This window comes from Exiguobacterium sp. s149, from assembly GCF_018618395.1.
Taxonomy (GTDB): domain Bacteria; phylum Bacillota; class Bacilli; order Exiguobacteriales; family Exiguobacteriaceae; genus Exiguobacterium; species Exiguobacterium chiriqhucha.
This window is the reverse complement of the sequence record NZ_JACSLZ010000004.1, coordinates 57,672-173,014: the sequence shown is the minus strand read 5'-3', so window position 1 is coordinate 173,014 and position 115,343 is coordinate 57,672. Positions and strand designations below refer to the sequence as shown.

Annotated in this window: 123 protein-coding genes, 2 pseudogenes and 1 riboswitch (2 of these 126 cut by a window edge); of the genes and pseudogenes, 118 read left to right on the top strand and 7 right to left on the bottom strand. The window is 53.9% G+C overall.

All coding sequences use genetic code 11. The annotated features are described in order from the left end of the window. On the top strand, positions 1-389 hold the 3' end of the coding sequence (locus KNP81_RS07515) for a pyruvate carboxylase (RefSeq protein WP_214719496.1). Its footprint begins 3,049 nt before the window's first position; the window shows 389 of its 3,438 coding nt (coding positions 3,050-3,438); its start codon lies off the left edge, out of view; the stop codon is at positions 387-389. Between the two features lie 52 nt (positions 390-441). Beyond that, positions 442-1,797 carry a cryptochrome/photolyase family protein gene (locus KNP81_RS07510; RefSeq protein ID WP_214719495.1) on the top strand — a complete coding sequence of 452 codons (1,356 nt, stop codon included), beginning with the start codon at positions 442-444 and terminating at the stop codon, positions 1,795-1,797. 50 nt (positions 1,798-1,847) lie between these two features. Here the strand turns inward: KNP81_RS07510 and KNP81_RS07505 are convergent, their stop codons facing one another. Continuing rightward, positions 1,848-2,750, bottom strand: coding sequence for a COX15/CtaA family protein (locus tag KNP81_RS07505; protein WP_058763310.1), 903 nt, complete (start codon positions 2,748-2,750; stop codon positions 1,848-1,850). A 331-nt stretch (positions 2,751-3,081) separates the two neighbouring features. Between KNP81_RS07505 and cyoE the strand changes: the two genes are divergently transcribed. The 10 genes from cyoE (at position 3,082) to KNP81_RS07455 (ending at position 11,028) form a co-directional block, all read left to right on the top strand. Continuing rightward, positions 3,082-4,008, top strand: a complete 927-nt coding sequence (gene cyoE / locus KNP81_RS07500; RefSeq protein ID WP_021067016.1) for a heme o synthase — start codon at positions 3,082-3,084, stop codon at positions 4,006-4,008. Between the two features lie 57 nt (positions 4,009-4,065). Beyond that, a complete protein-coding gene (coxB, locus tag KNP81_RS07495) occupies positions 4,066-5,082 on the top strand; it encodes a cytochrome c oxidase subunit II (RefSeq protein WP_021067017.1) in 1,017 nt (338 codons plus the stop codon). 68 nt (positions 5,083-5,150) lie between these two features. Beyond that, on the top strand, positions 5,151-6,989 hold the full coding sequence (ctaD, locus tag KNP81_RS07490; protein WP_051627797.1) for a cytochrome c oxidase subunit I: 1,839 nt from the start codon (positions 5,151-5,153) through the stop codon (positions 6,987-6,989). Continuing rightward, positions 6,990-7,616, top strand: a complete 627-nt coding sequence (locus tag KNP81_RS07485; protein WP_021067019.1) for a cytochrome (ubi)quinol oxidase subunit III — start codon at positions 6,990-6,992, stop codon at positions 7,614-7,616. Between the two features lies 1 nt (position 7,617). Then, complete coding sequence (locus KNP81_RS07480; protein ID WP_021067020.1) at positions 7,618-7,947, top strand: cytochrome C oxidase subunit IV family protein; 330 nt, start codon at positions 7,618-7,620, stop codon at positions 7,945-7,947. A gap of 134 nt (positions 7,948-8,081) precedes the next feature. Then, positions 8,082-9,005, top strand: a complete 924-nt coding sequence (locus KNP81_RS07475; RefSeq protein ID WP_214719494.1) for a cytochrome c oxidase assembly protein — start codon at positions 8,082-8,084, stop codon at positions 9,003-9,005. Positions 9,006-9,028: 23 nt separating this feature from the next. After that, positions 9,029-9,490 carry a DUF420 domain-containing protein gene (locus KNP81_RS07470; protein ID WP_034777049.1) on the top strand — a complete coding sequence of 154 codons (462 nt, stop codon included), beginning with the start codon at positions 9,029-9,031 and terminating at the stop codon, positions 9,488-9,490. Positions 9,491-9,510: 20 nt separating this feature from the next. After that, a complete protein-coding gene (locus tag KNP81_RS07465) occupies positions 9,511-10,125 on the top strand; it encodes an SCO family protein (RefSeq protein WP_214719493.1) in 615 nt (204 codons plus the stop codon). A 5-nt stretch (positions 10,126-10,130) separates the two neighbouring features. After that, positions 10,131-10,403 carry a hypothetical protein gene (locus KNP81_RS07460; RefSeq protein ID WP_021067024.1) on the top strand — a complete coding sequence of 91 codons (273 nt, stop codon included), beginning with the start codon at positions 10,131-10,133 and terminating at the stop codon, positions 10,401-10,403. Positions 10,404-10,536: 133 nt separating this feature from the next. Next, a complete protein-coding gene (locus KNP81_RS07455) occupies positions 10,537-11,028 on the top strand; it encodes a cysteine hydrolase family protein (protein ID WP_214719492.1) in 492 nt (163 codons plus the stop codon). 60 nt (positions 11,029-11,088) lie between these two features. Here the strand turns inward: KNP81_RS07455 and KNP81_RS07450 are convergent, their stop codons facing one another. Together KNP81_RS07450 and KNP81_RS07445 are read right to left on the bottom strand one after the other, a co-directional pair. After that, positions 11,089-11,451 (bottom strand): YugN family protein, encoded by a 363-nt coding sequence (locus KNP81_RS07450; protein ID WP_021067026.1) that lies wholly within the window; start codon positions 11,449-11,451, stop codon positions 11,089-11,091. Between the two features lie 103 nt (positions 11,452-11,554). After that, positions 11,555-12,310, bottom strand: coding sequence for an ATP-grasp domain-containing protein (locus tag KNP81_RS07445; protein ID WP_214719491.1), 756 nt, complete (start codon positions 12,308-12,310; stop codon positions 11,555-11,557). Between the two features lie 130 nt (positions 12,311-12,440). Between KNP81_RS07445 and KNP81_RS07440 the strand changes: the two genes are divergently transcribed. The 5 genes from KNP81_RS07440 to KNP81_RS07420 are packed head-to-tail and all read left to right on the top strand — an operon-like array spanning position 12,441 to position 15,245. After that, positions 12,441-12,887: a YlbF/YmcA family competence regulator gene (locus tag KNP81_RS07440; RefSeq protein WP_034777059.1), complete on the top strand. Its 447-nt coding sequence runs from the start codon at positions 12,441-12,443 to the stop codon at positions 12,885-12,887. Further along, positions 12,871-13,134, top strand: coding sequence for a DUF2129 domain-containing protein (locus KNP81_RS07435; RefSeq protein WP_286038161.1), 264 nt, complete (start codon positions 12,871-12,873; stop codon positions 13,132-13,134). The genes KNP81_RS07440 and KNP81_RS07435 overlap by 17 nt, the downstream gene beginning before the upstream one ends. A gap of 53 nt (positions 13,135-13,187) precedes the next feature. Further along, on the top strand, positions 13,188-13,754 hold the full coding sequence (gene rsmD, locus KNP81_RS07430; RefSeq protein ID WP_214719490.1) for a 16S rRNA (guanine(966)-N(2))-methyltransferase RsmD: 567 nt from the start codon (positions 13,188-13,190) through the stop codon (positions 13,752-13,754). A gap of 4 nt (positions 13,755-13,758) precedes the next feature. After that, positions 13,759-14,256, top strand: coding sequence for a pantetheine-phosphate adenylyltransferase (coaD, locus tag KNP81_RS07425; protein WP_214719489.1), 498 nt, complete (start codon positions 13,759-13,761; stop codon positions 14,254-14,256). Beyond that, complete coding sequence (locus tag KNP81_RS07420) at positions 14,253-15,245, top strand: SepM family pheromone-processing serine protease (protein ID WP_021067032.1); 993 nt, start codon at positions 14,253-14,255, stop codon at positions 15,243-15,245. The genes coaD and KNP81_RS07420 overlap by 4 nt, the downstream gene beginning before the upstream one ends. Here the strand turns inward: KNP81_RS07420 and KNP81_RS07415 are convergent. Next, positions 15,224-16,354, bottom strand: coding sequence for a tRNA(Met) cytidine acetate ligase (locus KNP81_RS07415; protein WP_214719488.1), 1,131 nt, complete (start codon positions 16,352-16,354; stop codon positions 15,224-15,226). The genes KNP81_RS07420 and KNP81_RS07415 overlap by 22 nt on opposite strands. Before the next feature lie 157 nt (positions 16,355-16,511). On the opposite strand from KNP81_RS07415, the gene KNP81_RS07410 reads away from it, so the two are divergent. The 36 genes from KNP81_RS07410 (at position 16,512) to KNP81_RS07235 (ending at position 53,493) form a co-directional block, all read left to right on the top strand. After that, positions 16,512-17,039 carry a YceD family protein gene (locus KNP81_RS07410; protein WP_029595742.1) on the top strand — a complete coding sequence of 176 codons (528 nt, stop codon included), beginning with the start codon at positions 16,512-16,514 and terminating at the stop codon, positions 17,037-17,039. Between the two features lie 22 nt (positions 17,040-17,061). After that, entirely contained in the window at positions 17,062-17,235 is a 174-nt protein-coding gene (gene rpmF / locus KNP81_RS07405) for a 50S ribosomal protein L32 (protein ID WP_015881300.1), read from the top strand. Between the two features lie 108 nt (positions 17,236-17,343). Next, a complete protein-coding gene (locus KNP81_RS07400; RefSeq protein WP_214719487.1) occupies positions 17,344-18,183 on the top strand; it encodes a ketopantoate reductase C-terminal domain-containing protein in 840 nt (279 codons plus the stop codon). Further along, positions 18,177-18,536: a DUF3397 domain-containing protein gene (locus KNP81_RS07395; RefSeq protein ID WP_021067036.1), complete on the top strand. Its 360-nt coding sequence runs from the start codon at positions 18,177-18,179 to the stop codon at positions 18,534-18,536. The genes KNP81_RS07400 and KNP81_RS07395 overlap by 7 nt, the downstream gene beginning before the upstream one ends. Positions 18,537-18,560: 24 nt before the next feature. Next, positions 18,561-20,117, top strand: coding sequence for a bacillithiol biosynthesis cysteine-adding enzyme BshC (gene bshC / locus KNP81_RS07390; RefSeq protein WP_286038162.1), 1,557 nt, complete (start codon positions 18,561-18,563; stop codon positions 20,115-20,117). A gap of 168 nt (positions 20,118-20,285) precedes the next feature. Beyond that, a complete protein-coding gene (gene rsmH, locus KNP81_RS07385) occupies positions 20,286-21,218 on the top strand; it encodes a 16S rRNA (cytosine(1402)-N(4))-methyltransferase RsmH (RefSeq protein ID WP_021067038.1) in 933 nt (310 codons plus the stop codon). Positions 21,219-21,241: 23 nt separating this feature from the next. After that, complete coding sequence (ftsL, locus tag KNP81_RS07380) at positions 21,242-21,604, top strand: cell division protein FtsL (RefSeq protein ID WP_021067039.1); 363 nt, start codon at positions 21,242-21,244, stop codon at positions 21,602-21,604. Positions 21,605-21,642: 38 nt separating this feature from the next. Then, entirely contained in the window at positions 21,643-23,751 is a 2,109-nt protein-coding gene (locus tag KNP81_RS07375) for a penicillin-binding protein (protein ID WP_286038163.1), read from the top strand. A 58-nt stretch (positions 23,752-23,809) separates the two neighbouring features. Further along, positions 23,810-25,117: a UDP-N-acetylmuramoyl-tripeptide--D-alanyl-D-alanine ligase gene (locus KNP81_RS07370; RefSeq protein ID WP_251130304.1), complete on the top strand. Its 1,308-nt coding sequence runs from the start codon at positions 23,810-23,812 to the stop codon at positions 25,115-25,117. A gap of 21 nt (positions 25,118-25,138) precedes the next feature. Continuing rightward, a complete protein-coding gene (gene mraY, locus KNP81_RS07365) occupies positions 25,139-26,098 on the top strand; it encodes a phospho-N-acetylmuramoyl-pentapeptide-transferase (RefSeq protein ID WP_214719485.1) in 960 nt (319 codons plus the stop codon). Between the two features lie 15 nt (positions 26,099-26,113). Next, on the top strand, positions 26,114-27,451 hold the full coding sequence (murD, locus tag KNP81_RS07360; protein ID WP_251130303.1) for a UDP-N-acetylmuramoyl-L-alanine--D-glutamate ligase: 1,338 nt from the start codon (positions 26,114-26,116) through the stop codon (positions 27,449-27,451). Continuing rightward, on the top strand, positions 27,448-28,524 hold the full coding sequence (murG, locus tag KNP81_RS07355) for an undecaprenyldiphospho-muramoylpentapeptide beta-N-acetylglucosaminyltransferase (RefSeq protein WP_214719483.1): 1,077 nt from the start codon (positions 27,448-27,450) through the stop codon (positions 28,522-28,524). Before murD ends, murG begins: the two co-directional genes overlap by 4 nt. A gap of 13 nt (positions 28,525-28,537) precedes the next feature. Beyond that, a complete protein-coding gene (locus KNP81_RS07350) occupies positions 28,538-29,308 on the top strand; it encodes a cell division protein FtsQ/DivIB (protein ID WP_214719482.1) in 771 nt (256 codons plus the stop codon). A 227-nt stretch (positions 29,309-29,535) separates the two neighbouring features. Next, complete coding sequence (gene ftsA / locus KNP81_RS07345; protein ID WP_214719481.1) at positions 29,536-30,831, top strand: cell division protein FtsA; 1,296 nt, start codon at positions 29,536-29,538, stop codon at positions 30,829-30,831. 48 nt (positions 30,832-30,879) lie between these two features. Then, entirely contained in the window at positions 30,880-32,025 is a 1,146-nt protein-coding gene (gene ftsZ / locus KNP81_RS07340; RefSeq protein ID WP_021067047.1) for a cell division protein FtsZ, read from the top strand. Between the two features lie 54 nt (positions 32,026-32,079). Then, a complete protein-coding gene (gene pgeF / locus KNP81_RS07335; protein ID WP_214719480.1) occupies positions 32,080-32,841 on the top strand; it encodes a peptidoglycan editing factor PgeF in 762 nt (253 codons plus the stop codon). Then, positions 32,838-33,491, top strand: coding sequence for a YggS family pyridoxal phosphate-dependent enzyme (locus tag KNP81_RS07330; RefSeq protein ID WP_214719479.1), 654 nt, complete (start codon positions 32,838-32,840; stop codon positions 33,489-33,491). The genes pgeF and KNP81_RS07330 overlap by 4 nt, the downstream gene beginning before the upstream one ends. 23 nt (positions 33,492-33,514) lie before the next feature. After that, positions 33,515-33,982 carry a cell division protein SepF gene (locus tag KNP81_RS07325; RefSeq protein ID WP_029595732.1) on the top strand — a complete coding sequence of 156 codons (468 nt, stop codon included), beginning with the start codon at positions 33,515-33,517 and terminating at the stop codon, positions 33,980-33,982. Positions 33,983-33,986: 4 nt separating this feature from the next. Further along, complete coding sequence (locus KNP81_RS07320) at positions 33,987-34,259, top strand: YggT family protein (protein ID WP_021067051.1); 273 nt, start codon at positions 33,987-33,989, stop codon at positions 34,257-34,259. Continuing rightward, on the top strand, positions 34,260-35,030 hold the full coding sequence (locus KNP81_RS07315; protein ID WP_214719478.1) for a YlmH family RNA-binding protein: 771 nt from the start codon (positions 34,260-34,262) through the stop codon (positions 35,028-35,030). Positions 35,031-35,048: 18 nt separating this feature from the next. Continuing rightward, positions 35,049-35,594, top strand: coding sequence for a DivIVA domain-containing protein (locus tag KNP81_RS07310; protein WP_021067053.1), 546 nt, complete (start codon positions 35,049-35,051; stop codon positions 35,592-35,594). A 270-nt stretch (positions 35,595-35,864) separates the two neighbouring features. Continuing rightward, entirely contained in the window at positions 35,865-38,591 is a 2,727-nt protein-coding gene (gene ileS / locus KNP81_RS07305) for an isoleucine--tRNA ligase (RefSeq protein WP_058763332.1), read from the top strand. Between the two features lie 58 nt (positions 38,592-38,649). Continuing rightward, on the top strand, positions 38,650-39,123 hold the full coding sequence (gene lspA, locus KNP81_RS07300) for a signal peptidase II (protein WP_021067055.1): 474 nt from the start codon (positions 38,650-38,652) through the stop codon (positions 39,121-39,123). Next, positions 39,123-40,034, top strand: coding sequence for an RluA family pseudouridine synthase (locus KNP81_RS07295; RefSeq protein ID WP_214719477.1), 912 nt, complete (start codon positions 39,123-39,125; stop codon positions 40,032-40,034). Before lspA ends, KNP81_RS07295 begins: the two co-directional genes overlap by 1 nt. 201 nt (positions 40,035-40,235) lie before the next feature. Further along, on the top strand, positions 40,236-40,769 hold the full coding sequence (gene pyrR, locus KNP81_RS07290) for a bifunctional pyr operon transcriptional regulator/uracil phosphoribosyltransferase PyrR (protein ID WP_021067057.1): 534 nt from the start codon (positions 40,236-40,238) through the stop codon (positions 40,767-40,769). 49 nt (positions 40,770-40,818) lie between these two features. Beyond that, positions 40,819-42,120, top strand: a complete 1,302-nt coding sequence (locus KNP81_RS07285; protein WP_214719476.1) for a uracil-xanthine permease family protein — start codon at positions 40,819-40,821, stop codon at positions 42,118-42,120. 130 nt (positions 42,121-42,250) lie between these two features. After that, positions 42,251-43,156, top strand: a complete 906-nt coding sequence (locus KNP81_RS07280) for an aspartate carbamoyltransferase catalytic subunit (RefSeq protein WP_214719475.1) — start codon at positions 42,251-42,253, stop codon at positions 43,154-43,156. Next, positions 43,153-44,433, top strand: coding sequence for a dihydroorotase (locus KNP81_RS07275; RefSeq protein ID WP_214719474.1), 1,281 nt, complete (start codon positions 43,153-43,155; stop codon positions 44,431-44,433). Before KNP81_RS07280 ends, KNP81_RS07275 begins: the two co-directional genes overlap by 4 nt. After that, positions 44,411-45,493: a carbamoyl phosphate synthase small subunit gene (locus KNP81_RS07270; RefSeq protein WP_214719473.1), complete on the top strand. Its 1,083-nt coding sequence runs from the start codon at positions 44,411-44,413 to the stop codon at positions 45,491-45,493. Before KNP81_RS07275 ends, KNP81_RS07270 begins: the two co-directional genes overlap by 23 nt. Before the next feature lies 1 nt (position 45,494). Continuing rightward, the gene (gene carB, locus KNP81_RS07265; RefSeq protein ID WP_214719472.1) at positions 45,495-48,698 is read left to right on the top strand and encodes a carbamoyl-phosphate synthase large subunit; all 3,204 of its coding nucleotides are present in this window, start codon (positions 45,495-45,497) and stop codon (positions 48,696-48,698) included. Continuing rightward, entirely contained in the window at positions 48,695-49,414 is a 720-nt protein-coding gene (locus KNP81_RS07260; RefSeq protein ID WP_214719471.1) for a dihydroorotate dehydrogenase electron transfer subunit, read from the top strand. Before carB ends, KNP81_RS07260 begins: the two co-directional genes overlap by 4 nt. Beyond that, complete coding sequence (locus KNP81_RS07255; protein ID WP_214719470.1) at positions 49,411-50,337, top strand: dihydroorotate dehydrogenase; 927 nt, start codon at positions 49,411-49,413, stop codon at positions 50,335-50,337. The genes KNP81_RS07260 and KNP81_RS07255 overlap by 4 nt, the downstream gene beginning before the upstream one ends. Further along, the gene (gene pyrF / locus KNP81_RS07250; protein WP_214719469.1) at positions 50,312-51,016 is read left to right on the top strand and encodes an orotidine-5'-phosphate decarboxylase; all 705 of its coding nucleotides are present in this window, start codon (positions 50,312-50,314) and stop codon (positions 51,014-51,016) included. Before KNP81_RS07255 ends, pyrF begins: the two co-directional genes overlap by 26 nt. After that, a complete protein-coding gene (gene pyrE / locus KNP81_RS07245) occupies positions 51,000-51,629 on the top strand; it encodes an orotate phosphoribosyltransferase (protein WP_214719468.1) in 630 nt (209 codons plus the stop codon). The genes pyrF and pyrE overlap by 17 nt, the downstream gene beginning before the upstream one ends. A gap of 116 nt (positions 51,630-51,745) precedes the next feature. Next, positions 51,746-52,561, top strand: coding sequence for a hypothetical protein (locus KNP81_RS07240; protein WP_251130302.1), 816 nt, complete (start codon positions 51,746-51,748; stop codon positions 52,559-52,561). Next, the gene (locus KNP81_RS07235; RefSeq protein ID WP_214719466.1) at positions 52,558-53,493 is read left to right on the top strand and encodes an FUSC family protein; all 936 of its coding nucleotides are present in this window, start codon (positions 52,558-52,560) and stop codon (positions 53,491-53,493) included. Before KNP81_RS07240 ends, KNP81_RS07235 begins: the two co-directional genes overlap by 4 nt. Positions 53,494-53,894: 401 nt before the next feature. Here KNP81_RS07235 and KNP81_RS07230 read toward each other — a convergent pair whose 3' ends face one another. Beyond that, positions 53,895-55,583 (bottom strand): Rqc2 family fibronectin-binding protein, encoded by a 1,689-nt coding sequence (locus KNP81_RS07230; RefSeq protein WP_214719465.1) that lies wholly within the window; start codon positions 55,581-55,583, stop codon positions 53,895-53,897. A gap of 131 nt (positions 55,584-55,714) precedes the next feature. On the opposite strand from KNP81_RS07230, the gene gmk reads away from it, so the two are divergent. From gmk to KNP81_RS07165, 14 genes and pseudogenes are all read left to right on the top strand, one after another. Further along, on the top strand, positions 55,715-56,362 hold the full coding sequence (gene gmk / locus KNP81_RS07225; RefSeq protein ID WP_029595720.1) for a guanylate kinase: 648 nt from the start codon (positions 55,715-55,717) through the stop codon (positions 56,360-56,362). Further along, the gene (gene rpoZ, locus KNP81_RS07220) at positions 56,362-56,571 is read left to right on the top strand and encodes a DNA-directed RNA polymerase subunit omega (protein WP_214719464.1); all 210 of its coding nucleotides are present in this window, start codon (positions 56,362-56,364) and stop codon (positions 56,569-56,571) included. Before gmk ends, rpoZ begins: the two co-directional genes overlap by 1 nt. A gap of 59 nt (positions 56,572-56,630) precedes the next feature. Beyond that, positions 56,631-57,821: a bifunctional phosphopantothenoylcysteine decarboxylase/phosphopantothenate--cysteine ligase CoaBC gene (gene coaBC, locus KNP81_RS07215; protein ID WP_214719463.1), complete on the top strand. Its 1,191-nt coding sequence runs from the start codon at positions 56,631-56,633 to the stop codon at positions 57,819-57,821. Further along, entirely contained in the window at positions 57,818-60,142 is a 2,325-nt protein-coding gene (priA, locus tag KNP81_RS07210; protein WP_214719462.1) for a primosomal protein N', read from the top strand. The genes coaBC and priA overlap by 4 nt, the downstream gene beginning before the upstream one ends. An 11-nt stretch (positions 60,143-60,153) precedes the next feature. After that, positions 60,154-60,579: pseudogene (gene def / locus KNP81_RS15455) on the top strand (peptide deformylase); the annotation flags it as partial. A 45-nt stretch (positions 60,580-60,624) separates the two neighbouring features. After that, positions 60,625-61,539: a methionyl-tRNA formyltransferase gene (gene fmt, locus KNP81_RS07205; protein WP_353047970.1), complete on the top strand. Its 915-nt coding sequence runs from the start codon at positions 60,625-60,627 to the stop codon at positions 61,537-61,539. Position 61,540: 1 nt separating this feature from the next. Then, positions 61,541-62,869, top strand: a complete 1,329-nt coding sequence (rsmB, locus tag KNP81_RS07200; protein ID WP_214719460.1) for a 16S rRNA (cytosine(967)-C(5))-methyltransferase RsmB — start codon at positions 61,541-61,543, stop codon at positions 62,867-62,869. Positions 62,870-62,871: 2 nt separating this feature from the next. After that, positions 62,872-63,957, top strand: coding sequence for a dual-specificity RNA methyltransferase RlmN (gene rlmN, locus KNP81_RS07195; RefSeq protein ID WP_021067076.1), 1,086 nt, complete (start codon positions 62,872-62,874; stop codon positions 63,955-63,957). Positions 63,958-63,965: 8 nt separating this feature from the next. Beyond that, positions 63,966-64,700 carry a Stp1/IreP family PP2C-type Ser/Thr phosphatase gene (locus tag KNP81_RS07190; protein ID WP_214719459.1) on the top strand — a complete coding sequence of 245 codons (735 nt, stop codon included), beginning with the start codon at positions 63,966-63,968 and terminating at the stop codon, positions 64,698-64,700. 5 nt (positions 64,701-64,705) lie between these two features. Further along, entirely contained in the window at positions 64,706-66,649 is a 1,944-nt protein-coding gene (pknB, locus tag KNP81_RS07185) for a Stk1 family PASTA domain-containing Ser/Thr kinase (RefSeq protein WP_214719458.1), read from the top strand. A 44-nt stretch (positions 66,650-66,693) separates the two neighbouring features. Then, positions 66,694-67,578, top strand: a complete 885-nt coding sequence (rsgA, locus tag KNP81_RS07180) for a ribosome small subunit-dependent GTPase A (protein ID WP_214719457.1) — start codon at positions 66,694-66,696, stop codon at positions 67,576-67,578. Position 67,579: 1 nt separating this feature from the next. Then, positions 67,580-68,236, top strand: a complete 657-nt coding sequence (gene rpe, locus KNP81_RS07175; RefSeq protein ID WP_029595716.1) for a ribulose-phosphate 3-epimerase — start codon at positions 67,580-67,582, stop codon at positions 68,234-68,236. A 19-nt stretch (positions 68,237-68,255) separates the two neighbouring features. After that, a riboswitch (TPP riboswitch) is annotated at positions 68,256-68,356 on the top strand. Positions 68,357-68,432: 76 nt separating this feature from the next. Then, the gene (gene thiT / locus KNP81_RS07170) at positions 68,433-69,005 is read left to right on the top strand and encodes an energy-coupled thiamine transporter ThiT (protein ID WP_021067081.1); all 573 of its coding nucleotides are present in this window, start codon (positions 68,433-68,435) and stop codon (positions 69,003-69,005) included. Next, entirely contained in the window at positions 69,005-69,592 is a 588-nt protein-coding gene (locus KNP81_RS07165; protein WP_214719456.1) for a thiamine diphosphokinase, read from the top strand. The genes thiT and KNP81_RS07165 overlap by 1 nt, the downstream gene beginning before the upstream one ends. A 58-nt stretch (positions 69,593-69,650) precedes the next feature. Here the strand turns inward: KNP81_RS07165 and rpmB are convergent, their stop codons facing one another. Beyond that, entirely contained in the window at positions 69,651-69,839 is a 189-nt protein-coding gene (gene rpmB, locus KNP81_RS07160) for a 50S ribosomal protein L28 (protein ID WP_015881349.1), read from the bottom strand. Between the two features lie 253 nt (positions 69,840-70,092). Here rpmB and KNP81_RS07155 point away from each other — a divergent pair, with 253 nt between their 5' ends. The 11 genes from KNP81_RS07155 to rnc all read left to right on the top strand — a co-directional run bounded on the left by KNP81_RS07155 (position 70,093) and on the right by rnc (position 80,269). Continuing rightward, on the top strand, positions 70,093-70,455 hold the full coding sequence (locus KNP81_RS07155) for an Asp23/Gls24 family envelope stress response protein (protein ID WP_016509701.1): 363 nt from the start codon (positions 70,093-70,095) through the stop codon (positions 70,453-70,455). Positions 70,456-70,477: 22 nt separating this feature from the next. Further along, entirely contained in the window at positions 70,478-72,169 is a 1,692-nt protein-coding gene (locus KNP81_RS07150; protein WP_214719455.1) for a DAK2 domain-containing protein, read from the top strand. A 63-nt stretch (positions 72,170-72,232) separates the two neighbouring features. Then, the gene (gene sdaAB / locus KNP81_RS07145; RefSeq protein WP_021067084.1) at positions 72,233-72,895 is read left to right on the top strand and encodes an L-serine ammonia-lyase, iron-sulfur-dependent subunit beta; all 663 of its coding nucleotides are present in this window, start codon (positions 72,233-72,235) and stop codon (positions 72,893-72,895) included. A gap of 12 nt (positions 72,896-72,907) precedes the next feature. After that, positions 72,908-73,795 carry an L-serine ammonia-lyase, iron-sulfur-dependent, subunit alpha gene (gene sdaAA / locus KNP81_RS07140; protein WP_021067085.1) on the top strand — a complete coding sequence of 296 codons (888 nt, stop codon included), beginning with the start codon at positions 72,908-72,910 and terminating at the stop codon, positions 73,793-73,795. Continuing rightward, positions 73,782-75,812, top strand: a complete 2,031-nt coding sequence (gene recG / locus KNP81_RS07135; RefSeq protein WP_214719454.1) for an ATP-dependent DNA helicase RecG — start codon at positions 73,782-73,784, stop codon at positions 75,810-75,812. The genes sdaAA and recG overlap by 14 nt, the downstream gene beginning before the upstream one ends. 92 nt (positions 75,813-75,904) lie before the next feature. After that, complete coding sequence (fapR, locus tag KNP81_RS07130) at positions 75,905-76,474, top strand: transcription factor FapR (RefSeq protein ID WP_021067087.1); 570 nt, start codon at positions 75,905-75,907, stop codon at positions 76,472-76,474. Next, positions 76,471-77,460, top strand: coding sequence for a phosphate acyltransferase PlsX (plsX, locus tag KNP81_RS07125; protein ID WP_214719453.1), 990 nt, complete (start codon positions 76,471-76,473; stop codon positions 77,458-77,460). The genes fapR and plsX overlap by 4 nt, the downstream gene beginning before the upstream one ends. An 18-nt stretch (positions 77,461-77,478) precedes the next feature. Beyond that, a complete protein-coding gene (fabD, locus tag KNP81_RS07120) occupies positions 77,479-78,399 on the top strand; it encodes an ACP S-malonyltransferase (protein ID WP_214719452.1) in 921 nt (306 codons plus the stop codon). After that, on the top strand, positions 78,392-79,132 hold the full coding sequence (gene fabG, locus KNP81_RS07115) for a 3-oxoacyl-[acyl-carrier-protein] reductase (protein WP_021067090.1): 741 nt from the start codon (positions 78,392-78,394) through the stop codon (positions 79,130-79,132). Before fabD ends, fabG begins: the two co-directional genes overlap by 8 nt. Positions 79,133-79,191: 59 nt before the next feature. Next, complete coding sequence (acpP, locus tag KNP81_RS07110; RefSeq protein WP_021067091.1) at positions 79,192-79,431, top strand: acyl carrier protein; 240 nt, start codon at positions 79,192-79,194, stop codon at positions 79,429-79,431. A gap of 58 nt (positions 79,432-79,489) precedes the next feature. After that, complete coding sequence (gene rnc, locus KNP81_RS07105; RefSeq protein WP_021067092.1) at positions 79,490-80,269, top strand: ribonuclease III; 780 nt, start codon at positions 79,490-79,492, stop codon at positions 80,267-80,269. 50 nt (positions 80,270-80,319) lie between these two features. Here the strand turns inward: rnc and KNP81_RS07100 are convergent, their stop codons facing one another. Then, entirely contained in the window at positions 80,320-80,514 is a 195-nt protein-coding gene (locus KNP81_RS07100; protein ID WP_021067093.1) for a DUF1128 family protein, read from the bottom strand. 115 nt (positions 80,515-80,629) lie between these two features. On the opposite strand from KNP81_RS07100, the gene smc reads away from it, so the two are divergent. From smc to KNP81_RS06900, 40 genes and pseudogenes are all read left to right on the top strand, one after another. Then, on the top strand, positions 80,630-84,187 hold the full coding sequence (gene smc, locus KNP81_RS07095) for a chromosome segregation protein SMC (protein WP_214719451.1): 3,558 nt from the start codon (positions 80,630-80,632) through the stop codon (positions 84,185-84,187). Next, on the top strand, positions 84,184-85,185 hold the full coding sequence (ftsY, locus tag KNP81_RS07090) for a signal recognition particle-docking protein FtsY (RefSeq protein ID WP_021067095.1): 1,002 nt from the start codon (positions 84,184-84,186) through the stop codon (positions 85,183-85,185). The genes smc and ftsY overlap by 4 nt, the downstream gene beginning before the upstream one ends. Before the next feature lie 96 nt (positions 85,186-85,281). Further along, positions 85,282-85,605, top strand: coding sequence for a putative DNA-binding protein (locus KNP81_RS07085; protein WP_214719450.1), 324 nt, complete (start codon positions 85,282-85,284; stop codon positions 85,603-85,605). Between the two features lie 11 nt (positions 85,606-85,616). Further along, on the top strand, positions 85,617-86,957 hold the full coding sequence (gene ffh, locus KNP81_RS07080; RefSeq protein ID WP_021067097.1) for a signal recognition particle protein: 1,341 nt from the start codon (positions 85,617-85,619) through the stop codon (positions 86,955-86,957). A gap of 81 nt (positions 86,958-87,038) precedes the next feature. Continuing rightward, a complete protein-coding gene (gene rpsP, locus KNP81_RS07075; RefSeq protein ID WP_021067098.1) occupies positions 87,039-87,314 on the top strand; it encodes a 30S ribosomal protein S16 in 276 nt (91 codons plus the stop codon). A 53-nt stretch (positions 87,315-87,367) separates the two neighbouring features. After that, positions 87,368-87,883, top strand: coding sequence for a ribosome maturation factor RimM (rimM, locus tag KNP81_RS07070; RefSeq protein WP_214719449.1), 516 nt, complete (start codon positions 87,368-87,370; stop codon positions 87,881-87,883). Then, the gene (trmD, locus tag KNP81_RS07065) at positions 87,873-88,589 is read left to right on the top strand and encodes a tRNA (guanosine(37)-N1)-methyltransferase TrmD (RefSeq protein ID WP_214719448.1); all 717 of its coding nucleotides are present in this window, start codon (positions 87,873-87,875) and stop codon (positions 88,587-88,589) included. The genes rimM and trmD overlap by 11 nt, the downstream gene beginning before the upstream one ends. Before the next feature lie 113 nt (positions 88,590-88,702). Beyond that, a complete protein-coding gene (gene rplS, locus KNP81_RS07060) occupies positions 88,703-89,056 on the top strand; it encodes a 50S ribosomal protein L19 (RefSeq protein ID WP_021067101.1) in 354 nt (117 codons plus the stop codon). An 82-nt stretch (positions 89,057-89,138) separates the two neighbouring features. Next, complete coding sequence (gene lepB, locus KNP81_RS07055; protein ID WP_214719447.1) at positions 89,139-89,681, top strand: signal peptidase I; 543 nt, start codon at positions 89,139-89,141, stop codon at positions 89,679-89,681. Positions 89,682-89,693: 12 nt separating this feature from the next. Beyond that, positions 89,694-90,554 carry a ribosome biogenesis GTPase YlqF gene (ylqF, locus tag KNP81_RS07050; RefSeq protein WP_131433895.1) on the top strand — a complete coding sequence of 287 codons (861 nt, stop codon included), beginning with the start codon at positions 89,694-89,696 and terminating at the stop codon, positions 90,552-90,554. A gap of 41 nt (positions 90,555-90,595) precedes the next feature. After that, a complete protein-coding gene (locus KNP81_RS07045; RefSeq protein WP_214719446.1) occupies positions 90,596-91,348 on the top strand; it encodes a ribonuclease HII in 753 nt (250 codons plus the stop codon). An 11-nt stretch (positions 91,349-91,359) separates the two neighbouring features. Then, positions 91,360-92,211, top strand: coding sequence for a hypothetical protein (locus tag KNP81_RS07040; protein WP_214719445.1), 852 nt, complete (start codon positions 91,360-91,362; stop codon positions 92,209-92,211). Then, the gene (locus tag KNP81_RS07035; RefSeq protein WP_214719444.1) at positions 92,208-92,477 is read left to right on the top strand and encodes an EscU/YscU/HrcU family type III secretion system export apparatus switch protein; all 270 of its coding nucleotides are present in this window, start codon (positions 92,208-92,210) and stop codon (positions 92,475-92,477) included. Before KNP81_RS07040 ends, KNP81_RS07035 begins: the two co-directional genes overlap by 4 nt. A gap of 111 nt (positions 92,478-92,588) precedes the next feature. Further along, a complete protein-coding gene (gene sucC, locus KNP81_RS07030) occupies positions 92,589-93,749 on the top strand; it encodes an ADP-forming succinate--CoA ligase subunit beta (protein ID WP_021067107.1) in 1,161 nt (386 codons plus the stop codon). Positions 93,750-93,761: 12 nt separating this feature from the next. Then, the gene (gene sucD / locus KNP81_RS07025; RefSeq protein WP_021067108.1) at positions 93,762-94,679 is read left to right on the top strand and encodes a succinate--CoA ligase subunit alpha; all 918 of its coding nucleotides are present in this window, start codon (positions 93,762-93,764) and stop codon (positions 94,677-94,679) included. Positions 94,680-94,696: 17 nt separating this feature from the next. Then, a pseudogene (gene dprA, locus KNP81_RS15450) lies at positions 94,697-95,523 on the top strand (DNA-processing protein DprA). 66 nt (positions 95,524-95,589) lie between these two features. Continuing rightward, positions 95,590-97,686, top strand: coding sequence for a type I DNA topoisomerase (gene topA / locus KNP81_RS07015; RefSeq protein ID WP_214719443.1), 2,097 nt, complete (start codon positions 95,590-95,592; stop codon positions 97,684-97,686). 2 nt (positions 97,687-97,688) lie between these two features. Then, entirely contained in the window at positions 97,689-98,996 is a 1,308-nt protein-coding gene (trmFO, locus tag KNP81_RS07010; RefSeq protein ID WP_251128877.1) for an FADH(2)-oxidizing methylenetetrahydrofolate--tRNA-(uracil(54)-C(5))-methyltransferase TrmFO, read from the top strand. Positions 98,997-99,182: 186 nt separating this feature from the next. Further along, on the top strand, positions 99,183-100,064 hold the full coding sequence (gene xerA / locus KNP81_RS07005) for a site-specific tyrosine recombinase/integron integrase (RefSeq protein ID WP_214719441.1): 882 nt from the start codon (positions 99,183-99,185) through the stop codon (positions 100,062-100,064). Between the two features lie 11 nt (positions 100,065-100,075). After that, positions 100,076-100,624: an ATP-dependent protease subunit HslV gene (hslV, locus tag KNP81_RS07000; RefSeq protein ID WP_021067113.1), complete on the top strand. Its 549-nt coding sequence runs from the start codon at positions 100,076-100,078 to the stop codon at positions 100,622-100,624. After that, on the top strand, positions 100,621-101,994 hold the full coding sequence (gene hslU / locus KNP81_RS06995; protein ID WP_214719440.1) for an ATP-dependent protease ATPase subunit HslU: 1,374 nt from the start codon (positions 100,621-100,623) through the stop codon (positions 101,992-101,994). Before hslV ends, hslU begins: the two co-directional genes overlap by 4 nt. A 37-nt stretch (positions 101,995-102,031) precedes the next feature. Next, the gene (gene codY / locus KNP81_RS06990; protein ID WP_016508279.1) at positions 102,032-102,811 is read left to right on the top strand and encodes a GTP-sensing pleiotropic transcriptional regulator CodY; all 780 of its coding nucleotides are present in this window, start codon (positions 102,032-102,034) and stop codon (positions 102,809-102,811) included. Between the two features lie 273 nt (positions 102,812-103,084). Further along, the gene (flgB, locus tag KNP81_RS06985) at positions 103,085-103,453 is read left to right on the top strand and encodes a flagellar basal body rod protein FlgB (RefSeq protein WP_131433917.1); all 369 of its coding nucleotides are present in this window, start codon (positions 103,085-103,087) and stop codon (positions 103,451-103,453) included. Between the two features lie 2 nt (positions 103,454-103,455). Beyond that, positions 103,456-103,884: a flagellar basal body rod protein FlgC gene (flgC, locus tag KNP81_RS06980; protein WP_021067116.1), complete on the top strand. Its 429-nt coding sequence runs from the start codon at positions 103,456-103,458 to the stop codon at positions 103,882-103,884. Between the two features lie 13 nt (positions 103,885-103,897). After that, entirely contained in the window at positions 103,898-104,182 is a 285-nt protein-coding gene (gene fliE, locus KNP81_RS06975) for a flagellar hook-basal body complex protein FliE (protein ID WP_214719439.1), read from the top strand. A 21-nt stretch (positions 104,183-104,203) separates the two neighbouring features. After that, the gene (fliF, locus tag KNP81_RS06970; RefSeq protein WP_214719438.1) at positions 104,204-105,772 is read left to right on the top strand and encodes a flagellar basal-body MS-ring/collar protein FliF; all 1,569 of its coding nucleotides are present in this window, start codon (positions 104,204-104,206) and stop codon (positions 105,770-105,772) included. A gap of 5 nt (positions 105,773-105,777) precedes the next feature. Next, positions 105,778-106,785: a flagellar motor switch protein FliG gene (fliG, locus tag KNP81_RS06965; protein WP_021067119.1), complete on the top strand. Its 1,008-nt coding sequence runs from the start codon at positions 105,778-105,780 to the stop codon at positions 106,783-106,785. Beyond that, positions 106,769-107,491, top strand: coding sequence for a FliH/SctL family protein (locus KNP81_RS06960; RefSeq protein ID WP_214719437.1), 723 nt, complete (start codon positions 106,769-106,771; stop codon positions 107,489-107,491). The genes fliG and KNP81_RS06960 overlap by 17 nt, the downstream gene beginning before the upstream one ends. Further along, positions 107,478-108,797: a flagellar protein export ATPase FliI gene (gene fliI / locus KNP81_RS06955; RefSeq protein ID WP_214719436.1), complete on the top strand. Its 1,320-nt coding sequence runs from the start codon at positions 107,478-107,480 to the stop codon at positions 108,795-108,797. Before KNP81_RS06960 ends, fliI begins: the two co-directional genes overlap by 14 nt. Beyond that, positions 108,794-109,228: a flagellar FliJ family protein gene (locus KNP81_RS06950; protein WP_214719435.1), complete on the top strand. Its 435-nt coding sequence runs from the start codon at positions 108,794-108,796 to the stop codon at positions 109,226-109,228. The genes fliI and KNP81_RS06950 overlap by 4 nt, the downstream gene beginning before the upstream one ends. A gap of 4 nt (positions 109,229-109,232) precedes the next feature. After that, complete coding sequence (locus KNP81_RS06945; RefSeq protein WP_021067123.1) at positions 109,233-109,793, top strand: MotE family protein; 561 nt, start codon at positions 109,233-109,235, stop codon at positions 109,791-109,793. Positions 109,794-109,813: 20 nt separating this feature from the next. Continuing rightward, positions 109,814-110,860: a flagellar hook-length control protein FliK gene (locus KNP81_RS06940; RefSeq protein ID WP_251130301.1), complete on the top strand. Its 1,047-nt coding sequence runs from the start codon at positions 109,814-109,816 to the stop codon at positions 110,858-110,860. Continuing rightward, positions 110,832-111,263, top strand: a complete 432-nt coding sequence (locus KNP81_RS06935) for a flagellar hook capping FlgD N-terminal domain-containing protein (protein ID WP_021067125.1) — start codon at positions 110,832-110,834, stop codon at positions 111,261-111,263. Before KNP81_RS06940 ends, KNP81_RS06935 begins: the two co-directional genes overlap by 29 nt. Before the next feature lie 11 nt (positions 111,264-111,274). Beyond that, positions 111,275-112,066: a flagellar basal body rod protein FlgG gene (flgG, locus tag KNP81_RS06930; protein ID WP_021067126.1), complete on the top strand. Its 792-nt coding sequence runs from the start codon at positions 111,275-111,277 to the stop codon at positions 112,064-112,066. After that, positions 112,066-112,284, top strand: a complete 219-nt coding sequence (locus KNP81_RS06925; RefSeq protein ID WP_021067127.1) for a flagellar FlbD family protein — start codon at positions 112,066-112,068, stop codon at positions 112,282-112,284. Before flgG ends, KNP81_RS06925 begins: the two co-directional genes overlap by 1 nt. Next, the gene (locus KNP81_RS06920) at positions 112,277-112,726 is read left to right on the top strand and encodes a flagellar basal body-associated FliL family protein (RefSeq protein WP_214719433.1); all 450 of its coding nucleotides are present in this window, start codon (positions 112,277-112,279) and stop codon (positions 112,724-112,726) included. The genes KNP81_RS06925 and KNP81_RS06920 overlap by 8 nt, the downstream gene beginning before the upstream one ends. Positions 112,727-112,735: 9 nt before the next feature. Next, complete coding sequence (fliM, locus tag KNP81_RS06915; RefSeq protein ID WP_214719432.1) at positions 112,736-113,725, top strand: flagellar motor switch protein FliM; 990 nt, start codon at positions 112,736-112,738, stop codon at positions 113,723-113,725. After that, positions 113,722-114,837: a flagellar motor switch phosphatase FliY gene (fliY, locus tag KNP81_RS06910; protein ID WP_214719431.1), complete on the top strand. Its 1,116-nt coding sequence runs from the start codon at positions 113,722-113,724 to the stop codon at positions 114,835-114,837. The genes fliM and fliY overlap by 4 nt, the downstream gene beginning before the upstream one ends. Positions 114,838-114,849: 12 nt before the next feature. After that, positions 114,850-115,215: a response regulator gene (locus KNP81_RS06905; protein WP_021067131.1), complete on the top strand. Its 366-nt coding sequence runs from the start codon at positions 114,850-114,852 to the stop codon at positions 115,213-115,215. Then, positions 115,212-115,343, top strand: partial view of a flagellar biosynthetic protein FliO gene (locus tag KNP81_RS06900; RefSeq protein WP_021067132.1) — the beginning only. Its footprint extends 363 nt past the window's final position; 132 of the gene's 495 nt are visible here — the first part of the coding sequence; the start codon lies at positions 115,212-115,214; its stop codon lies off the right edge, out of view. Before KNP81_RS06905 ends, KNP81_RS06900 begins: the two co-directional genes overlap by 4 nt.

Sequence of the window (115,343 nt, the reverse complement as noted above, 5' to 3'; positions counted from 1 at the left end):
TTGAAATCGAGACCGGGAAGACACTCATCATCAAACTCGTTCAAATCAGTGCGGCGAACGAGGACGGCATCCGTCTCGTCTCATACGAGATGAACGGCGTCCCTCGTGAAATCGAGATTAAAGACGTGAACGTGAAGTCGGCGACGACGAGCCGTCCGAAAGTAGACCGGGCGAACCCGAAACAAGTCGGCGCTTCGATGCCAGGTTCAGTGTTGAAAGTGCTCGTCGAACCGGGTAGCCGTGTCCACCGCGGGGAACAGCTCCTCGTCACGGAAGCGATGAAGATGGAGACGACGGTCCAAGCCGCGCAAGACGGAGAAGTCAAAGCGGTCCATATTAAAGAAGGCGACACAATCCAAAGTGACGACTTATTGATTGAGTTTGTATAATGAAAAGAAGCATAGCCGCGCTATGCTTCTTTTTTAGATAGGAGTGGGAGAGATGAGACGAGTATGCTGGTTTCGATCGGATTTTCGATTGACAGATAATCATATGTTACACCGGGCCTTGAAAGACGCTGATTCCGACGATGAGATGGAGTTCGTTTTTTGGCTCAACCCTAACTATTGCGAGCCGTTCGAGACGCGCCACGATTACTTTTTCGCGACGATGCGTCAATTCATGGACGAGTTGGAAGAACGCGGGCTCGGACTTCGGGTCATCGTGGCCGATACGGCAGAACAGTTCGTCGAAGTGCTCGGTGAACTTGATGTGCTCTACTTCAACGCCGAGTATGTCGAACCGTTCAAACAGCGGGACGACGCCGTCATTCAGGCGCTCGGGGAAGCGGTCAAAGTCATCCGCCTGCTCGACCGCCATTTGTTCGTCCCGAATGCGTTCACGAAAAAAGACGGCGATCCGTATAAGGTATACACGCCATTTAAAAAAGCAGCCTATGCCGAGGCGCCGCCCGCGCCGTATAAGGTCGACGTGAATGCGTTGAAGCGTCACGTGACGACAGGGCATGAAGTCCCGGTCGAATTGAAGCGTCAGTTCGATCGCTGTGAGCGTTCGTGGAAAGCGCTTGGCGAAGCAGCAGCCAAACGTCGTTTGAGCGACTTCGTCGCGAATCGGATCGATGCGTACGATGAAGACCGCGACATCCCGGCCATCGCCGGCACGAGCCGTCTGTCTCCGTATCTCCGGACCGGGGTGCTCTCCATCCGGACCGTGACGGAAGCGGTGTTGAAGGCGCCGAAATCGAGCGGACGCGACACATATTACGATGAGTTGTTATGGCGCGAATTTTACTATATGATCATGGTCCAATTCCCGGGACTGAAAGACCGTCCGTTCAACGACAAGTATAAGCATCTCGATTGGGAGAACGATGACGAGAACTTCCAGGCGTGGTGTGACGGAAAGACGGGCTACCCGATCGTCGACGCGGCGATGCGGCAATTGAATGAGACGGGCTGGATGCATAACCGGCTTCGCATGATTGTCGCCTCGTTCTTGTCGAAGCATCTGATGATAGACTGGCGGAAAGGGGAACGCTATTTCGAACAGAAGCTGATCGACTATGAAGCAGCCTCGAATATCGGGGGTTGGCAATGGGCGGCTTCGGTCGGGACGGATGCAGTGCCGTACTTCCGTATCTTCAATCCGACGACGCAATCCGAGAAGTTCGATGGGGACGGGACGTTCATCCGGAAGTACGTGCCCGAACTCGCGAATCTCGACAAAAAAGCGATTCATTTCCCTGACTTGACCGAGCGGGATGGATACGTCGACCCAATCGTCGACCATAAGGAAGCGCGTGCCCGGGCACTCGAGCGGTTCAAGGACGCGCAGTAAATAGGCATCAAAAAAAGGAGCGATGCCGTCGCTCCTTTTTTTGTACGTGATTAAATGGATTGTTGTCGTGCGGCCTCGGTCGTCTGTTTCTGACTCCGATACGCATGATATGCCAAGTACGAGATAATCCCGAAATAGCAGGTAATCAAGAAGGCGTGGAGAAGCGGGACGTACGTGGCGTGTCCCCCAAGGACGATCCACGCACCCGTGCCGACTTGAAGCAGGATGAAGAACAGCGAGGCCCACATGCCGGTCTCGACGAGGCGGTTCGTCTCCCGACGTGCCAAGTAGAGGACGTATAATGTATAGAAGACGAGCAATCCGGCCATGATGCGGTGCCCCATTTGGACGTACGACTCGAACGTCCACACGTTCTGGTCACAAATCGGCCAGCCGACACAGGCGTATGTCGCGCCGAGGTGACGGACGTAAGCGCCCGTATAGACGACGACCATCGTATAAATCGTCAAGCCGTAAAGATGAACCTTCAACCGTTCGGAGACGGCCCGATGCACGCGTTCCCCTTCGAATAAGAGAATCGTCAAGATGAGCAGCGATGCGAACGAGACGAGCGAGATGCCGAAGTGGAGCGCGAGAATCGCGTCCGATTGTTGCCAAATGACGGCCCCGGCACCGATAATCGATTGGATGAGCATGAAAATGAACGCGAGGAACGCGAACACTTTGACATCATACCGGTTCTTGACGACCGCAAACGTCCAAATCGTCAAGGCGATGATGAGCAGTCCCTCGATGCCAGAGACGACACGATGACTGTACTCGATCATCGTTTCGACGCTCGGATTGGTCGGGATCAGTTTCCCGTGGCAGAGCGGCCAATCCGTTCCGCACCCGTCGCCGGAGTCCGTCTTTGTCACGGTTCCACCCATGATCAGGACGAGCATCATCCCGAGCGTGACGAGCGCTGAAAATAGTGCGAGTTTTTTATGCATTCGTTTCCACCTGCTTTTGAGAAAAATCACTAGAATTGTGCCTTGTAAGTTTATATTTTTTTCGCCATACTTATTATACGGCTTTACGTCGTAAAAACGAAACGGAAAAGCTTGCAATCGCTATCAAAATCGTTATTCTAGTATTAACATGGCGTTTTTACTGTGACAATTATCACACGTTTGTCACAAAAAACTAGCTATTTTACAAGCATAAACGACGTATTCTTTTTGAAAATATGGTATCTTTGTTATGAGTTAGGTGAACTTTGTTCATATTGTGTTTTTTCTGTGAAAAGAATACGTGGATTTCGTGATTAGTAGGGGGGTCAGTATGACAAAAGTCAACCCAGGAACAATGGCAGAAGTAGAATATACAGAATCCGCCTCGTTCCGCGACTATGTTGCTCTGGCAAAAATGGGAATCGTTCGCGCCAACTTGTTGTTGGTATTCGCCGGTTTCTTTGTAGCAGCAACATATCAGAGTGATACGCCAGTCTTTTATTTATTTGAGGTTTGGCCGCAGCTCTTATTAACGATGTTAGGAAGCGCACTCGTCATCTCCGGGAGTTGTTACCTAAACAACTTCGTGGACCGTGATATCGATTACTTGATGGGACGTACAGACAATCGGCCGAGTGTCACCGGTAAAATTTCAGGAGAACGGATTTTGCTCCTTGGATTAACGCAGCTTGCGATCGGGACATTGCTCTTATTGATCGTCTCGTATGTGGCAGCAGTCTTCGGTTTAATCGGGGCATTTTTTTATGTCGTCATTTATACGATGTGGCTTAAACGGACGCATACGTTGAACACGGTCGTCGGCAGCATCTCCGGAGCGGTACCGCCGCTCATCGGTTGGGCAGCCATCGATCCTGCGCTTCATATCGACGCGTGGCTCATGTTCCTCGTCATGTTCTTGTGGCAACCGCCACACTTCCTCGCGCTCGCCATGCGGCGTGTCGAGGAGTATCGAGCGGCCGGCATTCCGATGCTACCGGTCGTCAACGGCTTTGCGATTACAAAGCGTCAAATCATCTGGTGGATTGCGACGCTGATTCCAGCATCGCTCTTGTTCATGCATTACGGGTTAGTCTACGTAATCATTGCAGCCGGTCTTGGGGGCTACTGGTTATATCTCGGGTTGAAAGGTTTTAAAGCCGAGGATGAAATCAAGTGGGCAAACAAAATGTTCTTTTATTCATTAATTTATTTAGTCGTGTGGATTGTCGCGCTGATTTTGACGGCAGCACTAGCGTAATCACACTCACTATATAGAAACCATTACACATCATTTTGGGAGAAAGTGGGGATTGTTGTGAAATCATTTAAAAAGCTTCTGTTTGGCATCGTCCCGATGATGATGTTCGCACTGCTATTATCAGGGTGCGGCGTTGAGGGATTGTCTGCATTGAAGCCGATGGGAGAAGGCGCTGAAATTCAGCTCCGGATCATTATCATCAGTTTGGTACTTATGCTCTTCGTACTCGTCATCGTATCGATCATTTACGTTTACGTGCTCATGAAGTTCCGTCGTAAAGACGATTCGATTCCGAAGCAAGTCGAAGGAAGCAGCACGCTCGAGATGATTTGGACAGTCGTGCCAATCATCTTGCTCATCATTCTCGCTGTACCGACAATCACGACGACTGTCGAACTCGCGAAAGCGAAAGAAGCGAAAAAAGAAGAAGAAATCAATGTTACGGCTAACTTGTACTGGTGGGAGTTTGAATATCCGAACGCAGGCGTCGTCACGGGACAAGAACTTGTCATCCCGGTCGGCAAACGTGTCGGCATCAACTTGACATCGAAAGACGTCATCCACTCGTTCTGGGTACCGGCTTTATCTGGTAAAACGGACACGAACCCAGGCCTTGATAACGAAATGTGGTTGCATGCAAATGAACCAGGTACGTTCTTCGGGAAATGTGCCGAGCTTTGCGGACCGTCACACGCGCTCATGGACTTCAAAGTCATCGCACTCGAACAAGAAGATTACGACAAATGGCTCGAAGACATGAAAGCTCAGCAAGACGCGAACACAGAAAAACTTGTTGCCGATAACCAAAACTTGACGACAGGTGAGGCCGTTTACGTCGAGAGCTGCTTGAGCTGTCACGGCGGCGGGAAAGTCGCGCCTAGTCTGACAAACTTCGGCGATCGCGAAAAGTTAGCTGGTTATCTTGAAAACAACGAAGAGAAATTGAAAGAATGGATTCGTGATCCTCAAGAATTGAAACAAGGCGCGCTCATGCCTGGCTTCGGTGAAGGCCAAATCAGTGATGAAGAGTTAGATGCACTCGTTGACTTCTTGTACGATCAGAAGATTGACTAACGGGAAAAGGGGGATTTCACGTGGCACAGACCACTGCATTGCAGCAACCGCGTAAATACAATGGCATCATGGATTGGGTTACGACGGTTGACCACAAAAAAATCGGTATTTTGTATTTGTTCTCAGGAATCTTCTTCCTCCTTCTCGGTGGAATTGAAGCATTACTTATTCGGTGGCAACTCGTTCGTCCGATGAACGACTTCGTCAGCGGCGAAACGTTTAACCAATTGATTACGATGCACGGGACGACGATGATCTTCCTAGCGGCCATGCCGATGTTATTCGGATTCATGAACGCCGTCGTACCACTTCAAATCGGGGCACGCGATGTCGCGTTCCCGTTCATTAACTCACTCGGATTCTGGTTGTTCTTCTTCGGTGGTGTCATGTTGAACCTTAGCTGGTTCTTCGGCGCAGCTCCGAACGCAGGCTGGACGGCGTACGCGCCGCTCTCGACACAACCGGAAGCATCAGGGGTCGACTTCTATGCCCTTGGTCTTCAAATTTCAGGTTTCGGTTCACTCATGGCCGGGATTAACTTCCTCGTCACGATTTTGAACATGCGTGCTCCAGGTATGAAACTCATGCGGATGCCGCTCTTCACGTGGACGACGTTCGTCGCTTCGGCGTTGATCGTCTTCGCGTTCCCACCGCTCACAGTCGGATTGTTCATGTTGATGTTCGAACGCTTGTTCGGAGCCGTTTACTTCGACCCGGCAGCCGGCGGTAACGTAGTCATCTGGGAACACCTCTTCTGGATCTTCGGACACCCGGAAGTATACATCTTGATTTTACCGGCGTTCGGTATTTTCTCGGAAATTATTCCGACATTCGCTCGTAAACGCCTATTCGGTTATACAACGATGGTCTTCGCAACGATGCTCATCGGTTTCCTCGGATTCATGGTTTGGGTCCACCACATGTTCACGGTCGGTCTTGGACCGGTCGCCAACTCGATTTTCGCTGTCGCAACAATGGCCATCGCCGTTCCGACAGGGGTCAAAATCTTCAACTGGTTGTTCACACTATGGGGCGGACAAATCAAGTTCAACGTCGCGATGCTCTACTCGGTCGCATTCATTCCATCATTCCTCGTCGGGGGAATGACAGGGGTCATGCTTTCGGTCGCACCGGCCGACTATCAGTACCACGATAGTTACTTCGTTGTCGCTCACTTCCACTACGTAATCGTAGGTGGGGTCGTTTACGGTCTATTTGCAGGACTTTACTACTGGTTCCCGCTCATGTTCGGCAAAGCGCTCTCTGAGAAGCTTGGCTACTGGCAGTTCTGGTTGTTCTTCATCGGGTTCCACTTGACGTTCTTCCCGCAACATTTCCTCGGATTATTCGGGATGCCACGCCGCGTCTTCACATACCTTCCGAACCAAGGGTTTGAGACGATGAACTTGCTGTCGACAATCGGAGCCTTCTTCATGGGTGTGTCGACGATCGTCTTGCTCGTCGCTGTTGTGAAAGCATTCTTGTCGAAACAACGCGTCAAGCCGGACCATTGGGAAGATGGACGTACATTGGAGTGGACGCTTCCTGTACCGACTCCAGAGTACAACTTTGCACAAACACCGCTTGTCAAAGGTCTCGATACGTTCTGGCTCGAGAAGATGGCGGGCAACAAACGGGTATCTGTCGCTGAACCAGTAGCAGACATCCACATGCCGAACAACTCGATTATCCCGTTCTTCATGTCACTCGGCTTGTTCATCGCCGGACTCGGAGCGATTTTCCAAATGGATAACGCAGTTGTCGGTTGGTCACTCATCGTGATCGGATTGCTCATCACATTCGTGTCGATGTTCCTCCGTTCATGGATTGACGACCATGGCTTCTACATTCCAAAATCGAAGATCGAAGCGGATTTGAAAGCGATTCGTGAGAAAGGAGACCAATAAATGGCACATGCAGTCGAAAAACACCCGGTGACCGGAATTCCGGCCAATCCAGAGAAAGCCACGCTGGAAGGGAAAAATAAATATGTAGCCTTCTGGTTCTTCCTCGGTGGAGAGACCGTTCTCTTCGCCTCGCTCTTCGGAACGTATGTCGGTCTACTCAACTCTGGTGCGCCAGAGGAACTTCGTTCTTACAATATCTTTGAGATGGGGCTCGTCTTCTTAATGACGATGCTCCTCCTCACAAGTTCGCTCACAAGTGTTCTCGCCATGATGAACATGAAAGCGAACAATCCAGGCCGCATGAAGTTTTGGTTGGTGATTACGCTTCTCCTCGGGGCAGGTTTCCTTGGAGCTGAGATTTACGAGTTCATCCACTACTACCATATCGGTCACACGTTCACGTCGAGCGCGTTCGGATCTGCGTTCTACACGCTCGTCGGTTTCCACGGCGCGCACGTCACGTTCGGTCTACTTTGGATCACGACGCTGTTGATTCGCAACTGGAACCGTCCAATCGATGTGTACAACGCACCGAAGTTTTACGTGTCGAGCCTGTACTGGCACTTTATCGACGTCGTCTGGGTTTTCATCTTCTCAATCGTCTACCTCTTAGGGATGGTGAGCTAACATGGAAAAACAACCAATCAACGAATCACACAAACAGTTAGAGCTTGAAGTAAAAGCCGAGTCACGCCGCGAGTATCAACTCCAGTTGATCAGCTTCGCGATGATGATTTTGCTCACATTCGTCGCGTTCGGCGCCGTATACGCTGAACTCATGCCGGTGTGGGCGGCAGGTGGTTTCTTAATCATCCTCGCCATCATCCAAGTGTTCTTGCAGCTGTATATCTTCATGCATATGAACAACCGTGGCAACACGTGGATCGTCGGAATGATGTGGCTTGGCATTTTTGTCGCCATCATTACAGTCGCTGCACTTCGCTTGCTCATTTGGTAAATGTGACAAAGGATTGAACATCTGTGGAAACATAGATGATTCAGTCCTTTTTGCTTTACTTCAAAAATAAAGGAATAGTAATCTTGAAGTGAACGGTTTCATTGGTTTGGGAGAGAAAGAAAAGGGGTGAAGGGATGCTCTGGAATACATCAGAGCTACTCAAACAGTTCGATTGGATGACACTTTGGAGTCCATGGTTCGGATTGTTGATGGTAGGGTTGTACGTCCTCTATGCGGTCGTCACAGAGAAAATGGCGAAGCGAGGGTACGAGTCGACCACGTTACTACAAAAGTTCAGTATGTTATCCGCCATTTTATTGTATTACATCGGTTTCGGAAGTCCGGTCGATGTTCTCGCACACATCATCTTCTCGGTACACATGTTGCAGATGGTGCTCGTCTATGTTCTCGCACCGGCGCTCGTCGTGTACGGGATGCCGTATTGGGTGTTCGAGAAATTATTTAGCTATAAGGTGATTGGGCCGACGCTTAAGTTTATGACAAAACCTTTGATCGCACTCGTTTTGTTCAATGCATTATTCACGTTTTACCACATGCCATTCATCTTTGACTACGTCTTGACAAACTATGGTGTGCACCGTATCTTCCACGGCGCCCTCGTCGTCTTCAGTTTGACGATGTGGTATCCGGTCATCGCACCGTTCCTCTCAGAAGAAGAGGAAGGGATGTCAGATTTGAAGCGGATGGTATACATCATCGCGAACGGTGTGCTCTTGACACCGGCCTGTGCGTTCATCATCTTCAGCCAAGGTATCTTGTATGACGCCTATACGGACGCGGAGACGTTCGCAACGGTGCTCGGCTACTGTATGCCGAACGGCGATGTGTCGGGTCTCGATTTGAATGCGCTCATGGGAGCGACGAACAGCGCTCTCGAAGACCAACGTTTCGGCGGGGTATTGATGAAGCTCGGTCAAGAAGTCGTCTACGGTTTCTTCTTCGGCTGGACGTTCTTCGGTTGGGTGCGCCGGACGAAATCGCTTGCGATTGACGAAGGCATGTCGTTCACACCGCAAGAACCAAAAGAGAAAAAATGAACTAAGTCAAAGGGGAAACTACGATGAACTATCTTGCCTTGATCAGTGTGACATTCATTGTCATCAGTGCTATTTTAGTAGCGATTGGATGGACGATCATTGCGCGCGATCGCCGCAACGTCGACAAGCATAAGAAAGTCATGACGGCCGCCGCAATCGCCGCGACGACATTCTTCATTCTTTACGTCTCACGGACGATTTTTGTCGGCAATACCGCTTTCGGAGGACCAGATTCTGTGAAGCCTTACTATTTGGCGTTCATGATTTTCCATATCCTGCTCGCGACGACGGGTGGGGTCCTCGGATTGATCACGCTTTACCTCGGCTATAAAAATAAAGTCGAGAAACACCGTAAAATCGGACCGAAAGCCTCGGTCGTCTGGTTTTTCACAGCGATTACAGGCGTGACGGTATACGTCCTCCTTTATGTCGCCTATGACCCGGGTGAGACGACGAACGTCTTCCGTGCCATTATCGGCGGGTGAATCGAGAGAGGGGGATGAGGATGAAACGGAACAGCTATATGACGGTCGGCTTGACGGTCGCCATTCTGGTGGCAATCGGTGTGGCCTCGTACTTCTTTTTCTTTAAAGAAGAGGACCTGCCCGTCATCCAAGAGCCGACCCCGTTCACGTTGACGAACGCGCTCGACGGTCAGTCGTACAATTCGGATAATGGCAAAGTCAAAATCGTCACGTTCTTCTATACGAACTGTCCGGACATCTGCCCGCTCACGTTGCGTGACTTCATGAAGCTCGAGCAAGAGTTGAAAGCGAACGACCTGTACGGGACGGACGTCGAGCTCGTCGCCATCACTGTCGACCCTGAAGTCGATACGGTGCCGGTCCTCGAGAATTATGGGGAGGCGTTTCAAGCCGAACCGACGGGCTGGAAGATGTTGACCGGGGACCAGGCCGATATCGACCGCATCACGCGTCAGCTTCAATTCTATTATTCGAAAGCGAACAGCGGACTCGTCACGCATGCGACGACGATGTATATCATCGACCGTCAGCACGACGTCCGTGCGGTCGCCCAAATGGCCACGGCAGGAGAAAAACCCGTCGATATCGAAACCATTATGGAGGACGTGTTAGTACTCGCGGCAGAAAAGGAGTGAAGAAGATGAATGATACGATGGCTGTCATCGGAAATGATTATTCCTATGGAGATGTGACGATCGCCGAGCGGGCGATTGAGGATTTGATTGCTTGCAGTGCAATCGAATTCGGATTGCGCGAAGTGAAGGTCGTGTCCGTCTCGAAAGAGCGATACGATTATCAAATCGTTGCACCCGTCTCACTCGTTGAGGCTGAACGCTTATATCGGTACGTGCGCGACCAGTTCGACTTGTTGCTCGGACAAGTCGATGTGACGCTCAACGTCATCGCGACATGACAAAAGGGAGACCCTCGGCGGGTCCTCCCTTTTTTGTATGCTGATGATTTATTTTGTCTATATTTTCCAAGATTCAACTCTGGTAAGATGAAAAGAGTAGTTACGGTACACGACTCATCGAGGGGGAAATCAGATGCAACAGCAAGCGTTGGTCGTCATCGACATTCAGAATGACATCACGAAAAATTACAAAGCGATCATCGACAACATCAACACATCAATCGATTGGGCGGTCGCCAAGGGACTTCATGTCGTCTATATTCGGCATGAGAACTTATCTGCGGGGACGAGAACGTTCAAAACCGGGACGCGCGGGGCGGAATTAGTCCCAGATTTGAAGATTGTGTCTGATCACGTGTTCACCAAATACAAGGGCAACGCCTTGACGAGCGAGGCGTTCGCGACGTTCATTGAACAGCACGGCATCGACACGTTCTATATCACCGGGGGCGATGCGACCGCCTGTGTGAAGTCGACGTGTTACAATCTGCGGAAATCCGACTATACGGTTAGCGTCCTGTCGGATTGCATCACGAGCTATGACTTGAAGAAAATCGACGACATGATTGCGTATTACGAGGGTAAGGGCTGCACCATCATCCAATCAGAGGACTTGTCGGCGTAACTTGCTCTGCCGATGCTTACCTCGGTTCGTTATATGTGTCCATAAGAAAAACCCCTTCGCTTATGCAAGGGGTTTTACTTCGAGTGTCTCAGCGAGTGCGGCTAGACGACGCTCGCAATCACGGACGATTTCTTCTGGGAACTCTTCGTCGTACTCGACGCCGTGCGGGTAGTAATGTTTTCCGAGAATTGGTGTCAACATTTTGACGACCGCATGACGGTCCTCGATTTGGCCTTCGATTGCATATACCGGTAAGCGAAGGTAGAACGTCTCGCCTGTCGATTGTTTCTCGTACTTCATGTCATACGTTGCACGCTCATAGTCCCAAGCGCCTTCACGGATGAAATGATGATGATCCATGATCGTCTCGAGCAAACCGAAGCGGATCTCTTTTCCCTCGATGTGGAACTGCTCAAATTTCATCATAATCCCCCTTTTCCCTAATAAACCTCATATGTCATCATATCATATTCGAAAACGTTCTTGGAATAACGTGTGTTCAAATTGTGAAAAAAAGATGAACGCCTCAAGCGCGGGTGTCGAGGTAATGGTTGATTTTGTCTGTAAGCCTCACACCGAGCGGCATGAGTCCCTCTGAGCCGAAGAAGACGTTGAACTCTAAAATGTAAAATTCACCGTCGGCGACGATGACGTCGAAGGCCGCGTGATTGATGTGGAGCGTCTTGGCGATGTCGAGCACTTCCGCGACGACGTCTTCCGGGATATCATCATATGAGAACTGGGCGCCTTGGGCGACGTTGTTCAAGAACGCCTCGCTGACACGCCAATACGAACCGACGACTTCTTCACCGATGACGATGATTCGCAGGTCACGGTCGTTCGGGATGTATTGCTGGACGTAAAACGTCTCGTGCTTGTCGACGTACTTGAGCCAATCCTGTTCATGCTTGATGAGCCAGACGCCTTGTCCCATCGACGACTTGGCCGTCTTGGCGACGAACGGATACTCGAACTCTTCCAAAACACGCTCAATCGTATAAGGGTTTTTCCCGTAGATGAGCGTCTTCGGGATTCGGTGCGGGAACGTCGCCTTGAAGGCGCGCGTCATCTCAATCTTATCGTGCCCGAGGTGATACGTGGCTGGAGACGGGAAAATCGGTTTATTGAGTCCGTAGATGATCGAGTTAACCATCCAATATTCAGGGAACAAGACGAGGTCGGCTGCTCTTACTTTATCGAGCTGGTCGTAATAATATTCAGGTTTCGCATAGTCGGTCTTAATGCCGGCCGAGCGAATCATATTGAATGAGACTTTTTTCATAGCGAGGTGCAGGTGCGCACCTGTTCACTTCCTTTCTGGTTGGACGCTTGACAGTCATATTCAATTATAAAGCCGATTGCTTACAGAGGGAATCAAATGTGTTAAAATCATGGCAGAAAGGGTGAAAGCCATGATTATTACTGAACAGACGATCGCCCTGCTCGATCAAACGGAATCGTTAGCCGATTTGATTGAAGCGAGCGAGTCGTTCCAAACATATATTGCCACGAAACAAGCGCGAGCCCAATCAGAGGAAGCGCGTCTCGTGGAACGTGAGTTCTTGCGGATGAAAGAAGATTACGAGTACGTACAGCGGTTCGGGAAACATCACCCGGACCACGATCGCATTAAAAAAGAGATGCATCTCGTCAAACGGCGTCTCGATGTCCAGCCAGAAGTGGCCGCATTTAAAAAAGCGGAACGCAGTTTAGATAAGCTGCTCGGGGAAGTGAGTGAGCTGTTGGCCTTCTCGGTTTCTCCAAAAATCAAAGTCCCGACCGGAAACCCGTTCTTCGACGAAGGCGGATGTTCAGGCGGAGGAAGTTGTGGAGGCGGAAGCTGTGGATGTGCCATCTAAGACGTTTGAGTTGAATGGTCGAATCGGGTTCGTCGTTTACGTCCAATCGTTGAAACAAGTGAAGGCGTTGCGTCGCTATGCGAACCTGTATTACGTGTCAAAGCGGGAGAAGTACGCCTTCTTGTATACCGACCTTGATGGACATGAGGCGATTCTCGAACAAGTGAGCGCGTTGCCGTTCGTCGAAGCGGTCGTCCGCAGTGAGCGGCCGTTCGTCGCGGAAACGTACGAATCGAAGCAGAAATAACACAGAGATGAAGGCGGCACCGCCTTCATCTTTTGTGGTGAAGGAGAACGAATATGCGAGTGATTTCAGGAGAAAGAAAAGGGACCCGACTCAAGGCGGTCCCGGGGTCGGCCACACGACCAACGACAGATAAAGTAAAAGAATCGTTATTCAACATCATCGGTCCTTATTTCGCCGGGGGCGATGCGCTTGACCTATACGCCGGGAGCGGCGGTCTAGGAATCGAGGCGTTGTCACGGGGGTGTGACCATGCCGTGTTCGTCGACAAGCAACGAAAGGCGATTCAGACGGTCACAGACAATTTGCAGACGACACGTTACGAGTCGAAAGCGACGGTGCTCCAACAAGACGCTCGCTCTGTTCTCGACCAACTCGTCCTCAAAGGTCAGCCGTTTAAACTGATATTCATGGACCCGCCGTACCATGCGGAGGAACATGTGCCGTTTTTACAAATCATTGAAACGAACCGGCTGTTGACGGACAACGGTGTCGTCGTCTGCGAGCACGGCAGCGACGTGACGTTGCCGGACCGAGTCGGGCAGTTGGAAAAAATCAAGGTGCAACGCTACTCGGACGTGATTACGATCAGCTTTTACGAGTATGCAGCGACCGAGGAGTGAGAACATGTCAAAACGTATCGCGATTTGCCCGGGGAGCTTTGACCCGATTACGAACGGCCATTTAGATATCATCGAGCGGGCGGCGGCTATCTTCGACGAAGTTATAGTCGCCGTGCTCGAAAACTCGAGTAAGGCACCTCTCTTTAACGTGGAAGAGCGTCTGTCGCTCATTCGTGAGGTGACCACACATTTACCGAACGTCACCGCCGACGCGTTTGGCGGTCTGCTCGTCGAATATGCCGCCAAGCGTGAGGCGGCGACCATCGTCCGTGGCCTGCGGGCCGTCTCGGACTTCGAGTATGAGCTTCAAATCGCATCGATCAATAAAAAGTTGAATGAGAACGTGGAGACGTTGTTCATGATGACGAACAGCCAGTACTCGTTCCTCAGCTCTTCGATTGTGAAAGAAGTCGCCAAATACGGGGCGTCCGTCGCCGAGCTCGTCCCGGAGCAAGTCGAACTCGCGTTGCGGCAAAAATATGAAGTGAGTCCCGGACAATGAAGTCGCTCAAAATCGGTTTCGGTCTGCTCGTGGCTGTCCTGATTTTCTTGTTCGTGCCACTCCCGTATTACATCACGTATCCGGGCGAGGCGACGACGATCGAAGAGTTCATGACGGTCGAGGGCGGGGACAAAGAACCGGGCGAACTGAAGATGGTGACCATCTCGCAACGCCGGGCGACACCGCTCTGGCTCGTCGGCAGCTGGTTCACCCCGTTCACGGAGGCGAGTCCGGCCAGCCGCTATCTGTATGACGGGGAAAGCGAGGCGGACTACGAACGCAGACAAGAGTTGTTGATGTCGTCGTCGCAACAAGCGGCGATTCAATACGCCTATGAGTTGGCGGACGCCGATGTGACGGTGACGTTTGACGGCATGTACGTCTCGGCCCCAATCACGGGGTCGCTCGCCGCGAACGTCTTGAAGCCGGGTGACATCATCACGGCGCTCGATGGCCAATCGTTCGCATCGCGCCTTGACTTTATCGAACGCGTCGCCTCATTTGAAGCCGGCGATGAAGTCTCTGTCACGCTTGAACGTGACGGTCGCGAACGTGAGGTCGATACGCTGATTCAACCGATTGACCGGAGCGGGGACCGGGTCGGGCTTGGGATTTATGAGCCGCTGCCCGTCCAGGACGTGCGCACGGACCCGGACGTCTCGTTCGAACTGACGAACGTCGGCGGACCGTCGGCCGGCCTCATGTTCACGCTCGAGATTTTTGATCAGTTGACGCCGGGCGATTTGACGGGCGGTGCCGTCATTGCCGGAACGGGAACGGTCGATGAGTTAGGGAACGTCGGGCCGATTGGCGGGGCATGGCAAAAAATCGTAGCTGCGGACGAGGCTGGGGCATCCGTGTTCTTCGTGCCGGCCGGGTCGAACTACGACGAGGCGATGGAGTCGCTCGACCGACTCGAGAGCGACATTGAAGTCGTTCCCGTCAAGACGGTCGAGGAAGCCATCGATTATTTAGAATCGATGAATTGAGGAGTTTGCATATGTTCGACGAGTGACCGATTTCCGAGCGGAAGGCGATACGCCTCGGTCACTCGAGCCTCGAACGCAAGATCGGGATGGTACTTGCTGAGGAGCGGTACGTCTTTTTTTATGTCCTTTAACACAGTGCGCCCGATTGTGTTGAACGCGAGCGGACGGATATACGGTACGTCGTCGAACCGTTCCGGCAACTCGTCCTGTCGCCAATGGATGAGGATGGCGACGAGCGCTCGTTGGATGGACGTCCGGGTATAACGTCTCGTCAATAAGCGGGCGAGCGCCTGTTCGAACGTCGGCTCGAGCCCGGCTTGAATCAAGCGGGGCGACAGCGAGCTGTCGATACCGACGAGTTGCTCAAGTACGTCTTTCGGGGTCGTCCGCAGCTTATATTGAAGGACGGGCCAATAAAGTGACCAATGCGCCATCGGATTGTCCTGAAACAGCGTTCTCGTGGCGTCAGGGACGGCCCGGACCAGACCTGACTCTAAGTAGTGGGCGCGCACGCCCGTGGCCGACATGACGTCTGAGACGCTCGGGTCATGGTATCCGGCCCCGAGACGGCGAATCGTGTGCAGTTCGATGGACGTCGCCGCTTTCGCGTAGTGATAGGCGAGAATGTTGTTCGGGAGCGTCAAATCAAAGTCGGGATAGAGTGACCCGAACGCCTCGCTCGACGCCTTGGCGGAAGAACGTCCATTGTCCAACGCTTCTTTGAACGCCGTCTGATAGGCTGGAGTCGCTTCGATGTTGGCCGCCGCCGCCTGGGTAACGTCGCTGATGTCGCCGCTCTCGCTACCGAAGGACAGCGTTTGACAACGTACGCGCTCGGCGATGGCGACCGCGGCGCTCGCGAACCGGTCGGCCCGGTGCACGCCGAAACGAGTCGGGAGTTCGATGACGAGGTCGATCGCGCCCGTTTGGACGGCGGCGCGGGCCCGGCTCCATTTGTCGAAAGCTGCCGGCTCGCCGCGCTGGGTGAACTGGGCACTCATGACGGCGATGACAGCGTCAGCGTCTGTTTCGATCCGGGCTCGTTCCGCCTGATGGAGGTGCCCGTTATGGAACGGATTGTACTCGGCAATGATGGCCGTTTTTCGCATAAAATTACTCCTTTGCATTGTCGATTGGATTGGTGTAAGATGGATAAGTACGCTTTGGCAAAGCGCCGTCGTCAACTGATTTTAGTGTAAAGAAAAAACATTGACAAAACAAGTTGGCCTATCTATAATTCATATTGTTGCAATTGAGGTGATTCGGATGAAGTGGTCTATTGCACAGCTACTTAAGCTACGAAACCAGGGTGACAGTTTTACCATCGATGAGATGGTCGAACTACCAGAGCTTACTCAGCTCCATCCGGATATCCGTTCGATTCGTCCGGTGCATGTGCACGGGAATGCGTCGTTCACATCTAATCAAGTTACATTCAATCTGAAGATTCAAGGTGACCTGACGTTGCCAGATGCGCGTACGTTGGATGATGTCATTTATGAATTCGATATTGAATCGCTCGAGCCTTTCTTTTTGGAGAATGGGCGTTATACGGAGCAATTCGATGATGTCAATTTGCCAGAAGGAAATACGATTGATCTGCGACCGATCGTAAAAGAGCTCATCATGTTAGACGTCCCAATGCAAATCTTTGGGAACGAAACAGACAAAACTCAGGTTGAAGGGGAAGGCTGGTCCGTCATTGACGAGCAGCCGGACGACCAACCAAAAATTGACCCGCGCCTCGCGGGGCTCGCTGACTTGTTCTCTAAAAAAGAGGACGAGAACGGCTAACTTTTCAAGGAGGTGGACAACGATGGCAGTACCATTCCGTAGAACGTCGAAAACTCGCAAACGTCTTCGTCGTACTCACTTCAAACTCAACGTACCTGGTATGAACGAGTGCCCGAACTGTGGCGAAATGAAGCTTTCTCACCGTGTATGCAAATCTTGCGGACACTACAACGGTAAAGAAGTAACAAGCAAATAATGCGAAAAGAAGCGGTCTCCTCGGAGGCCGCTTCTTTTTTTATTTTTGGGTCGTGGAAACAGATTGTGGTAAACTTTTCAGTGCAGACTAGACGTGGAGGGATGGCCAATGAAGCCGATTAAACGAATTGGGATTATCGGGAACGGCGCCGTCGGCATGTTGATGGCTTCGCTGTTCGAACCGGACTATACGGTGACCCTCTATGGCCGTGTTGACGAGGCATCGACTGTGATGATCGAACGTACCGGCGTCACGCAGGGAACGGTTCAGGTTCGCCTCTGTCCGGTGACGAAAATCATTGAGACGGAGCAGGACGTGTTCTTTGTGACGACGAAAGCGCATCAGGTCGAGGCGGCGACGGAACGATTGTCCGGCGACGTACCCGTATTCATCTGTTCGAACGGAATCGCGCATCTCGACTATGCACGTACGAAAGGATTCCACCTCGGTGTGGTCGAACATGGTGTGAGCCGCGATGGCCATCGGCTTCAGCATACCGGGCTCGGGCGCATCCGCATCGGCAGCCTCGGCTCGCTCGAAGAGATGTCGTTCAACGCGTCACCGCTCACTGTCGTGTGGGAGACGGATATCGAACAAGTCGTCACCGAGAAACTATTCGCCAACGCAATCATCAATCCGATTACGGCGCTCTGCCGTGTCGAGAACGGTGCGGTCGCCGTACCGCCTTGCCGCGATATCGCGACGGCGCTTTACGAAGAACTGACGATGTTGTTCGACCGTCACGTCCCGTATACATATATCGACACGATTATCGACAAGACGGCACACAATCGTTCTTCGATGCTACGTGACATCGAGGCGGGGCGCCAGACCGAGGTCGACGCCATCTTGACGCCGCTCTTGAAACGTGCCGACGAACGAGGCGTCACATTGACCGTCATTCCGGTCATGCAAAAATTAATTTTAGGAGCGAGCGTATCGTGCTAGTGTATATCGTTTCATTTCCACTCGTCATTTGGTTTATGGTGTATATGATACTTAGAAAAATTATGCCGAAATCGGTTAATACGTTCAAACTCGCCTGTGACGCCGGCGTGATCCTTTGGTTTTATGCATGTGCGGTTCTGCTCGAAGCGATTGTCGGGATCGATTTGATCTGGCTGTTGCTTGCGGTCTGTGCCGCCATCTTCCCGGCCAACGCGATTTGGCAACGGATTCGCCATGAGGATGTCGTCTATTCGAAGATGTTCGTACACGGGTGGCGCTTATTGTTTCTGGTGCTCGTCCCGGCCCACATCGTCTTGTTTACGATTGGCATCGCACGAGAGATGATGTATTAATCGTTTGAAAGGAAGTCGTTATACGTGAGGATAGAGTCGCTAGACGCCATGTACGCCCCATCGTCTCCGATGATGCAAGTGGAGACGGGCTATTCGAAATGGCTGGACTATACAGGGATGGATGAGCTCGAGGTGAGGGCGGACGAACTGATGAACCGTTCCTTCAAGCATTTGCCCGCGCTCGTCGACATTTTGCGAGACCAACAAGCCGTCCACGGTCCGATTTCTCCGGCGCTCGAATCAAAACTCGAAGCGTTGGCCGCCGGTGAGGCGTTCACGATGGTGACCGGGCAACAAGTCGGGGTGTTCGGTGGTCCGTTGTTCGCGGTGTATAAACTGTTGACCGTGCTGAAGAAGACCAGACAGGCGGAAGCGAAATTGAACAAACCGGTCCTCCCGATCTTTTGGATGGCGACGGAGGATCATGATTATGCCGAAATCAATCATGTCTTCGTGAGCCAACCGCTGTCGCGTCAACTGCGCAAAGAGGCGTTGTCGACCGTCCCGCTCGCCGGGAAGGCGTCGGTCGGAGAATTGGAATTCGATCGCCTTAAAATCGAACTCGTGCAAATGTTGCAACGCCTCTTGTTATCCGAGACGGAGACGCGTTATACGACGACGCTCTATCATGAGCTCGTCGATGTGATTCAAGCGAGCCATTCGTTCGCCCAATTCTTCGGTCAAATGATGCGTCGGTTTGTCGGCACGGACTTCATCCTGTTCGACCCGCACCAGCCGGAAGTTCGGGCCCTCGAGCGCGACGCGTTCAAACGGTTGATCACGGAACACGATCGCTTGCAGGCGGCGCTGCACGATTCGTTCGAGGACGGGATGCCGATTGTCGAGTTGAATCGGGAAGCGGCCCACCTGTTCTATCACGATGGGACGCGCGAACTGTTGACGAAACAGGACGGGCTCTTCACGACGAAGCGGGGCCACCGCTTCACGGAGGCTGAGCTGATTCAACAAGTGGAAACGCACCCGGAGCGGTTCTCGAACAACGTCGTGTCCCGTCCACTCATGCAGGACCACTTGTTCCCGACACTCGCCTATATCGCAGGTCCTGGTGAAATCGCCTATTGGCTTCAACTTCGTCCCTTGTTCCATGTCCTCGATTGGAAGATGCCACTGTTGCTTCCACGGCTCGGGGCCGTGCTCGTCTCGGCGAACGATGAGAAGAAGCTCGCCCAAGAAGGCGTGACGCTCGTCGACTATTTGGCGGACCCGTTACCGGATCACACGTTCGATGATGAAGCGTTTGACCAAAACCTGTATGCGTACCGGACGCTCACGGAAGCAATCGGGCGCGAGGCAGGCAAACACGGCCACCGGTTTGATGCGAAGGCACGCCATGTGCTCGAACGCCTTGGCGACGAGATGCGAGCTGAAGCGAAACGCAACCAATATCGCTTGAACAGTCGCCGGATTCATCTATCGACACGGCTCTTGCCGATGGACGCCCCGCAAGAACGGATTTGGTCGATGGTCCCTTTGTTAAACCGTCACGGTCTCGATTTGTTCGAGCGTTTACGCCGGACTTATGAACAAGCTGATTTCGAGCGATGTTTGGTCAAATTGTAACCGAAATGTGCTCGATTGAGATGGTTCCCAGAAATTTGTGGGAACCATTTTTTGTTTGTTACCTTTTTGTTTCCTCTTTTCGCTAAAAAGCTATGCGGCGCTTGACATTTTTATGATAAAGTAAACGTAATAAAATAGTTGAAAAATGTAGGTTGAGAGGGTTTTTGTATGTTTGAGCATGAAACGGTATTAAAAATGGAGTCCATTGAGGGATTAAATATTAAGCCAGACGGGATTTATGTCGATTGTACGTTAGGAGGAGCCGGTCACAGCGAAGAAATCGTCAAGCGTTTGACGACAGGCCATCTATACGCCTTCGACCAAGACGACGTCGCGCTCAAGCACGCGAGTGAGCGGCTGGCTCCATATGAGGACCGGGTTACGTTCATTAAAAGCAATTTCGTCCATTTGAAAGACGAACTGTTGGCGCGGGGAATCACTCAGGTCGATGGGGTATTGTTCGACCTTGGCGTATCGTCGCCGCAGCTCGATGAGGCCGAACGTGGCTTTAGCTACAATTACGACGCACCGCTCGATATGCGTATGGACCGTTCACGCGAGCTGTCCGCGTATCACGTCGTCAACGAATGGCCGTTCGGAGATCTTGCCCGCATCTTCTTTACATACGGGGAAGAAAAATTCTCCAAACAGATTGCGCGTAAGATTGAGCAGGCCCGTGCCGTCAAACCGATCGAGACGACGTTCGAACTCGTCGAATTGATTAAAGACGCAATTCCGGCGCCAGCTCGACGAAAAGGCGGTCATCCTGCGAAGCGGACGTTCCAAGCCATCCGCATCGCCGTCAACGATGAGTTGAACGTGTTCGACCGTGCCGTCCAAGACGCGATCGACATGCTCGCCATCAACGGACGCATTTGCGTCATCACGTTCCATTCGTTAGAAGATCGAATTTGTAAGCAAGTGTTCAAAGAGAAAAGCCAGCATCCGCCGTTACCGCCCGGATTGCCGGTCATCCCGAAAGAGTTTGAACCCGAACTGAAATTGATCACGCGCAAGCCGATCACAGCCGGGGACGACGAGCTCGAAGGCAACCGCCGGGCCCGTTCTGCCAAACTCCGGGTCGCAGAAAAACAAAAATAGACTGTACGTAGGAGGGATACCTGATGCCAGAAGCTGCTCGTAAGGCTCTGCAGCCTCAAGTTACGCCGAATCGAAATCCGATTCCGCAAGAACGACCAATACCAGCTCCAAAACGACGTACGTTGACTTTGTTCGAATCCATCCTGTACCCGACCATGATTGGTTCAGTTGTCCTGTTCGGTGGCATCACGGTATCGAAACATAACGAAGCGTACAACATCATGCGCGATACGGCTTTAATCACACAAGAGACGAACACGATCGCCAAAGAGAATGAAGAATTGAAGTATGAGATCGCCCAACTAAGCTCACCTGAGAGAATCTATGCGATTGCTGAAAAGCTCGGAATGCAATTCAATGAGAACAACGTCAAGGTGATTGACTGATGAATTCTCTACAACAGAGTAAAAAAAGAGTGGCGTGGGTGGCGATTGTTTGCTTCACACCGCTCTTTTTATTTTTTGTCGGTTGGTTCTTCTATTTGTCCGTCTTCCAGACGTACAAAGGCGAGAACATGCTCGCGTTCGCTGAGGAAGAGCGTTGGAAAGCGGTCAGTACGCTAAAAGCGGAGCGGGGCGAGATATATGACCGGTTCGGACAACCGATCGCCATCAACATCCCGTCTTACCGCATCGTGGCCGTATTGAAACTCGGTGGCGAACGGGTCGAGAACAAGACGCTCATGCCCGATGAGTTCGCCGAGGCCGCCAAGCAACTCGCGACCGTCATTCCGATGACTGAGGCCGATATTTTGAAGCGGCTCGAGCAGAACAAAGATCGCGGTCAAATCGAGTTCGGCGTACCGGGCCGCGATTTGACGGTCGATCAAAAAGAAGAGATTGAGGCGTTCGAGATTCCAGGGGTCACGTTCGTCGAAGAGCCGAAACGTTACTATCCGAACAAAGTGTTCGCTTCGAGTGTCGTCGGCTATGCCCAGAAAATCGATCAGAACGGTCGGATCGAACTCGTCGGTGAGCTTGGTATCGAAAAATCACTCAACGATGTCTTGAGTGAGTCGTATGGGCTGTACCGTTTCGAGAAAGACTTGGCCGGACGCCAAATCGTCTCGAGCGACGAACAATTGAAGATCGACCCGGAAGACGGGGCCGACGTGCAACTCACGCTCGACCACCGGATTCAACAGCTGCTCGATACGAAAATGGAAGAACTGTATCAAGAATACAAACCGAAGAATGCGACGGCGATTATCATGGACCCGAAGACCGGCGAAATCATCGCCTTGTCGGACCGTCCTTCGTTTGACCCGAACACGCGCGAAATCAGCTCGTATAGCAACTTCTCGGTGTCGTCTCGTTTCGAGCCGGGGTCAACAATGAAAATCTTCACGTTGGCCGCCGCCATTAACGAAGGCGTCTATAATCCGAATGAACTGTATAAATCGGGTTCATATAAGTATGGCAAGACCGTATTCAATGATTACAACATTACCGGATGGGGTACGATTCCTATGGTAGAAGGCGTCTGGCATTCGTCGAACGTCGCGTTCTCGATTCTTGCGAACGAGCGTCTCGGCCTAAGCCGCTATGAGGATTATTTCAACGCCTTCAAGTTTGATCAACGCACAGGCGTCGACTTACCGGGCGAGGTCAACAGCCAATTCGATTTCGAGAGCCCGTTGAACGTCTTGATCACGGCATGGGGCCAATCGACGGCTGTCACGCCGATGCAGATATTACAAGCGACGTCGGCCATCGCGACCGATGGGACGATGAAGCAACCCCATGTCATCAAGAAAGTCGTCAACCGTGAGACCGGTGAAACGATTCGGACGAAGAATCCAAAAATCGTCGGACAACCAATCACGGCCGAGGCGGCCAAACAGACGCGGGAAGCGCTCGATGGCGTCGTCAACAGCGATGTCGGGACGGGACAATTGTACGCCCTCGACAACTATCGCGTCGTCGGTAAGACCGGAACGGCGCAAATCGCCGAGAACGGGAAGTACTTGAGTGGACAATACATCCATTCGTTCGTCGGCATGGCGCCGGAAGACGACCCGGAACTCGTCATGTATATCGCCGTCGATCGTCCGAACGGTGACTCATCAACGACGGGACCACGCATCATGGCACCGCTGTTCAAAGATGTGATGGACGTCGCGCTCCGCTATCGGAGCGTCGAGCCGGACAAGCAAGCGAAATCGATTGACGCCTCGACGAAAACGACGGCATCGTTCGTCGACCAAGGTCGTGATGACGCTGTGAAGGAAGCCAAAGCGGCCGCGTTCACACCGGTGGCACTCGGTAACGGTGAGACGGTCACGGCGCAAAGTCCGGTCGAAGGCCAACCGTACGTCGTCGGTGAGCGGTTGCTGTTAAAGACGGCGGACTCGTTCGCGATGCCGACGCTCAAGGGCTGGTCACTTCGTGACGTGAAGCGGTTAGCAACGCTTTATCAATTGAATTTAGAAATAGACGGCACCGGCTTTGTCACATCTCAATCGATTGGGAAAGGCAAGCCCGTCAAGACGGGAGCGACGCTGAAAGTGAAGCTCGCGTCACCGTCGAACTAACGCAAAGGGATGAAGAGGGCCTCGGCTCTCTTTTCCTTTGTCACAGGAGGAAATGGTTATGGAACAGTTGACGATTCAAACACTCGCATCTTGGTTTGGGATGGAAATACATGATTCGCGCGAGGTCCACCACGTCGCGACCGACTCGCGAGACGACAATGCCGACGGCTTGTTCGTCCCGATTATCGGGGCGCGCGTCGATGGACATGATTACATCGAGGCTGCCATCAAGCAAGGGGCGATCGTGACGTTTTGGGAACAAGACCGTCCGTTGCCGGAAGGGATTATCGCCATCCCGGTCTCCTCACCGTTAACAGCACTTCAAGAAGCAGCTGCCCGCTACTTGGCGGAAATTAATCCGAAAGTCGTCGCCATCACCGGGTCGAACGGGAAGACGTCAACGAAAGACATGATTGCCGTCGTGCTCGGCGAGACGTTCAAGACGCATAAGACGGCCGGAAACTTTAACTCGGACGTCGGATTGCCGCTCACCGTGCTCCGAATGCCACGCGACACCGAAGTCGCTGTTCTCGAGATGGGCATGAACGGGTTCGGGCAAATCGAGTTGCTTTCGAAGCTCGCCAAACCGGACATCGCTTTCGTCACGAATATCGGCGAGTCACACGGCGAACAAGTAGGGGGGCGTGAGGGGATCGCCAAGGCCAAGCTCGAGATTAAAGCCGGGTTGAAACCGGACGGTGTCTTAATCGTTGATGCCGATGAGCCGCTCCTAAATGAGGCAGGCGGGTACCGCGTCGGATACGATTCGACTGCGGACGGTAAGCTCGAGGTCGTGGAGGCGACGTTTGACGCCTCGATTTTCCGCTACAATAACGAGCTGTATGAGTTGAAAGTGCTCGGGGCCCATCAAATCCGCAACGCCGCCTATGCGATTGCCTGCGGTCTCAAGTTCGGGTTAGGGCATGACACGATTCAACGTGGTCTTGACCGCGTCCAGTTGACGTCGATGCGGATGGAGAAACGGATGTTCGGCGATGCCCACTTGGTCAATGACGCCTATAACGCGAGCCCGACGTCGATGATTGCCGCCGTCGAGACGATTAAAACGCTAGAAGGGTTCTCACGCCGCGTCCTCGTTCTCGGGGACATGTATGAACTCGGGACGGACGAGATTGCTCAGCACGAACAAGTCGGTCATTGCATCACGGCCCCGGTCACGGATTGCATCCTCATCGGAGAAAAAGCGAAATGGATCGCGGCAGGCATCACCGACCCGCGTGTGAACGTGACAATGGTGCCGACGGTCGAGGAAGCGAAAGTCCTCCTCGGCAGTTATCAACGCCCCCAGACTGTGATATTGTTAAAAGCATCGCGAGGACTGGCGCTCGAGCGTCTAGTTCAATAAACAGAGTAGTGAGGTACGAACATGTTAATCAGTTTAATCGTCTTAATCAGTTCGTTATTGACCGTATTGGTAGTCATGCCGCGGGCCATCCCGGCACTTCGTAACTTAAAGTTTGGCCAAGAAATCCGTGACGAAGGTCCGGGTTGGCACCAAAAGAAATCAGGCACGCCGACGATGGGCGGCATCGTCATCTTGCTCGCCCTCGTCATCGGTTTTCTCGTCTCGGTCGTCTTCGGTGAAGCCGTCGCCGGGTTCGGTACGCTCTTGTTCGTGACCCTCGCCTTCGGGGTGATCGGTTTCCTCGACGACTACATCAAAGTCGTCAACAAACGCAACCTCGGTTTGACGTCGCTTCAGAAATTGATTGGTCAAATCGTCGTCTCGGTCTTGTTCGTTTGGTTCCTCTCACTCGGTGGGGCACTTGATACGACGATTCAAATCCCGTTCACTTCGATCGCGTTTGATACGGGCTGGTTCTATGTCGCCATCGTCATCTTCTGGCTCGTCGGTTTCTCGAACGCGGTCAATTTGACGGACGGCCTCGACGGTCTCGTCTCATTCTCGGCCATCCCGACGTTCGCTTTCTTCGGCATCTATGCCCTCGGGCAAGACGAAGTGGGCATCGCTTGGTTCGCCTTCAGTGCGGTCGGCGCCTTGCTCGGTTTCCTCGTCTTCAATAAATACCCGGCGAAAATCTTTATGGGTGACACGGGATCGCTCGCCCTCGGTGGTGCGGTCGCCGGCCTCGCGCTCATGCTCAAGCTCGAGCTGTTGCTCGTCTTCGTCGGAATCATCTTTGTCATCGAAACGCTCAGCGTCATCTTGCAAGTGCTCTCGTTTAAAACGACGGGCAAACGAATCTTTAAGATGAGCCCGATTCATCACCATTTCGAAATGGTCGGTTGGTCAGAATGGCGCATCGTCTTGACGTTCGGTGGAATTAGCTTAATCACGGCAGTCTTGTCGTTACTACTCATGTAATGGATGGTGGAAGACATGCAACAACAGTGGAACGATAAACGAGTTCTCGTACTCGGCGCGGCACGGAGCGGCATCGCCGCGGCCGCTTACTTAAGAAATGTCGGCGCGAACGTGACCATCAACACCGGGAGCGAACCGTCAACGGAAGAACGGATGAAAATCGAAGCGCTCGGCATCAACGGTGTTTTCGGTGCCCATCCGCTCGAATTGCTCGACACGACGGACGTGATCGTCAAAAACCCGGGTATCCCGTATCACATCCCGCTCCTTCAAACAGCGCTTGAGCGGAAGATCCCGATTTATACCGAAGTCGAACTCGCCTACTTGGCGACCGATGCCAAGTTTGTCGCCATCACCGGCTCGAACGGCAAGACGACGACGACCACGCTCGTCCATGAATTGCTCAAAGGAGGAAGTCGTCCTGTCCATGTGGCAGGGAATATCGGTTTCCCGGCAATCGAAGTCGCATCGAAAGCGAAGCAGGGCGACATCATCGTCATCGAACTATCGAGCTTCCAACTGATGGGCGTCGAACAGTTCCATCCGCAAGCGGCGGCACTGTTGAACTTGTCACCGGCGCATTTGGATTATCATGGTGACTTCGAATCGTATGCCGACGCCAAAGGGAACTTGTTCCGGAACATGACGGCAACAGACCGTGTCGTCGTCAAGGGCAGTGACACCGAAGTGATGAAACGCGTCCCGGCCGATCTCGATGCTTCGACGTTCGGTTACGACAGCGGGGATGCGCATGTCACCGACGGCTGGATTACGTTGCACGGCAAGCGGGTCATCCGGGTCGAGGATCTCGCCCTCGGCGGGGCCCATAACGTGGAGAACGTGTTGGCGGCCTTGTTGCTCGTCGAACCGTTCGATATCCCGGCCGAACATATCGATCGTGTGTTGCGCACGTTCGGTGGCGTGGCCCACCGAACGGAAAGTCTTGGCCAAGTGCTCGGACGCCGGGTTTATAACGACTCGAAAGCGACGAACAACGTGGCGGCCGAAGCGGCATTGAGCGGATTCGATGCCCCGATCATTTGGGTGTGTGGGGGACTTGAACGTGGAGCCGAATTGGATTCACTCATTCCGGCGCTCGGACGCGTCAAAGCCATCATCTCGTACGGTGAGACGGCAGGGCGTTTCCAAGCACTCGGTGAAGCCGAGCAGATTCCATCGTTCGCGGTCGATACGCTCGACGCAGCCGTACCGCTCGCATTTGAACAGTCAGCCCCAGACGACGTGATTTTATTGTCACCGGCCTGTGCGAGCTGGGACCAATATAAGACGTTTGAAGAGCGCGGCGAACATTTTGTCCGCCTCGTCCATGCATATGAGGAGGCCAATCGATGAAAATCATGATTTCTGGTGGAGGAACGGGTGGCCATATCTACCCGGCACTCGCTCTCCTTGATACGCTCAAACAGCGCCATCCGAACCTCGAGGTGCTCTACATCGGCACTGAGAACGGTCTCGAGGCCGATCTCGTTCCACGCGCTGGTGTGCCGTTCAAATCGATTCGAATCGCCGGGCTCAAACGGTCGTTGTCGCTAGACAACGTCAAGACGGCCTATTGGTTTGTCCAATCCGTCCTGATGTTGCGTAAAGAGATGAAGACGTTCCGTCCGGACGTCGTCATCGGCACGGGCGGATTCGTCTCAGGTCCGGTCGTCTTCACCGCACAACAACTCGGCATCCCGACGATTCTGCATGAACAGAACAGCATCCCGGGCTTGACGAACAAATTCTTATCGAAGAAAGCCGACCGGGTCGCCTTGTCGTTCGCAGGTTCGGAATCACAGTTCCCCGATGCAAACGTCCGTGTCATCGGTAACCCGCGCGGGAGCGAAGTGTTGAAGACGACGGTGAATGAAGCCGCCGTCCGGGCCGAGTACGGTATCGATGAACGTCCAATCGTCTTGATTTATGGCGGTAGCCGTGGAGCCGAGGCCATCAACCGGGCCGTCATCGAGGCCATCCCGGAGCTTGCGAGCGAACCGGTGAACGTGCTCTACGTGACCGGGAACGTCCATTATGACAACGTCGTGGCGAAGGCGCCGAAAGCCGATAACGTCCACGTGTTGCCGTACGTTTACGACATGCCCGAACTGCTCGCTTGTGCAAGTCTTGTCGTGTCACGGGCCGGTGCCTCGACCATCTCGGAATTGACGGCGCTCGGTTTACCGAGCATCTTGATTCCGAGCCCGTACGTGACGGCTGACCATCAGACGAAAAACGCCTCGGCGCTCGTCGAGAGCGGTGCGGCCGAACTGATTAAAGAAGGGGATTTGACGGGCGAATCGCTCGTCCGCTCAATCCGGCATGTATTGGCCCATCACGATGAGATGGCCGCAGCCTCGAAACGGTTAGGATTCCCGCACGCCGCGGAGTCGCTCGCCGACCTCGTCGAAGAAGTCCGCGGATAAAAGGAGAGTAGCCATGGAGACACGTCAGAATACCGTTCGTAGTTTGGAAGACCGGATCCCGTATATGAAAGATCAACGCCGTAAGAAAGCGAACCGACGGTTGTCGACCATCCTGTTGTTGTTCGCGGTGTTGATTGCGCTCGTCGTATATATGCAGACATCGGTGTCTGATGTGAAAGCGGTGAACGTGAACGGCCTGTCTTGGTTGACAGAAGCGTATGTGCTCGCCGAAACGGACATCGACACGTCCACGAAAATTGTTCAAGTCTCGCCGAACGGGATTGAACAGGAACTTCGTAAAGTGCCTGGCGTGAAAGATGTCAACGTCGACCGTTCTTGGTATAACGTCGTGACGATTGACGTTGAAGAAGAGAAAATGATTGCTTACTCTCGAACGGACGAAGAGGAAGTCGTCGTCCTCGCTGATGGTTCGTTGCATCCGACCGGGTCAATCACGGATCCAGCGAAACTAAAAGATGGTCCGTTGTTGCGTGAATTCACGGATTCGGCGGAACTCGAGAAAATCGCGAGTGAACTCGAGCAAGTCGATGACGCGATGCGGGCCCGAATGTCAGAAATCGTCTTCTCGAAACAGAAAGGCGAACCGACGCGATATGAGATTTATATGAACGACGGTAACACGATTCAGACGCCGACGTTCAAGCTCAGTCAAACGGTATCGAAATACGGCGAAATCTATGAGAACATTCCAAAAGGACAACGCGGAACCGTCGTTATGGATGGTGGATATTATTTCGTCCCGTACGAAAAACCGAAAGAATAATCTGAATTTTTACAGCCCTTAGACACATAAGGGCTGTTTTTTTATCGATTGTAATCGAATTGACACCCCAAAACTGCGTAATTTGTAGGATTCTACCTTTTCTCACTATCTTATTTGTTGTAAACTTAGACGTGAGATATCTTGCCGGACCTAACAATATTTTTGGATATCTGTAACAATGTAACGGAATTCAATCACAGAAATTAAAGCGCGGAGGTGTTTCCCTTTTGGAAGCGAATGGTTATGTGGCCGCATTGGATATAGGAACGTCAGAAATTAAGCTCGTCGTGGGTGAATTACTCGGGGGAACGCTTAACATTTTGGCGGAGGGGTGTGCCCCGTCTGCAGGAGTAAAACGTGGCGCCGTCGTCGACATCGATAAGACGGTTCAAGCCATCAAGCAAGCCGTTGAACATGCCGAAGCGGCGCTAGGTGATCAAATTCGGTCGGTATACGTTGCCATCGAAGGGGAACATATCCAAATCGCCCCATGTCATGGAATTGCATCAGTCAAACGAGAAGACCAAGAAATTACGGATACAGACGTCATCGAAGTCATCAATTCGGCGCAAGTTATGCGCTTGCCGGATGAGATGAGCGTCATCGATGTTATTCCTTCTTCTTTCACGGTCGATCAACAGACAGGTGTCGTCGATCCCCGCGGAATGCTCGGTTACCGTTTAGAGATGCACGGTAAGATGGTGACCGGTTCGAAGACGATTTTACATAGCATTCGTCGTTCCATCGAACGGGCAGGATTGAAACTAGAAGGTTTCGTCCTCGGCAACTTGGCGCTCGGCATGAGTGCGGCATCGGTCGATGAAATCGATCTTGGCATCGGTTTGGTCGATATCGGACATGAAAAAACGACCGTCTCGGTCTTCTATCGAGGCGACCTCGTCTACTCATATATCCTTCCGGTCGGAGGCGATCATATGACGCGCGACTTGGTGTATAAGCTCAATTGCAAATACCAAGACGCCAAAGTGGCGAAAGAAGAATACGGACTTGCCCTTGAAGAGATGGCAGACGTCTCAGAAGGATTCTCGTTCACGAACATCAACGGGGAAGTCACGTTCGAACCGCAATCAGAAATTAGTTACGTTTTAGAGGCAAGAATAGAGGAAATGTTCACACTCGTGTTGAATAGAGTGCAAAAGGTAGGCGTTCCAACGCTCAGCGGAGGCTATCTCCTCTGTGGTGGGGCCGCTGCTTTACCTGGCATCCAAGAACTAGCGACTCGTGTCATGGGTCAAAAGACGAGACTGTATCAGCCATCGTCGATTGGCGTCAGACATCCGAAATACGCGACCGCGGTCGGCGTCCTCAAGTACGTGCTTATGAGCGATCACCACGTCTCGAAGTCACGACTTGAAAAGCCGGATGACCGTGTAGCCGTCGCAAAACCAGACGGCGCGTCTCAATCCGGGAACGACCATGACCACGACGATAATGTGGTTCAGGACGACCGCGAGACGAAAAACGGTTTCGGTAGATTAATGGAAAAATTATTTGGCGTGTAAATTTGACGTTGTGTTAACAATTGGAAATTACGTAGGGGGATACCTGAAATGATGTACTTTGATGAGGCGATTGACGCCGTAGCAAAAATTAAAGTAATTGGAGTCGGGGGCGGCGGTTCAAACGCTGTCAACCGCATGATCGAGCACGGAGTACAAGGTGTCGAGTTCATCGCCGTCAACACGGACGCGCAAGCACTCAACATGTCGAAAGCGGACGTGAAGCTTCAACTCGGAGCGAAATTGACGCGTGGCCTCGGTGCCGGCGCTAATCCGGATATCGGTAAAAAAGCGGCAGAAGAGAGCCGTGAGCAGTTGATTGAAGCGCTCGATGGCGCGGATATGGTCTTCGTCACAGCTGGAATGGGCGGAGGAACCGGAACGGGAGCAGCACCTGTCATCGCCGAGATTTCAAAAGAAATCGGAGCGCTCACAGTTGGTGTCGTCACGAAACCGTTCATGTTTGAAGGACGCAAACGTATGCAACACGCCCAACACGGGATTCAAGCGTTCAAAGAAAAAGTTGATACACTCATCGTCATTCCAAACGACAAGTTGCTTGAAATCGTCGAGCGCAACACGCCGATGATCGAAGCGTTCCGTGAAGCGGATAACGTCCTTCGCCAAGGTGTCCAAGGGATCACGGACTTGATTGCCATTCCTGGTCTCATCAACCTTGACTTCGCTGACGTCAAGACGATCATGACTGAAAAAGGTTCGGCGCTCATGGGTGTCGGTGTCGCCACTGGCGAGAACCGTGCCGTTGAAGCAGCGAAGAAAGCCATCTCATCTCCACTTCTCGAGTCTTCAATCGAAGGCGCGAAAGGTGTCTTGATGAACATCACGGGCGGACTTAGCCTCAGCTTGTACGAAGTCACGGAAGCTGCTCAAATCGTTCAAAGTGCCGCTGATGAAGAAGTGAACTTGATTTTCGGTTCCGTCATCAACGAAAACTTGAACGACGAGATTATCGTTACCGTGATTGCAACTGAATTCGCAGAAGAAGCGCAAGGGACGAACCCGTTCCTTCAGCAACCGAAGAAACAACCGGAAGCTGAAGTGAACCGTGAGGCTCAACCGAAAGCGCAAGAAGCTGCGCCACAAGATGAAGGGAACTTCCATAGACCGGTCTATGGTGGGGACGTCCCAGACGAGACGATCAACATCCCAGCGTTCGTAAGACAACGCCGTAACTAAACAACAGGGGGTGCCGGTTCTCGGCATCCCCTTTTTCTAAAAAAGGAGAATCATATGCGACTGTTACATACATGGGAAACCGAGACGTATCGCTATCAGGCTTATGTGACGACCCGGACGGACGGACATAATCAAGGCAACGTCGGACTCCACGTCGGCGATGACGCAGAACAGGTCGTCGCCAATCGGGAGTACTTCTTTGACGCGGCGGGTCTCGCCCTCGCGGATTCGGTCTGGGCCGACCAAGTCCATCAGACGAACGTTGAAGTCGTCGGCGACGCCGACCGCGGCAGAGGCGCCTATCGCTATGACGAGACGATTCCGGCGACGGACGGTCTCATCACGACGGCCGACGCGTTGCCACTCGCCCTCGTCTTTGCCGACTGCGTCCCGCTGTTCTTCTGTGCCGAGCACCATGGCGTCATCGGTGTGGCGCATGCCGGTTGGAAAGGGACGGTCGGGAACATTGTCGCCGCGATGACGGATGCGTTCGCCACGCTCGGTGTTCCGGCCGAAGCGATCGACATGTTCGTCGGGCCAGCCATCACAGCCGAGCATTATGAGGTCGACCGCCGCGTCCTGGATGCGGTCGAAGCGGTCTCACCGGCTGCGTATGCGTCATCGGTCATGGACGAACGAGCAGGCCACGCCCGTCTATCCCTGCAACGAGTGAATGAGACGCTCGCTGTGGAACGAAATATCGAGGTTACCCAATCGAACTTGTCGACCGTTTCTGATCAAACCTTTTTCTCGTATCGGAACGGAGACGCCAAGCGTCGCTTTGCGGCCGTCCTCGTCAAGGAGAAGAAATCGTGAGTATAGCCAATAATGTGAATCAAGTCAGACAGACGATCGACGCGCATCGGACCGATCAAGCGGTGACGCTCATCGCGGTCACGAAATCGGTCGGTCCCGACGTGGCGAACGCCCTCTATGCAGAAGGCATCCGCGACTTCGGCGAAAATCGTCCTGAAGGATTGCTTGAAAAAGTCGAGCAATTGCCGCCTGATGCCAAGTTTCATTTCATCGGCAGCCTGCAGACACGTAAAGTGAGACAAATTATCGACCATGTGGCAGCGATTCATTCGCTCGACCGCCTTTCGCTCGCTGAAGAGATCAATAAACGTGCCCAAGGCGTGATCGATTGTTTCGTGCAAGTGAACGTATCGGGCGAAGCATCAAAACATGGTCTTGAAAAAGAGGAAGTCATCCCGTTCATCGAGAACTGTAAACAGTATCCTCACGTGCGGATCATCGGCTTGATGACGATGGCCCCGTTCACAGAGGACGAGACGGTGATTCGGGAGACGTTCCGAAACTTGAGACAATTGCGCGATGACGTCGCGCGTCATGCTTATCCGCATGCACCGTGTACCGAACTGTCGATGGGTATGTCGAATGACTACACGTTGGCGATTGAAGAAGGCGCATCGTTTGTTCGTATTGGAACCGTACTTGTGCAATAATATATTTTAAGGAGGAATCCGTTATGTCAATCAAAAACAAAATGAAGGACTTCTTTGGACTCGAGGAAGATCCGAACAACCAGTTCGAAGGAGACGAGTATGCTGTCGCCGAAACGAAGACACAACCGATGACGGAGGCAATCGTCAAAACTGAGGACCGTCCGAAAACATCGAACAATATCGTCGCGTTGAACACGAAGAAGAAAGAACGTTCAAAAGTCGTCTTGGCCGAGCCGCGTGTATTCGCCGAAGCCCAAGATATCAGCGACCAGTTGAAAGAAAACCGGGCCGTCATCGTCAACCTTCAACGGATGTCGAAAGAGCAGTCTCGTCAAGTCGTCAACTTCTTGTCAGGTGTCGTCTATGCGTTAGAAGGGACGATGACGTCGATTGGACATAACACGATTCTATGTACTCCGAACAACATCGAGTTGACGGGGTCGATCTCGAACTTGATTTCGGAGGACGAACTCAATAGTAAAGGGTGGTAACTGAATGGAAAATGCTATACCTGCGTTAGGCAACACGATCGTTACATTACTTGGATATTATAGTTGGGTCTTGATTGCCTATATTTTATTATCGTGGTTCCCAAATGCGCGTGAATCAAAGTTTGGTCAAATCTTGTCGTATCTTTGCGAACCGTTTTTGAATCCGTTTCGTCGCATCATCCCACCAATCGGCGGGATGCTCGACATCTCCCCAATCGTCGCTTTATTTGTGCTACGGATGGCGCAATTTGGAGTGCGTGCGATTTTCGGTATTTAAATGAGCGTCTTCGATCATTATCGACCGAACGAACGGGCATTTATCGAGCAAGTGCTCGATTGGGTTCAACAAGTCGAGGACAACTATATGTTGAAAGTGACGGACTTTTTAGATCCACGCGAGCAACAAATCGTCCGGCAACTCGTCGGAAAGCAGCTCGCGATTTACGAGGATGGCGGATTTGTCGGCGCGGAACGGCGTCGTCTGATCCTGGCTCCGGATTATTACGAGCTCGATCCGAACGATTTCGAGATTGCGATTCGTCAAATCGACTATCCGACCAAGTTCGTCGAATTGACGCACCGTCAAGTGACGGGAACGCTCTTGAACGCCGGGTTGAAGCGACAGAAGTTTGGCGACGTCGTCCTTGATGATGGCATCGCCCAGTTCGCCACGACGCGTGACGCGGCTAGTTTCATCGAGATGAACGTCGATCGGGTCGGCAAGGCTCGGATTCGCATCTCCGAAGTGGTGCCTGAGGCTGTGCTCGTCGTACCTGAAGTCAAATGGAGCGAGGAGTTCGGTATCGTCTCATCACTCCGGTTTGACACGGTCGTCAGCGAAGTGCTCGGTTTATCTCGGCAAAAAGCGCAGGCGCTCGTCAAACATGGAGACTGTAAAGTGAATCATAAACCGATTGATGATCCGAGCTTCATCCTTGAACCAGACGATTTGGTCTCGATCCGAGGGTATGGCCGTGTCAAACTGACGGCGATTCTCGGCTCGACAAAGCGTGAGAAAATAAAAATCCAGTATGGCATCATACGTTGAACTTAGGAGGAAAGTCGAATGGCGTTGACACCGATTGATATTCATAATAAAGAGTTCTCGACTCGTTTTCGCGGGTACGATATCGATGAGGTCAATGAATTTTTAGATCAAATCATTAAAGAATTTGAACTATTGATTCGTGAGAATAGAAGGTACGAAGAGCTCGTCAACGATATGCAAGCCCGTATCGACTACTTCTCCTCGATGGAAGACACGTTGAACAAATCGATTATCGTCGCCCAAGAGGCAGCTGAAGAAGTGAAGACGAACGCGGCCAAGGAAGCGAGTCTCATTTTGAAGCAAGCCGAACGCGAGGCGCTCGCCCGTGAGGAAGAAGCGTCACGCAAAGAGCAACTCGCCGAACGTGAAGTCATTCAAATGCTCAAGAAAGTCGAATTGTACCGGACCAGGTTCCGCGTCCTCGTCGATGCTCAGATGGAGCTCTTGAACAGCACTGAATGGGACACGATTGTCGGGGAGCCGCCGGTCCAGACGGTTCTTGACGATACGACCGAACTTGCGTATAATGACGACGAAGTCATACCAACAAAACATCACGGATAATACACAATACGTCGATTAGGACACGTCGATAAAGTCATACCTACGAAGCGACTTAGGGAAGGTGCAAGCCTAAGAGAAAGACTTTATCGGTATCCCCTATGAGTGTCGGGCTGAAGTTAGTAAGCGCGACCGCCTGACCTCGTTATCGGTTACCAAGAGCGGTCTCGGGGTTTTCCCTGAGATTAGTAGGGTGGTACCGCGAGTCGACCAACTCGTCCCTATTAGGGGCGGGTTTTTTTGTTGTCAAAAAAAGATGCAGGAGGAGTTTCAATGAACTACAAAGACACACTATTGATGCCTGACACAGAATTCGCGATGCGCGGAAATCTGCCGAAACGTGAGCCAGCGATGCATGAGGCTTGGGAACAAATGGACCTATACAACCGCGTCCAAGAGAAAAACGCCGGGAAACCGCAATACATCCTTCACGACGGACCTCCGTACGCGAACGGTGACATCCATATGGGCCACGCGCTCAACAAAGTATTGAAAGACATCATTGTCCGTTTCAAATCATTGAACGGCTACCAGTCACCGATGATTCCGGGCTGGGACACACACGGTCTCCCAATCGAGAACGCGCTACAAAAAGCGGGTGTCAACCGCAAAGAAATGACGGTCGCCGAGTTCCGTGAGAAGTGTGCAGCGTATGCGATGGAACAAGTGAACTCGCAACGTGAACAGTTCAAACGCCTCGGATTGCTCGCTGATTTTGACAACCCGTACATCACGCTCCTCCCAGAATACGAAGCGGCTCAAATCCGTCTCTTCGGGACGATGGCCGAAAAGGGCTACATCTATAAAGGGAAGAAACCGGTCTATTGGTCACCTTCTTCTGAATCGGCGCTCGCAGAGGCAGAAATCGAATATTACGACAAGAAGTCACCGGCCATTTACGTGGCGTTCCAAGTCGTCGACGGGAAAGACGTTCTTCAGACGACCGATCATTTCGTTATCTGGACGACGACACCGTGGACAATTCCAGCCAACCTCGGGATCGCGGTCAGCGACGAGTTGACGTACACGCGTATCGAGCATGACGGCAAAGGGTATATCGTCGCCGAATCGCTCGTGGAAGAAGTGACGACGGCACTCAAGTGGACGGATTACACGGTGAGCGGTTCTTGGAACGGACGTGAGTTCGAGTACATGACGGCGCAACACCCGCTCTACGACCGGACCTCGCTCGTCATGATCGGCGATCACGTCACGGCTGACGCGACAGGTCTCGTCCATACGGCACCTGGACACGGGGAAGACGACTATCGTGTCGGACAAGCGTACGGACTCGACGTCTTGTGCCCGGTCGACGACCGTGGTTATATGACGGATGAGGCGCCAGGTTTCGAAGGCTTGTTCTATGAAGACGCGAACAAACAAATCGGGATGAAGCTCGAAGAGAACGGCTACTTGCTCAACTTGAAATTCATCAAACACTCGTACCCGCACGACTGGCGTACGAAAAAACCGGTCATCTTCCGCGCGACTCCGCAATGGTTCGCCTCAATCAAAGACTTCCGGGCCGATATGCTCCGTGAAATCGAAGAAGTGAACTGGGTGCCGGAATGGGGCATGACACGTCTTTACAACATGGTCCGTGACCGTGGGGACTGGGTCATCAGCCGTCAACGCGCCTGGGGTGTTCCAATCCCGATCTTCTATGCCGAAGACGGAACGGAAATCATCACGAACGAGACGATCGAACATATCGCCAACTTGTTCCATGAACACGGATCGAACGTCTGGTACGAGCGCGAAGCGAAAGACTTGTTGCCAGCAGGCTTCACACACCCGAACAGCCCGAACGGCGAGTTCCGTAAAGAGCTCGACATCATGGACGTTTGGTTCGACTCAGGTTCGTCACATGCGGGCGTACTCGAACAGCGCGACAACTTGCGCCGCCCGGCCGACTTGTACCTTGAAGGATCGGACCAATACCGCGGCTGGTTCAACTCGTCACTCTCGACGGCTGTCGCGACGACTGGCAAAGCGCCGTATCGCAACGTGCTCAGCCACGGTTTCGTTCTCGACGGAGACGGACGCAAGATGTCGAAGTCACTCGGTAACACGATTGCACCGAACGACCTCGTCAAACAGTACGGAGCAGAAATCGTCCGTCTTTGGGTGTCGTCGGTCGACTATCAGTCAGATGTCCGCGCGTCACACGATAACTTTAAACAAGTGTCGGAAGTATACCGGAAAATCCGCAACACGTTGCGCTTCTTGCTCGGTAACTTGAACGGATTCGACCCGTCGATGCGTGTCGCGTTCGAAGACATGCCGGAAGCGGACCGCTTCATGGCGACAAAACTCAAACAGCTTCAAGCGAAAGTCGTCAAAGCATACGACACGTTCGACTTCATGGCCGTCTATCACTTGAGCCATAACTTCTGTGTCAACGAGTTGTCGTCATTCTATCTCGACTTCACGAAAGATATCCTGTATATCGAGCGCGAAGATGACGCGCGTCGTCGTGCCGTTCAAACGGTCATGTATGACACGGTCGTCACGCTCACGAAATTGCTCGCCCCAATCCTTCCGCACACGGCGGATGAGGTATGGCAAGAAGTGCCGGCGAAACAAGCGGATAGCGTCTTCTTGACGGACCTTGACGAAGTGGCGGCATTGTCGGAAGACGAGAAGGCGTTGCTTGCGAAATGGTCGAAGTTCCTCACGTTCCGTGACGACGTCTTGAAAGCGATCGAGATTGCACGTGGTGAGAAATTGATCGGGAAACCGCTCGAAGCGAAGTTGCTCGTCGCGCCGAAAGGTGAGACGAAACAGTTGCTCGAGACGATCGACAACGTGCGCCAATTGCTACAAGTGTCACAGCTTGATTACGTCGACTCGGCTGATGTCGATTATGCGACAGCCGAAATCAGCGTCTTGAAAGCTGATGGTGCCGCTTGTGCCCGCTGCTGGACGTACTCGACCGAGCTTGGTCAAGACGAACAGCACCCAGAGCTTTGCCCGCGTTGTACAGAAGTCATCGCATAAGCCGGACCGGAGTGGCGATCGTCCACTCCGGTTTCTTATGACTTGAAAGGAGAATCTGATGAAACGTTACTACGGATTAGCACTTTTCCTCATTTTGCTCGACCAAGTGACCAAATGGATCGTCGTCCAGACGATGACAATCGGACAGTCGATTGAACTCATCCCTGGGTTGCTTTATTTGACGTCTTACCGTAATAAAGGTGCGGCTTGGGGCATGCTCGAAGGGCAGATGGTGTTCTTCTTTATCGTCACGGCCATCGTCGTCGTCGGTTTGATTTACTTCTTGCATAAAGAAGTGAACGGGTTCGATTTGCTCGGTTATAGCGTCGGGTTACTACTCGCCGGTGCCATCGGGAACTTTATCGACCGTCTCTTCCGCGGAGAAGTCGTCGACTTTGTCGACACGTACCCGTTCGGATACAACTTTCCCATTTTTAATGTCGCCGATATGGCGCTCACGTTCGGGGTCATCTTTATGATCATCGGCGTCTTGTTCGAAGAAAAATTAAACAAAGAAAGGGGACAATCGTAATGGAAACTTACACATTTGTCGCCGAAGAAAAGGCTCGTATCGATAAATGGATGAGCGAACAAAGTGATTGGTCACGTTCGCAAATCCAAGACTGGATCAAGGCGGGAGACCTGCTCGTCAATGGACAGATCGTCAAGCCGAACTATAAATTGCAAGAAGGCGACGAAATCGTCGTGACGGTCCCAGATGCCGTCGAACTCGAAGTGTTAGCTGAGAATATCCCGCTCGACGTCGTCTATGAGGACGAGGATGTCATCGTCGTCAATAAGGCACGCGGCATGGTCGTCCATCCGGCGGCCGGCCATACGTCAGGGACGCTCGTTAACGCGCTCCTCTACCACTGTGACGATTTGTCAGGCATCAATGGCGTCAAACGTCCAGGCATCGTCCATCGCATCGACAAAGACACGACCGGTCTCCTCATGGTCGCGAAAAACGATGTGGCCCACGAATCGCTCGCGAGCCAGTTGAAGGATCGTAAAATCAAGCGTGAATATATCGCCCTCGTCCACGGCGAAGTCGCCCATGAACTCGGGACAATCGAAGCGCCAATCGGGCGTGACACGAACGACCGTCAACGGATGACGGTGACCGACAAGAACGCGAAAGAAGCAATCACGCACTTCCGTCTGCTCGAGCGGTATAAAGATTTCACGCTCGTCGAGTGTAAATTGGAGACGGGACGGACGCACCAAATCCGCGTTCACATGCGTTATATTGGCCATCCGCTTGCTGGTGACCCGAAATACGGTCCACGCCGCACGATTCAATTGAACGGTCAGGCGCTCCACGCGGCGACGCTCGGTTTCTTCCATCCGCGCACGAACGAATGGCTCGAATTCGAGGCGAAACTCCCAGCCGACTTCGAGGCGGAGCTTGCCAAATTAGACAAAATCGAGAAAACGCGTTGACTTTCAACCGATTCCGATTTATAGTCTAGGAAGCATAACACCTTTAAACCCAGTCCAGAGAGGCTGTGAAAGGATTGTGGCCGCGGCCACGACACGTCGATTATTTGAGGCAGAGGTCTGCCCTCACATATGAAGACTTCCTTTTCCAGCCGGATGAGGAAGTCTTCTTTTTTTATATAATTTGTGAGAGGGGGGAACTAGTTGAAACGTTCCACGATTTTAGACGAAGCGGCCATCCGCCGCGCACTTACCCGAATCGCCCATGAGATTATCGAGCGAAACAAAGGGACGGACAACGTCGTACTCGTCGGGATTAAAACCAGAGGCGAGACGCTCGCCGACCGGCTCGCCCGCCGAATCGAAGAAATCGAAGGCAAACCGATTGCCCTCGGCAACTTAGACATCACGCTCTACCGGGATGACTTATCAAAGAAATCACTCGACCCGGAAGTGAAAGCGACCGAGTTACCGCATGATATCAACGGCAAGACGGTCGTCTTGATTGACGACGTCCTTTATACAGGCCGGACAGTGCGGGCTGCCATGGACGCACTCGTCGACCACGGACGTCCGGATTATATCCAGCTCGCCGTCTTGATTGACCGCGGGCACCGCGAGTTACCGATTCGCCCCGACTTTGTCGGCAAGAACGTCCCGACGTCGAAGTCGGAACAAGTCGTCGTCAGACTCAGTGAAGTCGATGCGACCGACGAAGTATTCATCAAACAGCAATAATCAAAAAACCTTTAAGGTGGTCCAGAGAGGCCAGGAAGGAGAACCACATATGAAACCCATCCTCAACATCCACGAGCGTCCCGCTCACTTACCGCAATGGCTGCTCTTCAGCCTGCAACACGTCTTCGCCATGTTCGGAGCGACGATTTTAGTCCCGATTTTGACGGGGTTGAACACGTCCGTCGCCCTCGTCGCTTCCGGTGTGGCCACGCTCTCATTCCTAGCCATCACACGATTCAAAGTCCCAACTTATCTCGGATCGAGCTTCGCGTACATCGCGCCGATTATCGCCGTCAGCCAACAATGGGGTGTCGAAGCCGCCTTGTTCGGAGGCATCATCGCCGGTTCCGTTTACGGCGTCGTCTCGCTCATCATCTATAAGACCGGCGTGAACTGGTTGCTACGCTTGCTGCCGCCGGTCGTCGTCGGTCCGGTCATCATGGTCATCGGCTTATCGCTCGCACCGGTCGCCATCGACATGTCGATGAATAAAGACGGGGCGTACAACGGAACGTTCATCACCGTCGCGTTGCTCACGCTTGGCATTACGATTCTCGCCATGACGACGCTCAAAGGAGTATGGGGCGCTGTCCCGATCTTGTTCGGCATCATCGGTGGTTACCTCATCGCCGCACTGTTCGGAATCATCGACTACTCGGCGCTCGGACAAGCGAGCTTGTTCCAACTGCCTGACTTCACGATGGTGTTCGTCGACTACATGCCGATGTGGCAAGTCGGGGCACTCCTCGCCATCGTCCCCGTCGCACTCGTCACGATGACGGAACATATCGGCGATCAGATGGTCACGTCGAAAATCATCGGCCGCGAGACGATGAAAGACCCAGGTCTCCATCGGACCCTCCTCGGCGATGGGGTCGGGAAAGCGGTCGCCTCGGCACTCGGTGGTCCACCGTGTACGACTTACGGTGAGAACAACGGGGTCATGGCTATCACGAAAGTGTATAGCGTCTACGTCATCGCCGGAGCGGCACTCATGGCCATCAGTTTCGGATTCCTCGGACACGTCGAAGCGTTCATCTCGACGATTCCGAACCCGGTCAAAGGCGGCATCTCGATTCTCTTGTTCGGGGTCATCGCCTCGAATGGTCTCCGGACGATGGTCGAGAGCAACGTCGATCTCGCCGAGAAACGCAACCTCATCATCGCCTCGGTCATCCTCGTCATCGGACTTGGTGGGGCGATGGTACAACTCGGCAGCTTCCCGGTCCAAGGGATGGCGCTCGCAACGGTCGTCGGGATTCTCTTGAACGCCTTCTTGCCAAAAGCGGAAAGCGTGGAAGAACCTGCTGCTGAAACAACTGAAGACACACGACAAGCAAGTAACTTTTAATTCGATCCCGTGAGGTCGGCAAAGTGAAGGCTCGTTTATTTGGGTGTGTTCTGCCCAGATAAAGGCGTCCCTTCACGTAGGTGAAGAGACGCCTTTTCTCTTTGCCTTCACATAAAAGGAGGAGACGAACATGAACATCATCAAACAACAACCGAAGCATTTTGTCAGCTTGGACACGCTATCCCTCGACGAGATTATGGGTTTGATCGAGGAGTCGCTCCGTTATAAACAAGGGAACATGCCCCCATTGTTCGATGGGAAGACGGTCGCGAATTTATTCTTTGAAAACTCGACGCGAACGAAAAATTCGTTTCAAATGGCCGAACGGCATTTGAAGGTCCAGGAAATCCCGTTCGACGTGGCGACGTCTTCGGTGACGAAAGGTGAGACGCTCTACGACACGTGCAAGACGCTCGAGGCGATTGGGGTCGATGCCCTCGTCATCCGCCATCCGGAGTCGGGATACTATCATGAACTCGTCGAAACATTGAATATCCCGGTGTTGAACGGCGGTGACGGGAGCGGGGAACATCCTTCCCAGTCACTCCTCGACCTCGTCACGATCTTTGAAGAGTTCAAGACGTTCGAGGGATTGAATATCGCCATCTGCGGCGACCTCGTCCATAGCCGTGTCGCCCGCTCGAACGCCTCGGTGCTCAAACGGCTCGGTGCGAACGTCGTCGGCTGCAGCCCCGCCTCCTGGTGGGACGAGTCGATGGGGCTCGAGCATCGTGACCTCGACGACGTGTTGGCCAACTGTGACGTCATCATGTTGTTGCGCGTCCAGCACGAACGCCACATCATGGGCGATATCTTCTCGAAAGAAGATTACCATGTACGCTACGGCTTGACGCCGGAACGCGTCGAGCGGATGAAACCGCAAGCCATCATCATGCATCCGGCCCCGGTCAATCGGGACGTCGAGATTGCCGGCAGTTTAATCGAACATCCGCAGTCGCGTATCTTTCCACAGATGACGAACGGCGTTTACGCCCGGATGGCCATCTTAAATCGAGCATTAGGGGGACAATTATGATACTTCAACACGCAACTTGGTATGACGGGAACACGAAACGGACGACGACGCTATTGATTGAGGACGGCGAAATCCGCTCGGTCGACTATAACGGCACGACTGAAGGACACGAAGTGATCGATGCGACAGGGATGCTACTCATCCCGGGACTCGTCGATGTCCACGTCCACTTGCGCGAACCGGGTGGGGAGAAGAAAGAGACAATCAAGACCGGGACAGAGGCGGCTGCGGCCGGCGGATTCACCACAATCTGTGCGATGCCGAACACGCGTCCGGTCCCAGACGACCGCACCACGATGGACCAGCTGTTGGCAAAAATCGAGCAAGACGCCATCGTGCGTGTCCTGCCATACGCCGCCATCACGAAACGACAGCTCGGCACCGAGCAAGTCGACATGGCCTCGCTCGCCGATTCGTTCGCCTTCACCGACGACGGGGTCGGCGTCCAATCGGCAGCAATGATGCGTGCGGCGATGCGGGAAGCGAAACGACTCGACAAGGCGATCGTCGCCCACTGCGAGGACAATACGCTCAAGGCCGGTTCGGTCCACGAAGGCCGGTTCAGTGAAGAACATGGCATCCAAGGCATCCCGAGCCTCGCCGAGAGCATCCATATCGCCCGGGACGTCTTGATCGCCGAAGAGACAGGCTGTCACTATCACGTCTGCCACGTCTCGTCACGACAGTCGGTGCGCGTCATCCGCGACGCCAAACGAGCCGGTATCCGGGTCACGGCCGAAGTGACCCCGCATCACCTCGTCCTCTGTGAAGACGATATCCCGGGCCTCGACCCGAACTTTAAAATGAATCCACCGCTCCGGAGCGCGGACGACCGGGAGGCGCTACTCGAGGGCTTGTTCGATGGCACGATCGATATGATCGCGACCGACCACGCCCCGCACACGGCCGAGGAGAAGGCGGCCGGCATGGAACGGGCCCCGTTCGGGATCACCGGTTTCGAAACGGCGTTCCCGCTCTTGTACACGACGTTCGTCAAAACGGGACAGATGGAAGAGGCGGCGCTCATCGAGTGGATGACGAAACGACCGAGCGACGTGTTCGGGTTGCCGTACGGTGTGGTTGAAGTCGGCCGAGCGGCGGACCTCGCCCTCATCGACCCTGAGACGGAGCGGGTCGTCAATCCGACGACGTTCCGCTCGAAAGGGAAGAACACACCGTTCGCTGGGAAGAAACTAGTTGGCTGGCCGGTCATGACCATCGTGGCTGGAAAAATCGTATATAAGGGGAGATTCGATGAAACGAACATTATGGCTTGAGGACGGTACTTCATTTGTAGGAACAGCGTTTGGTGCAAGTGTGGAGACGATCGGGGAAGTCGTCTTCCAGACCGGAATGACCGGGTATCAAGAGATGTTGTCTGACCCATCGTACTGCGACCAGCTCATCGTGTTGACGAATCCGTTGATCGGGAACTATGGCGTCAACCGCGAAGATTTTGAGACGACCGTTCCGATGGCGAAAGGGCTCATCGTCAAAGAAGTGTGCGACACACCGTCGAACTTCCGCTCGACCGCGACGCTTCATGATACGCTCAAACGCTTCAACATCCCGGGTCTAGCAGGAGTCGACACACGCATGTTGACGCGTCACTTGCGCTCACTCGGCGTCATGCGCGGTGTCATGGTCGACGGCGACTCGACGTGGGAGACGGTCAAACACCGCTTCGATGTTCTCCTGCCGACCAATCAAGTCGAGCGTGTCTCGACGAAGCGGGCGTATGTCAGCACCGGCAGCGGCCCACGGATTGCCCTCATCGATTTCGGCGCGAAGCTCGGCATCATGCGTGAACTCGTGAAACGCGACTGTGAAGTCGTCGTCTTGCCGCACGACGTGACGGCAGAAGAAGTGATGCGCTATGAGCCGGACGGCGTCATGCTGTCGAACGGACCGGGGGACCCGAAAGACGTCCCGACGGCGTTACCTCTCATCGAGCGCCTCATGCCGACACTCCCGATTTTCGGAATCTGTCTCGGCCATCAGTTGATCGCACTCGCGAGCGGTGCCAATACGTTCAAACTCCCGTTTGGTCATCGCGGTGCCAACCATCCCGTGGTCGAACTAGAGACCGGAGCGGTGACAATCACGTCCCAAAACCACGGCTACGCAGTCGATGAAGCGTCACTCGCGACGACAGGACTCGTCGTCACGCATCGCGCCGTCAACGATGGCACGGTCGAAGGTGTGAAGCATCTGCATCATCCGACGTTTTCGGTCCAATATCATCCCGAGGCGGCACCGGGTCCATACGACGCCAACGATTTATTTGACCGTTTCATACAACTCGTTCAAGAAAACAAACAGAAAGTAGGAATGTGACATGCCAAAACGACCAGATATTCAGAAAATCCTTGTAATCGGATCCGGCCCAATCGTCATCGGACAGGCGGCAGAATTTGACTATGCTGGTACCCAGGCGTGTCTTGCCTTGAAAGAAGAAGGATATGAAGTCATCCTCGTCAACTCGAACCCGGCGACAATCATGACGGACCCGACGACGGCGGACCGTGTCTATATCGAACCGCTCGAACCGGAGTTCGTCGAACGGATTATCCGTCAAGAGCGACCGGACGCGCTCCTGGCCACACTCGGCGGCCAGACCGGCCTCAACTTGGCGATGGAACTCGATCGTCGCGGTGTGCTTGAAGATTGCGGCGTCGAATTGCTCGGGACAAAATTATCGGCCATCGAACAAGCTGAGGACCGGGAACAGTTCCGCGACCTCATGTATAAGCTCGGCCACGGGGTCCCGGAAAGCGAAATCGTGCAGTCGCTCGAGTCGGCTTGGGGCTTTGCCGACCGGATCGGCTATCCGATTATCATCCGTCCGGCGTACACGCTCGGAGGAACCGGTGGCGGGATTGCCCATGACCGGAATGAATTCGAACAGTTCGTCGAATCAGGACTGAAAGCGAGTCCAGTGACACAAGTGTTGCTCGAGAAATCGATTGCCGGCATGAAAGAAGTCGAGTATGAAGTGATGCGCGATTCGAGCGACCAGGCCATCATCGTCTGTGCGATGGAAAACTTTGATCCGGTCGGGGTCCATACGGGCGACTCGATCGTCTTCGCTCCGACGCAGACACTGTCGGACCGCGACTATCAGATGCTCCGCAGCGTCTCACTCGACATCATCCGCGCTCTCGGCATCGAAGGGGGATGCAACATCCAGTTCGCCCTTGACCCGGACAGCTTCACGTACTACGTCATCGAGGTCAACCCACGTGTCTCCCGCAGTTCGGCGCTCGCCTCGAAAGCGACGGGATACCCGATCGCCAAGTTGGCTGCGAAAGTAGCGGTCGGATACAAGTTGTCAGAATTGAAGAACCCGGTGACGGAGACGAGTTACGCCTCGTTCGAACCGGCGCTCGACTATGTCGTCGCTAAGATTCCGCGCTTCGCCTTCGATAAGTTCGAGACGGCTGACCGCCGGCTCGGCACCCAGATGAAAGCGACCGGGGAAGTGATGGCGATCGGCCGCAACTTGGAGGAAGCGCTCCTTAAGGCTGTCCGTTCGCTTGAACTCGGGACAGAAGACTTGGCCGTACCGCGGCTCGCACAATTGACGACGGATGAGCTCGATCGCGAGTTGACGACGCCGACGGATGAGCGACTCTGGATGCTTTATGAGGCACTCCGTCGCGGTTATTCGACGGAACAGTTGCATGAGCTGACCAAAATCGACCGTTTCTTCTTATCGAAACTCGCACGGATTTGGCAACATGAAGAGACGCTCCGGCTTGAGCCGCTCACGAAAGAACGACTCGTCGAAACGAAGCGTCTCGGGTTCAGCGATAAGATGATCGCCCGCATCGTAAACGAGAACGTGGAGACGGTGACGACGCTTCGGAACGACTGGGGCATCCGTCCGGTGTACAAGATGGTCGACACGTGTGCGGCTGAGTTCGCCTCGGAGACACCATACTTTTACGGGACGTACGAAGTTGAGAACGAGGCCGTGAAGACGGACAAGCCGTCGATTCTCGTCCTCGGTTCGGGCCCGATCCGCATCGGTCAAGGTGTCGAGTTCGACTACGCGACCGTCCACTCGATTCAGACGATTCGTGACGCAGGTTATGAAGCGATCATCATTAACAACAACCCGGAGACGGTGTCGACCGACTTCTCAATCTCGGACCGACTCTACTTCGAACCGCTTACGACCGAGGACGTACTCGAGGTCATCCGCAACGAACAGCCACTCGGCGTCATCGTCCAGTTCGGTGGCCAGACGGCCATCAACTTGGCAGCCTCGCTCGAAACAGAAGGGGTCCAGATTTTAGGGACATCGCTTGAAGACATCGACCGCGCCGAAGACCGGAAAGCGTTCGAAGCGACGCTCTCGGCCGAACAGCTCGCCCAGCCTCCAGGCAAGACGGCGGTCACGGTAGAAGAGGCCGTCGCGTGTGCCGACATGCTTGGCTATCCGGTACTCGTCCGCCCATCATACGTCCTCGGCGGCCGGGCGATGGAAATCGTTTATGAGCGCTCGGAGCTCGAGCGGTATATGCGCCACGCCGTCGTCGCCTCGAAAGACCGTCCCGTCCTGATCGACCGCTACTTGACGGGCATCGAGATTGAAGTCGACGCCATTTGTGACGGGACGGACGTCTACATCCCGGGCATCATGGAACATATCGAACGGGCCGGGGTCCACTCGGGCGACTCGATTGCCGTGTACCCGCCGCAGCGGTTGAGCGAAGCGTTAAAACAGAAAGTCGTCGATTACACGATTAAACTCGCCAAAGCGTTCCGGATCAAAGGATTGCTCAATATCCAGTTCGTCTACGCGGACGACTTATACGTCATCGAGGTCAACCCGCGGGCGAGCCGGACCGTCCCGTTCATCTCGAAAGTGACGGGCCTTCCGGTTGCACGCATCGCCACGCAGACGATTCTCGGAACGAGTTTGAAAGACCTCGGGTTAGGGACCGGCTTGCATCCGGAAGCGGACGCGATTTCGGTCAAAGTCCCTGTATTCAGTTTCGCGAAACTGAAAGAAGTCGACCCATCACTTGGGCCGGAGATGAAATCGACCGGTGAAGTCATGGCGACAGACCGCACGCTCGAAAAGGCGTTATATAAAGGACTCGTCGCCGCCGGCATGACGATCGCCTTGAAAGGGAACGTCCTGTTGACGGTCGCCGACCAAGACAAGGAAGAGGCGCTCGACATCGCCCGCCGTTTCAACCGACTCGGATTCCGCCTGATGGCCACGTCTGGCACGGCGCATGCGCTCTCGACAAATGGCTTGCCGGTCCACCCGGTCGGGAAAATCAATGAGGCCGGAGAGACGATGCTGAGCGTCATCGAACGAGGGGAAGTCGATATCGTCTTGAACACGACGACGCGTGACGCCCTTGCGACGAAAGACGGGTTCATCATCCGTCGGGCCGCGGCCGAGCAAGGGGTGCTCTGCCTGACGTCGCTCGACACGGTCGAGGCGCTGCTCCAAGTCATCGAGAGCCTGTCGTTCCAAACGACGAGTTTACCGGCCTTCACGACATTCGGGGTGACCGTATGAGACAACTCGCGACCATTTTATCGAACCGATTGATTGCGACGGCGACGATGGAGATGAAAATCGAGATCGCACCGCAGGCCGTTGCGCCGGGCACGTTCTTCCATGTGAAGACGTCAGAGCTGTTGCGCCGGCCGCTCTCGGTCGCGAACGTCGAAGACAACGTCGTCACGTTCCTGTATAAAGTGATCGGCAGTGGGACGGCAGATTTGGCCGCGCGTCGGACGGGAGACGTCTTAGACGTCCTCGGACCGCTCGGCAACGGTTTCCCGCTCGAACAGACGGGTAAACGGGTCGTGCTCGTCGGTGGGGGCATCGGGGTGCCGCCGCTCTACTACACGCGGCGCCTGCTCGCCGCCCGTGGCATCGAGACGGTAGCAATTCTCGGGTTTGATACGAAAACGAGCATTTTTTATGAAGACGCGTTCCGTGAACTTGGGGAGACGATCATCACGACGGTCGATGGAACGTATGGAGAAATGGGATTTGTGACAGGTCCGCTTGCGCGGGTCGACGCCGATGTCTTATTCAGCTGCGGGCCGGAACCGATGCTGAAAGCGGTCGCCGCGTCACACATCGAAGAGCGCTATATCTCGATTGAGAATCGGATGGGGTGTGGCATCGGCGCTTGTTTCGCTTGCGTGTGCGAAGCGCCAAGCGGTTACGTCAAAGTGTGCAGTGACGGACCGGTATTTCGGGCAGAAGAGGTGACGCTATGAGACTTCACGTCGATTTGCCAGGCTTACAGTTAAAGAATCCGATTATGCCAGCATCAGGCTGTTTCGGATTCGGGGAAGAGTTCGCCAAACTCTATGACTTATCGATGTTAGGCGGAATCATGATTAAGGCGGCGACAGGCGAGTCGCGATTCGGCAACGGGACGCCGCGGGTCGCCGAGACGGCACAAGGCATGTTGAACGCCATCGGCCTTCAAAACCCGGGTGTCGACGCCATCATCGAACACAAACTACCGTTCTTGTCCGCGTTCGATACCGAGATTATCGCCAATGTGGCCGGCTCGACGCCCGAAGAGTACATTCGTGTCGCGCGAGAGCTCAGTGCCGACCCGACCATCAAGGCGCTCGAACTGAACATCTCGTGCCCGAACGTGAAGTGCGGCGGGATGCAATTTGGGACCGATCCCGACATGGCGGCGGAATTGACCCGACTCGTCAAAGCGGCGTCAACAAAACCGGTATACGTCAAACTGTCACCGAACGTCACGTCAATCACAGCGATGGCGAAAGCGGTCGAAGCGGCCGGGGCCGATGGCATCACGATGATTAACACGCTCGTCGGGATGCGCATCGACGTCACGACCGGGCAGCCGATTCTCGCCAATCGCATCGGTGGTTTGTCTGGACCGGCCATCAAACCGGTCGCCATTCGGATGGTCTATGAGGTCGCCCAGGCCGTCGATATCCCGATTATCGGGATGGGCGGCGTGCGGACGGTCGACGACGTCTTGGAGTTCATTTATGCGGGTGCTTCGGCAGTCGCGGTCGGAACGGCCAATTTTGAAAATCCTTACGTCTGTCAGGAAATCATCGAAGCGTTACCAGGACGACTCGACGAACTTGGGATTGATCATATTTTAGACATCAGGGGGAAAGCTTATGAACAGACTGTATCTCGCGCTTGATGTCGAAACGGGCGCCGACGCGTTCCGTTTATTGGAACGAATCGAACAAAAACCGGCCGTCAAAGTCGGGATGGAACTGTTCTATCGGGAAGGGGGCCGCTTTGTCGAGCAACTCGTCGACAGCGGGTACCCGGTCTTCTTAGACGTCAAAGTTCATGACATCCCGGAGACGGCACGGCGGACGCTCCGTCAAATCGGCCGCCTCGGCGTCGAGTTGACGAACGTCCATACGTTCGGCGGCGAGACGATGATGCGTTACGCCTTGGACGGCTTACGTGAGGTGACTGATACGACGAAATTGATTGGGGTCACCCAGTTGACGTCGACCGATGAACAAATGCTCGCCGAAGAGCTACACATCGAAGGGGGATTGGAACAGGCCGTCCTTCGCCAGGCTTCCATGGCCGACCGGGCCGGGCTCGACGGAGTCGTAGCGTCCGTGCATGAGGCCCACTCGATTCGCCAAGCGCTCGGCTCGTCATTTTTGACCGTGACGCCCGGTATCCGCATGAACGAGACAGCGGACGACCAAGTCCGGATCGCCACGCCGAAAGCGGCTCGTGACGCCGGTGTGTCGGCCATCGTCGTCGGCCGACCGATCACCCGGGCCGAAGACCCGAACGCTGCCTATGCATACTACTTACAAGAATGGAGTCGAACTTATGAGACAAATCGCTGAAGCTTTATTACAAATCGAGGCCGTGACCCTATCACCAGAAAATCCGTATACGTGGTCGAGCGGGATGAAGAGTCCGATTTATTGTGACAATCGCTTGACGCTCAGCTATCCTGACGTCCGCAACCTCATCATCGACGCGCTCGTTGAGGTGATCCGTCCGCTCGATGTCGACGTCATCGCCGGGACAGCGACAGCGGGAATTCCCCATGCGACGCTTGTCGCCGACCGGCTCGGGTTGCCGCTCGTCTACGTCCGTTCGAGTGCGAAAGGACATGGGAAAGGGAATCAAATCGAGGGCCGGTTTGAACCGGGGGCTCGTGTCGTCGTGATTGAAGACTTGTTGTCGACCGGCTCGTCGAGCATCGAGGCCGCCAAAGCGATTGAGGAAGCCGGCGGGGAAGTCGTCAAGATTCAAGCGATTTTCTCCTACAGTCTGAGCCGCCTCGCCATCAATCTGTTAGACTCCGGCTTCACGGCGCATGCACTGATTACACTTTCGGATTTGCTCGACGTTGCCGTCAAGAAGCGAATCATCAGTAAAGAAGAATATGCTTCCTTACGTGACTGGCGAAACGATCCGACAGGTTGGAGCGAACGTGTCTTATCTTCATAATCTGTAACGAGAATCCACCTCCGGGCGGATTCTTTTTCTATTCGGTACATGGCATACTGAACATGTTAGAATAGGGAAAGCAGTCAACAAAGGAGATGTGTATGGCGTATTCTAGAATGAAGGGAAAATCCTTGAAAGTCCGTTTTCAAGAGATCCCGAAACATCGTAAACTTGCGTTCGGACTCGTCCTCACCGTTTTGCCCCTCATTTTCTTCTTGAATTTATTCATATTCAGTCACGTGTTGGCACTTGGGGACACGTACGAGGACCGCTATCAAATGAAGAAACTTCGGCTCGAGACGGCGCACGGAAATGTCGAGTTCGTTCGAAGTACGAATGAGAAGGTCCACATTGATGTGTTACAGACGAACTCGAAAGAGCGTCGCATCAAAGTCAAATCGGTTGGCGATACGATTTCGGTCGTCGAACGATACGGACAATTCAGTCAATTTGGCAGTCGAGCGAGCGATGAACCGTCTCGTTATAAAATCCGAGTCGCCTTGCCGAGCTCGATGACATCGATCGAAGTCGAGGCCGAGCAAGTGACCGGCCAAGGATTGATTGCCAAGACAATCGTCTTGGAGGCGAACGCCGTTAATGTAAAAAAACTCGAAAGTGATCGGCTTCGTGTCGAAACACGGAGTGATACGACACTCGAAACCGTCCGTGTCGTCACGGGAGATATCCGTTCGTATCGGAACGCGACCGTGAGCGACATCGTCGTCAATCAAAGCATGACGATTCAGACGGAGGCGGGGACGCTCGCGTACGCGCCGCGTAATGCGACCGGACAAGTGAACGTCACGACCACAGGCAACGTGACGGCGTCGGAACGGTTCAATGAAATCGGGGGCGGCGTATACCATCTGTCGAACTCGAACCGACCAAACATCGAACTCATTTCCGAGACAGGAAAGGTCGAGCTTAAATGATGAACAAACGTTACATCCCAAAAGTCGGACTTCGAACTTTGAAGACCGGCATCGCCGTCGCCATCACCATCGCTTTGTCCTGGTACGTGTTCGGCATCTATTCAGGCATGGGGGCCATCGCGGCCGTCGTCGCGATGCAACCGACCGTGAAGCGGTCATCGAAAATCGTCTTCAGCCGCATCTTCGGAACGATGGTCGGGCTCATGTGCGGTCTATTGATCGTCTATGCGTTCGGGGTCAACCCGATTTCAATCGGACTCGCCGTCATCGTCGCGCTCACGCTCAACACGACGTTCGATAAGACACACATGTCGACGTATGCCGCGTTCGCAATCGTGCTCATGCTCGAGAATCCGACGACCGACTTCTTCCACTATGCGTGGACCCGTTCATTATTGACGGCCGTCGGGGTCTTCGTCTCGCTCGGTGTCAACTATGCGTTCATGCCGCCTCGTTACGAGGAGCGGTTGCTCAGTGAGATTCGGAAGACGTCGGCGTACATGTTCCAGCACTGGCGCGAGCTCATCGGCTCGCCGTCCGAGTTGCTCGAGACGCGGGCCCGCATCCTCGGCCATCAGGAGCTGCACATGATGCTACAAGAGGATATGAAAGTGACGAACGTGAAATTGAAGCATTTGACGATGAAGCAATACCGGTTGTTGATTCATCTCGAGGATAAGCTCGTCTTGTTGCTCGAGAGTCTCGCTGAACACCGGGAGGCGCTGTTGATTATGGACGAGGAAGAGCGCCGGGCGTTCGAATCCGAGTTTTTATACCTGCTCGCGCATCACCACGATATCCTTTATACGTGTGACAAGCCGCATGCGCTGTTCACGTTGCCGCATGAGGATTTATCCGTTTCTGAAATCTTACACGGGCATTTGCTCGACTATCATGAACAGCTCGAAGCGTTCAAACATAATCCGAAATAAACGAAGGCCTCGTTTTAGCGACGGGGCCTTTATTTGTTGTCAATGTAAGTGGAGATGTCATATTTACACATGCCTTTGGCGACACCCTCCGTTTCTGGGGCGATGCGGATATCTCCGCAGTGCGTGCCGCACTTTACGGGGTCATCCTTGCATCGCTATCCCCAAGGAGTTCGGGTGCCGGCCTTGGCATGTGTCTGCTCGCCTATCGATCAGACGTGTACCAATCCTTTCGTTCGTCCGCCGGCGTCCCGACTCCTGCAGGAAAGCAACCCAACGGAGACCCAGCAACGACATTGAGTCGCGATGCGGCTCCGGGGTTGCCTGCGGAAAGCGTAGGCGCCGAGAGGACGAGTGACCATGGGCTAACAAGAAAAAGCCACGTCATGTGACGTGGCCAGAACTCATTGCTGGAGTGATTTGACGAGCCGCTCATCCGGCGTGACGTACACCGTCTGTTGATCCGTATAGATGACGAATCCAGGCTTGGCACCGCTCGGCTTTTTCACGTAACGTGCTTTCGTGTAATCGACCGGCACACCGCTCGAGGCACGGGCCTTCGAGAAATAAGCGGCGACCGTCGCCGCCTCGAGCAACGTCGTCTCATCGGGTTCGCTCGAACGGATGATGACGTGGGATCCGGGTATGTCTTTCACATGGAGCCAAATCTCGTCGCGACGGGCGAACTTGAACGTCAAATGATCGTTTTGCGTATTGTTCTTCCCGACGAAGAACTCTGTCCCCGTCGACGACGTATACGCTTCGAGCGAAATTTTCTTCGTCTGTTTCTTCTTTTGATTCCGTTGTTTCATGTAGCCGCCTTCGGCCAACTCTTCTCGAATCTCGACGATATCGGCCGGTGAGGCGACGTCGAGCTGGGCGACGAGCGTCTCTAAATACTCAATCTCGGCGTCGTTCAATTCGATTTGTTTCTGCACTTCGACTTTGGCGACTTTCAACTTGTTGTATTTCTTGTAGTACGCTTGTGCGTTCTCGTTCGGTGTTTTCAGCTTGTTGAGCGGGATGTCGATCATGCCGCCTTCCTCGTCATAATAATCGACGACGTGGGCGACGGTCATGCCTTTCTCGAGCTGGAACAAGTACGTCGTCAACAGCTCCCCGTATTTTTGAAGCTCGTCGGACCGTTCCGTCGCCTTCAAATCGTCAAGCAGTCGCTTGCGCTTCAACAGGTTTTTCTCAAGCTCGGACTTGAGCAGACGCTCGACGTCGTGGGCTTGTTGTTTGACGCGGTCGCGGTTCGCTTTCTCATAGAAGAAACGGTCGAGCACGTCTTTGCTCGTCTCATAGCGCTCTTCAGAGGCAATCTCACCGGACGTAAGCACGATCGGACTAAAGCGCTCTTTGCCCGACGCGAGCTGTTGGAAGACGTAAGGGCCTTCGAGGTCGCTCATCACGCTGACGAACGACTCCTCGATGCTGGCCCGGTTCGGGAGTTTGGCTCGGTGGACGATTTCTTGGGCGATTTGCGGGCTGAGCCCAGCGAAACTGGCCACGAGCTGCTTGTCGAGCGAGCCGGCATTCCAGTCGATTCGTTTCAAGCCGGCTTCACGCTCCGTCAACGGATCACACTTGTCTTGGGCCGGTGGCAATAAGTACTCGCTGCCCGGCATGATCGTCCGGTACGTGTTCTGTGACGGCGGGAGATGTTTGATGGCGTCTAAAATCTTGCCATCCTCGTTCGTCAAGACGACGTTCGAGTGGCGTCCCATCAGTTCGATATACACTTTCTTATTCTCTTCGTCGCCGAGCTCGTTTCGTGAACGGATTGACAGGACGATGACACGGTCACGTCCGACTTGTTCGATTGCCGTGATGAAGCCACCTTCGATGTGTTTTCGGAGCATCATACAAAACATTGGCGGTTCTTGCGGGTTCTTGGTCGGGTTATCAGTCAGTTGGAGCCGCGCGTACATCGCATTCGCCGAAACGAGCAATTGGACGCTTTGGCGGTTCGAGCGGACTTGAATCATCAAATCGAGCGAATACGGTTGGTGCACGCGATTGATGCGCCCACCGACGAGCGCTTGTAATTCTGTTACAACACGATATGTCATTAATCCATCATATGCCACTAGTCTCATCACCTTTGTTCTTTTTCTGTCTCTACGTTATCAGATTCACGGAAAATATGGTACGATGAAGTAGGAAATCCGAACTTCTTCTTGCCGGAACAATTGATTGACTGCTATTATAATTAAATGTGATGTTAGAAGATGGAGGTCTTGCAGTGAATTTTAAAGAACGAGGATTATTAATCGTCTTGTCTGGCCCGAGCGGCGTCGGGAAAGGTACCGTTTGTCGAGTACTCCGTGAAGAGAAGGACAACAACCTTCAATATTCGGTCTCGGCGACGACCCGCAAACCGCGCGAAGGAGAAGTGGAAGGCGTACACTACTTCTTTAAGACGAGAGAACAATTTGAACACATGATCGAGCATAAACAATTGCTCGAGCACGCTGAATTTGTCGGCAACTATTATGGGACACCGGTTGAATGGGTTCGTGAGACACTCGAAAGCGGGAAGGACGTCATCCTCGAGATTGAAGTCCAGGGCGCTTTCCAAGTGAAAGAGCGTTTCCCGGAAGCGGTCTTTTTATTCTTGGCTCCGCCAAGCCTGCAAGAACTACGTAACCGCTTAGTCGGTCGAGGCACGGAATCGGAAGACGTGATCAAGCAACGCTTGCTCGTCGCCCGGGAAGAAATTGAATTGATGGATGCATACGATTACGTCGTTACGAATGATGAAGTGGATAAAGCGATCGATCGTATCAAAGCGATCGTGACGGCCGAACATTGTAAACGTGAACGTGTCGCGTCTCTCTATAAAAAAGCCATGATGGAGGTCATTTAATGTTATACCCTTCGATTGATGCCTTACAACGTATCATCCCGTCGAAATACACAATCGTCACGGTGGCCGCGAAGCGGGCCCGCCAAATTCAGGACGGAAAAGCAACAAAAATCGCCGCGCCAAAATCGTATAAGCCGGTCGGTCAAGCGCTAGAAGAATTGTATTCGGGTGACACGACAATCATCGCGAACGAAAAAAACAACGGATGAATTGTGACCCAAGTCGGATGCGACTTGGGTCTCATTGTCTATAAGGGGGAGAATTGTGAATGTTGAACGATCGGAATATCTTGCTTTGTGTGAGCGGCGGTATCGCGGCGTATAAGGCGTGCGCGCTCACGTCGAAACTCGTCCAGGCCGGTGCGAACGTTCGAGTGGCGATGACCGCGTCAGCCGAAGAATTCGTCGGCAAAGCGACGTTTCAGGCGCTCAGCCGAAATCCGGTATACACCGACGTGTTCGAGGAACACGATCCGACCAAAATCGCCCACATCGACGTCGTCGATACGAGTGATTTGATTGTCGTTGCACCCGCCACGGCGAACATGATTGCGAAACTCGCAGCCGGTATTGCCGATGACTTCATCACGACCTCGATTTTAGCGGCCAAATGCCCCGTCATCGTCTCACCGGCGATGAACGTCAATATGCTCGAACATCCGGCCACACGCCGCAATATCGAGACGCTCAAAACGTTCGGCTATCAAATCATCGAACCGGGCGTCGGCAATCTCGCGTGCGGGTGGATCGGTGGCGGACGCCTTCCGGAACCGGAAGACCTCGTCCGTATCGTCGAGAGCCAGTTCATCCCGAAACATCTGCTCGGGAAACGCGTGCTAATCACGGCCGGTCCGACGGTCGAACGCATCGACCCGGTCCGCTTTTTATCGAATGACTCATCAGGCAAGATGGGCGTCGCGCTCGCCGCGGCTGCCCGCGATATGGGCGCACACGTCACGCTCGTCCACGGACCGCTGCAAGTACCCGTACCGGACGGCGTGACCGCCATCGCCGTCGAATCAGGCACGGATATGCTCGAGACGGTGCTCGCGCGTTTCGATGACCAAGACCTCGTCATCAAATCGGCCGCCGTCGCCGACTATCGCCCGAAGACGGTCCATAGCGAGAAACATAAAAAAGTGCACGGCCCGTTGACGATCGAACTCGAAGAGACGACCGATATCTTGAAGACGCTCGGGGAGAAGAAGACGCATCAGCTCCTCGTCGGTTTTGCGGCAGAGACGGAGAATCTCGAGCAACACGCCCGCGATAAAATCGCCCGTAAACGGGTTGATTATCTTGTCGCCAACGATGTGTCCCAGCCAGATATCGGCTTCCGCGCCGATGACAACGAAGTCACGTTGTTTCGGGCGGACGGGGCTCACGTCCGCTTACCGCGACAGAGCAAACGTGAACTCGCTGTCGAATTGCTCACATATTTTAAGGAAGATTTGCGATGATCGCCCACGTCCATGTCGATGCGCCCGTCATCACAATAGACCGTCCGTTCGATTATGAAGTGCCGCCCCAGTTCGAGACGTTAATCGAACCGGGCATGCGTGTCTCGGTCCCGTTCGGCTCACGACGCCTGCTTGGAATCGTCACCGGTGTCTCAGAAGGGACGCGCGAAGGGTTGAAACCGCTCGAAGCCCTATTAGATGAAGAATCATCACTGACGGACGAGTTGCTCGACTTATCGACCCATGTGAAAGAGACGACGCTCTGTTTCCGGTCGTCGGCACTCCTCGCCATGTTGCCGGCAGCGCTGAAAGTGAGTTACGACAAAGAGATTAAAGGCGAGACGCTCCCGGACGGCGTTCGAGCCGGTACCCATCTTTCGGAGTATCCGAAAGAGACGCAGTCCATCATCTTGGCGCTCGCCCAAAAAGGGGACATCTTGCTCGCGCCGGTGTTAAAAGAGAAACGGACGGTGAAGACGGACCTCGTCATCGAGCTCATCGATGCAACGCTCATCCCGGCCCGGGCGAAGAAACAACAAGAAGCGATTCAGTTGCTAAAGGAAGTCCCGCGGATGTACTGGTCCTCGTTACGTCAAATCGGGTTATCGCGCGCACAACTGCAAAAGATGGAGTCGCTCCGTGCCGTCAAAGTGACCGAGGTCGAACTGAACCGCGACCCGTACGCCACGATTGAACAGGTCATCGAGACGGTCGAACTGAATGAAAGTCAAGCCACGGCCGTCCATGCCATCCGCGATGCGGAAGCCGGGGAGACGTTACTCTTGCACGGTGTCACCGGCAGTGGGAAGACCGAGGTCTATTTAGAAGCGATCGGTCAAGTCGTCGATGACGGCAAGCAGGCGATTTTGCTCGTCCCGGAAATCTCGCTCACGCCGATGATGGTCAAACGATTCAAACGTCGCTTCGGAGACCGGGTCGCCGTGCTCCATAGCGCCTTGTCACAAGGAGAGAAATATGATGAGTGGCGCAAAATCAAACGACGTGAAGTTGATGTCGTCGTCGGGGCACGCTCGGCGATTTTCGCACCGCTCGAAAACATCGGTCTCATCATCTTGGACGAAGAGCATGAGACGACGTACAAGCAAGAAGAAAATCCGCGCTATCACGCGCGTGACGTCGCGATTTGGCGAGCCGAGTACCACGAGTGCCCGGTCGTCCTTGGTAGTGCGACCCCGTCACTCGAGTCTTACGCCCGCGCCCAAAAAGGGGTCTATCGCTATTTACAACTCAGCGAACGGTATGGCGGCGACATGCCGCCGGTCCATATTATTGACATGCGGCGTGAGCTCGCCAAAGGCAACACGACGATGTTTTCAGAAGATTTATTTGTCGCTATCAACGACCGCATCGCGAAAAAAGAACAGTGCGTCATTTTGCTCAACCGTCGTGGTTTCACGACGTTCGTCATGTGTCGTGACTGTGGGGAAGGGCTTACCTGTCCGCACTGCGCCGTCAACTTGACGTATCACCAACACGGCGACCGGCTCAAATGCCACTACTGCGGCTATGAGATCGGTATGCCTTCGAAGTGCCCGACGTGTGACAGCAAGAAAATCAAACAGTTCGGCACCGGGACGCAAAAGATTGAGACCGAGCTGTTGAATCGCATCCCTGAGGCGCGGATCATTCGGATGGACCAAGACACGACGTCACGCAAAGGGTCGCACGAACAACTATTGAAACGCTTTGAGGATGGGGAGGCCGACATTTTGCTCGGTACCCAGATGATTGCCAAAGGGCTCGATTTCCCGAACGTCACGCTCGTCGGCGTGCTCGCGGCGGATGCGACGCTCGGCATGCCCGATTTCCGTGCGACCGAGCGTACGTTCCAACTCGTGACCCAAGTCGCCGGTCGAGCCGGGCGCGGCAGTCTGCCGGGTGAGGCGTACGTCCAGACGTACAATCCGGACCATTACGTCATCGAGACGGCGAGCGAACACGATTATGAATCGTTTTACGCCCGGGAGATGCAACTGCGCCAAGTCGGAAATCATCCCCCTTATTGGTACGTCACGCTCGTCACGTTCGCGGCGGAAAGTCCGCTCGTCGCCCAAGCCGAGGCAGAGCTGTTCGCCGCCGATTTCGTCGAGGCGCACGTGGCCCAGTCGCGGTTGAACGGTCCGATGCCGGCACCGTTGTCGAAACTGAAGAACTTGTTCCGCTATCAGTTGTTCATCAAGACGAAACATCCGGAAGCGTTATATCCGGTCCTCGCCACGCTGCAACAGGCACGGGCGAAGGCGATCAGCAAAAAAGAATATCAATTGAGTATCGACGTAAACCCATACGTATTCATGTGAGGTGGAACCAGATGTATAAAGTAGTAGAGATTCCAAATGAGATTTTACGGGTCACGTGTGATCCGGTGACAAAGTTTGATAAAAAATTGCGTCAGACGGTCGATCGACTGTTCGACACGATGTATGAATATGATGGGGTCGGCGTGGCCGCTCCCCAGGTCAATTTGAATCAACGGCTCGCCGTCGTCCATACGGATGATGAGACGGGACCGCTCGTATTGATCAATCCGGAGATCATCGAGACATCGGGGACCGAGGTCGGCCTTGAAGGCTGTTTGAGCATCCCGGGTGAGTTCGGTTTCGTCGAACGCCACGAGACAATCGTCGTCAAGACGCAGGATTTGAAAGGCCGCTATCAAGAAGTGAAGGCGAGCGGTTTCTTCGCCCGCGCGATTCAACATGAAATCGACCATTTGGACGGGGTACTGTTCACGGACAAGCTCGCCGTGCCGGACAAAGGGACGGATCAACGCATCGTCTTCATGGGCACACCGACGTTTGCCGTCTCCGTACTTGAGCGCTTGCTCGAAGAAGGATACAATGTCGTAGGTGTCGTCTCGCAACCGGACAAGCCGGTCGGACGCAAACGCGAACTGAAACCGACGCCGGTGAAAGAGTGTGCCTTGCGCCACAATATCCCCGTGTTACAGCCTGAAAAGGTGCGGACCGATTACGAGGACATCTTGGCACTCGAGCCGGACTTGATCGTGACGGCGGCGTACGGACAAATCGTCCCGACCGAGCTGTTAGAAGCACCGAAACATGGCGCCATCAACGTCCACGCCTCGCTATTGCCGAAACATCGGGGCGGTGCGCCGATTCATCAAGCCATTCTCGACGGGGACAAGGAGACAGGCGTCACAATCATGTATATGGTCGACAAGCTCGATGCAGGCGATATGATTGCCAACACGGTCGTCCCGATTGAAGAGTCGGACACGGTCGGCACGTTATTCGACAAGCTCGCGGTCGCAGGGTCGGACTTGTTGCTCAAGACGCTTCCTGCCTTCCTCGCCGGTTGGATTGAAGCCGTACCGCAAGACGAGCGTGACGTCACGTTCGCACCGAACATCAGCCGGGAGCGGGAACAGATTGACTGGACCCGTTCCGGCGCAGACATCTATAACCACATCAGAGGGATGAATCCGTTCCCGACAGCGTATACGACGATTGCCGGTGAACGGGTCAAACTGTTCTTCGGATTGAAAACGACAGGGACGGGTGAACCAGGAACGATTGTCCGGCTTGAAGCGGATGGATTTGTCGTCGCGACAGGCGACGCGGTCGCCATTAAAGTGGTCGACTTGCAACCATCTGGTAAAAAACGAATGGACGGGGCCACATTTATGCGTGGGGCCGGCCAGAAGTTACAAGTCGGCGATCGACTAGGAGGATAATATGAACGTACGAGTTGCAGCACTGGATACGCTAATCAAAATCGAACAAGGCGGCGCCTATTCGACGATTGCGGTCAACGATTTATTGAAACAGAAGAAATTGGCGACGAAAGACGTCGGCCTATACACGGAACTCGTCTATGGGACACTCGGCCGCAAACGGACGCTCGATTATATTTTAGAGAAACGGGTCCAAAACCCGAAAAAACTGGACCGTTTCGTCTTGCCACTCTTACGGATGAGCGTCTATCAACTGTTTTATCTCGACAAGATCCCGGATCGTGCCGTCTTGCACGAAGCGGTCGAGATTGCGAAAAAACGGGGCCATTCGGGTACCGGCAAGTTCGTCAACGGCGTGTTGCGCAACGTCATTCGGGACGGGTTCCCGGATTTGAGCACGCTTCCGGACGCTGAACGGATCGCCATCGAACATAGCCATCCCGATTGGCTCGTCGCCGAATGGGTAGAGACGTATGGCGTCGAAACGACAGAGGCGATGTGTAAATTGAACAATGAGCCGGCTCCGGTCACGGTGCGGGTCAACCGCCAGCGGGTCACGGTCGAAGAGATGATTGAGCGGCTCGCCGAAGTCGATGTCGTCGCGACACGTTCGGAACTGTCAGCGGACGGTCTCATCATCGAATCCGGGAACGTGCATGCGACAGCGTTCATCGATATGGGCTTGTTGTCGATTCAAGACGAGAGCTCGATGATCGTCGCCGATGCGCTTCAAGCCGGGAAAACGGAACGCGTCCTCGACGCATGTGCCGCACCAGGTGGAAAAGCGATGCATACGGCGGAACGCATGGATGGTGGAACGCTCGTCGCCCTCGACTTGCACCCGCATAAAGCGAAATTGATTGAACGTCAAGCGAAGCGTCTGCATATCGATGGAGTGACCGCACTTGCCCTCGATGCCCGTCAGGCCGGGGACAAATTTGAACCGGAGAGCTTCGACCGGATTTTACTCGACGTCCCATGTTCAGGACTCGGTGTTATCCGCCGCAAGCCCGATATCAAATGGACGAAAGACAAGTCCGCCCTCGCCGGACTGCCGAAAGTCCAACGCGAAATCATTGACGCCGTCTTGCCACTGCTCAAACGAGGTGGTACGCTAGTGTACTCGACATGTACCATCGACCCTACTGAGAATGAACAGCAGGCCGATTACATTTTGTCGACCGGATTGACGTGGGATGAGACACTCCAAGACCGTCTTCCACAAGTATTGCGCCCGATGGTGTCATCGGACCGCGCTGAACTCAAATTACTCCCGACGTCGTTCGGGACGGACGGTTTCTATATCGCCGCATTCAAGAAAGAGGTATAAACATGAACCCAAAAGCAGTTGAAAAAAATCCATTGGTCGGTGCCAAGCCGTCTCTCTATTCCCTCACGTACTCAGAGCTCGAACAGTGGCTCATCGAGGCAGGAGAAAAATCATTCCGCGCGAAACAGTTATATGACTGGATGTACGTCAAGCGCGTGACATCGTTCGACGATATGACGAACGTCTCGAAACCGCTCCGCGAAAAATTAGACGCGGCGTTCCAATTGACGACGTTGAAAGAACTCGTCCGTCAAGAATCAAAGGACGGGACGATCAAGTTCTTGTTCGAGCTTCAAGACGGTTATTCGATCGAGACGGTGCTCATGCGCCATGAGTACGGGAACTCGGTCTGTGTCACGACACAAGTCGGCTGCCGTATCGGTTGCACGTTCTGTGCTTCGACGCTCGGTGGTTTGAAACGTAACTTAGAGGCCGGTGAAATCACGGCCCAAGTCCTCGACGTCCAGCGCGCGCTCGACGCGAGCGAAGAGCGGGTCGACTCGGTCGTCGTCATGGGAATCGGCGAACCGTTCGATAACTACGACGAATTGATGCGCTTCTTGCGCACGGTCAACCACGATGACGGCTTGAACATCGGTTCACGTCACATCACCGTGTCGACGAGTGGGATCGTACCGAAGATTTACAAGTTTGCCGATGAAGGCATGCGCATCAACTTCGCAATCTCGCTTCACGCGCCGACGACGGAGATTCGGACACGCCTTATGCCAATCAACCGTGCTTACAACTTGGACAAGTTGATGGAAGCCGTCAACTACTATACAGAGAAGAGCGGTCGCCGCATCACGTTCGAATACGGTTTATTCGGCGGGGTTAACGACACGGAAGAACACGCGCATCAACTCGCTGACTTGTTGAAAGGCGTCAAATGCCACGTCAACTTGATTCCAGTCAACCACGTGCTCGAGCGCGATTACGTCCGCACACCACGTAAACAAATTTTTGCCTTTGAAAAAGTGCTCAAAGATCGAAAAGTGAACGTGACGATTCGTCGCGAACAAGGTTCGGATATCGATGCGGCTTGTGGGCAGCTTCGAGCGAAGGAGCGCGAACAAGAAACGAGGTAATCACGAAGATGGAGTTAGCATACCGAACCGACCGAGGCCAAGTGAGAGCACAGAACGAGGATGCCGTCTTGATTTTAGGGGACGAACATGCCGGGATTGCTCTCGTGGCCGACGGGATGGGAGGACATGAAGCCGGGGAGGTCGCGAGTCAGCTCGTCATCGAGCAGTTTCGCCGTGCCTTCTCGACGCTTCCGGCCTCGCCGATGGAGATGGAGAATTGGTTCCGCCAAAACGTGGAACTGGCCAATAATCAAGTGCTCGATTTCTCGAAACAAGCCAACCTCCTCATGATGGGGACGACGATCGCCGGTGTCTGTTGGCACGACGAGACGATTGTTATCGTCCACGTCGGGGATAGTCGTGTGTATGCCTTGCGAGATGATAAGCTGCAACAATTGACGGAAGATCATTCCTACGTGAACGTGTTGAAACAACTCGGCGAATTGACCGAGGAAGAGATGCGCGTCCATCCGAAACGTAACATTATCACCCGTTCAATCGGCTCGAATGAGCATGTCGAACCTGATCTGCAAGTGTTTGCCGAACCCGAGTTTGACACGATTTTAATCTGTACGGACGGCTTGACAACTCATTTGACTGATGAGGAGATCAAGCAAGTCTTGAAACGTCCCGTCTCGGCGGACGTCAAGGCGGATCAATTAATCGATCAAGCCAACCGTTTGGGTGGGAGTGACAACATCACCGTTGCCCTCGTCCAGTTCACAGATAGAAAGAGAGGATGAATCCGATGCGAAGTGGAGAACGAATCAACGATCGTTATCGGATCGAACAGCAAATCGGCAGCGGCGGCATGGCAAATGTCTACCGGGCTCACGATGAAATTTTAAACCGAACCGTCGCCATCAAGGTGTTGCGATCTGAATTCTCGCATAACGAACAATTTATACGCCGGTTCGAACGGGAAGCCCACGCGGCGACTAGTCTGAACCATCCGAATATCGTCGCCATCTACGACGTCGGAGACGAGCGTGACATCTATTACATCGTCATGGAACACGTCGATGGGATGACGCTCAAACAATATTTGCAAGAAGAGTACATATCTGTCGACGAGGCGCTTCGCATCATGGGACAGATTTGTGATGCCATCGACCATGCCCATGCGAATCGAATCATTCATCGGGACATCAAACCGCAAAACATGATGATTGATCAGAGCGGCAACGTCAAAGTGACTGACTTTGGGATTGCGGTGGCCATGTCGAACGCGACGCTGACCCATACGATGTCAGTGCTCGGCTCGGTCCATTACTTTTCTCCAGAACAGGCGCGCGGAAAGTTCGCCGATGAGAAGTCAGATATTTATTCACTCGGTGCCGTCCTGTATGAACTCGTGACCGGACGCGTTCCGTTCATCGGGGAGACGCCAGTCGCCGTCGCACTTCAACATTTGCAAGACGACCCGATTCGACCGATGGATTTGAACCCGAACATCCCGCAAGCGCTTGAGAACTGCATCATGCAGGCGCTGGCGAAATCACCGGGCGCCCGTCACACATCGGTCGCCGCCTTTAAGAAGGATTGCATGACGGCGCTCGACCCGGAACGTGCGAACGAACCGAAACGCCTCAGTACGGAACAGGACGCATTCGATCAGACGCTCGTCATGTCACCGGTCGTCCCGGACGAACCGAACGTCAAAGAGACACCGGAACAACCGGTCGCACCGAGCGAACCTGAGACAGCGAACCCGAAGCCGAAACGGAAGAAGAAGTGGTGGCTATGGCTCCTACTCCTCTTCTTGTTGATTGGCGGCGGAATCGGGGCATATGTCATCGCCGATGAGATGTCCCGTGCCGTCGTGCCAGACGTCGTCGGGATGACGAACGACGAAGCGACGACCGAACTCGAAACAGCCGGTTTTGTCGTCGAAGCGACAGAGCGGGCGAGCGATAACATCGCCGCTGGCGACGTCATTTCGCAGACACCGCAAGCCGGTCGGAAACCGAAACGCGGAACGACCGTGACGATTGTCGTGTCGGCCGGGAAAGAGACGGTTGCGATGCCGGACGTCGAAGGATTGTCTCAGTCGGCGGCCGAGCGGACGCTCAAAGACCTCGACTTTGCGGATATCGAAATTCAATCCGAGGCGTCGGAGACGGTCGATAGCGGCGATGTCATCTCCCAATCGATTGCTCCGGACAACGAGGTCGTCCCGTCTGAAGAGACGGTGACGCTCGTCGTCTCGACCGGTAGCAATAAAGTCGAACTCGCCAATTTAGCCGGGTATACGTTTGAGGAGGCGACGACGTACGCCGAACAGAATAGCTTGAAAATCGTCAAACGAGACGAGTATTCAACGAGCGTGCCCGCCAACCAAATCATTCGTCAGTTACCGACGGCCGGAACAGCCGTCGACCCGGGGACGGAATTGACCGTCATCGTGTCGCAAGGGGTCGAACCGACCGACGTCTCGATTGAACGGGAAGTCAACGTCGAAATCGATCCGCCTGCTGAAGGCGAAGAACCTGTGGCACTCGATGTCGTCATTCGGACGGTAGACGCCCGTGGCGAAGTCGAAGTGTTGCGTGATAAGATAACGGAGACGACGACTTACTCGTATACACTCGTCATTGCACCGGACGAAGTCGGAACCGCGACGATCGAAGTCGACGGGGAAGTCGTCCGAACGGATACGGTGACGTACGCACAAGCAAAAGATTCACAATGAAGAGGTGGCGTGCGCGTCGCCTCTTTTTCTAAGGAGGTCATAGGATGAAAGGTACGATTATTCGATTACAAGGCGGGTTTTATGATGTCATGACGGAAGAGAAACAAGAGATCCGTTGTCGCGCCCGCGGCAATTTCCGCAACCGGAACATCTCGCCGGTCGTCGGCGATGATGTCGACATCCAAGACCAAGGAGACGGCACAGGCTACATCTTGGCCGTCGACGAGCGGTCGAACCATCTCGTCCGCCCGCCGATTGCTAACATCGATCAAGCGTTCCTGCTGTTCTCGGTCAAGGAACCGGCGTTCTCGTTCCATCTGCTCGACCGTTTCCTCGTCTTAATCGAATCGAAGCAAGTCCACCCGATTATCGTCTTAACGAAGATGGACTTGTTGACGGAGTCGGAGCTCGAAACGATTCAAGCAGCAGCAGCTTTATACCGGTCAATCGGCTATGAGGTCATCGAGACGTCGACGGAGAACGGGGCGGGGATCGAACAAATTCGTGGGTCGTTTAAGGAGAAGACGAGCGTGTTCGCCGGACAGACCGGTGTCGGCAAGAGTTCACTCTTGAACGCGGTCGCGCCGGAACTTGAACTCGCGACCGGGAAAATCTCGAAGTCGCTCGGCCGAGGCAAGCACACGACGCGTCACGTCACGCTCATCACGCTCGCTGACGGGCTCGTCGCTGACACGCCTGGTTTCTCGAGCCTCGAGTTCCCAGAAGAACTCGCAGTCGAGGAGATGCGCTGGTGCTTCCCTGAGTTTGTCGAACGGCATGACGACTGCAAATTCCGGGGCTGTGCCCATTTGAACGAACCGGGTTGTGCCGTCAAAGCGGCCGTCGAGGCGGGAGAAATCGCTTCCACCCGTTACGAGAATTATGTTACGTTTATGGCAGAGTTAAACGATAGACAACGGAGGTACTGACATGATTAAAATTGCACCATCAATTTTAGCGGCGGACTTCGCCAACCTAGAGGCAGAAGTGAAGGCGGTCCAAGAAGCCGGCGCGGATTATATCCATTTTGATGTCATGGACGGTCAATTCGTCCCGAACATCTCGATTGGTCTCCCGGTACTCGCAAGCTTACGGAAGAAGTCGGACATGGTACTCGACGTCCATTTAATGATCGACCAGCCGGAGCGCTTCGTCGAAGACTTCATCAAAGCGGGAGCGGATATCGTCACAGTTCACGTTGAAGCGACGAACCATTTGCATCGCGTGCTTCAACAAATTAAGGCGGCCGGAGCCAAGTGTGGCGTCGTTCTCAACCCGCATACGCCGCTATCGTTGATTGAACACGTGCTCGGTGACGTCGACATGGTCCTTCTCATGACGGTGAACCCTGGCTTTGGGGGTCAGAAGTTCATCGAATCGGTCGTGCCGAAAATCGCGGCGTTGAACGAGATGCGCCAAGCGCGCCGTCTCGACTTTGAAATCGAGATTGACGGCGGCGTCAACGCGGAGACGGCGAAATTATGTATCGATGCCGGTGCTGACGTGCTCGTGGCCGGCTCGGCCATCTATAACGAGCCGAGCTATAAAGACGCAATCGATAGCATTCGCAACGCATCTCGTGTATAATCGTCCATAGAACAACAAATATTGTCGCAAGGGGTGTCACATTCTGTGGCTGAGAGGCATACGCTAACCCTTTGAACCTGTTCCGTTCACACGGACGTAGGGATGTGGCGAAAATGCACGTTGCTACTCGATAGCAGCATGGCGTTTACGTCATGCTGCTTTTTGTCGTTCGCTCATAATTTAAGGAGGGAAATAGATGAAACAACGTTTAAAATTACAGGCGCTCATTGAAATCTCATTGTTCGCCGCACTCGGTTTGATTTTTGATTTGCTCATCCCGTTCCGGATGCCGCAAGGCGGGTCAATCAGCTTGGCGATGTTGCCGATTTTCGTGATGGCGTATCGTCACGGCTTGAAAGGCGGACTTGCGACCGGTGCACTCGTCGGAACGCTGCAATTGCTGTTCGGGGCCTACATCTTCACGCCGGTCCAGTTCCTGCTCGACTACACGTTCGCTTACGGTGTCGTCGGTATGGCGGGACTGTTCGCGGGTCAAGTGAAACGAGCCGCCAAAGATGAGGCAAAAAAGACGCTCGTCGTCTATTTGGTGCTCGGCGCGCTCCTCGGCTCACTGCTTCGTTACGGCGCCCACGTCTTGTCGGGGATCGTCTTCTTCGCCGAATACGCGGAAGGTCCGGTCGTCGCCTACTCGTTCGCCTATAACATGACGTACATGCTCCCGTCCTTCCTCGTGTCGGCCGTCGTCCTCGTCCTCTTGTTCGTCTCGGCGCCGCGCTTCGCGACGCTCGCGACCCGGGACGTCCGCTAATGCGGGTGTTGATTGTGGCGGCCAGCCCGGAACCAATCTCGGGACTCCCGCGTGACGTCGATTACATCATCGGCGTCGATGGGGGGTACGAGACACTGTTGAACCACGGGCTGAACCCAGATCTCGTCGTCGGCGATTTCGACTCCTTCACGGGCGAAGTGCCGATCGACGCCGTCCGTTATCCATCTGAGAAAGATGTGACCGACCTCGAGATCGCTCTCGAGGCGGCACGGGGGCATGGCGCGACTGAGATGCTCGTATACGGCGCGCTCGGCGGCCGGCTCGATATGACGCTCAGCAATATCGGTCTGCTCGAGGCGTATCCGGAGATGCGTCTCGTCACGGCAGGGCAGACGGTACGACTCGTCGGGTCGGGACGCTATGAACTCCCGCGTCAAGACGGTCACTATTTGTCGCTCATCCCATGGAAGCAGGCGAACGTGACCATCCGCGGCGTCAAATATCCGCTCGACCGTCACGATGTCGTCAGCCATGAGGCGCTCACCATCTCGAACGAATGGGACGATGAAACGGCGGACTTGATCGTGCACGAAGGTATGGTGCTCGTGCTGTATGTCAAAAAATGAACACAAAAAAATCCCATCGGCGAATGCCGCTGGGATTTATTTCGTTCGTGTATAAAAATTATACGCGTTCAACGAGACCTGATTTAAGAGCGCGAGCTGAAACCCAAACTCGTTTAGGTTTACCGTCAACGAGAATACGAACTTTTTGTACGTTTACACCCCAAGTGCGTTTTGTCTTGTTGAGTGCGTGCGAACGGTTGTTACCTGATTTAGGTGATTTACCTGTTACGTAGCATTTACGTGCCATGCGTTTCCCCTCCTTTTTTATGTGGGTTCGTCCTAATAGACACTCGTTTATATTAGCACGGGTTTTTTCACGATGCAACTAGAAAATCATAGGATGACAAGAAAAAAACTTGACATTACTGGAAAGGATTTTAATAATGAATGAGGGTTACGGCTACAATTGACCGAGTTTATGGAGCAGGTTCTTTTAATAACTAGGTACTTATTGTAGAATGTAGTGAAGGAATCATTCCGAATAAAGGAGGCTACTCCATATGGCAATTGAAATGAAGACAACATATGGCAATATTGACATCACGAACGACGTGGTCGCGACACTCGCAGGCGGTGCGGCGATGGAATGTTTCGGCGTTGTGGGAATGGCGTCTCAAGCTCAATTGAAAGACGGGATCGCAGAACTATTGAAACGTGAAAACTACGCCCGAGGCGTGGTCGTACGTCAAGATGGAGAAGACGTACATATCGACATGCACATCATTGTAAGCTACGGGACGAAAGTGTCGGAAGTCGCATACAACGTGCAAAGCCGTGTAAAATACACGCTCGGTGAAACTTTAGGATTAAACGTTTCGTCGGTAAACATATTCGTACAAGGCGTTCGTCTGACGAATGACTGACGAGAACGAAGGAGGATTTGGTGTGGGTTTAAAACGTTTAGATGGATTGGTGTTCGCGAACATGGTCGCGAACGGTGCAGCCAACTTGAGCCAGAATGCGGATTATGTAGATTCGCTTAACGTCTTCCCGGTGCCGGACGGCGACACGGGGACGAACATGAATTTGACGATGACATCGGGTGCGAAAGAAGTGGCCGCACTCAACTCGGCGAATATCGCTGACGTCTCATCGAAGTTTGCACGCGGTCTCTTGATGGGGGCACGTGGGAACTCGGGCGTTATTTTGAGCCAGTTGTTCCGTGGTTTCGGTAAAGCAATCGAAGGCAAGACAGAAGTGTCGACAGTCGATTTCGCCGAAGCTTTGAAACGTGGCGTCGATACGGCATACAAGGCGGTTATGAAACCGGTTGAAGGAACGATTTTGACGGTTGCTCGTGAAGCGGCCGACGAAGCGCTCCGTGCTTCAGAGTCGACGAGCGACTTCAACGAGTTCATGGAACTCGTGATTGTCGAAGCGAAAGCTTCACTCGAACGGACACCGGACTTATTGCCGGTCTTAAAAGAAGTCGGCGTCGTCGATTCAGGCGGCCAAGGCTTGCTCGTCATTTATGAAGGGTTCCTCGCAAGCCTCGAAGGCAAAGAACTTGAGAAACCACATGCACCGGTCATGGATGCGCTCATTGAAGCTGAACATCATGCCCACGCCGCGCAAGGATTCATGTCGACGGAAGACATCGAATTCGGCTATTGCACGGAAATCATGGTCCGGTTCCAAGACGAGAAATTGAAGGACGCGCCGTTCAACGAGGACACGTTCCGCAATGAATTGTCTGAACTCGGTGACTCGCTCCTCGTCGTCGCAGACGAAGAGTTGCTCAAAGTTCACGTTCACGTCGAGACGCCAGGTGACGTCATCACGAAAGGACAGCGTTACGGGGAACTCGTCGCTGTCAAAATCGAGAACATGCGTCAACAGCACTCGACCATCTTAGAAGAAGAGCATGGCGCCAACCAGCACGGCGTTCAAACGGCTGCTCCGACGGCTCCGAAGGCGAAAGCGCCGTTCGCGATCGTCACGGTCGCGATGGGCGAAGGTGTCAGTGAATTGTTCCGTTCACTCGGGGCGGCCCACGTCATCGAGGGCGGTCAGACGATGAACCCATCGACGGAAGATATCGTCAAGGCAATTGAAGCGGCCAACGCGAATCACGTCTTCATCTTCCCGAACAACTCGAACATCATCATGGCTGCTGAACAAGCGGCCTCGGTCGCCCCTTGCGGCGTCTCGGTCATTCCGACGAAGACGGTGCCACAAGGACTCGCGGCAGCGATCGCCTTCAATCCGGAAGCGGATGTGGAAACGAACGAGCGCGGCATGAAGGCTGCGGCAAGCGCCGTCAAGTCTGGTCAAGTGACGTATGCAGTTCGTGATACGAGCATCGACGGTGTCGAAATTCGTAAAGACGACCACATGGCGATTGCCGAGAAGAAAATCGTCGCCTCATCGGCTTCGAGCCTCGAAGCGGCGAAAGCGCTTGTCGACGCGCTCGTGGATGCTGATGACGAAATCATCACGATTTTGACGGGCGAAGGTTCGTCAGCGGAAGACGTCGCAGCACTCTCGGCGTATATCGAGTCGAAGAACGACGAGATTGAAATCGAGGTCCATGACGGGAAACAACCGCTCTACTCCTACATTTTTAGTGTGGAATAAGCTGTAACTCAGCCCTACCTTCTGTATAATGAAGGTAGGGCTTTTTTGAAAGGGGGAAATGCGATGAAATATCGCAGTGTGTTTGATATCATCGGTCCGGTCATGGTCGGTCCATCGAGTTCGCATACGGCCGGAGCCGCGCGCATCGGCCTCATGGCTGGGAAGTTGTTCGGCCGTACGCCACGGCTCGCGCACATCACGTTTTATGGGTCGTTCGCCGATACGTATCGGGGGCACGGTACCGATGTCGCCATCGTCGGCGGCATCATGGGCTTCGATACGTTCGATTTGCGCATCCCGCAAGCACTCGATATCGCCAAAGAGCGCGGCATCGAGGTCGTCTTTGAGACGAGCGATGCGTTGACAGACCATCCGAACACGGCCCGGGTCCACCTCGAGGACGAGGATGGTACGTTCGAAATCGTCGGGATTTCAATCGGCGGCGGGACGATCGAGATTACCGAGTTGAACGGATTCCCGCTCAAACTGTCAGGCGGCGGTCCGGCACTCGTCGTGTTGCACCATGATCGCTTCGGGGCAATCGCGGCCGTGACCGGCATCTTGGCCCGGCATGAGTTGAATATTGGGCATATGGAAGTGAGTCGTCACGAGAAAGGCAAGCAAGCGCTCATGGCGATTGAGATTGATGAACATCTGTCAAAAGACGTGTTAGCGGAAATTGAGCGGTTACCTCAAATCGAGCGGGTAGCCATCTTTGGGGAATAAGGAGAAACCAATATGTTTAAATCAGTAGAAGAATTAGTCAGAACGGCAACAGAGCGAGGCATTCCGATTTCAGAAGTGATGATCGAGCAAGAAGTGCACGTCAGACGCTCGACGCGGGAAGAAGTCGTCGGCATGATGGAGCGCAATCTAGAAGTGATGGAAGAAGCGGTCGCGCGGGCACTCGAAGGCGTGACGTCCGTGACGGGTCTCACGGGGAACGATGCCGTGCTCATGACCGACTATATCCGTTCCGGCAAATCGCTCGCCGGAGACTTGATTTTAGATGCGGTCGCAAAAGCGATCGGCACGAATGAAGTCAACGCGGCGATGGGACGCATCTGCGCGACCCCGACCGCCGGAAGCGCCGGCGTCGTACCGGGTACGTTGTTTGCGGTCAAAGAACGTCTGGAGATGGACCGTGACGCGATGGTCCGCTACTTGTTCACGTCAGGAGCGTTCGGCTTCGTCGTCGCCAACAACGCCTCGATTTCAGGAGCGGCTGGTGGTTGTCAGGCGGAAGTCGGCTCAGCGACCGGGATGGCCGCCGCGGCCATCGTCGAAGCGGCCGGCGGGACGCCGGAACAATCGGCGACGGCGTTTGCAATCGCACTAAAAAACATGCTCGGTCTCGTCTGTGACCCGGTGGCGGGGCTCGTCGAGGTGCCGTGCGTCAAACGGAACGCCATGGGCGGGGCGAACGCCATCGTTGCGGCCGATATGGCACTCGCCGGCATCACGTCACGGATCCCTTGCGACGAGGTCATTTCCGCGATGCATGAGATTGGCCAGATGATGCCGACCGCGTTGAAAGAGACAGCGCGTGGTGGTCTCGCCAATACGCCGACGGCACGCCGTCTCGAACGAAACATCTTTGGAGAGAAAGAAAATGTCCAGAAGTGAGGCGTTGACGACGCTGAAAGGGGTCGGGCCAGAGATGGCCAAAAAATTAGAGACGATGGGTCTCGAACGAATCGAGGACGTGCTGGAGCACGTCCCGTTTCGTTATGAAAATTATAATAGCGGCACGGTGATGACGGCCATTCACGGAGACCTCGTCAAATGGAGCGGCACCGTCCAGGCGGCACCGCTCGTACGCTATTACAGCAAAGGCAAGAACCGGCTCCAATTCCGCTTGTTGCTCGAGGAGCGTTATGTCGTCCACGTGACGATGTTCAACCGGGCCTTTTATAAAGACAAGCTCGCGCTCGGCGCCACGGTGACGGTCAAAGGGAAATGGGATATGAACCGGATGACGATCAGTGCGACCGACCTCGAGTTCGGTGAGCTCTCGGATGGGTTGCAACCGATTTATTCGCTCCGGGCCGGACTGACCCAAAAGAATTTCGGACGCATCGTCAAACTCGCATTCGAACAGACGACCTCGTTCGAGAATCGCCTGCCCGAATCGATTCGGCAACGTTATCGTCTCGAGGACCGGGAGACGATGTTGAAAGGGATGCATTTCCCTGATTCGGTCGAGACGTATAAACAGGCACGCCGAAGTTACGTCTATGAAGAGTGTCTGCTCTATCAATTGAAACTCCAGGCGTTCCGTAAGATGGAGCGGGCGGGGAAAGGGCGCGCGCTCACGCTCGACAAGCAGCGGTTGAACGAGTTCGTCAAACAGCTCGCGTTCCCGTTGACAGGGGCACAGACACGTGTCATCCGGGAGATTGTCGGCGACTTAGAAAAGCCAGAACGGATGAATCGGTTGTTACAAGGGGATGTCGGGAGCGGAAAGACAGTCGTTGCCGCGATCGCCTTGTATGCGACGGTGTGCGCCGGCTATCAAGGGGCGCTCATGGTCCCGACGGAGATTTTGGCCGAACAGCATCTCGCCTCGTTGCAGGCGCTGTTCGAACCTTACGGCATGCGCGTCGGGCTACTGACGAGTTCGGTCAAAGGCAAGGCTAGGAACGAATTGCTCCAGGCGATTAAAGACGGCGACGTCGATATCATCGTCGGGACGCACGCCTTGATTCAAGGGCCGGTCGAGTTTTCGCGTCTGCATCTGGCCATCACCGATGAGCAACACCGGTTCGGAGTCGAACAGCGGAAAATGCTCCGTGACAAGGCGGAACTCGCCGACGTGCTCTATATGACAGCGACGCCGATTCCACGGACGCTCGCCATCAGCGCTTTCGGGGAGATGGACGTCTCGACGATTGATGAGATGCCGGCCGGGCGGAAGCCGATTGAGACGTATTGGGCCAAGACCGATCAAATTGACCGGGTCCATGCGATGGTGAACCGTGAGCTCGCCCTCGGACGTCAAGCGTACGTCATCGCGCCGCTCATCGAGGAATCGGACACGCTCGAAGTCGAGAGCGCGACCGCGCTCTACGACATGTTACGGGAGCGCTTCCCGAATTATGCGGTCGGTCTCATGCACGGTAAACTGTCGAGCACCGAGAAAGACGAGGTCATGAAGGCTTTCGCTAGCAACGCCCTCCAAATCCTCGTCTCGACGACGGTCGTCGAGGTCGGGGTGAACGTGCCGAACGCCTCGCTCATCATCATCCACGACGCCGAACGATTCGGCTTGGCGCAACTGCACCAGCTGCGCGGGCGTGTCGGTCGAGGCGCCGATCAATCTTACTGTATATTGGTAGGGGATCCAAAGTCCGACGTCGGGAAACTTCGTTTAAAGACGATGACCGAGACGAATGACGGATTCGTGCTCGCCGAGAAAGACTTGGAACTCCGCGGGGCCGGTGACTTCTTTGGGACGGCCCAAAGCGGTCTGCCGAGCTTCCGCGTCGCTGATCCAGTACTCGATTTAAAAGTGATGGAAGTGGCGATGCAAGACGCCGTCCGGCTGCTCGGGAGCGAGGCGTTTTGGAATGAGGCGACGTATGCCCCGCTCCGGCACTATTTGAAACGACTCGACTTACTCGTCGGAGAACGATTGGAATGACAAACAACACTTGAAAATAAAATCTAAAGAATATATACTGCTATTAATACCAGGTATTAAGTTCTTTAGCATAGAGTTTAGGAGGGAACTGAATGCGGGTACCTAAGAAAGAGCGGCAACGCTTATTGCAAGAAACGATTGATCGCAACCCGTTCATCAAAGACGAAGAGCTGTCGAAACAGTTTGCCGTCAGTATTCAAACGATTCGACTCGATCGGATGGAGTTAAAGATTCCGGAAGTGAGAGAACGGATCAAGCACGTTGCCTCAGAACACCTCGATGAAGTGAAGTCGCTCGCCATGAGCGAGGTCATCGGTGATATGATTGACTTGAAGCTCGATGAATCGGCCATCTCGGTTCTCGACATTGAGAGAGAACACGTCTTTAGCCGCAACGAGATCGCCCGGGGACACGTATTGTTCGCCCAGGCCAACTCGTTAGCGGTGGCGCTCATCAATGATGAATTGGCGTTGACCACTAAAGCGGACATCCGGTTTAGTCGCCAGGTCCATCTTGGAGAGCGAGTCGTTGCCAAGGCTCGTGTAATCAAACTACGTCGGGACGGAAGAACGGACGTCACAGTGGATAGTTATGTCGGCGAAGAGTGTGTCTTTAGCGGAGACTTCACGATCTATCGTCGCGGTGAGGAGGAACAGGCATGAAATTAGCAATCGATGCAATGGGCGGGGATCATGCCCCGAAAGCAATCGTGGAAGGCGTCAAACAGTTTGCCGACGCGTTCCCGAATGAGCAGATGGAACTGTTTTTAGTCGGAGATGAGGTCAAACTCGCCTCTTATGGGTTGACCGACCCGCGAATCAAAATCGTTCCGGCAAGTGAAGTCATCACCGGAGACGATGAGCCGGTCCGGGCCGTCCGCCGTAAAAAGGACAGCTCGCTCGTCGTGGCGGCCAAACTCGTCAAAGACGGAGAGGCCGACGCCCTCGTCTCGGCTGGGAATACCGGCGCCCTCATGGCGGCGTCACTATTCGTCATCGGACGGATTCCCGGCATCGAGCGTCCCGCGTTGTCACCTACGTTCCCTACATATACGGGTAGCGGTGTCGTCATTTTAGACGTTGGGGCCAATCCGGACGCTAAGCCTGAGCACTTGGTCGACTATGCGATCATGGGCTCGCTCTACGCTGAGCACGTCCGCGGCGTCAAGCGCCCGCGCGTCGCGCTACTGAACATCGGGACCGAGGCTGGGAAAGGAAACGCCCTCTCGAAAGAGGCGTACCCCCTCCTTGAACAAGCACCGGTCCACTTTGTCGGCAACGTGGAAGCACGTGAGGCGATGTCCGGTGACGTGGACGTCATCGTCACCGAAGGGTTCGCCGGAAACATTTTGCTCAAAGGTGTCGAAGGTTCGTCATCGATGCTCATGAAGATGATGAAAGAACAGTTCACGAGCGATTTCGTCTCGAAGCTCGCCGCTCTCGTCTTAAAACCGAAGTTGAAACGATTGAAACAAACATTAGATTATCGGGAACACGGTGGAGCCGGGTTATTCGGCATCAACGCCCCGGTCATTAAAGCGCACGGTTCGAGCGATGCGCTCGCCATCATGAGCGCGCTCAAACAGGCGAAAATCATGGTCGATCACGACGTCGTCGCGAAGATCAAGCAAGCCAAAGCCACAAACTAATTTAAAGAAGGTGAGTACATGGGGAAAACAGCATGGGTATTTCCAGGACAAGGGTCACAAGCCGTCGGCATGGGCCAAACGTTCCTCGACAATCCTGAACAACTGCACGCGATCGGCCGTCGCCTCGGATTTGATTTACTCGACGCCATGGCGGCAGGATCAAAAGAAGAGCTTCAACGGACAGAACTGGCCCAACCGGCCATTGTGGCACATGCGGCATCACTCGCACAAGCTCACGCCAAAACAGGGGCCGCGCCAGACATGGTGATCGGTCACAGCGTCGGAGAATATGCGGCACTCGTCATCGCCGGCGTCATCGATTTGGAAGAGGCGAGCGTACTCGTCCACGAACGCGGTAAGCTCATGTCAGAAGTGAAGGATGGGGCGATGGCAGCCGTCATCGGGATGACCGATGTCGACGAGGCGTTCCATGTGACGGAGAAAATCAGTGCTAGCGGGAACCTTGTACAAATCGCCAACTACAACTGTCCGGGTCAGTTCGTCATCTCGGGACACGTCGACGCGGTCAAACAAGCCGAGACGGACTTGAAAAAGGCCGGCGCGAAACGCGTCTTACCGCTCAATGTCTCTGGTGCGTTCCACAGCTCGTACATGATGCCGGCCGCGACGCGGTTCAAAGACGTGCTCGCTTCGTCACCGTTCAAACCGGCGGCGATCGGGATTATCTCGAACGTCGATGCCGAGGTCCATACCGACCCGGAGAAATTGAAAACACTCCTCACCGAGCAACTGTACGCATCGGTCCGATTCGAGGCGTGTGTCCGCAAAGCGATCGACGCTGGCGTCGACACGTTCATCGAATTTGGTCCGACGTCGCCATTGTCGGGTCTCATCAAGCGAATCGACGCGAACGTGACGATCAAACAGGCGACGACGCTCGAAGAGGTGGCCGCGTTAGGAGGAGAAGTACGTGCATGACCAAGTAGCAATCGTGACAGGCGCGTCCCGGGGGATCGGGGCCGCCATCGCGAAGCGTTTAGGGGAGGACGGCTTTCGGGTCGTCGTGAATTACTCGGGTAGTGTTGAGAAAGCAAAGGCTGTCGTCAGTGAGATTGAAGCGAACGGGGGCGAGGCCATCGCCGTCAAAGCGGACGTCTCGAATGCGGATGACGTGAAGGCGCTCATCAAGACGACGGTCGACACGTTCGGCCGCATCGATTGCCTCGTCAACAATGCGGGCATCACGCGTGACGGTCTCCTCATGCGCATGAAAGAGGCTGACTTTGACGATGTCTTGTCGACGAACTTGAAAGGTGCGTTCTTGACGTCGCAAGCCGCGACGCGGACGCTCTTGAAATCGAAGTCGGGCCGTATCATCAATATCGCCTCGGTCGTTGGCATCACGGGTAACGCCGGACAGGCCAACTATGCGGCGGCGAAAGCCGGGCTGATCGGCCTGACCAAATCGGTCGCGCGTGAACTCGCCGGACGCCATGTCACGGTGAACGCCGTCTGTCCTGGATTTATTCAGACGGACATGACCGATGCCTTGACCGACGCCCAGCGTGAGGCGACGCTCGGACAAATCCCGTTCAACCGCTTCGGCCAAGTCGAAGACGTGGCGAACGTCGTCTCATTCCTCGCTTCACACCAGGCGGCTTACGTGACGGGTCAAACGATTGCCGTTGACGGCGGGATGACGATGGCTTAAAATCAGAACTTTACCAATCGAATCACATTTTATATACTTTAATTTGGAGGGATTTTATCATGACAACAGAACAAATCTTAGTAGACGTACAAGCAGCAGTGGCAGAGAAACTCGGGAAAGATGTATCTGAGATCACAGCCGACAAATCATTTAAAGACGACCTCGGTGCGGATTCGCTCGAAGTTATGGAAATGGTCATGGACCTTGAAGACAAATTCGATATCACAATCGAAGATGAAGATGCAGAGAAACTTGCAACTGTCGGCGACGTTGTCGCTTACATCGAAACTAAATTGTAATCAAGCCTCCCACCGCTCGTCATGAGCGGTGGGCTTGTGCTTATTCACGGAGGGAATTATGACAAAGGATAAGCGACGGTTTGACCGTCAAGGGTCGGCGCAACGACGCCGACGAAATGAGCTCGAACGGTCTCGGATTCTCGAGCAGTTCAAGACACTTGAAGAACGGCTATCCGTTCGATTCACGAATCAGGACCTATTGATGCAAGCGTTCACCCACTCCTCATACGTCAACGAACAACGCGGTCTGAAAAAAGACAATGAGCGCTTAGAGTTTTTAGGCGACGCGGTGCTCGAGTTGACGGTGTCTCGGTTTTTGTATGAGACGTATCCGGAGCGCTCCGAGGGGGAATTAACGAAGTTGCGGGCGGCCATCGTCTGTGAGCCGTCACTCGTCAACTTCGCGGAAGCCTATGCTTTCTCTGATTTTATCTTGCTTGGGAAAGGTGAAGAGTTGACCGGCGGTCGGAAGCGTCCGGCGTTACTCGCCGATGTGTTCGAATCTTACATCGGTGCGCTCTATCTGGACCAAGGGATTGAACCAGTCGAACAGTTCCTCGCCGAAGCGGTTTTTCCGAAAGTCTTAGCGGGTGTGTTTGAAGAACAGACCGATTATAAGAGTCAGCTTCAAGAGAGCGTGCAACGCGAAGGGCTCGGCCCTGTCTCGTACACGATTATCGAAGAGCGCGGGCCGGCCCATAGCAGGGAGTTCGTCGCCCATGCCCGTCTGTCTGACGATATCGTCGGGGAAGGCATCGGCCGATCGAAGAAAGAAGCCGAGCAGCTCGCGGCGAAAGAAGCGTTAATCGAATTCAATCGGCAATACGCCGGCCTTTAACAAAAAGGAGTGGACCTCTCAACGGGTCCACTCCTTTTTGTATCATCTAGTTACGTCAATTGCCCGAGTTCTTCGACGATTCCATCCACTTCAGAAATCGACAACGATGAACGATTCATCACGTAGTCGTAAATCTCTTTGACGGCCGAGGCGTCGGCACGGTTATATTCTTCCGCTTTGATGGCGCCGCGGTTGATGATGTTCATTTTGTCGAGAATTTCCTCAATCATTTGTTCGTTAGTCATCGGTCGTACCCCTTTCTACAGTTCTTTTTAGAATAGCATGATTCTAGCATTTTGACGAACTGGCAACTGTGGTAAAATAAACAAATGAATGCTTACTGAGGATAGGATGGTCACGATGCACTTAAAACGAATCGAACTCGCTGGCTTTAAATCGTTTGCCAAACGGATTGAACTGGATTTTCGTCCCGGCGTAACAGCCGTGGTTGGACCGAACGGGAGCGGAAAATCAAATATATCGGACGCTGTTCGCTGGGTACTCGGTGAGCAGTCGGCCAAATCGCTCCGTGGAGCGAAAATGGAAGATGTCATCTTTGCCGGCAGTGAAGGGGAGAACCATCGCAACGTCGCCGAAGTGACGCTCGTGTTGGACAATACGGACGCCCATTTGCGGCTGCCGTATGAAGAAGTAAGCGTCACGCGACGTGTCACGCGGAGCGGCGACAGTGACTACTTTATGAACAAGAAGCCGTGTCGTCTCAAAGATGTGATCGACCTGTTCATGGATACGGGTCTGTCGCGTGATGCCTTCGCCATCATCGGCCAAGGGCGGGTCGAGCAGGTCATCTCCGGGAAACCGGAAGACCGCCGTGCCGTCATCGAAGAAGCGGCGGGTGTCTTGAAATACCGCCAGCGTAAAAAACAAGCGGAACGGAAACTGCAGGACACTGAATTGAACTTGTCCCGCGTCGACGATATCTTGTATGAACTCGCCGACCGGGTCGAACCGCTCCGTGAACAAGCCGCGCTCGCCCGTGAGTATCAAGTCGCAAAAGCTCGGCACGATGAGCTCGAGACGGGTATTCTCGGTGCCGAGATTACGGAACTCGGCACAGGAATCACCCGTACGAACGAACAACTCGGGACGGCGTCCGCCCATCTCGCTGAGCAAGACGGCGCGTTGAACGCGATTGTGGCGGAACGGACGGAGCTCGAGGCGACACTCGCCGTCGATCGGGAAACGCTCGATATGCTCCACCAGGACGAACGGACACAGGCGACCGAACTGGAACGATTGACCGGCGAAATCAAGCTCGCGAAAGCCCGCGAAGAGCACGGGGCGGAAACGAAAGAACGTCTTGAGCGCCAGCGGGTCGAGTTGGCCGAAGAGGCCGAACAGTTGACGCAGAAATTGCACGTGGCTGAGGCGGATTTGGCGTCTAAAACCGAGGCGTTACATACCGTCGAGGCGGCACGTGTCAAACTCGACACACAATTGACGGCAGCCACACGCGATTTTAACGCGGAAATCGAACAACTCCAAGGCGAGGCGTTCGAACTGGCGACGACCCGTGCCACGCTCAGCAATCAACAGAAGCGGGAACGACGGGATATCGAACAAGCCGAGGAAGCGAAAGCCCGCCTCCTGCGTGAGAACAAGGATCGCCTCGATGTGAGGACCGAACAGACAGCTTCGCTCGAGGCCGAGCAGGCTCGTCTCGATGAGGCACGGACGACGTGGGAGACGTTGCTCGCGCAAGAAGCCGATTTGACCGAACAAGAGACGACACTGAGAGACAAGCTGGCCCGGGCCGAGCAGTCGTACCACGACCTCGACCGCCGGCGTCAGAAGACCGAGGACCGCATCGAATTGCTCGAGCGGATGAAGCAGTCATATGAAGGCTACTTCCATGCCGTCAAATTCGTGTTGAAAGAACGGGGGCCGGGCGTGCTCGGTGCGGTCGCGGAATTGATTCGCGTTCTCCCGTCCTACGAGGCCGCCATCGAGACGGCGCTCGGTCAGACGCAACAACACATCGTCGTCGAGACGGATGTGGTCGGTCGCCGAGAAATCGATCGGCTACGGAAGGCGAATGCTGGACGGGCCACGTTTGTGCCGATGACGAGCGTGAAGGAACGTTACGTCCCGAGTGAAGTCGCGCACCGGCTCGAATCGCTCGACGGATTCGTCGGCATCGCCGCCGACCTCGTCGAGACGGCCCCGGCCTACGACAAATTGAAACGGTCCCTTCTCGGTGCCGTCATCGTCGCCAACTCACTCGAAGTCGCCAACCGGATCGCCCAGACGACCGGGTATCGCTATCGTATCGTCACGCTCGACGGGGACATCGTCAACGTCGGCGGTTCGATGACCGGGGGTAGCCGGAAGCAAGGCGTCGCCTTGTTCACGCAATCGCGTGAACTCGATGACTTGAAGCACGGATTGACGCAAGGGCTGGCCATGCTCCATGAGCAACAGTTGCGCGTGACGACGTATACCGATGAGATGTCCCGGTTGCGAGAGTCGCTCCAGACAATCAGGCTCAAAAAACGTGAGGCCGAAGAGACGCTCCGTTCGACGGAACAGGCGTACCGAAGCTTGGAGAGGGTGTCACAAGACGCCAAGGCGCAACTTGAACTGTTCGATCATGAAATGGCCCGCTATGCTCATACGATTGAAGCCGCGACGAACGAATTGACGCGGCTCGCACAAGAGCTCGAGGCGACCGATGTGAAACAAGCCTCGATTCGGACCGAGCTCGAGGCGCTCCGCGGTGAGCAAGCGAAAGGTGCCGCGACGACGGGGCAACTGCAAGAAGCCATCCGTCAAAACGAACTCGATCGCCAACGGCATACGCTCGACCTCGACCGGGTCCGCTCGGAAGTCGAACGGCTCGAGGCCGAGGTCGCCAAACAGACGGCGCGTCTTCGTCAAATTGAACGTGAGCTCGAACATGTGGCGAGCGGCCGGGTCGTCTCTTCAGCCGAACTCGAGCTCGAACATGTCGAGGCGGTCAAACAGATGGACGCGCTCAAAGCGCGCCTGACGCAACAGTTGAACCAGCTTCACGCGAAAGAAGAATCGTACCGGATTCTAAGACAGCGCGAACAACAAGCGACGGACGTGCGCCGTCGACTCGATGCGGACGTCCGTAAACTCGAGACCGACGTGAACGAACTGGAGTTGAAACGGAAGTGGAAACTCGATGCGCTCGATGAACGTGGACTCGTCTTCGATTTGCTGCCGACGCTCACAATCCCGCTCGATGAGGCGAAAGAGGAGTTCAAACTGCTCGTCCGCCAAATTGAGGAGATTGGTCCGGTCAATTTGAATGCGATTGAAGAGTTCGACCTCGTCAATGAGCGGTTCATGTTCTTGTCTGAACAGCGGGACGACCTCGTCAGCGCCAAAGAGGATTTGTATGACATCATCAACGAGATGGACCGCGAAGTGACACGATTGTTCAAAGAGACGTATACGCTCGTCCGCGGTCACTTCAAACAGACGTTCCAGGAACTGTTCGGTGGCGGCGAGGCCGATTTGAAATTGGTCGACGAGTCCGACTTGCTCAATACGGGCATCGATATCGTCGCCAAACCACCCGGGAAGAAACTGCAGACGCTCAGTCTGCTCTCAGGGGGAGAACGGGCCTTGACGGCGATTGCGCTCTTATTCGCGATTTTGAAGACGCGTCCGGTGCCGTTCTGTGTACTCGATGAAGTCGAGGCGGCGCTCGATGAGGCGAACGTCCATCGGTTCGGGGAATATATCCGGACGCTGTCGATCGACACGCAATTCGTCATCATCACGCACCGGAAAGGGACGATGGAGGCGGCGGATACGCTCTATGGCGTGACGATGCAACAAAACGGGGTCTCCGAGGTGCTTTCGGTCGAATTATCTGAAGCGAAGCGCGTCGTTGAGACGGAAGAAGAGATGGAGGAATTAAGTTGAGTTTTTTTAAGAAGCTAAAAGATAAATTGACGACCTCGACGCAAGAAGCGTCACAAAAGTTTACCGATGGATTGACAAAGACCCGCGACGGGTTCGCGAATGCCGTCAACGATCTCGTCTATCGGTTCCGCGAAGTCGATGAGGATTTCTTCGATGAACTCGAGGATCTGCTCATCCAGGCGGACGTCGGAGTGACGACAACGATGGACCTTGTCGAAGATTTGAAAGAAGAAGTGAAGCGCCGCAACTTGAAAGATCCGGTCGCCGTCCGCGACGCGCTCGTCGAAGTCGTGGCGAAGCGACTTCAAGAGGACGAGTCGGACCGTGAGTTGAACATGCAAGACGGATTGACGGTCATCTTGTTCGTCGGCGTCAACGGCGTCGGCAAGACGACGACGATCGGCAAGCTCGCCCATCAATTGAAGTCGGAAGGCCGTTCGGTCATGCTCGCGGCGGGCGACACATTCCGGGCCGGTGCCATCGACCAGCTCCAAGTATGGGGCGAACGCGTCGGAGTCCCGGTCATCCGTCAAGCCGAAGGTTCCGACCCGGCCGCGGTCGTGTTCGACGCCGTCCAGGCAGCGAAATCACGCGGCGTTGACGTCTTGATTTGTGACACGGCCGGACGTTTGCAAAACAAGGTCAACTTGATGAACGAGCTTGAAAAAGTGAAACGGGTCATCGAGCGCGAAGTGCCGAACGGACCGCATGAAGTGTTGCTCGCGCTTGACGCGACGACTGGGCAGAACGCGATGGTCCAGGCGAAGGCGTTCAAACAAGCGACGAACGTGAGCGGCATCGTCTTGACGAAGCTCGACGGCACGGCCAAAGGCGGTATCGTGCTCGCGATTCGAAACGAGCTCGATATTCCGGTCAAATACGTCGGGCTCGGCGAGAAAATCGATGATTTACAAGCGTTCGACCCGGAACAGTTCGTATACGGATTATTCGGGGACATCTTCGAAGAAAAACAACAGACAAACGATGACCTCGCCTAAGTTTCTCTGTTAAGAAAAAAACTTGACAAGAGCTAGGGACGGCTGTACTATTGGTAGTTGTAAAGGGATTTCACTTAACATGTGGAGGTGGAGGTCATGTCGCTCGAAAAGACGAATCGAATGAACTACTTGTTCGATTTTTATCAAGCACTACTCACACCGAAGCAGCGCAACTATATGTCTCTTTATTACCTAGATGACTACTCGCTCGGAGAGATTGCGGAAGAGTTTGAAGTCAGCCGTCAAGCGGTCTACGATAACATAAAGCGTACCGAAGCGATGCTTGAGCAGTATGAGGAGAAGTTGGCCTTGTTCGACAAATTCGAACAGCGGCAACAACTGCTTCAGACGCTCAAACGTCAAGTCGAGCATTCGCCCGATGCGACGGAAACGATTTCGGCGCTTGAGAATTTAGAGTAGGGGGCTGAAGCATGGCATTTGAAGGATTATCCGAACGGTTGCAATCGACACTGGCGAAAATGCGGGGGAAAGGTAAAATTTCCGAAGCAGATGTCAAAGAGATGATGAGAGAAGTTCGTCTCGCTCTCCTTGAAGCCGATGTCAACTTCAAAGTGGTCAAACAGTTCGTCAACGACGTGAAAGAACGGGCCATCGGCCAAGACGTCATGAAATCGTTGACACCGGGCCAACAAGTTGTCAAAATCGTTCATGAAGAGCTAACGACTTTGATGGGAAGCGACGTCGTCCCGATCACATTTAACCCAAAACCACCGACAGTCGTCATGATGGTCGGGTTACAAGGTGCGGGGAAAACGACGACGACCGGGAAGCTCGCGAACTTGATTCGCAAAAAGCATAACCGGAGTCCACTTCTCGTCGCGGCAGATATTTATCGGCCTGCGGCCATCAAACAGCTCGAGACACTCGGCAAGCAACTCGATTTACCGGTGTTCTCACTTGGCGACCAAGTGAAGCCGGAAGAAATCGTCACAAAAGCGCTCGAGTACGCCAAAACCAATCATCACGATTTCGTGTTGATCGATACGGCCGGTCGCCTTCACATCGACGAGACGCTCATGGGCGAACTCGAAAACGTGAAGACGATTGCCAAACCGAATGAAATCTTCCTCGTCGTCGATGCGATGACGGGTCAAGATGCGGTCAATGTGGCCGACAGCTTCAATGAGAAACTCGGAATCACCGGCGTCGTGCTCACAAAGCTCGATGGTGATACACGTGGTGGGGCAGCCCTTTCAATCAAGGCAGTCACGGGAGCGCCGATTAAGTTCGTCGGTCTCGGTGAAAAGTTGGATGCCCTCGAACCATTCCACCCGGAACGCATGGCGTCACGGATTCTTGGGATGGGGGACGTGCTCACACTCATTGAAAAAGCCGAGTCACAGATGGACCAAGATGCTGCGAAGGAGCTTGAAAGCAAAATTCGCGATGCATCGTTTACGTTCGATGATTTTATCGAGCAGTTGGGTCAAGTGAAAAACATGGGCCCAATTGACGAATTGCTCTCGATGTTACCTGGTGCAGGTAAGATGAAAGGGTTGAAGAACGTCCAAATCGACGAGAAGCAACTCGATCATGTCGAGGCGATCATTCGCTCGATGACAAAGCATGAGCGCTCCAATCCTGAAGTGCTCAACGCGAGTCGTCGCAAGCGGATCGCAAAAGGGAGCGGTCGTTCCATCCAGGAAGTGAACCGTCTCATCAAACAGTTCGATGACATGAAGAAGCTCATGAAGCAGATGTCAGGACAAATGAAAGGGAAGAAAAAAGGTCTCGGCCTTCCGTTCTTCTAAGAAAACTTTTGTCAGTCGGGCAAAAAAACAGTATACTATTAAAGTTGTCAATTCTTAAACACATGATGGAGGTATATTACCATGGCAGTTAAAATTCGTCTCAAGCGCATGGGCGCAAACAAATCACCTTTCTACCGGATCGTTGTAGCTGATTCACGTTCACCACGTGATGGCCGTTTCATCGAGCAACTCGGTCACTACAACCCGGTTGCAAAACCAGAAGCAGAAGTTCGCATCAACGAAGAACTCGCTCTCAAATGGTTGGCAGACGGCGCGAAGCCATCTGACACAGTACGTAACTTGTTCTCTAAAGCAGGGATCATGGAGAAATTCCACAACGCGAAAAACGCGAAGTAAGGATGTGGCCGACCTTTTATGAGGTCGGCCCATTTTTTTGAGGAGGCACAACAATGGAATGGTTATACGTAGGTAAGATCGCCAATACCCACGGCTTGAAAGGGGAACTGAAGTTGCTCGCCGCGACCGATTTCCCAGCCGAACGCTTCAAGAAAGGCGAGACGCTCTATTTGGACGTCGATGGCAAGAAGCTCCCGTTCGAGGTGACGACGTATCGTCCGCATAAGCAGTTCCATCTCGTGACGTTCAAAGGGCTTGAGAATATCAATCTCGTCGAGAAGTATAAAGGGATGAAACTATACGTTCATGTCGAGCACGTCCACGAGTTACCGGAGCATGAGTTTTACTATCACGAGATTATCGGTTGCGAGGCCGTCGTCGACGGTGAGGTCATCGGTGTCGTCGACGATATCTTCGAGACTGGTGCCAACGACGTCTGGGTCATCAAACGCCCTGGCAAGTCGGACGCGCTCATCCCGTACATCGAATCGGTCGTGAGCAACATCGATGTCGAGGCGAAACGTGTCGTCATCACCCCGATTCCGGGAATGATTGACGATGAAGATTGATGTTTTAACGTTATTCCCCGAGATGTTCGCCCCGCTCAATCATTCAATCGTCGGACGGGCCCGTACACTCGGACAAGTCGAGATGGCGTTCACGAACTTCCGTGACTTCTCGACGAACAAACACCATAAGGTCGACGATTACCCGTACGGTGGCGGGGCGGGCATGTTGCTCACCCCACAGCCGATCTTTGACGCCTTCGACGCCATCAATAAGAAGCGTCCCCGCGTCATCGTCACGACGCCAACTGGACGCCGTTTCGACCAACAGATGGCGGAAGCATGGGCGACCGAGGAACACTTGATCTTTTTATGCGGCCATTATGAAGGGTTCGATCAACGGATTCATGACGAGCTCGCGACGGACGAAGTGTCAATCGGTGACTTCGTCATGACCGGCGGTGAGCTCGCCGCGATGGTCATGATCGATGCGACGGTCCGTCTCATCCCGGAAGTGCTCGGGGATCAGGCGAGCCATGAAGATGACTCGTTCTCGACAGGGCTACTCGAGTATCCGCACTATACACGCCCCGCGGAGTTCCGTGGTCTGAAAGTGCCTGACGTGCTCTTGTCGGGCAATCACGCCAAAATCGAAGCGTGGCGCCGAGAGCAGTCGCTCCTGCGCACGTATCGCCGGCGACCGGACCTGCTTGAGCGCATTGAACTGTCGAAGGCAGATAAAAAATTCATTGAATCGTTGCGCGATTGACCGAATTGTGCTATGTTTGAGCATGTGGGTTAACCCCACCAATTACCGATGTTCCGCTGTTGGATGCTTGGGCAGATGAAGATATGAACATTGAAGAAAAAGGAGAACTATTCATGAACACACAAAAACTGTTCCGTGAAATCACAGAAGAACAATTCAAATCAGACGTACCTGCTTTCCGTCCTGGTGACACAGTACGTGTCCACGTTAAAGTCGTAGAGGGAACGCGCGAGCGTATCCAGATCTTCGAAGGCGTAGTCATCAAGCGTAAGGGTGGCGGCATCGGCGAAACATTCACAGTTCGTAAGATTTCTTACGGCGTAGGTGTTGAGCGTGCATTCCCGCTTCACTCACCACGTGTCGCGCAAATCGAAGTCGTTCGTTACGGTAAAGTCCGTCGTGCGAAACTCTACTACCTCCGCAACCTTCGCGGTAAAGCAGCACGTATTAAAGAAATCCGTCGTTAAGATGGGGATTAAGCTTGTCGCTTGCGACAAGCTTCTTTTTTTCTAGTACAATAAGTTCAAACGGACAGAGGAGTGAGGCAAGTTGAAAGAAGTGTTCAGTTGGCTTAAGGCGATCGTCGTTGCGCTCGTCATCGCGTTCGTGATCCGGACGTTCATCTTTGTACCTGTCATCGTCGAAGGAGAGTCGATGATGCCGACGCTCCAAAATGCCGATCGCATGATCGTCAGCAAAATCTCGAACTACGTCGGTGAGCTCGACCGAGGCGATATTATCGTCTTCCACGCGACAGAATCGAAAGACTATATTAAACGCGTCATCGCCATTCCTGGCGACACGCTCGAATATCGGGACGATACGCTCTACTTGAACGGTGAGGCGGTCGAAGAACCGTATTTAGAGGATTTTAAGGCACAGATGAACGGTTTTCCTCTTACCGAAAACTTTACGCTCGAACAAGTGACGGGCGAGACGGTCGTTCCTGAAGGCTCGTACTTCGTCATGGGTGACAATCGTCAAAACTCGAAAGACAGCCGTGAAATCGGCTTTGTCCCGAAAGAGGACGTCGTCGGCAAAACGAACTTCGTGTTCTGGCCGCTCGGCGATTTCGGGACCGTACAAGAATAAGGTGGTGTTTGTTTGGCAATTCAATGGTTCCCTGGCCACATGGCCAAGGCACGAAGACAAGTAACAGAAAAGTTAAAGCTCATCGATGTCGTCATCGAACTCGTCGATGCACGTGTTCCGCAATCGAGCCGTAACCCGATGGTCGATGAGATCACGGAAGGCAAACCGCGTCTCATCGTCTTGAATAAAGCCGATATGGCCGATCCGGTCGTCACCGACGCCTGGCTCCGCGCCTTGAAGCGCGATGACATCGAGGTCGTCGCCGTCGACGCGAAACATAGCAAAGGCTTGAAGCAGCTCATGTCGGGCGCCGAGAAGCTCATGCAAGAGAAGCATGACCGCATGCGTGAGAAAGGCCGAAACCCCGGTCCAATCCGCGCGCTCATCATCGGCATACCGAACGTCGGCAAGTCGACACTCATCAACCGTCTCGCTGGACGCAACATCGCTGTCACCGGCGACCGTCCGGGTGTCACGAAGCGTCAGCAATGGATCAAGATGAAAGGCGGCGAGATGGAACTGCTCGACACGCCTGGAATTCTGTGGCCGAAGTTCGAGGACCAGATGGTCGGCTATCGCTTGGCGGCGACCGGTGCCATCAAGGATGATATCTTGAACCTTGATGATATCGCGCTCTATACGGCCCGCGAGCTGTCGGCCCGCTATCCGGAACAGTTGAAAGAACGATTCAAAATCGATCAACTGCCGGAAGATGCCGTCGAACTGCTCGAATTGATTGGGAAGAAACGTGGACTCGTTAGCGGCGGCTACGTCGATTTCGAGAAAGCGAGCGAATTACTATTGAACGAACTGCGTCATGAGAAAATCGGACGCGTCTCCCTAGAGACGCCGGCCGACCATGACATGGCGTGAAGTCCTGTGCAAACAGGGCTTTTTTGAATAGGAGGAACGGAATGACGATTCAAGCGATTAAACAACGGCTACAGACGGTCCGATATGAAGAGTGGGAGCAGGTACGGGCCGAGTTGAAAGGCGACCCGCGGGCGGGCGTCCAGACGCTCATCCGGCAACGAGAGCGACAGTTCGCACAAGAACATGCCCTCCGTGCCGATTATACGGCCCGTCAGACATTCGAAGACGAGTGGAAGGCCCAAGGGTTCCGTCTCATCGGTGGTGTCGACGAGGTCGGTCGAGGGCCGCTCGCGGGGCCAGTCGTCGCGGCGGCCGTCATCTTGCCGGAAGGGTTTTATCATCCCGGCCTGAACGATTCGAAAAAGATGTCAAAACGTGCGCGGGAACTGGCATACCGCATCCTCATGGACAAGGCGTCGGTCGGTGTCGGCATCGTCGACGCTGACGTGATCGACCAGGTCAATATTTATGAGGCGACGAAACTGGCGATGGTGGAAGCGGTCCGGCAGCTCGGAACGGTCGATGCGCTGTTGATTGACGCGATGCGGCTCGACCTCGACATCCCGCAGCAGTCACTCATCAAAGGGGATGCCCGGAGTGTCTCAATCGCGGCGGCGAGCGTCGTCGCAAAAGTTGTTCGCGACAACATGATGGAGGATTACGCTATCCTCTATCCCGGGTACGGGTTCGAACGGAATGCGGGTTATGGCACGAAAGACCATTTGACCGGCCTCGCGGAACACGGTATCACACCGATTCACCGGAAGTCGTTCGCACCGATTAAACAGATGTAGGAGGGGAAACGATGCGCATCGATCACCAAGGCGTCCTGCCGTTCAAGGTCACCGAACAAAATTCACGGCAACTGCTCGTCGGCAATACGGTCGTCGGTCGGGTACTCCAACTGTTGCCCGGCGGCGAGGCGGTCATGCAGCTGCCGCAAGGCATGTTCCGGGTCGGGGTGAACGCCGACGTCAAAGAGAACGTGACGTACAAAATGGTCGTCACGGATCTCGAGCCGAAACTCGTCTTGAAGGTCGTGCCGCAACAAGCAGAAGCGCTCGCGCAAGTAGCGCGGTCACCGCTCGCCCAGCTCGGCAGCGAGCTCGGGCGTCTGGCGCGCCAACCACTCGCTACGCCCGAGCCGCTCCAGGCGCAAGGCCGGCAACTGCTCGAGAGCGGGGCCGGTGCTGACGTGAAGCAACTCGTCGTCGAGCTGTTCAAAGCGAAAGGCGACCCGAAGTTCGAACAGTTCGTCCGGGCCCAGGAGACGTTCAACGCCGTGCAGGCCCCGCCGTTCGTCGTTCAAGCATTTCACATACCGCATTTAGGACCGTTTGAACAAGTGCGGTTCCGTCTCGAGGCGCCGAAAGGCGAGGTCATCGACTCTGATCATGCCCGCATCGTTCTATTCCTCGAGACCCCGAAATATGGAGAGACGGGCATCGATTTGCTCGTCCAGAAGCGGCACGTGTCGGTTAAAGTGTTCAACGAGCAACATGACTTGAGTCCGTTCGTCAACGCCTATGAGCCGTTGCTCGGGCGCGCACTCGTAGCTAGTGGCTATGAGCTGTCCCGCTTCTCGTTCGAACCAAAACAGGAAGCAACGGTACCGGACACGTTCGCCCCGCTCGGAAAGGTGGACCAACGCGTATGACCGATCGCAAACAAGCCATCGCCTTGTCCTATGAGCAATCGATGGAGTCACCGCGCGTTGTCGCCAAAGGGGGCGGACTCGTCGCCGAGCGCATGCTCGTGCTCGCGCAAGCGAACGGGGTGCCGATTCATGAGGACCCGGCCTTACTGTCACTCTTGTCCGCCCTACAGATTGAAGAGCAGATTCCAGACGACCTATATCAGGTCATCGCCGAGCTTTTCGTGTTTCTTTATCAGATGGAACAAGGAAAAATCGAAGATGTCTAGGGGTAGATGTGAAAAAAAGATGAAAACATAAAGCAAGAACGATAGACAGCGCTTTCAGTTTTTCGTTACAATAGACGTGCCGATATTAAAGGGGACTAAGGGGGAAACGAAATGAATATCCATGAGTATCAGGCGAAAGAATTGCTTCGGGCGTTTGGAGTGGCCGTACCTACGGGCTATCCAGCGTTCACGGTTGAAGAAGCAGTCTCAGCCGCCGCCAAGCTAGACGGTGAACTAAAAGTTGTCAAAGCTCAGATTCACGCAGGAGGCCGCGGGAAAGCCGGCGGTGTCAAACTTGCGAAGTCAGATGAAGAAGTCAAACAGTACGCGTCAGAGATTCTCGGCAAGACGCTCGTCACGCATCAGACTGGACCAGAAGGAAAAGTCGTGCAACGCCTTTACATCGAAGAAGGCTCTGCCATTGACCAAGAATTTTACTTAGGACTTGTGCTTGACCGTTCGATCGGCCGAATTGTCATCATGGGTTCATCAGAAGGCGGTATGGACATCGAGGAAGTCGCTGAACATACACCTGAAAAGATTCATAAAGAAGTCGTCGACCCAGTCGTCGGACTCCGTCCGTTCCAAGCACGCCGTCTCGCGTTCAAGATGGAAGTGCCGACCAAACTCGTCAACAAATTCAGCGACATGGTCATGAAATTGTATAAAGTGTACGTCGAGACAGATTGCACGATTGCGGAAATCAACCCGCTCGTCACGACGAAAGACGGCAACGTCATCGCACTCGATGCGAAGCTCAACTTCGACAGCAACGCACTTTATCGTCATAAAGACATCGTCGACCTTCGCGACACGACAGAAGAAGATCCGCGTGAAGTCGAGGCGTCAAAACACGACCTTAGCTATATCGCGCTCGATGGCAACATCGGTTGTCTCGTTAACGGGGCTGGCTTGGCCATGGCGACGATGGATATCATCAAGCATTACGGCGCCGAACCCGCTAACTTCCTCGATGTAGGCGGCGGTGCAACGAAAGAAAAAGTAACGGAAGCGTTCAAATTGATTTTGTCAGACGACCAAGTCAAAGGAATCTTCGTTAACATCTTTGGTGGCATCATGAAGTGTGACATCATTGCTGAAGGTATCGTCGCGGCGACGAAAGAAATCGGTCTCGATTTACCACTCGTCGTTCGGTTAGAAGGTACGAACGTGGATGCGGGACGACGCATTCTCGATGAATCTGGACTTGCGATCACTTCGGCCAGCTCGATGGCTGACGGTGCAGAAAAAATCGCGGCACTCGTTCGATAAGGGGGAAACAACATGAGTATTTGGGCGAATCAAGATACAAAAGTGATCATTCAAGGGATCACGGGGAAACAAGGTCTGTTCCACGGCGAACAGATGCTGGCATATAACACGAAATTGGTCGGAGGAGTGACACCTGGTAAAGGTGGCACGACCGTCCTTGACGGCGTACCGGTCTTTAACACGGTATCCGAGGCAGTCGAAGCGACTGGCGCGAACGCGTCAATCATCTACGTGCCACCTGCATTCGCAGCCGATTCGATTATGGAAGCGGCCGATAGCGGTATCGAGTTGATCATCTGTATCACAGAAGGTATCCCGGTCATCGATATGATTCAAGTGAAGCGTTACCTCGAGGACAAACCGGCCCGTCTCATCGGACCGAACTGCCCGGGGATCATCACGCCAGGGGAAGCGAAACTTGGTATCATGCCAGGCTATATCCACACGAAAGGCCACGTCGGTATCGTCTCGCGCTCAGGGACGCTCACGTATGAGGCGGTCCATCAGTTGACGACTGCTGGAATCGGACAATCGACAGCTGTCGGAATCGGTGGAGACCCGGTCAACGGCACGAACTTCATCGACACGCTCCAAGCGTTCAATGAAGACGAGGACACGAAAGCGGTCATCATGATTGGTGAAATCGGTGGAACGGCTGAAGAAGAGGCTGCGGAATGGGTGAAGGCGAACATGACGAAACCGGTCATCGGTTTCATCGGTGGTCAAACAGCCCCTGAAGGCAAACGGATGGGCCATGCCGGCGCCATCATCTCGGGCGGAAAAGGTACGGCCGCTGAGAAAATCAAGACGTTGAACGCCAACGGGATTGAAGTCGCCGAGACGCCTGCCGTCATCGGAGAGACACTCATCCGGGTGTTGAAACAACAAGGTTTGTATGAAGCTTGCGTGACGGGTCAACCGACAACGTAAACCATTCGGAATGGGGGATGCGCAGCATCCCTCATTTTTTAGAGGTGATTGTGATGAATCAAACAATCGCTCGATTCGCAGCCGAACGGTTGCCGGTCGAGTTCGTCCATCATTACTTGTCTCACACGCATATGAACATGCATCAGTTCCATCCGCGCGTCCGGAGCAAGGCCGAACGGGCGCTTCGTTCCACGGTCACGTACGATCGTTTTTTGACGTGGGAGGACGAATTGTTCCCGTCCGCGCTGCTCCACATCCCGAATCCGCCGTATTGTTTGTTTTATCGAGGCGATTTAGAGGTACTACATCAACAAACGACCGCATTGGTCGGAAGCCGTGAATTGAATCGCATCAGCCGTCGACTTGTCGAACATTTCCGTCCTTTAATAGAAGAAACTGTCTCCGTCTCGGGTGGGGCGCTCGGCATCGACGGTCTCGTCACGAGCTGTCGCTCGATCATGACCGGCCGACCATCGCCATCCTCGGAGCGGGCTTTTCGCACTTGTATCCACAGGTCCACGCCCCCTTGTTCGAGCGGATTTCGCGACACGGGTTACTCCTCACGGAATACACACCGGAAACACCTGTCAAAAAATTTCAATTTTTAGAACGAAATCGTCTTGTCAGCGGACTTGCCGATCGACTCGTCGTCATCCAGGCCCGTCACAAAAGCGGGACGATGAATACGGTCGGACATGCGCTCGAGCAAGGAAAGACGGTGTTTGCGGTACCCGGAAGCCCGCTTGATCCGCTCGCGGCAGGTCCGAATCGATTGATTGAGGACGGGGCGATTCCATTGACGACTTCCGACCAAATTCTAATGCGTTCAAGGATTGGACGTTGACAAACGAGCGACAACATGAATATTATGGTAGGGATTTAAAACGACCTCTAAAAGGGGAGCAGATGTATGGCAAAATATTTGGTGATCGTCGAATCACCGGCGAAAGCAAAGACAATTAAACGTTATTTAGGATCGAATTACACGGTCAAAGCGTCAATGGGTCACGTTATCGATTTACCGAAAAGTCAACTCGGTGTCGACGTGGAACATGACTTTGAACCGAAGTACATCACGATCCGTGGCAAAGGCCCAGTTTTGAAAGAATTGAAGACGGCAGCCAAAAAAGCGACGAAAATCTTTCTCGCGGCTGACCCGGATCGCGAAGGGGAAGCGATCGCCTGGCATCTAGCGCGTGCCCTCGGTGTCGACGAAACGACAGAATGTCGGGTCGTCTTTAACGAGATCACGAAAGATGCGATCAAGGAGTCATTCAAGCACCCACGTAAAATCAACCATGATCTCGTCGACGCCCAACAAGCGCGGCGAATTTTGGATCGTCTCGTCGGATACGGGATGAGCCCATTATTATGGAAGAAAGTCAAAAAAGGCTTATCGGCCGGACGTGTCCAATCAGTGGCCGTCAAAATGATCATCGACCGGGAGCGGGAAATCAACGCCTTCGACCCAGAAGAGTATTGGACGATCAAACTCATGCTCAACCATGAAGGCGAATTGTTCGAGACCTCGTTTTATGGGAAAGACGGGAAGAAACTGGAGCTCAAGAGCGAGGCAGATGCCGACGCGGTGCTCAACGCGATCGACGACTCGTTCAAAGTCATCGATGTCACGAAGAAAGAGCGGAAGCGGAACGCCTCGCTCCCGTTTACGACAAGTTCGCTCCAACAGGATGCGGCCCGTAAGCTCAACTTCCGTGCCAAGAAAACGATGATGCTCGCGCAACAACTTTACGAAGGGATCGACCTCGGTAAGAAAGAAGGTACCGTCGGTTTGATCACGTATATGCGTACCGATTCGACACGGATCTCAGATTTGGCGAAAGCAGAAGCGAAATCGTATATCGAGTCCACGTTCGGTGAAGAGTATGTCGCATTGCAGAAACAAAAAGAAAAGAAGGCCGCGAACGCTCAGGATGCCCACGAAGCGATTCGTCCGACGTCGGCGTTACGTGACCCGGCCTCGGTCAAAGCATACCTGTCACGCGACCAGCTCCGACTGTACAAGTTGATTTGGGAACGTCTCGTGGCGAGCCAAATGGCGCCGGCCATCCTCGACACGGTAAAAATCGACGTCGAATCGAACGGCATGATTTTCCGTGCCAACGGGTCGACCGTCAAATTCCCAGGTTTCATGAAAGTGTATATCGAATCGAAAGATGATGATATCGAAGATACGAACCCGGAGAAAGAAGGGTTGCTCCCACCGCTCGAAGTCGACGACCTCGTCAAGTTCGACACGATCGAGCCGAAACAGCACTTCACCCAACCGCCGCCGCGTTATAGCGAGGCACGGCTCGTCCGGGCGATGGAAGAGCTCGGGATCGGTCGTCCGTCGACATATGCACCGACGCTCGACACGATTCAAAAACGTGGTTACGTCGTCCTCGAAGAGAAGAAGTTCGTCCCGACGGAGCTCGGTGAACTTGTCATCGAGATGATTGACGAGTATTTCAACGATTTCATCACCGTACAGTTCACGGCCGACATGGAGACGCTCCTCGACTCGATCGAGAACGAGGAAGTCCAATGGACCGACGTCGTTGCCCCAATCTATCGCAGTTTCGAGAAACGCTTGAAACGGGCCGAGGCCGAGATCGAGAAGATCGAAGTGAAAGATGAACCGGCTGGCATCGACTGTGAAGTATGCGGTGCGCCGATGGTCATCAAAATGGGCCGCTACGGTAAATTTATGGCGTGCTCGAACTTCCCGAACTGTACGAACACGAAACCGGTACAAGTCGAGATCGGCGTCCCATGTCCGAGCTGCAAAGACGGACAAGTCGTCGAACGACGCAGTAAAAAAGGTCGTCTGTTCTACGGCTGCTCGAACTATCCAGACTGTGAGTTCGTCTCATGGGACAAACCGGTCGCGAAACCGTGTCCGGAATGTGGTAAGATGATGGTCGAGAAAAAAATCAAAGACGGCGTGAAATATCAATGTACGAACTGTACCCATGCCGAGGTACATCAGTTAGAGGAGGATTAACTTTGCAGCAACGTGTAACTGTAATCGGAGCGGGCCTCGCCGGCTCCGAGGCGGCTTGGCAACTCGCGAAGCGCGGGATTCAAGTCGATTTGTATGAAATGAGACCGGTGCGAAAGACGCCGGCACACCATACGGACCAATTCGCGGAATTGGTCTGCTCGAACTCGCTCCGGGCGAACGGGCTCCAAAATGCGGTCGGTGTCTTGAAGGAAGAGATGCGTACGCTCGACTCGCTCATCTTGAAAGCGGCGGATACGGCGAGCGTACCGGCCGGCGGCGCTCTCGCCGTCGACCGTCACGACTTCGCAGGATTCGTGACCGACACGTTGAAAAACCATCCGAACGTGACCGTGCACAACGAAGAGATCACGGCGATTCCGGACGGGATCGTCATCATGGCGACCGGTCCGCTCACATCGCCTGACCTTTCGGCTTCGCTCAAAGCGTTCACTGGTGAAGACTATTTGTACTTCTACGACGCCGCGGCACCGATTTTAGACGGCGAGACGATCGACCGGGACAAGGTCTATTTGAAATCACGTTACGACAAAGGTGAGGCGGCGTACCTCAACTGTCCGATGACGGAAGAAGAGTTCGACGTGTTCTACGACGAGCTCGTCAAAGCAGAAGTCGTCCCGCTCAAAGAGTTCGAGAAAGAGATTTACTTCGAAGGCTGCATGCCGTTTGAAGTCCTCGCCCAACGCGGCAAGAAGACGCTCTTGTTCGGACCGATGAAACCGGTCGGCCTTGAAGATCCGAAGACGGGCAAACGTCCGCACGCGGTCGTGCAGTTACGTCAAGACAACTCGGCCGGCACGCTGTTCAACTTGGTCGGTTTCCAGACCCACCTCAAATGGGGCGAACAGAAACGCATCCTTCAACTCATCCCAGGTCTCGAGAACGCGGAGATCGTGCGCTACGGTGTCATGCACCGGAACACGTTCATCAACTCGCCGAGCCTGTTGAAACCGACGTATCAGGCGCGGACACGCGACACGTTGTTCTTCGCCGGGCAGATGACCGGTGTGGAAGGGTACGTCGAATCGGCGGCGTCAGGGCTCCTCGCTGGGATTAACGCAGCGAAACTGATTGCCGGTGAAGAACTCGTCGTCTTGCCACGCGAGACGATGCTCGGTTCGATGGCGCACTATATCACGACGACGGACGGCAAACACTTCCAACCGATGAACGCAAACTTCGGGCTCGTGCCGTCGCTAGAAGATGCGCCGAAGAAAATGAAGAAACAAGAACGGTACGAACGTTATGCGAACCGTGCCCTTGAAACGATTCAGCAATATAAAGAGATTTAAGGGAAAGGAGCCATTTTTTGGCTCCTTTTTTGTGAATTTAAATTTCAATTGTGTAATTTGTACAACACTTTGAAAATTTTCAGATTATTGAAGGGCTATCTATTGTCACCTCTGACGGTGTGTGCTATGCTAATTTCGAATTGACGGGAACATGCGTTTTTAAGCTGAAAACGAGGGGGCGAGAGAATGGGATTCGGTGACGATCAACAGTCATTTTTGCGCTATTGCCAAGTCGAACGCCGACTGTCTCCTCATACTAAACGCTCTTACGAGCAGACGCTCGACCAGTACGCCGCTTATTGCCAATCGACACATCAAGATCCGTATGATGTGCAGTCGGCGCGGCGTTATTTATATGCCCTTTATGAGACGGACAACGCCACGACGACGGTCGCCCAAAAAGTGTCGTGCCTCAAACAATTCGGGAAATTTGTGGCACGGGAGACGGGTGTCGATCCACTGTTCCACGGCCTGACGTCACCGAAGCGGCGCAAGACGCTTCCGACGTTCGCCGTGCCGAGCGAGGTCGAACAGCTCATCGCGACCGCGGACGGACAAGATGATCCGTTCCTGAGGGCCCGTGATGTCGCCATCGTCGAGATGCTATACGGGACAGGCATGCGCGTCGCCGAGTTGTGCGGGATGGACGTGTCGTCTTACGATGCCGAACTCGCCTTCGTGCATGTCGTCGGGAAAGGGAAGAAAGAACGCTACATTCCAATCGGGCAGTTCGCCATCGAGGCGCTTAATCGTTATCTCGATGCACGCCGAACATGCGCTTCCCCCCAAGAAACGGCATTATTCCTCAGTCAAAAAGGGAATCGAGTGACAACAGACCAAATTCGCTACGTCATGAAGCGTCTGAGGAAACAAGGCGGCCTGCATAAGCCGTTGACGCCTCACTCGCTCCGTCATAGTTTTGCGACGGACTTGCTCGAGCGCGGGGCCGACCTCCGTGCCGTCCAAGAGTTGCTCGGCCACGAGTCGCTCTCGACGACGGGGCGTTACACCCACGTCTCGACGGAACGCTTGCGAGCGGTCTATCAAGCCACACATCCGAGAAAGTAGGAGGTCATCAGATGTTTCACGCAACCACGATTTTCGCAGTTCGTCACAACGGGCATGGTGCTATGAGCGGGGATGGACAAGTCACGTTCGGAAACGCCGTCATCATGAAAAACAAGGCCAAAAAAGTAAGACGTCTCTACGGCGGTAAAGTCGTCGCCGGATTCGCCGGAAGCGTTGCCGACGCATTCACCCTGTTCGAGAAGTTTGAATCAAAGCTAGAGATGTATAACGGAAACTTGCCGCGTGCGGCCGTCGAGCTGGCCAAAGAGTGGCGCGGGGATAAGATGCTCCGTCAACTCGAAGCGCTCTTGATTGTCATGGACCGTGAGCACCTACTGCTCGTGTCTGGGAACGGCGAAGTGATTGAACCGGATGATGGCATTTTAGCGATCGGTTCGGGCGGGAACTATGCGCTCGCTGCCGGGCGCGCGCTCGTGCGCCATTCGCCTGAGAAATCAGCGGAAGACATAGCCCGCGCCGCTCTTGAGATTGCCGGAGAGTTGTGCGTCTATACAAACGACCAAGTCATCGTAGAAACGATCGGAGGCGATTCTGAATGAAACGTGAACTGACACCACGCCAAATCGTAGCGGAGCTAGACCGCTTCGTCATCGGACAAAAGGATGCCAAGCGCGCCGTCGCCATCGCACTCCGCAACCGGTACCGTCGCCAAAAGTTGAGTGCCGACCTGCGTGATGAAGTGACACCGAAGAACATCTTGATGATCGGACCGACCGGTGTCGGGAAGACGGAGATCGCACGCCGCCTGGCCAAACTCGTCGGCGCGCCGTTCGTCAAAGTCGAGGCCACGAAATTCACGGAAGTCGGCTACGTCGGCCGCGATGTCGAATCGATGGTCCGTGACCTCGTCGAAGCATCGGTCCGTCTCGTGAAGGAAGAGAAAAAGGAAGGCGTGAAAGAGCAAGCCGAAGTCGCTGCGACGGAACGCATCCTCGACGCTTTGCAAGGGAAGGCAAAAGTCGAACCGACCACTGCTTCGAACCCGTTCGAGGCGCTGTTCGGCGGCCAAACCCAAAAGACCGAGGAGCCGACTAACACGCAGTCGTCCGACCGCGCACAGTTGCGTCGCTTGCTCGAACTCGGTGAACTCGAGGAGCGATTGATTGAGGTCAACCTCGAGGAGAAGCAGACCGTCGACTTGTTCCAAGGGCAAGGTATGGAAGGGTTATCGAACTTGCAGGACATGCTCGGGCAAATCGTGCCGAAGAAACGGAAGAAACGCAAGTTGCCGGTCCGTGAGGCACGTCCGCTCATCATCGCCGAGGAAGCGGAAAGCTTGCTCGATATGAACGAGGTTCATGACGAGGCCGTGCGCCGCAGTGAACAGATGGGCATCATCTTCGTCGATGAGATCGATAAGATTGCGACGAAGTCTCAAGACCATGCCGGTGTCTCACGAGATGGCGTCCAGCGTGACATCTTGCCGATCGTCGAAGGATCGACCGTCGTCACGAAGTATGGTCCGGTCAAGACGGACCATGTGCTCTTCATCGCCGCCGGAGCGTTCCATATGGCGAAGCCGTCCGACTTGATTCCTGAACTGCAAGGTCGGTTCCCGATTCGTGTTGAACTGAGCAGCCTGACCGAGGAGGACTTCGTTAAGATTTTGACGGAACCGTCCCAGGCGCTCATCAAGCAGTACACGGCACTCCTCGAGTCGGAGGAGATTAGCGTCGAGTTCACGCATCCGGCCATCGAGGAGATTGCGCGCATTGCGACGCACGTCAACCGAGAGACGGATGACATCGGGGCCCGCCGCTTGTACACGATCATGGAGCGCGTCCTTGAAGACTTGTCGTTCGAGGCGGCCGACATGCCGCAAACGCATGTTCAAATCACACCGGCCTATGTCAAAGAGAAAGTCGGCTCGATTGCGGAAGATCGAGACCTTAGCCAATTTATACTATAAGATTCTGTATGCACATACAGGGAGGAAAATAAGAATTATGAACTTACTAGACAAAACACGCCAATTGAACACGATGCTTCAACAAGAGGCAAGCGCACACGTAGACTTTAAAGAAATGGCGGATAAGATGCGCGAAGTACTCGAAGCAAACACGTTCATCGTCAGTCGTCGGGGCCGCTTGCTCGGTTTTGCCATCAAACAACAAATCGAGAACGAACGCATGAAGGCGTTCTTGGTCGACCGTCAATTCCCGGAGCCATACGCCTCGAACTTGTTCAACGTCAAAGAGACGACGGAAAATATCGGCATCGACAGTGAGTACACGGCGTTCCCGGTCGAGAACCGTGAGTTGTTCCTCGACTCGATGACGACGATCGTTCCAATCATCGGTGGCGGCGAGCGTCTCGGTACACTCGTGCTCGGCCGGCTCAACAACGAGTTCACGGAAGACGACCTCGTCTTGGCCGAATATAGCGCGACGGTCGTAGGGATGGAGATTCTTCGTGAGAAAGCGGCCGAAGCCGAGGCGTCAGCCCGTAAAAAAGCGGTCGTCCAAATGGCGATCAATTCGCTCTCGTATTCTGAGCTTGAAGCGATCGAGCACATCTTCGAAGAGCTTGGCGGCAATGAAGGTTTACTAGTTGCTTCCAAAATTGCCGACCGTGTGGGAATTACACGTTCGGTCATCGTCAACGCGCTCCGTAAATTGGAAAGTGCGGGTGTCATCGAGTCGCGTTCACTCGGGATGAAAGGAACGTATATTAAGATATTGAATGATAACTTCTTGTTTGAATTACAGAAGTTGAAATCGAACTGAAATAAATCAGATTTACTTGATGAATATCAGAAAGCCTAACGATATAGGACTTTCGACTTACAAAGTCGCTCCCAATGTAATGGGGGCGACTTTTTTTAGTGCAAAAGTAATTATTTTCAGAATTCGTCGTAAATTCGACAAAAACAGAAGACAGCATTTACCTGTTTTAATAAAAATATCTTTCAAGACTGTTACAGATTTGTTTCAATGAAATAGTGGATTTTCCAAATAAGGTATATACATGCATTCTTTTAGTGAAAGCGAGTGAAACGCATGAATTGGATTGGCAGCGACTATCAATTAATGAAGCAAGCGATCAATCATTCGGTCGTAAATCAAAAAGTCATCAGCCATAACCTATCGAATATCGATACCCCGAACTTCCGGGCGAAGCAAGCCGTGTTCGAACAGACGCTGAACAACGAGATGCGTCTCAAGCTGGCAGGCGGTCGTCCGAGCGAGCGCGCGGCGACGACGATCACGGATCGGGCCGGAGGTGCGATGCGAAGTGACGGCAATAACGTCGATCTCGATTACGAGATGAGCGAATTGGCACGGAACCAGCTTCAATATGAAGCGATGATGGAACAGTTGAACCGCCGACTCGGCGGACTCAAAACCGTCATTAGAGGAGGACGTTGACGATGGGCATGTTTGATAGTTTTCATATTTCGGCGACGGCACTGACGTCGCAGCGGTTACGGATGGACACGGTGTCCGCGAACATCGCGAACGCCCAGACGACACGCGGCAAACTCGTCGACGGGGAGTGGCAACCGTATACACGAAAAATGACCGTGATGCAGGAAGCGCCGTTTCGCCAACAGCTGTCCGCTGTCAGCGGCGGCGTCGAAGTCTCACAGATTGTGGAAGATGAGAGTCCGTACAAGCTCGTCTATGACCCGAGTCATCCTGATTCGGATGACCGCGGTTATGTCCAGATGCCAAACGTCGACCTATTGAAAGAAATGGTCGACTTGATGGGGGCGACGCGGTCGTACGAGGCGAACATCGCCGCGATGAACGCCACGAAGGCGATGCTCGTCAAAGCGATGGAAATTGGCAAAGGATAAGGAGTGACGATACATGCAAATCAACCCGATTCAATTGATGGGCACACAGCCGACGGTCGCGCCGGCGGTGAAAGAGACGCCGTCCCAGTTCGGAACGTATTTGAACGAGGCCATGCGCTCGTTAAATGACGTCCAACAAGCGACGAGCGCGGCCCGAGCCGACCTCGCCGTCGGCAAGGCCGATTTACATCAAGTCATGATACAAAGTGAAGAGTCGTCGATTGCGATGCAACTCGCGATAGAGGTGCGCAACAAAGCAGTCGAGGCCTATCAAGAAATGATGCGAATGCAAGTTTAAAGTAGAGGATGACGAGTAGCGATGAATGAAAAGTTAAAAGAACGATTCGGTTCACTGACCGGTTCGCTTCAAACGATAAAAACGAACCGTAAAATCATTTGGGGTCTCGTCATCGCCGGCGTGCTTCTCGTCGCGGTGCTCTTGACCGTCTGGCTGTCGCGTCCGAACATGGCCCCGCTCTATACGAACCTGTCCGCCCAAGAGGCGGGCGAGGTGACGGAACAGCTGACGGCCGACGGCGTGAAGGCTGAGATTAAAGCGACTTCGAACGGTGTCAGCGTCTACGTGCCGAGTGAGCAAGTCGACCAACTGAAAGTCAGTCTGGCGGCAGCAGGCATCCCGAAATCGGGAGCAATCGATTATAGCTTCTTCAGCGAGAACGCTGGCTTCGGAACGACGGACCGTGAGATGGCCGTCATCGAGCGGAGCGCGATGCAGACCGAGCTCGAACGGTTGATCACGCAAATCGAAGGGATCAACCAGGCGAAAGTCATCATCTCGATTCCAGAAAAATCGGTCTTCTTGGCCGAAGATCAAGGTGAACCGACGGCCTCCATCGTCCTAAATTTAGGAGCTGGTACGAATCTTGAGCCGGCCACGGTGAAAGGGCTCTATCATTTAATCAGTAAGAGCGTACCTAACTTGAAACCTGAAAATATCTCAGTCATGGACCAATATTTCACGTATTACGATTTAGACCAGACGACGACGGCCGGTGGATCATCGACCGACCCGCTCGTCTTGAAACGCCAAGTCGAGAAAGACGTTCGTCAACAGATTCAACAAATGTTGTCGGTGTTGCTCGGGGAACGAAGCGTGCTCGTCTCGGTCACGGCCGATATCGACACGACGCAATCTGCTGAAGAGCAAAACCTTGTGACACCTGTCAACGAGGACAGCATGGAAGGCATCGTCACTTCGGCGGAACGGATTGCTGAGGCATATACGGGCGGAACCGGCGCAGCAACCGCTGCCGGCACGGCCGAGAACGATACGGTCAATTTCCCGGCTGCCACGGGCACCGGGGAAGAAGAGAGCGAAAAGAATCATGAAATCATCAATTATGAAGTCAACCGAATTACGAAACAGATTCAAAACGCACCGTACTCGATTCGTGACCTCGGCGTCCAATTGATTGTCGAACCACCGAACGGGGCGACGACGATCGATCCTCAGCTCGAGGGTGACCTCGAGACGATGATGTACTCGATTATCCGAACGTCACTCGCCAAGACTGGAGAGGCACTCACTGAGGCGGAACTTGAACAGAAAGTCGTCGTCGTCTCACGTCCGTTCGCAGAAACGGAAGAAGCGGCCGCGGTCGAACAACCGACGCAATGGTGGATGTATGCCGCCGCAGCCGGTGCCGTCGTCTTGCTCGCGCTCTTGTTCTTCGCGATGCGCAAGCGCAACCGCGAACCCGTAGCCGAGTCGAACGAGTGGGAAGTCCCATATGAAGACGAAGTGCCGGACCTCGACCTCGAAGAACGGGGCGAAGGGGCCGTCAAGAAGAAACAGTTGGAGAAATTGGCAGAGAGCAACCCTGAAGAGTTCGCCAAACTTCTCCGTACATGGATGTCTGAGGAGTGAGTACTGTGAATTACGCCAAACAACCGAACCGAGAAAAAGCGGCCATGCTCATGATCTCGCTTGGACCTGAAGTGGCAGCGAGCGTCTACAAGCATCTGTCCGAAGAAGAGATGGAGCAATTGACGCTCCAGATTTCGGCGTTGAAAAAAGTATCATCCGAACAAAAAGAAGCCATCATGGGTGAGTTCCACGAGCTCGCTATGGCGCAGAGCTATATCACGCAAGGTGGCATCGGATTCGCGAAAACGGTGCTCGAGAAAGCGGTCGGAGAAGAGAAGGCGATGGCCCTCATCCACCGCCTCACCTCGACGCTTCAAGTCCGACCGTTCGAGTTCGCCCGCAAGGCCGACCCGAAACAGCTGTTGAACTTTATCCAAAACGAACATCCGCAAACGATCGCCTTGATTTTGGCGCATCTCGAACCGGTCAAGTCAGGACAAATTTTGTCTGAGCTCCCGCCTGAGATTCAGTCGGAAGTCGCCAAACGGATCGCGACGATGGACCGACTCAACCCGGACGTGATTCATGAGATTGAACAGATTCTCGAGAAGAACTTGTCCCAAACGGATATGCAAGACTATGCCCAATCCGGTGGCATCGAGGCGGTCGTCGAAGTGCTCAACGGCGTCGACCGTACTACAGAGCGTACGATTCTCGATGCGCTTGAAATCGAAGACCCGGAATTGGCCGAAGAAATCAAAAAACGGATGTTCGTCTTCGAGGATATCGTTACACTCGATTCGCGGGCGATTCAGCGGATTATCCGCGAAGTGGCGAACGACGATCTTTTGCTCGCCCTCAAAGTCTCGTCCGACGAAGTCAAACAGATTATCTTCAAAAACATGTCGCAACGAATGGTCGAAACGTTCAAAGAAGACATGGAATTCATGGGGCCTGTCCGGTTGCGTGACGTCGAAGAGGCACAAAGCCGTATCGTCGGCATCATCCGTCGCCTAGAAGACGTCGGAGAAATCGTAATCAGCCGCGGTGGAGGAGATGACATCGTTGTCTAACGTAATCAAACGCCACTATGCGACACCACTCGAACCGCAACGGATTGATTCAAAGCCGTTCCTCGAGCCGGTGAGTACGCTACACCAGGATGAAGAGCGGGAGCGGTTGGCCCAAACACGTGCGCAGCTAGACGAGCAAGCAGCCGAACTCGAAGCGCGCCGCACGGCGATGGAGCAAGAACTCACCGACTTAAGGGAAGAAGTGCTCGCGTCGGCTAGGCAAGAAGGCTATGAAGCAGGCTTTGACCAAGGAAGACGGGACGGCAAGGCCGAGTATGACGAATTGACGACCCGGTTAAACACCGTCAGCGTCGAACTCGAGCAGTTGTTTGACACGAAATGGCGGGACGCCGAGCAACAGCTCGTCGCCCTCGCCGTCGAGGTCAGCGCTCGCGTGACGACAGAACTCGTCCGAAACGATGAGGTGTTGTTCGCCGACCGGGTCCGTGAACAGTTGCTCCGTCAACTCGATGCAGAATCATTGACGGTATACGTCCATCCAACGCGACTCGCCTCGATTCAACGCTTTGAAGCGGACTGGGTCATCCCAGACGGCCCGGGCATCAAATACCGGGCGGATGCAGGTTTGGATGAGACGAGCGTAAGGATTGAGACCCCGCATCACGGGGATGAGCTCGATTTGAGCTATAGCTTTGACCGCGTACGCTCCAAAATCAAGGAGGTCCTGGCCGATGGCGCTTATTGACCGCGTACTCGAGTCGATTGTGTCCTCGCCCGATGACGAATACGTCCGAAAAGTCGGACGCGTTTGTCGGGTCGTCGGTCTGATGATCGAGTCGAATGGACCGAGTGCTTTTATCGGTGAACGTTGTTTAATCGAGCTACCATCCGGTCAACACGTCGAAGCCGAAGTTGTCGGATTCAATGAGGCACGCGTCCTCCTCATGCCTTACGGCGAAACGACGCAAATCGCACCGGGATGTATGGTCAAAGGGACAGGCCGGATGCTTCAAGTACCGGTCGGCGACGAGTTGATTGGCCAAGTACTCGACGGTCTCGGCCGTCCGTTGTCCGGTGAGGGTGACACGCCTGGCGCACGTTACGACGTGCTTCGTAAGCCGCCGAACCCGCTTGAGCGGCCCCGCATTTTAGACGTCCTCTCGACAGGCGTTCGCGTCATCGACGGTCTTTTGACGGTCGGGAAAGGACAGCGGGTCGGATTGTTCGCAGGTTCCGGCGTCGGGAAGTCAACATTGCTCGGCATGATTGCCAAACGATCATCGGCCGACATCAACGTCATCGCCTTGATCGGAGAGCGTGGCCGGGAAGTGAAAGAGTTCATCGAGAAAGAACTCGGACCAGAAGGGATGGCCCGCTCGGTCGTCATCGTGGCGACGAGCGATCAACCGCCGCTCGTGCGGTTGAAAGGAGCTTATACGGCGACAGCCATCGCCGAATACTTCCGCGATCAAGGTAAAGAAGTCGTCCTCATGATGGATTCGGTGACCCGGTTCGCCATGGCGCAACGGGAAATCGGACTCGCCACAGGGGAACCACCGACGTCCAAAGGGTATACGCCTTCCGTCTTTGCGATGCTGCCGCAACTGTTAGAACGAAGCGGGACCGCCGTGACAGGATCGATTACTGCGTTCTACACCGTCCTCGTCGACGGGGACGATATGAACGAGCCGATTGCGGATGCGGTGCGCGGGATATTAGACGGACACTTCGTCATGGACCGCTCGCTCGCGAACCGCGGGCAGTTCCCGGCGATACACGTCTTGAAGTCAATCAGCCGCGTCATGAACCAAATTGCCACGCCGATGCATCGGGAGGTCGCGCAGACGTTCCGGGGGTGGCTGGCCACCTATTTGGATGCCGAAGACTTAATCAACATCGGTGCCTATAAAAAAGGGACGAACCCGGCCATCGATACTGCCATCGAGCAGTATCCGAACTTGTTGACGTTTTTAAAGCAATCGATCGAAGAAGAGGCCCCGCTCGAGCAATCGCTCGAGCGCCTGGCCCAAATCGTGCGAGGTGAACGATGAACAGATTATTGTTAGAGCGCATCATGCCAATCGCAGAACACGAGAAAGAAGAGTCGGCGACGGAGATGAGACAACATAAAGCGCGGTTCGAGACAGAGATGGAGTCGCTCTATCGGCTCGTATTGACGTACGAGTCGCTCATGAAGAGTCAAGACGAACAAGCTGGAGTCATCGACTTGCTAATGTCGCAATACCGTGAACAGACACGCGAACGGTTGAAACGCCAAATCGAGACACAGCAACTCGTTGTCCAGCAGGCGCGCAACCGCTACCATTTGTCGCAGGAACGTCTACTCGGAAAAGTCGTTGAGGAAAAGAAATATGTAACGTTGCATGAAAAAGTCAGTCAAAATGAAGTGGCCGCGACAAAGCTCATCGAACAGCATTTCATCGATGAGTTGGCAGTGATTCATCACGGGAAAGGGAAGTAAACCGATGGAAAAAGACAACACGAAGCGAGGCAGACAGCTATTGGTCGCGCTCGTTCTCGTCCCGGCCATCTTTCTACTCGTTGGAGGGATTGTCGTCATGAACTATGCGATGGACCGTCCGTTGTTATCGGTCCCGTTTCTAGAGACCGGTTCAAAACAAGAGCCGGAAGAAAAAGTGAAGACGAACGTGAACGTGACCGGGGTGGATACTGATGCCGCGAATCGCTTGAAAGTGGCGAATGCAGAGATTGAGAAGCTTCGGGCCGATAACGCCGAGTTAACGAACGAAGTGAAGGCTAGACAAGAAGAAGTCTCGAAGTTGATTCAGGAACGGGACCGACTCGTCGCGGAATTGGCGACGGCCAGTGCGGTCGAAGAAGAAACCTCGGACGTGTCTCGTGTCTATGAAGAGATGTCAGCGAAACAAGCCGCTGCCATCATGAACGAACTCGAGAGTCCGCAAGTGGCGAACCTATTGAAGGAATTGTCGCCGAAGCAACAAGCCGACATATTGGGACGGATGGATGCCCAACAGGCCGCCGTCGTCACCCAGTTGCTCCAGTGACTGGAAAGGAGGACATGATGATGAATATCGCCTTACTGGCCCAATCGATGCAAGGGGCACCACAAAAAGGCGGGGACGCGAGTGCGACCCCGACCGGACAGTTTTTAGAATTGCTCTCGGCCATGCTCGGAACGACGCCGACCGCGTCGCCTGAAGCTATGGCTGTTCCGGAAGACGAAGCATCACTCCCGCTCGAGAACGTATCGAATCGGTTAGAGCAGTGGCTGCAACAGCCGGATAGCCTGCAATGGTTGAAGTCGTTGCCGGCCGATGCGTATCGCAAGTTCATGGATGCCTATATCGGAATTTTGAATCAAGTCGCCCCGGAGCCTGCAACAGCCAAGACCCCGGACGCAATCCCTGCACTGCTAACAAGCCAAGCGGCGGCGCCGACGCTCTCGTTTACGCTCACGAAGAAAGAAACGGACACACTCGTCCAAACAGTGCCGGTCGATCAAGTAGAGGAGAACGTGCGCATCATCCAGCAAGTCGTTGCGCAGTTTAAAGGGACGCTCGGACAGACCCCAAAACCTTTACCCGGTGTGACGCAAACTGAAACGCAATCCGCACAGATGCAACAGCCGATCAAAGAAACCGACTGGATGCCGAAAAGCATGACGTGGTCGAAACCGAATATCGACTCTGAGATGGTGATGTACGCCTCGAAAGGCTCATTACCTGAGAACATGCAGGCCCGCATCGAAGCGGCCTTGCACCGGGCACCGTTCAAGAGCGGGGCCGATGGGTCGAAAGTGTTCACGGTCCGTCTTTATCCGGAACAGTTAGGGGAACTCGTCGTCAAACTCGAACGGCAGAACGGGGAACTCGTCGTCAAGCTGTTTGCGAGTAACCAAGAGGCGAAGCAGTTATTGCAATCACAACTAGGACAGTTGCAACAGACGCTCCAGCCCGCGAACCCGAACGTCCGCGTCGAGGTCAACTTGACCCAACAAGCGCTAGAGACGAAAAACTCGAGCTTCAATGAGTTCGACCAACCCGAACCGGAACACCATGAACAACCGAAAGGAGACCCTGACGATGACGACCATCCAGCCGAAGACGAATGACTATACGCTACCGGATCAATCGATGCCGAAAGCGACGAACCAATACGATCAAAGCATGTTCTTGAAACTGTTGCTCGCCCAACTCGCCAACCAAGACCCGATGTCACCGATGGAAGACCGTGAGTTCATCTCTCAGATGGCTCAGTTCTCTTCTCTCGAACAGATGCAGACGATTTCGAAACAACTCGATTCCGCGCTCGTCGATCGACAAATGGCCTCGATTTCGGAGTTCAGCAATATGATCGGGCAAACGGTCGCTTATACAAACGAAACAGAAACCGAGACGATTAAAGGCTCGGGACGTGTTCTCTCGATTTCGAAGACCGAAGCCGGCTATGTGGCCGACCTTGAAGACGGAACGTCCGTCAACGTGTACAACATCACTTCCATCAAACAAGCATAGGGGGATTCATCATGTTAAGAGCAATGTACTCAGGAATCAGTGGTTTAAAGAACTTCCAATCGAAGCTTGACGTCGTCGGGAACAACATCGCCAACGTCAACACGTTCGGCTATAAAAAGGGCCGGGTCACGTTCAAAGACCTCGTCAGCCAACAAGTCGGTAGTGCGACGGCGGCGAACGGTGTTAGCGGTGGGGTCAACCCGAAAGAAGTCGGTCTCGGGGGCACGATGGCGACCGTCGATAACGTCTATAACCAAGGCGCCATGCAAAACTCAGGGAGAGCGCTTGATGTCGGGATCTCAGGAGAAGGATTCTTCGCCTTGGACGTGAACGGTCAGACTCAATACACGCGGGCCGGTAACTTCTATACGGATAACACAGGAGACCTCGTCAACGGAGACGGTGCGTACGTCCTCAGCATGACAGGAGACCGAATCAACATCCCTGCCGGTGCAAAGTCGCTCTCAATCGGGAAAGACGGACAAGTCAGCTACGTCGATAACGCCGGAGCTTCGACAGTCGTCGGCCAAATCCAAGTCGTCACGTTCGCCAACAACGCCGGATTGTCAAAAGTCGGCGCGAACAACTTCATTCAATCGCAAAACTCAGGTGAGCCGAACATTGGTATCCCTGGACAAGATGGACGTGGCGAACTCGTCTCGGGTGCGCTCGAGATGTCGAACGTCGACTTGTCGGAAGAGTTCACAGAAATGATCGTCGCGCAGCGTGGTTTCCAAGCGAACACACGAATCATCACAACATCGGACGAGATTCTCCAAGAACTCGTCAACTTGAAACGCTGATGATTCGCGTCACGACGCTCCGGGGTGAAGAACTTGTGCTGAACGCCTTGTTCATCGAGACGGTCAAAGCCGAGCCCGATACGATCATTCACTTGTATAACGGAAAGACGTATATCGTCCGCGAGACGAAACAACAAATCATCGACCGGACGACGGCGTTCTATGCCTCGGTCGGTCTGGTTGGAACGATAGGCATACGAGGTGAAGAAGATGAGTGAAGAAAAACAAAAAGGCGGCGCCATGAAGATGGTGCTCATCCTGCTAGTCGTCCTGCTCGTCATGGGCGGGGCCGGATTTATGACTTATAAATACTTGTTCGGTGACAACGTGACGGCGAAGACGAAACCTGTCACCGCCGAAGAATTGGCCGAACGCAGCTTCACAACGGACGATATGACGACGAACATCCAAGATGAGCGTTTCATCAACGTCCAGTTCACAATCGTGACGGATGCTGCGGAGACGAAAGAAAATCTCGAACTTCGAAAGTTCCAAGTGCATAACGTCATCCTCGGCGATTTGGCCGGCATGACGAAAGCGAAGCTCACGACGAAAGAAGACATGCAGAAGTTTGAGCAGTCGCTCCGCAAACAATTAAACGGACTGTTAGAGTCAGGCGAGGTCCAACGAGTCTACATGACGAAGAAAATCATACAGTGAGGTGGCATCATGGGAGAAGTCTTATCTCAACAAGAAATTGATGCCTTGCTATCGGCGTTAAGCAGTGGCGACGTCGAAGCCGACTCCTTTTTGGCCCAGGAAGAAGAGCGGAAAGTCCGGCAGTATGACTTTAAACGGGCGGTCCGCTTCTCGAAAGACCAAATCCGAAGCTTGACCCGGATTCATGAGCATTTCACACGGATGCTGACCACGTTCTTCTCGGCCCAGCTCCGGACGTACGTCCAGTTCACGGTCAACTCGGTCGAGCAGCTTCCTTATGACGAATTCATTCATTCCATTCCGAGCATGACGATGATCAACTTGATTGAAGCGCCGCCGCTCAACGGCCGTTTCATCATCGAAGTGAATCCGAACATCTCGTACGCGATGCTCGATCGCCTACTCGGCGGTCCCGGGGTCGAGATTGAAAAAGTCGAGAGCTTCACGGAAATCGAGATGCGCATCTTGACGCAATTATATAAACGAGCGTTTGCAGGATACGGAGACGCCTGGGAATCGATTGCCGAGATCAATTCAGAGATGACAGCGGTCGAGGTCAATCCCCAGTTCCTCCAACTCGTCTCGCCAAACGAGACGGTCGTCCTCGTCTCGATCGGTGTCACCATCGGCGAAGTGAGCGGGACGATCAACGTTTGCTTACCGTTCGTGACGATTGAGCCGGTGTTATCGAAACTGTCGAGTCATTACTGGATGCAAGAGGCCAATCGCCGTAATGCGAGCGGGAACAGCAAAGAACCGCTCAAAGCCCAGTTGATGAACTCGTCGGTCGAGGTCGTGTCCCTGCTCGGGGAGACGACGATCACGTTCGGTGACTTGTTGCATTTAGAGGTCGGGGACTGTTTGACCCTCGATCAATTGGTGAAAGACCCGTTATCGATCATGGTAGGGGAAAATAAAGTGTTCAGAGGGCAAGTCGGTGTGAGCGGGAAGCGGATGGCGGTCCAAGTGCTCCACCGGGTGAAGGAGGAAGAGCAATGAGTGAGATGTTGTCACAAGATGAAATAGACGCGTTATTGCGCGGGACGATCGAGTCGTCAAAACCGGAGGCGAATCCTGAAGAACATCTTGATTCGATGGAAAGCGACGCCTTAGGGGAAATCGGGAATATCTCGTTCGGTAACTCGGCGACGGCGCTATCGACGTTACTGCAACAAAAAGTAGAAATCACGACTCCAATCGTCAGTGAGGTCACAATCGATGCGCTCCGTGAGCGTTATCCGACGCCGCACGTGGCACTTCGAGTCGGCTATACGGAAGGATTGAAAGGCGAGAACGTGCTCGTATTGACACGTGAAGACGCCGCCATCATCTCAGACTTGATGCTCGGTGGAACTGGGATTGGCGTCGATCCGGAAGGACTCGATGAAATTCGTCTTTCAGCCGTCCAAGAGGCGATGAACCAAATGATGGGTGCGGCAGCGACATCATTGTCGACCGTATTCTCGAAAAAGATTGATATTTCACCACCGCTCGTCGAAGTGTTCGATGCGACGAAGAACCAGACGATTATCGACCGCCTCGAGCTTTGGGAGACGATGGTCTTAATCGAGTTCAACTTGAAGGTCGGTACGTTAATCGATTCGAAAATCGTTCAAATTGCCCCGGTCCAGTTCGGGAAACAACTTGTCAACGAACTGATGGCCGCCACATCGCCAGCCCCTGTCGCACCAGCTCCGGCAGCTGCCCCGGTCGCGCCGAAGCAGGAAGCGCCGAAGGCACCGGCTCCCGCCGCCCAACAACCGGTTCGTCCGGCAGCGAAGTCGGTACCGGAAGTCGCGGTCAGCCAGGCCGAGTTCATGCCGCTCCACGCACCGGCGACGAACGACTCGATTCCAGCGAATCTGGGATTGTTGTATGACGTGCCGCTCAACGTGACGGTCGAACTCGGACGGACGAAACGTTCGGTCCGAGAAGTGCTTGAGCTGTCACAAGGTTCGATTATCGAACTCGATAAGTTGGCCGGTGAGCCGGTCGATATTTATGTGAACCAACAACGGATCGCCCGGGGCGAAGTCGTCGTCATCGAAGAGAACTTCGGCGTCCGTGTAACAGAAATTATCCAACCGCACGAGCGGATTGGCATCGTTTAAGGAGGAAGAACAATGAGTGCAAAAATTTTAGTGGTAGATGATGCGGCGTTCATGCGCATGATGATTAAGGATATCTTGACAAAGAATGGATTTGAAGTCGTCGGAGAAGCGGAGAACGGTGTCGATGCAGTCGCGAAATATCGTGAGCTCATGCCCGATCTCGTCACGCTCGACATCACGATGCCAGAAATGGACGGCTTGGCAGCCTTGAAGGAAATCCGCGGGTTCGATTCGAACGCGAAAGTAATCATGTGTTCGGCGATGGGACAACAAGCGATGGTCATCGATGCGATTCAAGCAGGAGCAAAAGACTTTATCGTCAAACCGTTCAACGCTGAACGCGTCGTCGAGGCAGTCTCAAAAACGGTCGCACAATGAACAAGTGGTGGTTGATTATCCTTCTCGTGGCTGGGTTATTCGTCCCGGCCACGGTCGAGGCCGCCACCGTCGACCAACAGTTCGAACAGCAACAACCAGACACGAAAGAGGAACCGGTCACATCGGCC

Excerpts from the sequence above, each read along its gene's own strand:
- rpmB (WP_015881349.1), bottom strand. The coding sequence starts at position 69,839 with ATGGCACGTAAATGCTACGTAACAGGTAAATCACCTAAATCAGGTAAC.
- KNP81_RS07260 (WP_214719471.1), top strand. The coding sequence starts at position 48,695 with ATGAGACAACTCGCGACCATTTTATCGAACCGATTGATTGCGACGGCG.
- KNP81_RS07445 (WP_214719491.1), bottom strand. The coding sequence starts at position 12,310 with ATGAAAAAAGTCTCATTCAATATGATTCGCTCGGCCGGCATTAAGACC.
- KNP81_RS07455 (WP_214719492.1), top strand. The coding sequence starts at position 10,537 with ATGCAACAGCAAGCGTTGGTCGTCATCGACATTCAGAATGACATCACG.
- KNP81_RS07310 (WP_021067053.1), top strand. The coding sequence starts at position 35,049 with ATGGCGTTGACACCGATTGATATTCATAATAAAGAGTTCTCGACTCGT.
- KNP81_RS06945 (WP_021067123.1), top strand. The coding sequence starts at position 109,233 with ATGGAAAAAGACAACACGAAGCGAGGCAGACAGCTATTGGTCGCGCTC.
- fmt (WP_353047970.1), top strand. The coding sequence starts at position 60,625 with ATGGGCACACCGACGTTTGCCGTCTCCGTACTTGAGCGCTTGCTCGAA.
- ftsZ (WP_021067047.1), top strand. The coding sequence starts at position 30,880 with ATGATGTACTTTGATGAGGCGATTGACGCCGTAGCAAAAATTAAAGTA.
- KNP81_RS07165 (WP_214719456.1), top strand. The coding sequence starts at position 69,005 with ATGCGGGTGTTGATTGTGGCGGCCAGCCCGGAACCAATCTCGGGACTC.
- KNP81_RS07040 (WP_214719445.1), top strand. The coding sequence starts at position 91,360 with ATGCGCATCGATCACCAAGGCGTCCTGCCGTTCAAGGTCACCGAACAA.
- ctaD (WP_051627797.1), top strand. The coding sequence starts at position 5,151 with ATGGATTGGGTTACGACGGTTGACCACAAAAAAATCGGTATTTTGTAT.
- KNP81_RS07370 (WP_251130304.1), top strand. The coding sequence starts at position 23,810 with ATGGAACAGTTGACGATTCAAACACTCGCATCTTGGTTTGGGATGGAA.
- KNP81_RS07295 (WP_214719477.1), top strand. The coding sequence starts at position 39,123 with ATGGAAACTTACACATTTGTCGCCGAAGAAAAGGCTCGTATCGATAAA.
- flgC (WP_021067116.1), top strand. The coding sequence starts at position 103,456 with ATGGGCATGTTTGATAGTTTTCATATTTCGGCGACGGCACTGACGTCG.
- KNP81_RS07275 (WP_214719474.1), top strand. The coding sequence starts at position 43,153 with ATGATACTTCAACACGCAACTTGGTATGACGGGAACACGAAACGGACG.
- mraY (WP_214719485.1), top strand. The coding sequence starts at position 25,139 with ATGTTAATCAGTTTAATCGTCTTAATCAGTTCGTTATTGACCGTATTG.
- ffh (WP_021067097.1), top strand. The coding sequence starts at position 85,617 with ATGGCATTTGAAGGATTATCCGAACGGTTGCAATCGACACTGGCGAAA.
- fliI (WP_214719436.1), top strand. The coding sequence starts at position 107,478 with ATGGCGCTTATTGACCGCGTACTCGAGTCGATTGTGTCCTCGCCCGAT.
- KNP81_RS06960 (WP_214719437.1), top strand. The coding sequence starts at position 106,769 with ATGACATCGTTGTCTAACGTAATCAAACGCCACTATGCGACACCACTC.
- KNP81_RS07420 (WP_021067032.1), top strand. The coding sequence starts at position 14,253 with ATGAAGTCGCTCAAAATCGGTTTCGGTCTGCTCGTGGCTGTCCTGATT.
- KNP81_RS07465 (WP_214719493.1), top strand. The coding sequence starts at position 9,511 with ATGAAACGGAACAGCTATATGACGGTCGGCTTGACGGTCGCCATTCTG.
- KNP81_RS07255 (WP_214719470.1), top strand. The coding sequence starts at position 49,411 with ATGAGACTTCACGTCGATTTGCCAGGCTTACAGTTAAAGAATCCGATT.
- KNP81_RS07315 (WP_214719478.1), top strand. The coding sequence starts at position 34,260 with ATGAGCGTCTTCGATCATTATCGACCGAACGAACGGGCATTTATCGAG.
- KNP81_RS07100 (WP_021067093.1), bottom strand. The coding sequence starts at position 80,514 with ATGACTAACGAACAAATGATTGAGGAAATTCTCGACAAAATGAACATC.
- KNP81_RS07480 (WP_021067020.1), top strand. The coding sequence starts at position 7,618 with ATGGAAAAACAACCAATCAACGAATCACACAAACAGTTAGAGCTTGAA.
- rpe (WP_029595716.1), top strand. The coding sequence starts at position 67,580 with ATGATTAAAATTGCACCATCAATTTTAGCGGCGGACTTCGCCAACCTA.
- rpsP (WP_021067098.1), top strand. The coding sequence starts at position 87,039 with ATGGCAGTTAAAATTCGTCTCAAGCGCATGGGCGCAAACAAATCACCT.
- thiT (WP_021067081.1), top strand. The coding sequence starts at position 68,433 with ATGAAACAACGTTTAAAATTACAGGCGCTCATTGAAATCTCATTGTTC.
- rsmB (WP_214719460.1), top strand. The coding sequence starts at position 61,541 with ATGAACGTACGAGTTGCAGCACTGGATACGCTAATCAAAATCGAACAA.
- rsmD (WP_214719490.1), top strand. The coding sequence starts at position 13,188 with ATGCGAGTGATTTCAGGAGAAAGAAAAGGGACCCGACTCAAGGCGGTC.
- pknB (WP_214719458.1), top strand. The coding sequence starts at position 64,706 with ATGCGAAGTGGAGAACGAATCAACGATCGTTATCGGATCGAACAGCAA.
- flgG (WP_021067126.1), top strand. The coding sequence starts at position 111,275 with ATGTTAAGAGCAATGTACTCAGGAATCAGTGGTTTAAAGAACTTCCAA.
- rpmF (WP_015881300.1), top strand. The coding sequence starts at position 17,062 with ATGGCAGTACCATTCCGTAGAACGTCGAAAACTCGCAAACGTCTTCGT.
- KNP81_RS06925 (WP_021067127.1), top strand. The coding sequence starts at position 112,066 with ATGATTCGCGTCACGACGCTCCGGGGTGAAGAACTTGTGCTGAACGCC.
- priA (WP_214719462.1), top strand. The coding sequence starts at position 57,818 with ATGATCGCCCACGTCCATGTCGATGCGCCCGTCATCACAATAGACCGT.
- sdaAA (WP_021067085.1), top strand. The coding sequence starts at position 72,908 with ATGTTTAAATCAGTAGAAGAATTAGTCAGAACGGCAACAGAGCGAGGC.
- rimM (WP_214719449.1), top strand. The coding sequence starts at position 87,368 with ATGGAATGGTTATACGTAGGTAAGATCGCCAATACCCACGGCTTGAAA.
- KNP81_RS07190 (WP_214719459.1), top strand. The coding sequence starts at position 63,966 with ATGGAGTTAGCATACCGAACCGACCGAGGCCAAGTGAGAGCACAGAAC.
- KNP81_RS07045 (WP_214719446.1), top strand. The coding sequence starts at position 90,596 with ATGACGATTCAAGCGATTAAACAACGGCTACAGACGGTCCGATATGAA.
- plsX (WP_214719453.1), top strand. The coding sequence starts at position 76,471 with ATGAAATTAGCAATCGATGCAATGGGCGGGGATCATGCCCCGAAAGCA.
- lspA (WP_021067055.1), top strand. The coding sequence starts at position 38,650 with ATGAAACGTTACTACGGATTAGCACTTTTCCTCATTTTGCTCGACCAA.
- KNP81_RS07155 (WP_016509701.1), top strand. The coding sequence starts at position 70,093 with ATGGCAATTGAAATGAAGACAACATATGGCAATATTGACATCACGAAC.
- fabD (WP_214719452.1), top strand. The coding sequence starts at position 77,479 with ATGGGGAAAACAGCATGGGTATTTCCAGGACAAGGGTCACAAGCCGTC.
- hslV (WP_021067113.1), top strand. The coding sequence starts at position 100,076 with ATGTTTCACGCAACCACGATTTTCGCAGTTCGTCACAACGGGCATGGT.
- topA (WP_214719443.1), top strand. The coding sequence starts at position 95,590 with ATGGCAAAATATTTGGTGATCGTCGAATCACCGGCGAAAGCAAAGACA.
- KNP81_RS06940 (WP_251130301.1), top strand. The coding sequence starts at position 109,814 with ATGAATATCGCCTTACTGGCCCAATCGATGCAAGGGGCACCACAAAAA.
- KNP81_RS07450 (WP_021067026.1), bottom strand. The coding sequence starts at position 11,451 with ATGAAATTTGAGCAGTTCCACATCGAGGGAAAAGAGATCCGCTTCGGT.
- fliF (WP_214719438.1), top strand. The coding sequence starts at position 104,204 with ATGAATGAAAAGTTAAAAGAACGATTCGGTTCACTGACCGGTTCGCTT.
- KNP81_RS07350 (WP_214719482.1), top strand. The coding sequence starts at position 28,538 with ATGGAGACACGTCAGAATACCGTTCGTAGTTTGGAAGACCGGATCCCG.
- acpP (WP_021067091.1), top strand. The coding sequence starts at position 79,192 with ATGACAACAGAACAAATCTTAGTAGACGTACAAGCAGCAGTGGCAGAG.
- KNP81_RS06950 (WP_214719435.1), top strand. The coding sequence starts at position 108,794 with ATGAACAGATTATTGTTAGAGCGCATCATGCCAATCGCAGAACACGAG.
- trmD (WP_214719448.1), top strand. The coding sequence starts at position 87,873 with ATGAAGATTGATGTTTTAACGTTATTCCCCGAGATGTTCGCCCCGCTC.
- KNP81_RS07085 (WP_214719450.1), top strand. The coding sequence starts at position 85,282 with ATGTCGCTCGAAAAGACGAATCGAATGAACTACTTGTTCGATTTTTAT.
- pyrF (WP_214719469.1), top strand. The coding sequence starts at position 50,312 with ATGAACAGACTGTATCTCGCGCTTGATGTCGAAACGGGCGCCGACGCG.
- KNP81_RS06920 (WP_214719433.1), top strand. The coding sequence starts at position 112,277 with ATGAGTGAAGAAAAACAAAAAGGCGGCGCCATGAAGATGGTGCTCATC.
- KNP81_RS07285 (WP_214719476.1), top strand. The coding sequence starts at position 40,819 with ATGAAACCCATCCTCAACATCCACGAGCGTCCCGCTCACTTACCGCAA.
- KNP81_RS07320 (WP_021067051.1), top strand. The coding sequence starts at position 33,987 with ATGGAAAATGCTATACCTGCGTTAGGCAACACGATCGTTACATTACTT.
- KNP81_RS07475 (WP_214719494.1), top strand. The coding sequence starts at position 8,082 with ATGCTCTGGAATACATCAGAGCTACTCAAACAGTTCGATTGGATGACA.
- fliM (WP_214719432.1), top strand. The coding sequence starts at position 112,736 with ATGGGAGAAGTCTTATCTCAACAAGAAATTGATGCCTTGCTATCGGCG.
- rsmH (WP_021067038.1), top strand. The coding sequence starts at position 20,286 with ATGTTTGAGCATGAAACGGTATTAAAAATGGAGTCCATTGAGGGATTA.
- murD (WP_251130303.1), top strand. The coding sequence starts at position 26,114 with ATGCAACAACAGTGGAACGATAAACGAGTTCTCGTACTCGGCGCGGCA.
- KNP81_RS07415 (WP_214719488.1), bottom strand. The coding sequence starts at position 16,354 with ATGCGAAAAACGGCCATCATTGCCGAGTACAATCCGTTCCATAACGGG.
- murG (WP_214719483.1), top strand. The coding sequence starts at position 27,448 with ATGAAAATCATGATTTCTGGTGGAGGAACGGGTGGCCATATCTACCCG.
- smc (WP_214719451.1), top strand. The coding sequence starts at position 80,630 with ATGCACTTAAAACGAATCGAACTCGCTGGCTTTAAATCGTTTGCCAAA.
- pyrE (WP_214719468.1), top strand. The coding sequence starts at position 51,000 with ATGAGACAAATCGCTGAAGCTTTATTACAAATCGAGGCCGTGACCCTA.
- gmk (WP_029595720.1), top strand. The coding sequence starts at position 55,715 with ATGTTAGAAGATGGAGGTCTTGCAGTGAATTTTAAAGAACGAGGATTA.
- rsgA (WP_214719457.1), top strand. The coding sequence starts at position 66,694 with ATGAAAGGTACGATTATTCGATTACAAGGCGGGTTTTATGATGTCATG.
- fliY (WP_214719431.1), top strand. The coding sequence starts at position 113,722 with ATGAGTGAGATGTTGTCACAAGATGAAATAGACGCGTTATTGCGCGGG.
- KNP81_RS07035 (WP_214719444.1), top strand. The coding sequence starts at position 92,208 with ATGACCGATCGCAAACAAGCCATCGCCTTGTCCTATGAGCAATCGATG.
- rplS (WP_021067101.1), top strand. The coding sequence starts at position 88,703 with ATGAACACACAAAAACTGTTCCGTGAAATCACAGAAGAACAATTCAAA.
- flgB (WP_131433917.1), top strand. The coding sequence starts at position 103,085 with ATGAATTGGATTGGCAGCGACTATCAATTAATGAAGCAAGCGATCAAT.
- sucD (WP_021067108.1), top strand. The coding sequence starts at position 93,762 with ATGAGTATTTGGGCGAATCAAGATACAAAAGTGATCATTCAAGGGATC.
- KNP81_RS07325 (WP_029595732.1), top strand. The coding sequence starts at position 33,515 with ATGTCAATCAAAAACAAAATGAAGGACTTCTTTGGACTCGAGGAAGAT.
- carB (WP_214719472.1), top strand. The coding sequence starts at position 45,495 with ATGCCAAAACGACCAGATATTCAGAAAATCCTTGTAATCGGATCCGGC.
- KNP81_RS07460 (WP_021067024.1), top strand. The coding sequence starts at position 10,131 with ATGAATGATACGATGGCTGTCATCGGAAATGATTATTCCTATGGAGAT.
- KNP81_RS07240 (WP_251130302.1), top strand. The coding sequence starts at position 51,746 with ATGAAGGGAAAATCCTTGAAAGTCCGTTTTCAAGAGATCCCGAAACAT.
- KNP81_RS07280 (WP_214719475.1), top strand. The coding sequence starts at position 42,251 with ATGAACATCATCAAACAACAACCGAAGCATTTTGTCAGCTTGGACACG.
- cyoE (WP_021067016.1), top strand. The coding sequence starts at position 3,082 with ATGACAAAAGTCAACCCAGGAACAATGGCAGAAGTAGAATATACAGAA.
- fapR (WP_021067087.1), top strand. The coding sequence starts at position 75,905 with ATGCGGGTACCTAAGAAAGAGCGGCAACGCTTATTGCAAGAAACGATT.
- coaBC (WP_214719463.1), top strand. The coding sequence starts at position 56,631 with ATGTTGAACGATCGGAATATCTTGCTTTGTGTGAGCGGCGGTATCGCG.
- ileS (WP_058763332.1), top strand. The coding sequence starts at position 35,865 with ATGAACTACAAAGACACACTATTGATGCCTGACACAGAATTCGCGATG.
- rnc (WP_021067092.1), top strand. The coding sequence starts at position 79,490 with ATGACAAAGGATAAGCGACGGTTTGACCGTCAAGGGTCGGCGCAACGA.
- codY (WP_016508279.1), top strand. The coding sequence starts at position 102,032 with ATGAACTTACTAGACAAAACACGCCAATTGAACACGATGCTTCAACAA.
- KNP81_RS07510 (WP_214719495.1), top strand. The coding sequence starts at position 442 with ATGAGACGAGTATGCTGGTTTCGATCGGATTTTCGATTGACAGATAAT.
- KNP81_RS07485 (WP_021067019.1), top strand. The coding sequence starts at position 6,990 with ATGGCACATGCAGTCGAAAAACACCCGGTGACCGGAATTCCGGCCAAT.
- recG (WP_214719454.1), top strand. The coding sequence starts at position 73,782 with ATGTCCAGAAGTGAGGCGTTGACGACGCTGAAAGGGGTCGGGCCAGAG.
- KNP81_RS07270 (WP_214719473.1), top strand. The coding sequence starts at position 44,411 with ATGAAACGAACATTATGGCTTGAGGACGGTACTTCATTTGTAGGAACA.
- coaD (WP_214719489.1), top strand. The coding sequence starts at position 13,759 with ATGTCAAAACGTATCGCGATTTGCCCGGGGAGCTTTGACCCGATTACG.
- KNP81_RS07470 (WP_034777049.1), top strand. The coding sequence starts at position 9,029 with ATGAACTATCTTGCCTTGATCAGTGTGACATTCATTGTCATCAGTGCT.
- sdaAB (WP_021067084.1), top strand. The coding sequence starts at position 72,233 with ATGAAATATCGCAGTGTGTTTGATATCATCGGTCCGGTCATGGTCGGT.
- sucC (WP_021067107.1), top strand. The coding sequence starts at position 92,589 with ATGAATATCCATGAGTATCAGGCGAAAGAATTGCTTCGGGCGTTTGGA.
- KNP81_RS07505 (WP_058763310.1), bottom strand. The coding sequence starts at position 2,750 with ATGCATAAAAAACTCGCACTATTTTCAGCGCTCGTCACGCTCGGGATG.
- KNP81_RS06905 (WP_021067131.1), top strand. The coding sequence starts at position 114,850 with ATGAGTGCAAAAATTTTAGTGGTAGATGATGCGGCGTTCATGCGCATG.
- KNP81_RS06935 (WP_021067125.1), top strand. The coding sequence starts at position 110,832 with ATGACGACCATCCAGCCGAAGACGAATGACTATACGCTACCGGATCAA.
- fliE (WP_214719439.1), top strand. The coding sequence starts at position 103,898 with ATGCAAATCAACCCGATTCAATTGATGGGCACACAGCCGACGGTCGCG.
- rpoZ (WP_214719464.1), top strand. The coding sequence starts at position 56,362 with ATGTTATACCCTTCGATTGATGCCTTACAACGTATCATCCCGTCGAAA.
- rlmN (WP_021067076.1), top strand. The coding sequence starts at position 62,872 with ATGAACCCAAAAGCAGTTGAAAAAAATCCATTGGTCGGTGCCAAGCCG.
- KNP81_RS07440 (WP_034777059.1), top strand. The coding sequence starts at position 12,441 with ATGATTATTACTGAACAGACGATCGCCCTGCTCGATCAAACGGAATCG.
- pgeF (WP_214719480.1), top strand. The coding sequence starts at position 32,080 with ATGCGACTGTTACATACATGGGAAACCGAGACGTATCGCTATCAGGCT.
- KNP81_RS07235 (WP_214719466.1), top strand. The coding sequence starts at position 52,558 with ATGATGAACAAACGTTACATCCCAAAAGTCGGACTTCGAACTTTGAAG.
- xerA (WP_214719441.1), top strand. The coding sequence starts at position 99,183 with ATGGGATTCGGTGACGATCAACAGTCATTTTTGCGCTATTGCCAAGTC.
- ftsL (WP_021067039.1), top strand. The coding sequence starts at position 21,242 with ATGCCAGAAGCTGCTCGTAAGGCTCTGCAGCCTCAAGTTACGCCGAAT.
- KNP81_RS07400 (WP_214719487.1), top strand. The coding sequence starts at position 17,344 with ATGAAGCCGATTAAACGAATTGGGATTATCGGGAACGGCGCCGTCGGC.
- hslU (WP_214719440.1), top strand. The coding sequence starts at position 100,621 with ATGAAACGTGAACTGACACCACGCCAAATCGTAGCGGAGCTAGACCGC.
- KNP81_RS07410 (WP_029595742.1), top strand. The coding sequence starts at position 16,512 with ATGAAGTGGTCTATTGCACAGCTACTTAAGCTACGAAACCAGGGTGAC.